This is a genomic window from Kitasatospora sp. YST-16 (assembly GCF_026802215.1).
Classification (GTDB): domain Bacteria; phylum Actinomycetota; class Actinomycetes; order Streptomycetales; family Streptomycetaceae; genus Kitasatospora; species Kitasatospora cineracea.
This window is the reverse complement of record NZ_CP113837.1, coordinates 3,691,133-3,803,447: the sequence shown is the minus strand read 5'-3', so window position 1 is coordinate 3,803,447 and position 112,315 is coordinate 3,691,133. Positions and strand designations below refer to the sequence as shown.

Genomic DNA, 112,315 nt, shown 5'->3' with positions numbered 1-112,315 from the left:
CGAGCGCTTTCCGATCTCCGCCTCAGCGATGATCGGCACGCCGTAGAAGTCGAACGTCATGCACCGGGTGATCTCCCGGGCCACCTCCTCAGCCTCCTTCGCCGGGACGGACGCCAGTACTTCGTCATGGATCGGCAGGCGGAGATACGGCAGAAGACCGGCGTCGTCCATGTTCAGCATGGCCTGTCCCAGACAGTCCCTTGCCGCTGACTGGCACGCATAGTTGACCACCGCGTATGCCCGGTCACGGTCCAACGGGAGACGGCGCCCGGTCGCGGAAATGAAGATCATGCGGTGCGCCGCGGCTTCACGCTGCCACCGGTTCGAAGCCCTCCGGATCTCCGGATACAACCGGTCGTACTCGGCGAAGGCACGTCGCATCGCCTCTTCGGTGGCTCCGGTCTGACGAGCCGCCGTAGCCGGACCGCCCCCGTAGACCTTCGAGAACCCCGCGCCTTTGAATACCTTGCGGTCTTTCTCGGTGGCGTCTTCACCCTTGATGAGCCGGGCCGTGAACCAGTGAATGTCTTCGCCGGCGCGGAAGCCCTCCGCCATTCGCTTGATTCCTGCCAGCCCGGCCAAGACGCGCATTTCGATAGCCGCGAAGTCCGTACTCACCATGACTTCGCCTTCGTCCGCCAGAAGACAGCGGCGGATCATCTGGTCACCGGAAGGAAGTGTCTGGACGGCCGGACGCTGCACACTCATCCTTCCCGTGCGTGCGGCCAAGGTATTTATTGCCGCGTGCACCCTTCCCGCGTCGTCCACGGAGTCCAGGAAGGTTTGCGCGTACGTCGTCCCCCACTTACCGGCCCTTTTCGAGCGAAGTACGGCTTCCGCCAGGGGATTAGGCGTGCGAACACCTAGCCGCTTCCACTGGAGATCCATGTCAGCGAGCCGGAGAAGGACGGACTTGTCCACCTTGAGCGCGCCGGAAGCCGTGCGCTCCGTCAGCGTCTCGCCCATGCCCACGAGGGCTTCCGCGATTTGCTTCGTGGCGTTGACGGAGGTGACGCCGTACCGGGTGGCCTTCTCGGCGAACTCGGCTGCCTCCGCCGACAGTTGAGCAGCGAGACGGCGGGTATAGGGCACGTCCAGGACGAGCCCGGTCCGCTCCATGATCATGCACATACGGGCAAGGTCGTGCTCGTAGTCAACGAGGGCTTCCCGCACGTCCAGCCGGCGAAGCTCCGCCCGAAGGATCGGCTCCAGTCGGGCTGTCAGAATGCAGTCCAGCCCGCCGTACAGGTTGAAGGTCGGGTGGTCCAGGTCGATCCGGGCGAAGCCGGTTGCCTTCGTCAGCCCCAGCGACCGGAAGACCCCCGTGAGGTCCCCTTGCGTGTCCGGGGCCGACGGGTCAACCCAGAAGGCGGACAGGGGCTTGAGGGCCGTCCCGATGCCGCCTTCCATCGGCTGGCGGGGGTCGATCAGCGTTGCCAGGATGCGCGTGTCCGTCACCCGGTCAACGAGGTCTTCCAGCGGGATACCGGCGTGCCGGTCGATCACCAGAAGGTCATAGGCCGCGTTGTGGATCAGCATGTCCCGGGTGCGGATCAGTGCGTCCCGGGCGTACTGGCGGAACGACCCGCCGCGTTCCCAGTGGATCACCCATGCGTCGGTGCGGTCACCGAACTGGACTGTCCGAAGTCGGAAGTCCGGCGCGAAGAGCGCCAGTCCGGTTGTCTCGGTGTCCACGGCCACCGGTCCGCGGTTCGTGGCACGTCGCCACCACTTCCGGAATTGGTCCAGGTCGTCCACGGTGGCCGGCACGTGGACACGGACGGTCTCCCCCGCCACTTCGTGTGTGTAGGTCTGCACCCCGCCCCCTCCGGGCACACGAAGGGGAACATACTCACGTGAGTATGTTCCCCAGTGCTGCCGTTGCTAGTTGAAGATCCCCGGAGCCGCCTTGTTCGGCTGTTCGGTCAGCCGGACTCCGAAGAACGTGATCCCCGTGTTGGTCTTGCGCTTGGCCGCGCCGCGCTCTTCCATCGCCCGATAGAAGGTGGTGCGTCGCCAGCGTTCCGCGGGCGGCAGGTTCTCCGCCTCGCACCACGTCAGGTACTCGGAGAACAACTCATTTCCCAGAAACCGGTCAGCGTCCGCCCCGGTGATCTCCACGACCCCGGGACAGAACCCCTGTAGCTCGTCGCTGACTTCGCGGTACTCCTTCGTGGCGTTGCGCACCGGAGCCGGGTCTTCGAGACCGCCCGCATACCACTCCACGGCGCCCCTGACCGCCCATGCCGCGATGCCCTGAGCCTCCGCCAGCAGTGCGTCAGAGAGCCCGTAATCCCGCTCGTGCGGGGCGAAGTAGCGGTTGAAGGGCACCATCTTGACTCGGCGCCACAGACCTTCGTCCGCCCCCTTGAAGCGGGGCTTGTGGTTGGTGGCAAGCATGATCAGGAAGGTCGGTGCGAACGTGAAAAATTCCTGCCTCAAAAACCTTGCCGTCACCTTGTCCTTACCGGTGAGGTTCTTGAGGACGCTCTCCGACATGGCCTTGCCGCTCTCACCTTCGGAGGCCATGACGAGCCGTGAACCCCGGAGCGCGGCAAGGTCGTTGGGGATTCCGCCGCTCCGGCGCTCTTCGAAGGTGGCGAAGGGGGTAGTCGTCACGAGCGGCCCGAAGACCTCCGTGAGCGTGTCCGTGAGGACGCTCTTCCCGTTCGCGCCGGAGCCGTGAAGGACACAGAAACACTGTTCGCTCACGTGCCCGGTGATGCCGTAGCCCACGAGCCGGCGAAGGTACCCCGGCATGCTGGGCATGCCCGGCATGATCTCCTCAAGGAACCGCTCCCAGCGGGGCGCCTTCGCGTTCGGGTCGAACTCCAGCGGCAGCGAAACCGTCAGCATGTCCCGCTTGTCGTGCGGGCGGAGCCGACCCGTGCGGAGGTCCACAACACCGTTCTTGAAGGACAGGAGATCCGGGCGCGCATCGAAGGCGTCCGCCTTGACGTAGACCTCCGGGACGCTGCGAAGCTCCGTGAGGATCGCGTCAATCCCGGTGGTGTTGAGGAACCCCTTCGCCGCGGTGGTCTCCCCGGCCAGCGCCAGAGCGGCGCCCATGCGGTGGATCTCCTGACGAACCCGGACTTCCGACCGGTCCCACGTCCGCCCGTTCCAGGTGTAGAAGCCCAACCCCGGAGCAAACTTGATGCGGCCTTCGGTCCAGGCCACCAACCCGTACGCATTCATGGCGTTCGTGGCGCCGTACTTCTTCACGAGCTGGCCCAACAGCCGGGCGGCTTCAAGACCTTGCTCCCGGTCCACGAAGTCCGCGCCGGTGCGCTCTGCCAGTTCGGCGCTGTCCGCGGCTTCCTGAGCGTCCACGGTGGCCACCAGCGGACGAGCGGACTTCACCGCGGCATGGAGCGCCAGCGGGAAGCCCACCGGGTTCCGTGCGCGCCAGTCGGTGAGGTCGTCCCCCTCGTGGGGAACGTCCAGCACGAGAACGCTCAAGCCCCGAGCTTCGAGACCTTCGGCCAGCTTGCGCATGAAGCCGTGCCCGGCACTGTCGTTGTCTCCGCAGATGATGACCTGAGAACCGCGGAGTCCAGCGGCCAGTTCGTCCAGAAGCTCCGGGGAGTTGACGAGCGACGCGCCCCGAATCGCCACGGAGTCATAGCCGACGGCCGTAGCCGTGAGCGCGTCCCCCGGGCCTTCGGTGACGATGACGGTTCCGAAGCCACCTTGACCGCGGAACGCGCCGTACGAAGACCAGCGCTCCCCTTCGGGGTTGCTGAGGCTGACCCATCGAAGCGGGCACTGTCCGGTGAGGTCTCGTCCCTGGACAGCCCGAGTTACGCCGTCGAAGCCCCGGAGCGGAACCACGAGCCGCGGGAAGCGGGTGAAGGCCGCGGACCGGTAGGGGAAGGCCGGGACCTCTTCTCCGTGGTCGGCGCCTAGCTCCAGGTCGTGAGCCAGCTCGTCCCCCACGCCGAAGCGCTCTAGGGCGTAGTCGAGAGCGCGGGCGCCGGCGGGGCTGTCGGAGCGGTGGAGCCATGCAACCGCCCGGTCCAGATACGAGGCCAGTGCGGCAACTCGCCCGGTGCTGACCAGGGTTGGCCGGTCGGCGGACACGGTGGCGCCTTCGCCTCCGGCGTCGAACAGGTCGGGCCAGTCGAGACCAACCTTGCCGATCACGTCGCCGGTGAGGCAGCCGGCCCGGCACGAGAGCCGCACCTTGAGGTTGGTCCCGCGCCAGATCCGGAGGGAAGGACGAGAGTCCCCGTGAGCCGGGCAGACGGCAAGATAGCCCCCGTCCGGCTCTTCGGTTACCTGCCGGAAGCGGGACAGGATCTCACCGAACTGCACGGATCACCTCCGTCCCGTAGACCGCCCGCACGTCTTCGACCAGCGCCGCGAAGGCGTCCATTTCGCAACTCAGGTACCAGCGTTCGGTGTTGGTGCCGCGAACGGTGGCGGTGAAGCCGTACAGCTTGCGCATGGAGTCGGTGTCCATGCCGAGCACGTGTCGTACCTGAGTCCAGGTGGCCACCGTGAAGTAGACCTTGCCCCGGCGGACGGCAGCACCGCGGACCTTGACCACGGCCACCCCGAAGGGGAAGCCCGCGTGCCCGGCTTCGGTCACTGCCTGCCGCAGGAAGCCCGGGATCGTGGGCTTCGCCACGTCCTTGCACTCCAGCACGAAGGGCACAAGGTGTACGTCCCCCACGTCCCGGGCGCCTTCCTGAGCCGGCCTTCGGGCGTTGCCCCAGAAGAAGGGGTCTCGGATCTTGCCGTCCTCACCGAGAAGGCCAAGCTCCCCGTTGAGGTGGTCCCGAACGCTGGACTCCCACGCCGTCCCCTTGCGCTTGTTGGGGTTAGTCACGGCCGCTCCAGAACACACAGACGGCTATGAACAGCGCACAGAAGACGACTCCCGCGGCAGCCGCCACCAGGAAGAAGGTCATCGGCTCGTCGGTCATCACGATCATGGTTGGTCCCCCTAGTTGCAGTAGTCGCGGTCTTCGTCCGGCACCGGAGGACCCGGGCTCAGAAGGCGCACGTGTTCGGCGCCGATCCACACAGCCCGGAGGCTTCGGCGCTTGCGGAAGCCGGACTCAGCGCCGGTCGGTCGGAGCTTGAGCATGGGGCGAAGGCGCCCGTCCACCTGGACCGTGAGCACCCGGTCAACCACGGCATCGGCCAGCCGGACCCGGTTGCCCTGTCGGGCCGCGTAGCACACGAGATCCCCGGGGTACATCTCGTCTGCCGCGTAGTCCGTGACAACTCCTCGCTCGGACATGGGAGTTCACCTCTCTTCGTTGTGGTGCATCAAGTGCAGGTAGGCCGTGAACGCCTGTTGCGACATGGCGCCGTTGCCCACGGCCTTGAGCTGAGCGGCGCGGTTGAGTCCCTGTACGCGGGTGATCCAGCCGCCGGGAAGTCCCATCAGCCACTCACCGAAGACGGCTGCCAGCCGGCGCCCACCGCGGGGGCCGATCTCCACCGGGGCCGGAGCCGCACGGCCGATCAGGGTTTCCCAGCGATGAACGGCAGCGGCGAAGTCCCCCCACCAGCCCACCGGGGAGTGGAAACCCTCCGAGACCTCGTTGAGCTTGTCCGCGGAGTCCGCGCGGAAGAGCCGGGCCACGGCGGTAACGAGGTCATCGCCCCCGGAGCCCCGCTCAGCCTTCGCGTAGTCCGGCCCCCTCGTGGCGTCCGATGCGGTCGGGGTGGGCAGCAGGGGTAGCGACGCAAAACCACCTGTCGCGGCTGTGGGCGGCTCCAATTCGGGCCGCTCGAAAGCTAGTCCATCGCGCGTCGTACCCGACTTCGGCCAAGTCCCCGAGAACAACTGAAAGCCCCCGATGCCGGAGCGCGGCAACGTTCTCCAGGAACACGTAATCCGGTCGAAGAACGCGAACGGCCTCCGCGACGTGTCGCCAAATGCTGGATCGTGAGCCACTGATTCCCGCCCTCTTCCCCGCGTGTGAAATGTCTTGGCAGGGGAAGCCGGCTGTGATCACGTTGACTTCGCCGGCTATGCGCGACCAGTCGAACTCTCGAATGTCCCCGATGTTCGGGGCGTGCGGGTAGCGGGCAGCGAGGATGAGCGCCGCGAACGGATCAACCTCCGCCACGTACCGCACCCGTTCCCCGGTGAGGGCTTCGACCGCCCGGCCAAGCCCGCCGTATCCGGCGCACAGCTCAAGAATCGGCATGCGCCGCCCCCAGATGAGAAAGGGGCGGAGCCCCGGAGGACTCCGCCCGATGAACTCACGACTCGTCGGTGTACGGGTCGTCAGCGATGGCCGCGTTGTACGGCTTGATGACCTTGATGACCGGCTTGCGGAAGCTCACGGCCTGTCCGTTCGGCGCGGTGAACTCGACCAGCTCCAGGCTCAGCGTGCACAGCGCTTCGCCGTCGATCGCGTCCAGCGCGTCATCAACCTCGTGCAGCACCTTGACCAGCTCCCACGACGAAGAGGTGAGCTGGCCCTTGCCAAGGTGGTAGTCCTCCGCGAGACGGAAGGTCACCTTCGTCTGAGGCGCCGGGCCACGGCCGGAGCGGGACTGAGCCTTGCGGTCCGCCAGCAGCGCCGGGCAGCCGCACGGGGTGCCCCGATCCTCCTCCGGGCTCAGGAAGTTGACCCCATCGCACTCGTGGATCGGACCGCCGGAGCGACCCCACAGCACGAAGCGGGAGTCAATGTCCTTGACGCCGTTGATGACGACCTGGACGGAATCGGAGGTGGTCAGCACCTCAAGGAAGTCTTCCTTGCTGGTCTCCCACTCCTCCGCCTTGCCGCCCATGAGCTGAGCGACGGCCGCGGCAACCTCCGGGTCGCCGGTGGTCACCCGCCAGTGCGCCAGCGACACGGGCCGGTCGTTGACCATGCGACCCGGGCGGAAGCGGAAGGCGATGTCGTCGGAGAAGACCTGTCGCGGCTTCGGCTTCGCGGCCGGGTCGGTGTCCCAAATCTGAGTACGCAAGTGCGCTCCCCTGTTGCAGGGGCGGAGAACATACTCACGTGAGTATGTTCCCGCCCGTTGGTCTCTGCCTGTACTGGAGTGCCGGCGATTCCGGCTAGCGGGAGCGGCGCTGAGTGCCCGTCACGAGCTTGCGCGTGCCGGAGGCGATGGCCTTTCCGAGCACGGTCTTGCTGGTCTCCCGGTCCCACTGGAAGACCCGGCGGAGCGTCAGGAAGACCTCAAACACCTCCGCGTCGATCCGGACGGGGATGAACTCCCAGCCCTCCGGGGTGATGTGGAGCACGCACGCGCCGTCGAAGGTCGGCATCGGCTCCCGGGTGCCGTCCGGCGAGATGATCCAGTCCGCGTGTGCGTACGCGGCCATCTGGAGAGCCACCTCCGGGTACGTGTTGGCGGAGGTCTTCCAGTCCGTCATCACGAGGTGCGGACGGCCGTCCGGGTCGGGCTTGCCTTCGTCGTCCAGGCGGAGACGAAGGATCGCATCGAACGACCCGGCGTAGTTGTGCTGATCGCTCCAGGCCACGTCTTCGGCGCGGACGAGCTGAGGCCCGACGGCCTCAAGGAACTCCGCGAAGTGGGCGCGGTAAGGCTCCAGGTCGGGGTGTACGCGGCCGATCGCTTCCCCGCGGATCATCCGCTCGAAGAGGTCGTGAGCGTCGGAACCGACCCGGGCGCGGAGCTTGGTGTACCGGGTGTGCGCGTTCTTGAGGTAGTCGATCGCGCCGGCTTCGTCCCGCTCAGCGATGCTGGCGACGGCGGCAAGGTTCTGAACGGCGGTCTCGGCGGTCAGCCGGGCAGCCCAGTAGGTCAGGAAGGGCTTCGGAAGCATGTTGATGATGCTCGTGACGCCGGGTACCTTCTCGGCGGTCTCGGCGTCCACGTAGAAGCGACTGCCGGACCGCTGGATCGTGCGGACCTTCCCCATGTGTGCCCCCTTCGGGCTCGTGAACTGGTCACGAGACCTGGAGCGCGGGGGATTCACCCGTGATGAGTGACGGCCCGGACGAGCTGGCCGGTATCTCCTAGGAGAGTCCTTCGGGATACTTGAGGTGGCGAGGAAAACGGCACTCATCACCTGTAAGAGGGCATGACGAAGCCCCCGGCTCCGCTGAGGGAAACCGGGGGCTCGTGGGGGTGGTGCTGGGGGTCAGATGTTGGCGCGTGCCGCTGCCAGCTCAGCAATCAGGGAGTCGTACGCGGCGCGGACCTTCTCCCGGGAGGTGTTCGACAGCTTGGCCACTCCCGAGATGACGAGATTGGAGTTCTTCCGGGCGCGTTCGATCCGCGCCAACGCTTCCTGTTCGTCTGTGAGCGGCGCCTTGTCCCCGCCCAGCTCTTCGGCCTCCGCGGCGGTCAGTTCGCCGGACTTGACCCGCTCTTCGAGTTCCTTCTTCCGGGCACGGTCCAGGCGTGCGGCTTCGGCGCGGGTGTGGCGCGGAAGTCCCTTGCCGGGGAGCTGTTCGAAGTACTTCCAGACCGCCTCAGAAGCGGTGAGACCCTTGTTCTCCTCCTTCGTCGGGTCGAAGTGGTCCCGGACCACCGCGAAGCCGTCGCCCTGGAAGTCCGCCTTGTTCTCGTCGTCCAGCGATCGGACGTACTCCGCCACCACATCAACAGAGCGGTTCTGGTAGGCCCGAAGAGCGCTCCGATAGGCGTCTTCCTGGTCCGGGTCGTCCGGGTCCGCGTCCCCCAGCGACGCGCGAACGAACCCCTCTGTGGCGTCTCGAACGGCCCGACTGTCCGCACGAAGGTCCATGGCGCCGAACTTGTTCCGGGCACGCTGACGGAGCTTGAGACCGGCCTCCGCCGCGATGCGGCTCTTGTCTCCGGCTTCAAGGTTGGCCTTAGCCGCTTCCTTGAGCGCTTCGCCGGCCTCCGCGATGATGGCTTGCGCCTCCGCGTCACCATCGAAGGTCAACGTCTCCAGCACGACCGGTGCGGCAGGTGCAGCCTTCCTTGCCGGAACAGCCTTCTTCGCGGGGGCGGCCTTCTTCGCGGTGGTGGTCTTCTTCGCTGTGCTGGTCTTCTTCGCGGCAGATGCCGCGGTCTTGCGGTTGGTGGGAGGCATGTCCCCGCCCTTCGCGTGAGCTTCGGTGGCCGGACTCCCGAGAGCACCGCGCACCAACACGCAGTCGCCGCACGGCTTTTCGGGCTCTGACGTTACGTCAGTGATGAGCGCCGCGAGTTTACCGCAGAAGGTGAGTCCCGTCTCAAGGTCGGAAATGATGTGACTAACCGACCCGGAGCCGACCGCACCCCACGGGGTGGCCCAGAAAGCCGCCCACAGCCCCACGGCCTCAGCAGTGGCGAAGGTACGAAGAACGCCTTCCGCTCCCCCGCTGGCCGTGAGTTGCCAACTGGGCTCCGTCCCTTCGTCGCCCGGCAAAGGGGACAGGTCGAACGTGCCGGCGGGCACGGTGACGGTACGGCGTTTCGGCATGAGCGGGCTCGTGGTCACGGTGATGCATCCTCCCCAAAAGTTCGCCACCCGACCGGGCCGGGCACGTGGCGACGAACGTAGCGCCCGTCACTGACGCTCGCAAGAACATACTCACGTGAGTATGTTCCCCGCGGGCATGGCGAAGCCCCCTACCGCCAGGCAGGCAGTAGGGGGCGAAAGGTCACTTGACCAGCGCGTCAGCCTCCGCGCGGAGGGCTTCGAGCGTGCTCAGGTTGAAGACCGTACGATCGGCAAAAATCTCGTCCTGAACCGTCTCGCTCTCGTGCGCCGGGGCCTGAGGGGTGCCACCGGCCAGACCCCCGCGAAGGACCCGCACAAGCCGGAAACCGGCCTTCCGAAGCGCCGCGGCCTCGTTCGGGTACCTCACGTCCGACACCACAACCGGGAGCCCCCAGCGGTCCGCCGTCTGCACCTTCTCCATGAGCATCCGAACCCAGAAGTCCGGGTCGTGGTCGCGGAGGTTCTGGCCGAAGTACTGGAGCAGACGCCGGGACTCCGGGTGCTCGTCCTTCGCCACTTCCCACCCCTTCGCGCCGACCACCTCCGAGAGCCTGAGGCTGTGCGAGACGAGCGGATCAACCCTCAGAAGCATGTCCTTGAGCGGGTCGGCGAAGGCAAGACGGGTGTACTGGAATCGGGAGACGAGCCTTTCGGCAATCGTGTCCTTACCGGCGCGTGCCTTGCCGATCAGAGCTATGTGCGGGTACTTCACGGGGACTCTCCTTACATAGGGTCGTGCCCTACCTGGAGAGCCCCCGATTCCTCAGACCTCGTACGGGTCTTCGGTCTCCGCCGGCTCCGCGGTCGCGGCCTCGCTGGTCTTCGCGTTCTCCACGCGCTGGACGGCCTCACCGGTACCGAGAACGGCAGCGGCAACGGCCAGGATCAGCGCGCCCGGAAGCTCCGGCACGTAGTGCGCGACCAGCGCCAGCACCGCCACGAGAACGGCGTACAGGCGGGCGGGGTGAGTCTTGACGAAGTTCATTCTCGAATTCCTCTCGAAGAAGGGGTTACGGCAGGCGGAGGACCTGACCGATGTTGATCACGTACGGGGCGGAGATCCCGTTGGCGGAGGCGATCGACTGCCAGTTGATGCCGAGACGCTGACCGATCTCCGACAGGGTGTCGCCCGACTTCACGGTGTAGGTGCGGGCGCCGGGAAGGGTGAGCTTCTGTCCCACCTGGATCACGTACGGCGCGGGAATGCCGTTGGCGGAGGCGATCGACTGCCAGTTGATGCCGAGACGCTGACCGATCTCGGACAGGGTGTCACCGGACTTCACGGTGTAGGTGCCGCCGGCCGAACCGCCGGACGAGCCACCGCCGTTGATCTGCTGAGCCCGACGAACGATCTCCGGGAGCTGAGCGCGCACATTGCTACCCGGGCACGAGGTGTGACCGCCCCACGCGGAGCCGCCCATACCGTGCCAGCCGAGACCGCGCCCGGTCGGGTCGTTGGTCACCTGGAGCGGGACGCCGTAGGTCCGGGCCGCCCACGCCAGCACCTCAGCGCACCGGTTGATCTGGGCATCGGTCAGGGAGTCGCCCCCGCGGCCCTCGTTCTCGATGCTCAGCCACCGGCGGTTACCGCCAGCCTGAGCCCACGCCCGATCACCGGTGTCCACCCACTGGTAGAGCGCGCCGGCCTTACCGGTGCCGAAGTGGGAAGAAGCCTGAGCTTCGGAGTTGCGGAACCAACTCTCCGTACCGGAGAGGCTGCCATCCATGATGTGGATGACCACGCCCTGGACGGCTTCCTGACCGCCCTTCGTGAAGTTGACCGGGATCGGGCGCCACTGTGCGCCGTTGAAGCGAGCCATGTTGTCCCCCTGAATTTGGGCATGAAGAAACCCCGCCCGGAGAGCCCGGACGGGGCGAGTTGGGGAACATACTCACGTGAGTATGTTCGGGAGCTATCCCTTGCCGATGACCTTCGCCACGGCAGCGGTAGCAGCGACAACGCCGGAGACGGCAGCAACCGGGAGCGTGTACTTCCAGCGCTCCAGGTCCCGAAGGCGGTTCTCGTGGTCGTCCAGTTCCTCCCGGACGGACTCCCCGGCCTGAGCCAGTGCGCGCACGTCGCGTTGCACGTCCAGTACGGCGTCATAGACCTCACGGGCGCCGATGGTGACCGCCAGCGGATCAGGCGGGGTCTCCGGGTCCTGAGAGCGGGATGGAGGCATTCGGGTCTACCTCCTCACGACGAATGGTGACGCTGGCGGAGATGGGCCGGAAGTCGGCGCATCGGCGAAGGAGTGCGACAACGGCGGCTTCCGCGGTCTTGCGCACCTCTTCACCGGCCAGCCGGTACGCCTCCGCCGTGGGCGGTCCGGGGTCTTGCCCGGTGGCATACGCGACCACCGCCCGTACGTCGTCCGCCGGAAGAACAATGGTCATGTCGTAGGCGTTGGCATCGGCCATCCGCACCCCCTTCTAATAGCCCGCCGGAGCGGAGACCTTCGCCCACGTGCCCGCGCTCGTGGCAGCCGGCGCCGTGGTGGTGGAGACGCCGGAGGCCAGCCCCAGCCACACGGACAGGGAAGGCGCCCCCGCGCTCACCCGCGCTTGCAGCAGCACCCGCCGCCAGCCACCGGAGGCCGGAGGGGCGGCAAGGCCGTGCAGCCACTCACAGGTGACCCACTGGCCAGCCCCCGGACTGAGCGTGAACACGGTCGGTGTCGCCCGTCCGCTGTCCACGTCGAAGAGACGGAATTCGATCGACCCGGTACCGCCGACGGTCGCCCGGAAGTCCACCTTGAGAACGGAGCGGGTCAGTGGTCCGGTGCCGATCTGGGCAACCGCCTTGAAGTTGGCCGTTGCTGACCAGCCCTCGTAGCCGGTCATGTCTAGCGGCACGTCACGACCTGTCCGGAACCCTCGCTCCATGGCGTCCAGGCGCCCCCGAAGGGCCGTCAACTCCGCGGCGAAGCTAGGAGATAGCAGCGCTGCCGACACTGGCGAACACCTCCGCGGGGGCTAGGGCAAGACGGGTCTCCGATGCTCCGTTGTCCGACACCTTGTGCGTGATCTCGGTGACCTTGAAGCGGCCGGAGTACCCGGGCCAGTCGCCGACCTTCGCGCGCACGGTGGCCAGTTGGCCAACCTGGAGATCCCCGACCCCGGGGAAGGCGTCCGGGTAGAGCTGCACGGCGGGGATCACGACGGGAACGGAGCCCTCCGAGATCATCTGTTGCGCGTACCCGGTGAGCGTGTCCGGTACGGTCACGTCCACGCGGGATTGCACAGAGGTGAGCCGGGGGATTCGCCGGCTGCCGTCGGTCTCGTGGAGTAGGTCGTACCACGTGCTGACAAGCTGGTCGGCGCCGTCGCCGGCTCCCGTGACGACTGCCTCCGTGGTGACGGAGGTACCGTCCGCGGTGATCCCGGGGACCGTGCAGTTGGCTCCGTGCTCCAGCACGAAGTCAGTGGGGTCACCGGTCGGCGGGCCGAAGACGAGCCGGTTCACGATCCGCCCCGACTGCCAGAAGTGGTCTATGCGGAAGTCGAAGCCGGTCGTGAGCGCGGCAAGGTCTTCGACCACCTGTCCAACGGTCTTCCACTCGTACCGCCAGTAAGAGCGGTCACGGGCGACGCCGGACAGGTAGTTGTCATCGAAGGTGAGTGCCTTCGGTCCACTGGAGCGCACGAGATTCCCCGTGCCGTCTCCGAAGTCCTTGATGAGATCCCGCGCTATGAGCGTCTGATCCCTAGCAAGGAAGGTGCGGTCTTCGGAGATGTACCGGCGCCGGTAGTAGGCCCAGAGCCCTTGCAGGTTGAGCGTCATCGTCTCGGCGGACAGGTCTACCGCGTAGGTGACCAGCGGACCGCCCCAGAGGATCTGTTCGCCGGCCTGGACGTAGACGAGCACCCGCCACGGCTGGAGCGCCTGCCACGGAAGACCGCGGACAGCCGGACCCGTGAGCGGGATCTTGACGGAGCCCTCCCCCGGAGCGTTGAGGACCCGGGAGAAGCCCACCTCAACAGCCGGTAGCTCCCCCCAGATATCCCCGCTGACGAACTCCACGAAAAGGATGCGGTACTGCATCATTCCGCCGGAAGAATCGTCATCTGTGAATACGACTGCCACTCATCCAGTTGCGCGTACCCACCCTGCGCATAGAGCGCGTGCCACACCTTGAGAGGCCGGTTCTTCGGAATCAGAACGTGCGCACTACCCCAGTGCGGGGTGAGTCCAAGGTTGGTCTTCTCGTACTTTCGGAGACTTTCCCAATAGAAGGTCGTGTCACTGAAAGTCCAAATGCTGTTCCAGCCTTCGCGGTCGGGCGGGCCGGTAATCCGGATCTGATAGTTGATAATGCCGATCCGGTCGTACGTAGCGGCTGCCCCGTCGTAGCGGAGAACCATGCCGCTCATGTTGGCGTCCGGGTCGTTCACGCCCCACCAGCCGGTAGACCCGCGCCCGGTCTGGCCCATCATGACGGCCCGGTTGACGACGGGCTTAGCGTCGGTCGCGCCCTTGTAGTAAAGGCGGTCTTCGTCGCTGGAGTAGATCAGCCCGCCGCGCGCCTGGAGCGAAGCAAGGGCAGCCACGGACTGGCCCGGGGCCGTCCTCAGCGGGGCTAGCGTGGTGGTGTCGCCCTGTCCGGTGGTGGTGAAGCGGAGGTCTTCCACGTCCGCGGCCTGGAGACTGGTTGCCCCCTTGCGGACCTTGACCCGGGCGAGCACAAGATAGCTCTCGTACGGCACGGTCGGGGTGCCGCCGCCGTCGGTGCCCTTTACCACGTCGATAGTCCAGCCCGCGGACATGAGTCCGGCCGCGAAGGTACCTAGGGGTACTTCGGCGTACGGCGTCACGTCGTTGTCGTCGGTGACCCGGGCAATGATCAGGTCGTACCGGTCGGCGGTGGAGCTGGCGGTTGTGAGGTTGAAGGCCACGCCCGGGGCGGGTAGATCCACGTAGTGGCTCTGTCGGGTGTCGCGGACTCCGGCCTTCGTCAGGGGAATCCAGGCCCGTCCGCCGGCTACCGCGACCCGGGCCGAAGAGCCGGAGACCGCCGTCACCTTGAAACTGTCGCTGTTGGTGCCGGGGATGACACCTACGTTGAAGCCGCGCACGTCCGAGAGCGCCGACCTGAAGTCGCCGCTGTCGTATTCCCCCTTGTGCACGTACAGCGGTGCTCGGATGCCACCTGCCATGAGTACCCCCTTACAGCCACGCGGAGCGCCAACGCACCTCCGCGAAGCGGGTCTTGATGCCTTGTAGGTCGTCGAACTCCAAGAGGTTGCCGCCCGGCCTCAGCGGGAACCACACGGAGTCGGTGGACAGCGCGCCGTACCTGGACGCGCCGTTGAGAGTCACCGACCGTGCCCGGGTGTCGATCACCAGCACTTCGCTTGTGGGCACGGTGAGTTGAACGGTCAGCTTCTCGCCGGTCCGGCGGTTGAGGATGACCGGGTTGACCACGGGGCCGGTGACCGTGAAGACGGGCCATGTCGGGGTGTTGCCCTTGACTGCCAGCTCCGCCGGTTGTGAGACGAAGACCGCCCCGGCCTTCATAAAGCCGAAAGGTAGCTTCATGGGGAAGATGGCCACGGACCCGCGGGGCGCCGTCGGCAAGAGCTTGCTCGTGCTCTCCGTGTCTTCGTAGAGAAGCGGGTCCGCGGCGAACAACTCCACGTCGAAGGAGACCGCCCCGAAGGCGAAGGCGGAGTTGACGGGGACGGAGCGCTTCCGTACCCGGGCTGTGAGCCGTGCCCGGTCTCCGGCGACGCCGGGAACGGAGAACCGGAAGGGCTTGTCCCCGGTGGTGGGCTGGAAGACCGCCAGTAGGTCCGCCAGTGTGCCGGGGCTGTCCAGCACGGTGAGCGACAGGTGAATGATCCTGCCGCCCAGATAGTCCGTCCCGGCGGCAACTCCGTTGCGCTGCAACAGGGTTTGATCGGAGGTGCGTACGTCCGGGGCGTCCAGAAGGCCCGTCACCTCCTGGACGACCACGGGGGACGTACCGCCCAGCAGCACGCCGCCGTACTCCAGCGTCCAGGGTTCCCCGGTGTAGAGATTCGCCAACTACCGTCCCCCTGTCCGGAGTTCCCACGCCATGGCCCGACCGATCTCGTAAGGGCTGGCGTCCGTGTGTGCGTTGACCGTGATGGATGCGCCGGCGCCTGCCAGAGCGGGAGCCGGAGCGGGCAGGGACGGGCGGGGAATGGTGAGCCGCGGGACTGTGACGAGTGCCCGGAGCTTCGCGGTCAACGCCGGTTCGGCTTCGTCCACGCCCTGACCGATACCGGCGGGAATCCAGCGACCGACCCGGGCGGCCATGACGCGCGACGGGCTCTTGATACCGAGTGCGTCAGCGATCGGCCCGGGTATGTACTCCCGTGCCCAGCTCATGAGCTTGTCCTTGAGCCACCCGCCCATGCCGGAGAGCCCGTCCCAGATGCCGCGGGCCAAGTCCTTGCCCTTGTCCACGAGCATGTTCTTGAAGTCGCCCGCGGCGTCCGCGATGCGTCCGGGGAGCCCGCGGCACCAGTCGATGAACTCCGCGAACTTGTCCTTCGCGGACGACGCGAAGTCGGCCACGGAGCGGCCCGCTTCGAGCAGCTTCTTGCCCACGGAGCCAATCCAGCCGATCAGGTCTCCAAGCCAGCCGATCCACCGACCGATGCCTGAGAACAGCTCCGAGAAGACCGGTCCGGCTAGTCGGATGATCACAGGAACGACCGTGCCGAGAATGTCAGCGGCCAGCCGGCCAAGCCAGCTCAGAACCGTGGACACGACTTCGATCACGGGTCGCGCCTTCTCGACCAGCTCCGAGAGCTTGCCGCCGATCATCTGGACGGCCGGAACTACCCGATCTTGCACGAAGTTGGAGAGCGCTTCGAAGATCGGTTTCAGGTTCTCCGAGATGGCCTGATAGACCCGCATGGCCGCTGGCCAGACGACCCCAACCAGGATCGACGCCAGCCCGGAGACGACCGGGACCACCGCGCCGGCTATCGCTCCCCAGAAGGAAGTCAGCGCCGGGAGCGCGTAGTTGGCCACTACGTCCCAGAGATTGCGGGTCACGAGACCGGCCCGCTCCAGGACTCCGGCGAAGCCAGACGACGTTACGTCGTCCCCACCGGCCTTGAACGCGGCTCCGAAGGCGCGAACGCCTCCGGCTACTTCGTCGTAGACCGCCCGGACCTTCGTCCCGGCGTCGATCACCGGACCGGCCCACGACAGGTCAACGTCCGCTCCGGCCCCGGAGATCGTGCCGAAGAACAGCTTCGCTGTGTCCGCGGCTGCCCGGAGCGGTGGCCCGAAGACGGAGCCGACCACGGAACCGGCCCGCTCAAGGGAGGGAATCACCTTGTCGCCAAGGAAGTTCGTCACCCCGACTTCGAAGGATCGCTTGAAGCCTTCGAGCTTCGTCTTCGCGTTGTCGTGAAGGGCGGTTCCCATGCGCTCAGCGGCGCCCGCGGTCTCCCCCAACGCTGCCACGGCCGTTCGCGGGTCCATGGCGTAGAGCGCAAGGCCGGCGTCCTCAGCCTTCGTGCCGAAGAGTCCGACGGCTGCCGCACTTCGGTCCGCCGGGTCCTTGATGGCCTTCAAGCCGTCTAGGACTTGCTGGAGACCTTCCTTCGCTCCCGCGCCACCGGCAGCGATTTTCTTCGTCATGGCCTCCGCATCAAGGCCGATGGCCTCGTAAGCGGTCTTGCTCGCCGCGCTCCCGTCCGTTGCCCGGATCTGAAACTCTTTCAGAGCATCGGCCATCACGTCCGTGTCGCGCGCACCCGCGGCCATGCCCTGAGCCATGAGGCCCATTGCGTCCGCTCCAGAAAGCCCCAAGTCCCGGAACTTCGTGGAGTATTCGTTCATCGTGTCCGACAGGTCGTCGGCACGCGGACCCATGCGTTGCATGGCGCTCGTCATGAGGTCCAGGGCTTCCGTGCCATCCTTGGCAAGCCCGGTTTTGAGCATCTGCCCGACCGCGTTACCGGTCTGCGCAAGGTCCAACTCGAAGGTCTTCGACAGGTCGGAGACCTTGCCCGTGATGCTCTCAATCTGCGCGTTGGTGGCGTCCGGCGGCAGGATGCCAGCCCGCATGACCGCGGAGACACCCTGAGCGGCCTCTTCCACGCTGTCAGAGATGCCGTGCGCGTAGAGCTGGCCAGCGGCCTTCCCGTACCGCGAAGCGGTCTCCGGGGTCGTGCCTAGGCTGGCCTGGAGCTTGCCGTTGATCTCCCCCTGATCCAGGGCATTCATGAAGCCCTTCGCCAGAACGCCAGCGGCAAGCGCGCCGACGGCAACGAGCCCGCCCTTGAGGAATCCCCCCAGCTTGCCTGTGAAGCCTTCGCCGGCTGCCTCACCGCCGGTCTGTCCGGCTTGCTGCGACGGGCCGGTGATGTGGCCTTGCAGCTCTTGAGCGAAGCCCTGGATTTCGGGGACGATGCTGACGTACCCCATGCCGACTTCAACGGCCATCTTCACCCCCCGGTGATGGCTGGAAGCGCGCAAGGTAGCGCGCGACTTCGCGCGGATCTCGGGTGGTGCCACCGATCCGGTTGGGCTTCACTCCCGGTCGGGGAATGGGCTCCGGACGCCTGGACGGAACGCGCGCTCCGGCGTTGCCGCGCTGCCAGTTCGCTTCGTTGAGCCGGTCGTGAACAGCCGCGAGAAGCTGTGTCTCCAGCGTCCAGCCCGCATCTTCACCGGCCAGTGCCCGGCCTAGCGCGGACTCCGGCGGAAGGTGGGTGACGAGCGCTCGAAGGCGACGCCACGTCAGCGCCGAACCGGGGCGGAAGAGGTCCCGAAGATCCAGCCCGTAGAACCGGGCAAGGTCGGCTTCGACTGCCTCCCCGTGCTCCGTCAGGAGTCCGAAGAGGCCGGCGATTCCCCCAGCGGGATACCCTCGTGCGCCTGCCACCGCTTGAACAGCTCCCCGACGGCGCCCAGCGGCATCGGGAGCGCGTCGAAGTCGGGCCAGCGATCGGCCAGCCCTTCACGGAGAAGCGTCAGCACGTCATCGGCCGAAGGCTTCTCCAGGTTGACCGTTGCGAGGATGGCCTTGTCCAGGTCTCCCGCGGCCGGAAGCGTGAACTCCAGGCCACCCGCCCGGAAGGCGAAGGGAGTGCGTCGCGCCTCCGCGGCCCACACGTCAAGGTCGAACAGCTCAGCCATGTTGTCCCCCTCAGGGCATGAAAAACCCTGACCGGAAGGCCCGGACAGGGTGAGACGGGAGAACATACTCACGTGAGTATGTTCGTGAGCTACGGGGCGGGCGGGGCGGGGGCGGACCATGCCGGGTCGTTGCTGTACTTGTAGGCAACGGTGCCGTCGGCGCCCGGGTACGCGGTGATGGTCAGCTCATAGGCGATGGCCTCCGCCGACTTGTAGGTGATATCGCCGGTCTCGGTGACCTCACCATCGGGGACGACGATGCGAAGGTGCGAATCCCCGTCCACCACATCGAAGCCGAACATGCGCCGGTCGCTTCCGGGCGCCTTGATGGCGAGCACGGACTTGCCGGACGTGGTGACGACCTTCGAGCCCTTGTGATACAGCTCAAGGACGGCCTTGCTCGTCTCAATGCACGTGAACTTGAAGCTCACTTCGCTGCCGCTGACCACCTTTCGGACGGTCTGGCCCGACTGCCACGCCTTGATTTCGGCGGTGTCGGCGGAGTTGCTTTCGGTGATCCCATCATCGGAGATCCACCCCAGATCCACCGCGGCAGCCGGCCACGCGGACACGGCATCGGTGGGCGGAGTGGTCCCCTTCGGGGCCGCGTAGGCAGCGCCGGTCAGCGCAACCCGGACGGCATCGGCGTTGAGCGCCATGTGTCCCCCTGGAGTTGTTAGAGAGCCCGCCCGCGCATGTCAGCCTCAACGGCAAAGGCGAAGCGGGGAGTTGAGGTCAGCTCGTCCGGCAGCCACATGGGGCTACTTGCTTCGCTGACCCGGTAGACGGTCACGCCGTCACGCACGCCGGGAAGGTCGTCCAGCAGCGCGCGGGCAAGGGCGGCAAGATCGTGTGCCGCGGCTTCCGTCGGCGCCCAGCACTGCACGTCGAGTCGTGCCCGATCGGTGACCGGGGTTGCCCGGAGCCCCCCGACCCGCTCCACGCGCACGAAGGACGGCGGGCGGGTGGGAGGAACGCGGGAGACCACCGGAACGGCGGAGCCCCGGCTTGCCAGCGCTGAGCGAAGGTACGAGGTCACCACGGCCACGGCGTCCGGCATGACGATGACCGGCTTACTCATGGGCGCCGTCCAGCCCCCGGAGCAAGTCGCGTCGCATACCGGCCAGACCGCCGGAGCCTTCGAACTCGTAGTTACCGATGACGGCAGCACGCCAACGGCGCCGACCTAGGGCCGCATCGGTCTTGAAGATGCCTTCGTTGTCCCCGGAGCCGGCTGCCTGAGCGATGCTCTGGGCAACGCGGCGGACCTCCGCGCCAACCTCCGGGGTCTTCATGAGGCTGTTGATTCCGGCCTTGTTCGGCTTGAACTTCCGGGCCACTACCCCACCACCTCTACAAGTCGTGCTTCGGCGTGGTGGAGTCGGCCCCGGACGGTCCAGCGGGCAACAAGCCCGTCGGTCTCCAGTAGCCGGCTGTCGAACTCCACGCGGTCACCGGGGATCAGGTCCAGGTCGGTGCCGCGGCGGGTCGTGACGCGCCAACCGGTGACGACCGACGGGCGGTCTCCGTCTGCCTCCGTGGAGCTGTCGGGCTGGACGGAGAGCCCGCGGACAGTGCGGCGGACGGCCCGGCTCCAGTCGCGTTCCATGGTCTCGTTGCCGTAGCGGTCCACGAGGAACGGAGCCCGGACGATGACGACGGACTGAGCGAACAGAACGCTCATGCCGTGTCCACCACGGCCACGCGCCGGCGGTACCGGGCCAGAAGGTCCCGATCGGCTGGCGCCAGTGATGCCCCGATGGTCTCCGCGGCGTACGTGACGCTGACTCCACCGGCGCTCTCCTGCCGGAGGTCCGCGGGGTTGTTGAGGACCCGGGCGGCAGCCGTGAGGACTACCGCCTTCACGTCCCCGGGGACTTCGCTGTATCCGTGCTCGTACATGACCTCAACGAGGCCGGTAGCGGCAGGGACGTAGAGCCGATCTCGGAAGAGGCGCCAGCCTCCCGGCTCCAGGACGGCGGAGGCGGACCACACGGACACGACCTTGACGACGGGCCGTTGAGGCAGCGTCACGAAGCCGTCCCGCGGCTGGAGTTCGACCGTGGTCGTCCGGCGGGTGAAGTGCTGCCGGGCCTCCGCCCGCACGATCGCGGACACGGTGTCCAGGACGAGCGCGGCGGAGGACGGAAGCTCTTCGGGGGTCAGTTGCATCCAGGCGGCAAGTTCGCCGACTGTGGCGAGCGCGGGCAGCGCCATGCCAACCCCCTTTTCTACTTGACCAGTTGGGCGCCGCACTCCAGGCAGCGCACGACGGTCCGGGTTTCCCCGTCCGGGCAGAGAACCGCGAAGGTCTCCACCCGGTCCGGGGTGCACCCGTCTTCGTGCGGCAGGGAGGTAGCGGCGGGTGCGCGCTTGCGGGGCGGCATGCCGGTACCTCCGCTCAGGCGTTCTGGACGCCGGTGAGGCGCGCGGCAGCCTTGCCGCCGAAGAGGGCAAGACCGGTGTAGAACTCCACGAACGTGCGGTACACGGGCTGAGTCGGGAGAAGCCCCAGATCCTCCACGTGGACACCACCGTTGGTGAGGCCGGTCACGGCCCGATCGTCTTCGCTCTGGCCGAACTTCACGGCGTACACGTCGCTCGTGATGGTGGTCGTGCCGGTCAGCGGGATCACGTCCGCACCCGCGGCGGTCTGGCCGGCGTCCAGCAGGGGAATGCCGTTCCAGGTGAGGACGCGCTTGCCGGTCAGGTCCTCACGGACGGACTCCACGCCACCGAGACGACGCCCGGCGGAACGGATCTTCGCCATGAGCGCGCGGTTGGTGTAGAGCGCGCCGTTGCTGCCGTTGATGCCGGGGACCTGAGCAACGAGGTTGTCCAGCATGTCGAAGAAGGCGTGTGCGTCGGAGCCGCCGTTGCCGACGATGGGCGCGTTGTTCGCGGAGACGACCTGAGCGCCGGTGAGCCGCTTCTTCAAGCCGTCGAAGGACTTCGCGTCGGTGGAGGTGTCGCCGTTGAAGAACGTGTCTTGGAACTTGTAGGACGCGGCCTTGACCTTCGCGCGGGTCTGTACGGCCCGCTGGTCGTTGAGGTTGCCGCGGGTCTGGACGATGAACCGGTCCACGTCCGCGTAGCCACCGAGGATGACCAGGGACTCACTCCGCTGGTTCACGGTGCCCGTGCTCTCGGTGTAGGTCTCGTTCACCGATCGGAACGCGACGCCGGGAAGCGTCGCTTCCTCGTTGTAGGCGTACGAGTTGCCGTTGATGGTGAGGAACGGAATCCGGTCCAGAACCGAACTCTCCTGTACGAAGGTCTCGATGACCCCGGCCTGGAGATCGGTAGTGCTGAGCTTCGCGGCCTCGGGAAGGGTGAGCGCCAATGTAACCCCCGAAAGGACTTGCCCCGCCCGGTAGTTGGCACCGAACGGGGCAGGTGGGGGAGAACATGCTCACGTGAGTATGTTCTCCGTTTTCGGGGGTACTGGAGTGCACCGGATTCCCGGAGGCGGACCTACGAGTTGCCGAAGGCGTTCCGCAGACGCTCCAGCGGGGTTGCCGGCTCCGGACGCGCGGACTTGCGCTGACCGGCGCCCACGTCGCCCCACACCTTCGAGCCCTCACCCGCCGGGGCAAGGTAGGGCTTCGCGGTCAGCAGCTCGTCAAGCGCCGCCTTGATGGCAGCCGGGTCCGGCTCACCCTTCTCCGGGGTCAGCTTCTCCAGGTCCAGCAGTGCCAGAGCGTCCGCCGGATCGGCCAGACGGCCGGAGGCAGCGGCACGGACCTCCGCACGGACGAGCTGACCGACGAACTCCGCGCGCACCTCAGAGCGGATCTCGTCCAGGTCGGTGCCCTTCGTGGCCGCGTTGGAGCGACGGAGCCGGGCGTTCTCCGCCTTGAGGTCCGCCGCTTCCTTCTCGGCAGCCGCGCGGGCATCCTTCTCCGCCTGGAGCGCGTCGGCGGTCTCGTCCGGCTTCTCCTCCGGCTTCGTCTCCGGGGTGGGCGCCGGCTTCTCCTCCGGCTTCGGCTCCGGGGTCGGGGTGGGGGTGGTGGTCGGGTCGTTCTCAGGCACGAGGGCTCTCCCTTACTTGATGTATCCGTGCTTCCGAAGAAGCTCTAGCTGTCGCTCCCGGTCGTCTCCGGCGAGCTTGAGAATCTGCTCCGGCATGAGGCGCGGAGTATCGGCGCGCCAGTAGCGAGAGCGGTCACTTCGGCTGAAAGTCGCATCGGCTGCCCGCTCCCCCATGCCGCGGCGGGTAGTTCCGGCGCTGGTGGTCTGGGCTGTCCGTCCCGCTGCCGTCTCGATACCGCGGCGCGCGTTCACCACCTGTGACAGGTCGGCGCCCTTCTCGATGGCGTCCGCTCCGGCCTCACCGAAGGCGCGCTTGCGCTCCGCCGGGGTCATGTCCTGGAAGAGCGCGGACGGGTCCTTCGGCTGCCGGTCGGTGTCCGGACTCAGCGGCTCCATGCCGCAATCGCACTTCGGGTGCCGCGCGAAGGCCCGGCTCCGGGAGTACTTCCGCCCGGCCAGCACGATGCACCGGGCACACGCGGGAAGCCGCACCACCCGCACGTAGTGCGTGACGGAGGGGTGAGCGGTCATGGCGACGGAAGTAGCTGCACGAGCCGTGTCCGCAAGCTGAGTCGAGACCAGAAGGGCCATCTGATTAAGGCCGGCGATTGAGGCTGCCTCCGGGCTCATGCCCAGCGCCAGCCCGCGCGCCGTGGTGATGGCCGGTTGGAAGAGCAGCGTCGCCAGCGGACGCGCGTCGGAGGCGATGCCGACGAAGGCGGAGGAGTCGAGAGCGGCCAACGGGGCGGCTGCCGCCCCTTGTGCTGCCATCGCGGCGCCGACGAAAGCCTGAGCCCCCTCCGCCGCCGTGAGCTGTCCGGCCGTGACCGCCCGAAGGATGGCCGCGCCCGACTCCTGTTGCATGGCGCTGAGGATGCGATCCGGGGTCGCGTCCCGCCAGATTGCCTGTACGGCTTCCAGGACGCTCCGGGTCGTGCCCTGGACTTCCGCGTACCGGGCCAGCGCCAGCGTCTCCGACCCGGGCACTAGGCAGCCTCCGCACCGGGCTCCGGGGTCTCCGGGTCGGGCTCAGGCTTCACCCCGTAGAGGCTGGCCAGATCCCCGCCGACCACCGCGGCAGCCTGATCGGTGCGCATCCGCTTCCATCGCTCAATCTCGTCCGGCGTCACCCCGGGGATTCGCTCCCACACCGCTTCGTCGGGGAGATTGAGGCTCTTGAGCTTCACCAGCGCATCGGCGTACTGAGCATCGGAGCGGAACTGAGGATCACGCCAGACCACATCACCCAACCGGAGGGCTTCGGCACGCGCCGGCTCTTCGGCTGCCAGTGCCTCAAGGCGCATCACCTCACGAAGGGCTGAGCCGACGTACTTGTGACGCTCCCGGACCTTCGAGACAAGGGAGGAGTCGTCCACTTCCAGGGTGTCCGCCGCGATGTTCACGAGCCGCCCCAGATACCGCGCGGGGGTGCGGGTCTGCGCCGAAATGTGGTCGATCAGCTCCCGGACCACCTCAAGGAACGGCCGGGGATCGACGGCGGAGAACTCAGCGATCCGGGCCGTGTCCTTCTCCAGCCACAACAGCCGGTCGCTTCGGAAGCGGCCAATCGGCAAGTCCTCTTCGCCGATGACTTCGCCGGTATCGTCGGTGATCTCCCTGACGGGCCGGTCCATGCCGAGCACCGCACGAGTGGGAAGAGCCCTGTCGTCCGTGGCAAAGAAGAGCTTCGCCCACTGGTTATTGATCGCGTTCTGGAGCGGAATCACATCGCAAATCTCCGACACCGGAGACTGCGCCAGCCTCGTACGATTCGGGATCTCCACCAACGGGACGAGCCCCAGCGGGTTCCGAAAGTGGGCACTCTCGGACGGCCGAAGGCCGGTGACGCGCTCAGTCCACTCCCCGCCCGACAGCTTCCGCTGCCAGCGGTACACCATGTCCGGCAGGAAGAGTGTCGCTAGCTCGTGCTCCCCGTCCCGCCACACCTTGATGCCCGCGGAACGGATGCGCCGGCGCCCGGGAACGTACTCGACAAGGGCTTGTCCTTCCGGCTCAAACGTGATCTCCGTGTTGATGCCGTCCGGCTTCCAGACCAGCGCGTAGCACCGCCCGGTAACCAGCGCGTCCAGCATCGTGAGGCCGATCTCAACGTCACACTCGGACGACTTCCAGGCGCGCTGAGCGGCCTTGTCTAGGGAGCCATCCTCAAGGCGGAAGCCCAGTGGCGACATGCGTTCGATCATGGCCGTGGGCACGGTGCGGCACCAGTTGTCCGAGAAGCCGTCGAAGAGGTCACCCACCTGTGCCCGGAACTCAGGCGACGCGAACATGAGGGGGTGCTTCCCCTCGTAGTACTCACCCCAGATCCGGGACCGGATCTTGCGGGACTCCAACTTGCGCCGGAGTCGAACGGTCATCTCAAGCGGGGTCTCCGCCATACAACCCCCTCAGGGCATGAGAAAGCCCCGCCCGGAAGATCCGAACGGGGCAGACGGAGAACATACTCACGTGAGTATGTTCTAGGCGCTGGTGGCACGCGCACGCTTGAGGGGTCGGCGAACGTACCCGTCCATGGCCATGACCGCCGCGGCTATGCCGTCGATCCGGGAAGAGGACTTACCCCGATCCGGCTTGACCGGCCTGAGGTTGTCGTTTCCGTCCCGGTAGACCTCAACGCAACTGGCATGCCACCTCAAGACGGGGTTGCCACCGTGCTTGATACGCCCCTCACGAAGAAGGCGCTCCAGCTCTTTACAGCCCGGGGACATGCCTAGATAGGTCTGTGCCACCGGGACGATATCGACACCCCGCGTCTTCGCCTCAACGCGCTGCACGAGCTGACCGGCAAACATCCTGTCGAAGCTGATTCGCTGCACGTCCAGGCGCCGGCAATCGGCGATGATCTGGCGCTCAATCTCCCCGTAGTCGATCGCGTCGCCTTCGGTGAGCGTGAGGTAGCCTTCGCGCGCCCACTGCCGAAGCGGCACTTGAAGCTGTTGCTCCAACTCGTCAACGCGCTCTTCCGGCAACCAGAAGCGAGCGATCAACTCCAGCTCCACGCCCGGTGTGCGGGACTCCACGGCCAGCACCCATGCGGACAGGTCGGAGACGGCGGACAGGTCCACCCCGCCCCACGCCCGGCGGTACCGGAAGCGGGCTTCGTCCACGGCGCCGGCGTTCGCGTCCCACAGCGACAACGGCAGCCACCGGGAAGCCGCGCGCATCCGCCGGTTGAGGCTGAGGCGACAGAAGGTCGGGAAGTACGAAGGGGTGCTTCGGGCCTTGTTGGCTTCGCGGCGCATGTAGGCCAGCGACGGAGACGACCCCAACCCGGGGTTGGCCTTGTACCACGTGGCCTCTGCGAACGGGTCGTCAGACTCCTCCGCCGCCCATATGACGCCATAGTGCCCCGGGTCCTCAATTACGTTGTCAGCACAGCGAGTTGTGTAAGTGTGCTTCTCGTCGTAAATCGAACCTTCAACGCCTTCGTCCGCCGTTGTGATGTACACAATCAGCGGTTGGTCACGTGCACCGGTGCCGGTCTCGATCGCGTCAATGAGGTCTCGGCGCTTGTGCACGTGCACTTCGTCAACGATCGCACCAGACACGTTGAGGCCGTGGGCGGTCTCGGCAACCTTGGACAGCGCGCGGAAGACGCCACCCGTCCGGGGCACACGGATGAGCCCGCGCAACACCTCAACGCGCCCACGTACGGCGCGACTTGTGAGCGCCATGCGCTTAGCGTCATCAAAGACGCGCTCAGCCTGAGGCAGGGAGCCTGCCGCCGCGTAGACCTCCGCACCGATCTCCCGGTCCGCCAGCAGCAGCACGAGGCCGATACCGGAGCTGAGCGTTGACTTCCCGTTCTTGCGCGGGATCTCCACCCATGCGCTTCGGATCACCCGGACGGCGCGACCCAACTCCGGGTCATGTGCCAACCATCCGAAGATCGGCGCCACGACCCAAACCACCTGCCACGGGCTGAGCTTGAGCCGGCTGTTGCCCCACCGGCCCTTCGTGTGCTTGAAGCTCTCGATAGCACCGACGGCCCGACGCGCGGCGGCAACGTCGAAGTACGCCCCGGGTGCCCGGCTGGCCTGAGCCGCCACCACGAGGGGACGAGACCGCAGAGCCGCGGCAACGTCCTCTTCGGTAAGGCCAAGCTCCAACAGCGCGCCGTACGGAACCGGCAGCGCCTCAAGATCAGTCGAAGATATCCCCATCGTCGCCCCCCGGGTCCGGTGGTGTGATCCGGGTAGCCGACGCGGGACTCAGACCCAACTCACCGACCAGCGACCGGAAGTGACTCCGGTACTGGTGGGCAATGGTCACCCACGGGTTTTTGACGTTCCCGCGCTCCGTCTCCACCACGAGCCCGCTTCGGGAAAGCTCCCGCTCCGCCTGCCAGAGCCGGGCCACCGTGACGCAGTACTCAACGGCGGTCTCCCGCTGAGCGTCGGTGAGTCCGGCGGAGACGACCAGCGCGGGCACGGTGCGCGCCCAGACCTCCGCGGCCTTCTCCCGGACGGCGGCAATGTCGCCCGTCCGCCCCGGCATGATCTCCAGCCAGTCCGGCTCTTCCGGGTCCGTCGGACCGAAGACGGCGCCTTCGGAGTTCCGGTCCGGGCGGAAGGTCCCCTCTCGGATGGCCTGGAGATGGGGCTTCGGCTTCTGGCCACGAACAGCCACGTTGGGTCACCTCCCACAGAAACGGCCCTATGAGCCATGCGAGTTTTTTGCCTCCCTGCCGCGCCGGGGCTCCGGGGGGAGGGGGTCACCCCCCTGGTAAAACCGCAGGTCAGAAGGGCGGAGGCTCCGAACGTCGCTCCGCTGCCCATCCTCCGGGCTGGAGCCGTGCAGTCTCCCGGTTGTGACACAGGGTGCACAGCGGGCGGAGGTGCTTCGGAGCGTCGGGGTTGGCCTCACCCTGCTCCACGAGCTGGCGCCGGCTCACGGGCCAGTGGTCCGCCACGGTCGCAGCACGGGAGCACAGCACACACCACGGGTTCGCGTACAGGTACGCCTTCCGGATGCCGGGCCACCGCGGGCCGTACGAGCTACCACCCGGAGTAGTGCGTTGACGGTTGATCTTGCGCTCATGCGCCCGACACCTGCCGCCCGTGGTCAGCTCTGGACACCCGGGAATGGGGCAGGGGGTACGAGGCTTGCGCGGCATCAGAAGGGGGGCTTCTGGAAGTCGAAGTCCCGCCGCGTCTTGAGCTTGTGGCAGGGGCGACAGAGCGCCTGGACGTTGCCGTCAACGTCCTGTCCACCGTGGGCAATCGGCGTGATGTGGTCCACGTCGATAGCGGACCCGAGCACCCAAAGACCGCACGAGGCACACTCAGCCCCGCCAGCCTTGCGGATAGCCTTCCGCATCCTGGCAGCCGCACCCGTACCGGCAGCGATGACCGCCCGTCGGGCGCGAACTGAGCGCGTGTTCCGAACCATGTCCGCCCCCAACGAGTCGGAACATACTCACGTGAGTATGTTCGCCAAGGGAGGCTGAGCAGCCCTTTCGGCTCACCCCGAAGGGTCGGTTACTCGTGGCCGCTCAGCCCCCCGCACATCGAGAGAACGAGCCCTCAGACCGCCGCTTCCGGCTAGGGGGTGCGCGGGAGTCCCGCTCTCTCTGGGGGAACTGGAGTGCATCGGTCACCCGGGTCCGCGGGGCTGAGGCGTGATGAGTGACGGGCGAAACGCTCGCCCCGGCATCTCCTAAGGACTCTCTTATGTGATGTTGTACTGAGCGTTCAACTCGTCACTCATCACCCATGCTCCAGCGCTGCAAGCCGGAGCCCGCCCGCCGCGTACCGCCGGAGCTGCTTCGCATGTGAAGTGTGACATTACATAGGTAGGCAAATAAAAAGCGCGCCCCCACGCGCCCCCGGATGCGCTCCCTGTGCCGTTCGCCAGCCCGTTAGCGTCGGTCCATGACTGCTGACAGCCCCGTCCCCGATGACCACCCCTTGCCCTCCGTGGTCGGCGCCGGCCTGGACCCGCTGGGAGACCTCGTTCTCACCGTGCGGGGGAGCAAGTTCTCCCCCACCCCCGACTACGAGTTGCCTCTTGTGGTCAGCCTGGACGATGCCTCCGTGATGCTGGGCATGTACCCCTCTGACGGGCTCGTGCTGGCACAGGCGGACAACTACCCCGTCCCGGTCATCAAGTTGGGCACGCAATACCGCGTCGCCACGGCCCATCTCATCCGTGCGCTTGGCCTGGAAGAGGTCCGGATCGCTATCCGGAACGAGGGCTAGACCGGAGAACGGCGGAGCCCCCGGCTGGCCTCGTGGACCAACCAGGGGCTCCCCTGCACGACTTCGCGCCTACCGGCTACGCCGCGGACAGCTCCGCGCCTTCCTGCCGCTGGCGGTGCGCCTGGACGGCGGCAACGATCTCCGCCCGTGCCTCCGGGTTGGGCTCGTCCAACCACGTGATGACGAGCCGGTCAATCACCCGCGGACCCGCGCTTCCCCGCTGGCCGGGCGTGATGGTGACCTTCTTCAACGAGGCTCCCAAGAGTCCCTGTCGCTTCTCGACAGTCCCCTTCTCCCAGAGGCTCACCAGCGCTTCCCGGTCCATCAACGGTGTGAGGTCCGCCTCAACGGACAGCTCTGCAAGCTCCGCCTTCATTTCCTGAATCTGCGCGCTGACTTCGCGGCGGAGTTGGTCGTACTGCTCTTCGTCCATGCCTCCAATGAAGAAGTCCTTGTTGAGCCTCTTCTCCCGGGAAGCCGCCTTCTCCAACGCCGCGGAAAGAGCCAGCTTCCGCGTCTCCTTCGCCGGGTCCTGATAGCTCAGCCACCGACGCGCAATGCTCTGAATCGTCGGCGAATCGGGAGACAGCGAGAGAATGTGGTTCACCCAGAGAATCCCGATCGCTTCATCGGCCACGGTGCGCATGGTTGAAATTCCCTTGCACGCCGTAGGGCCGGAATGGATTCGAGCCCGGCAACGGTAGTTAGATCCGCCACCCGCCATTCCACCGCCACAGTGCGGGCAGTGGAAGAACCCGGAAAGAACGGCAACCGTCCTTCGCCGGCCGCGGGTCCGATCCCCGATCGAAGTTCCCGCAATCGAGCGCTTAGCGAGATTTCCCAGAATGATCGTTCGCTCTTCGGGGGTGATCACGCCATCACCACAGCTCACCGGAATACCCTTGGCGTCCATAAGCGGTTCGCCCCCGCGGTGGTATCCGTCCAGGGGATTGCCGAACTCGTCAACCATCCGCTCACGGTTCGATACCAGCCCCGCCCAGCTCGGAGAGTGCGGCAAGGCAATAACCCCTTGCGCTGTCCAGAGCTTCCCGAATCGGGTAAGGATTCCCCGGCTGTTGTGGTACTCGGCGATGGCCGCGGGAACCACATTTTCAAGCAATTGCTCAGCCATCGGACGTGCGTACTTGTATTCCTCTTCGAAGTGGCGGAGCTTCCTCTCAACCACGTGGAGACCGTAGGGAGCCGGTCCCCCCATCCACTTACCTTCTGCCTTGTGTGCGTCCACTCCGACCTGAGTCCGCAACACAATGTCCTTTACTTCGTCACGTGCCCTTTCCGACAGCAACGCGAAAAGAATGCGGCCCGTGCGGGAATCAAGGTTCTCTTGAACGCTGTAGATTCGAGAACGGCGCTTTTCGAGTTCATCGAGAAGGAGACCAACCTGTCCCATTCCCCGGCGGCTCAGACGGTCGGTTTTCCAGACATAAAGCGTCTTCGATATGCCGTCCATCATGGCCTGAATAGCGGCGTCGAATTCCTCGCGCTTGATGTACGCCTTGCTGGCGGATCGCTGTTCGAACCACACTCGGCGGATCTGCAAGCCGTCTCGGCGTGCCTGCCACACGATATCCCGGACGTGAGTTCGTAGCGTGGTCACGTCCTCACGCTTGTTGCTCCGGCGAACGTACGCCTCCGCCCGGTCTTCCGGGGCACAGGAGACGAGATCCCAGAGCCCCAGCTCCCGAAGCTCCGCCTCTTCGAAGCCCAGTGCCAGCAGCACCGCCCGGTCTTCGCGCTCCGGCAGCGGCGCCGTGATCAGGTCCGCGAACCGCTGATACTTCTCAACCTTGTTTTCCACCGTGGAACCTCCGGAGTCAGCCGCTCTGGCCTTCCCTGGAGTGCTTCGGATTCCCGAGAAAGCATTTCCGCAGGTCAGAGCGGTTGGTGTTCCTTAGTCCACGGGCACCCGCTGGCGAAGAAGATCGGCGCCTGGCCGGCCGTGCTGACGGTGACGGGCGTGGTGGCCGCCGCGTCCGCGCTGACCACCGGCGACTGAACGGGCGGCGGGCGGAGCCCGGTTCAGCTCCCGAAGCGCGCCGCGAAGGCCGTCCGGTTCGCGGAGGGCTCGCTGCGGTCCCAGACCGCGAACACCACCCGGTCGAAGGCCCCGCCCCACTCGTCCAGGGCCTGCCCGAAGGCGTCCGCCACCTCCGCCGGGTCGTTGCGGAACACGCCGCAGCCCCAGGCGCCCAGCACCAGCTCCCGCGCGCCGTGCCGGGCGGCGACGGCCAGCACCCGCCGGGCCCGTTCGGCCAGCACCGGGCCGAGGTCGAGCGGACGGCCGGGCGAACGCAGCGCCAGCTGGCCCGCGTTGGGCGCGGGCGAGGTGAGGAAGCCGACCCGGTGAGTGCGTTCGAGCAGTTCGCCCCGGTCGTCCCGGAGCACCGGCACGTCCGGCGACCAGATCACCCGGTGGCTGTAGCGCAGGTCGGTGGAGGCCCGGTGCGCCTCGTAGTAGTCGGGGGCCTCGATCAGGCAGCGGTACAGCAGCGCGGAGCGGCAGACGTCCTCCTCCTGGGCCTTCGCCCCGCGCAGGTAGCCGCCGCCGGGGTTGCGCGCGGACGCGAAGTTGAGCACCGCGACGCCCCGCCCGCCGTCGGCGACCAGCCGCCGGGCCGCCTGCATGCTGCCCTCGCCGGTCACCTCGACCACCGCCCCGGCGGCCAGCGGGCCCGGGCCGGGCCCGAACTCCGCGTCCGGCGGGTACGAGACCGTCCCGGCCCGGGCCGCGGCCAGCTCCTCGGCGATCCGCACCACCGCCCCGCCCGGGCTCCGGTACTCGCCCTGGTCGGCGATCTGCTCGTTCTGCGTGGCCACGGCCTTCTGCCTGCTGCTCATGCCCGGGACGCTAATCCCCAACTCCCGCCCCCACCAGTGATTTTCGGCCCCGGAAACGCGGCCGGGCCCGCCCCACCGAAGTGGAGCGGGCCCGGTTCAGGCTGCCTGCGGAGCGTCAGTTCTTCCAGCGCGGCTTGCGGTCGCCGCCGCCGTTGAAGCCGCCGCGGTCGTCGCGGTTGAAGCCGCCGCGCTCACGGTCGCCACCGAAGGAGCGGCCACCACGGTCGTCACGGTTGAAGCCACCGCCCTGCGGGCGCCCACCGGAGCGGTGGTCGTCGCGCCGCGCGAACGGACGGCTGCCGCCACCGGCCTGGCCGCGGTCCCGGTCGCCGAAGGAGCGGCCGCCGCGGTCGTCGCGGTTGAAACCGCCACGCTCACGGTCGCCACCGAAGGAGCGGCCACCACGGTCGTCACGGTTGAAGCCACCGCGCTCGCCACGGTCCCGGTCGCCGAAGGAGCGGGCCGGACGGTCGCCACCGAAGGAGCGGCCGCCGCGGTCGTCACGGTTGAAACCGCCACGCTCACGGTCGCCACCGAACGAACGACCACCACGGTCATCACGGTTGAAACCGCCACGCTCACGGTCACCGCCGAACGAACGACCACCACGGTCATCACGGTTGAAACCGCCACGCTCACGGTCGCCACCGAACGAACGACCACCACGGTCATCCCGGTTGAAGCCACCGCGCTCACGGTCACCGCCGAACGAACGACCACCACGGTCATCCCGGTTGAAACCGCCACGCTCGCCGCGGTCCCGGTTGTTGTACGCCGGGCGCTCGCTGCGGGCCTCGCGGTAGGACGGGGCGCGCTCCTCGGTCACCGGCTGCTCGGCCTCGACGGCCACGGCGGCGGCGACGGGGGTCTCGGCGTCGGCCTCGGCGGCCGGCTCCTCGTCCTCGATGCCCAGCTCGGCACGCTCACGGGCGGCGCGGGCGGCCAAGCGGTCGGCCTCCTCGCGCAGCTCGTTGGCGCGGCGCTGGGCGCGCTCCAGCTCGCGGGTGAGCTCGGCGACCTCGCGCTCGGCGGCGCCGGCGATGCCGGACGCGCTCTCGGCCTGGACCTCGACCAGCGAACGGGCGCCGGTGATCTTGGCGACCTCGGCGTCGAAGGCGTGGTCGAGGATGTGGCGCGAGGCGTCCACGCCCGCGTCCTCCATCAGCCGGAACACGCCGCGGCGCTGGTGCGGCAGCACCAGGGTGACGACGGTGCCGGAGCGGCCGGCCCGCGCGGTGCGGCCGGAGCGGTGCAGGTAGTCCTTGTGGTCGCCGGCCGGGTCGACGTTCAGCACCAGGTCGATGCCGTCGACGTGGATGCCGCGGGCGGCGACGTCGGTGGCGACGACCACGTTCAGGTAGCCGTCCTTGAAGTCGCCGAGGACGCGGGTACGGGCGCCCTGGGTCATGCCGCCGTGCAGCGCGTCGGCCTTCACGCCGGACTCCACCAGCTGCTGGGCGACCCGATCCGCACCCATCTGGGTGCGGACGAAGATGATGGTGCGGCCCTTGCGGGCGGCGATCGCGCTGGTGATCGGCGCCTTGTCCTTGGGCTTCACGACCAGGATGTGGTGGGTCATGGTGGTGACCGCGCCGGCCGACGGGTCGACCTCGTGGGTGACCGGGTTCTTCAGGTAGCGCTTGACCAGGGTGTCGATCTCGTTCTCCAGGGTGGCGGAGAACAGCAGGCGCTGGCCGCCGGCCGGCACCAGGTCGAGGATCTCGGTGACCTCGGGCAGGAAGCCCATGTCGGCCATCTGGTCGGCCTCGTCGAGGACGGCGATCTCGACCTCGTCCATCTTGGCGGAGCCGCGGTTGATCAGGTCGCGCAGGCGGCCGGGGGTGGCGACCAGGACGTCGACGCCGCGCTCCAGCGCGTAGATCTGGTTCGACATCGAGGTGCCGCCGCAGACCACCTTCAGGCGCAGGCCGAGCACCGAGCCGAACGGCTCCAGCGCGTCGGCGACCTGCATCGCCAGCTCGCGGGTCGGGACCAGGATCAGGCCGCGCGGGTGCTTGGCCTTGGTGCGCTCGCCGTCGGCGAGGCGGGTCAGCAGCGGCAGGCCGAAGCTCAGGGTCTTGCCGGAGCCGGTGCGGCCGCGGCCCAGCACGTCCTTGCCGGACAGCGCGTCCGGGATGGTCGCGGCCTGGATCGGGAACGGGGTGGTGACGCCGCGCTTGGCGAGCGCCCGGACCACGTCGTCGTGCAGGCCCAGGTCACCGAAGGTGATGGTGGGCTCGGCGTCGGCGTCGGCGGCGGTGTCCGCGTCGAACTCGGCGTCGGTGTCGACGTCGGTGAGCTCGGCGAGCTCCGCGTCCAGGGTGTCGGTGTCGAGGGAGTCGGTGTCGGCGGCGTCGGACCCGTTCGCGGGCATGGCGAAGCGGGCGTCGTCAACGAGAGACATGCAAAACCTTCCGGAAGTGGCACGCGCCAAAGTCCGGTGGGTCTGTTGAAAAACCGCCTCTATGCGGTCAGCCACGGATCGCCGGAACGCGCCAAGGGCGCTCAAAGGTGTATGAGGAGCGCCAGCCAAATAGGATCAAACGAACGATCTACCACCATAGGGGAGCCTGGGGATCAGAGGCAAATCCCCTGGTCAGCACCTCGAACGAAGGCCCGGCCCGGCCGCTCAGTGCGCCGACGGCGACTCGCTGGGGCCCTCCGACCCCGAACCGCTCGGCGTGGCCGACGGCGCCGGCGAGTGCGCGGGCACCGACGGGCTGCCCTGCGGGCTCGGCGAGGCCGACGCCCCGCCCCCGCTCCCCTCGCTCCCCCACTGCCGCCGCTGCCGCCACCGGCGGGCGGCTGGGCGGCACCGAGGCCGGCGGGCTCGCCGTCCGCGACGGGGCCGCGCTGCCGGCCGGGCCGGCCGGCACCTGCACCGGCGCGTTCGGCACCCCCTCCGACACCGGCGGCGGCGTGGACCCCGGCGCGGGCGCCCCCGCGGCCGACGACGCCCCGGGTGACGCCCCGTCAAGGCTCAACGCCCCGCCGTGCTCCCCGTGCTGGACGTTCTGCCGCGGCCCCTGCCCGCCCCCGGGCCGGACGCTCGCCGCCGCCCCCGTCCCCGACGGCCGCACCTCCGGCTTCCCGCCCGGGACGTCCGCCCCCACCGACATGCAGCCGCCCAGCCCGAGCACGGCCAGCGCCGCCGCCACCGAACCCGCCGCCGTCCGCCGCACCGACCAACCCGCCACCATCGAGCCACCTCCCGCACGGCCCGCCCGGGGACCGCCACCGTTCCCGGTGCCCAACGCTCAGCCGCCCCGCCGGGACACGGGTACCACCCCACCGGCTCCCGACCCCGTCCCCGCGCCCCCCGCTCCGCACCCCTCGCCCCCGCGCACGCCCGCGCTCCCCCGCGGGCGCCTCACCCCCAGACCGCGTGCCCGATCCCCGCCCCCGCGTACACCGCCGCCAACCCGGCGCCCAGCGACAGTCCGACGTTCGCCAACGCCGCTCCGCGGGAGGCGTTCTGGGCCAGCTTCAGGGTCTCGAACGAGAACGTCGAGTACGTGGTGAGCGCCCCGCACAGCCCCGTCCCGAGCAGCAGCCGGACGTCCGCCGGGGCGACCGCCGTGAGCAGGCCGAGCAGCGCGCAGCCGCAGACGTTGACGGTGAGCGTGCCCCACGGGAAGCCGAAGCCGACCCGGGAGTGCACCGCCCGGTCCGTCAGGTACCGCAGCGGGGCGCCGACCGCCGCGCCCGCCACCACCAGCAGCCAGTTCACGCCGCCGCCTCCCGCCCCAGCAGTACCGCCCGGGTCGCGCTCGCGGCCCCCCACACCGCGGCCAGCGCGGCCAGCAGCGTCCCGCCCAGGTAGAGCAGCGCCTTGCCGGGCAGCCCGTGGTCGAGCAGCTGCTGCGCGTCCACCGCGTACGTCGAGAAGGTGGTGAACCCGCCGAGGATCCCGGTGGCCAGGAACGGCCGCAGCAGCGGGTGCGGCCGGCGCCGCCCCTCGGTGAGCGCCACCAGCACCACCCCGATCACCGCGCAGCCCACGGTGTTGACCAGCAGCGTGGTCCACGGGAACGCGTCCTTCGCCGTCGGCCACAGCAGCCCGGCCCCGTACCGGGCGCTCGCCCCGAGCACCCCGCCCGCGGAGACCGCGGCCACCACCCGGCCCTGCCCGCGCAGCACCGGCTCCCTCGTCGTCATGCCGCCCAGTCAAGCACCCGCCGACCCGCGCCCCGCCACCGCGTGGATGCCCTGGCGCCCCGTCAGCGGAACTCCGACAATGGGGCACGTGGAGATGACCCGGGACGAGTTCGAGGCGCTGGTGTCCGACGCGCTGGACCAGATTCCGCCGAAGCTGGCCGCGATGATGGACAACGTCGCGGTCTTCGTCGAGGACGAACCCGACCCCGCCACCCCCGACCTGCTCGGCCTCTACGAGGGCATCCCGCTCACCGAGCGCGGCGAGTGGTACGCCGGCGTCCTCCCCGACCGGATCATGGTCTACATGGGCCCGACCCTCCGCCACTGCGACACCCGCGAGCAGGCCGTCGAGGAAGTCCGCACCACCGTGATCCACGAGGTCGCCCACCACTTCGGCTTCGACGACGACGAACTCCACGACCTCGGCTGGTCCTGAACCCCCCGCCGCGCCGACCCCCCGAAACCGTTTTGGCGTTCCCGCCCGGCATCCCATATGCTTCTCGACGTCCCCGAACGCCGGATGATCCGGCCGGAAGGGCCGCAAGCCCTCATCGTCTAGTGGCCCAGGACGCCGCCCTTTCAAGGCGGTAGCACGGGTTCGAATCCCGTTGGGGGTACGCAGTACCGCAGTAAGGTCCTGTGCGGAGCAATCCGCACGAGGTCCCGTGGAGCAGTTGGTTAGCTCGCCACCCTGTCAAGGTGGAGGTCGCGGGTTCAAGTCCCGTCGGGATCGCTCGTCTCGAAAGAGGCGGTGCAGTACGGCCAGGTAGCTCAGTTGGTACGAGCGTCCGCCTGAAAAGCGGAAGGTCGCCGGTTCGACCCCGGCCCTGGCCACCACGTTTGACCAGGCACGGTGCCCTCGAAGCAGCTCGCTTCGGGGGCATTTTCATGCCGTTTGACGCCAACGACACAGCGGGCGGTCAGGACCTCTCCGCGTCTTGCCACAGCGGCGCCGGCCCCACCGTCACGCCGCGTCCGCGTGACGGTGGGGCACGAAGCGCATCGTCGTTCTTCCGCCCAGAGGGGCCAGCCGGATGTCCAATCCGTCTCGGAAAGCGCAGCGATCAGCGGCGCCAGCGCCTTCGTCCTGGGCCGCTTTCGAGGCTCTGGGGCGGGCGGGCCGGCCTGGGCGGCAACCGCGAGCAGGTCTGCGTCGACACGCAGGAAGTCCGCGAGCGCTCGCTGCGGTGCGGTGAGTCGGTCGAGCCCGGCCGGGACCGGGGGCTCGACTACTTCCCGGTGAGCCTCCTCGTCGTCGTCCTGCAGCGCCCAAGCGCCGACGGCGGACAGCCACGCGAGGTACAGGGCGCGGTGATCCCCGGAAGCCAGCTCGGCCCGCACCCCGGCGATAGCACCGAGCGAGTCCTCGGCACCCTCCTTCCAGTCCCCACCCTCGTCCTCGCTGCGCAGGTCCAGAACGAGGTGGGTCTGGGTCGTCCATGCCTCGACGCACTCGTCGAAGCAGTACGGCTCCAGCGCCCGCAGCGTGAGCTGCCCCTTGGGTACGCGCAGGATCACCTGGTGGGTGCCCCAGTTGGTCAGATAGAGGTGAGCGTCGTAGTACTGCTCCACCATCCGCCTCGGATCACCGCGGAAGTCGCCCCACTGATATTCGTTGGTGAAGCTGGTCGCGGTGATCCGGGCTCGGGTGGACAGCGCCCGCAGTTGTTCCTGCTCGTCGCTGGTCAGCGGCCGGTCGATCGCCAGGAACTCGTAGTACTGGTACTCGCTCATCGCTGGGACCCTAGCGGGACCCCTGACCCCCGATGATGGAATCGACCAGGCTCAAAGCGGGCAGGAAGCGACGACGGATCCCGAGCAGCCACACACCGTCGAACAGATCCGAGTCCTCGTCAGCTGGATCGGCCCGGGACGAAAACTCACCCGGACGGGAAGGTCGCTCTCGCGGATGCCCGGGCCCTGATCGCTCTCCTTGAGACCGGCGACACCATCGACCCGGCTATCGGTGACAGGACGTTCGAGACCAAGTCCAGCCAGGAGCTGTACCACCTGAACCTGCTGGTGGAATGGGCCAAGGCGGCCCGGCTGCTTCGGGTCACCGGCGGCCGTCTGGTACCCGTCAAGAAGAACGCGCGCCTGCTGGAGGACCCCGACCGCGACGTGGACCGCCTCCTCGCTGCGCTCAGAGGCCTCGGGGCCGCCCAGCAGACTGGCAAGTCCGTCACTCTCACCTCAGCCGGCCGTCAAGCCATGGCCCGGGGGCCCGGGTCCGCGGGGAGCTACGCGCTGGTGACCCGGTCTACGAACTCCGCTTCCAGCTCTCGGACGTGGATCAGCCGTCTGTCTGGCGTCTCGTCCAGGTACCGGCAGGCATCCGCCTCGACAGGCTGCACCAGGTCATCCAGGCCGCCATGGGCCGGCAGAACTGTCACCTGCACGCGTTCAGCGCGAACAGCGTCCAGTACGGACGCCGTTCCTCTGAACTCGACTTCGGCGGCCCGGGCGGGTGTGAGGGCCTCAAGCGAACCCTCCAGGACTCCGCCGACCCGGAGCACGAGGGCCTGCCTCGCCGGCTCGGCCTCAGGACAACAGCCGACTTCGACCCGGCCCACTTCGTCCTGCCCGCGATCAACCAACAACCGCGCACCCTCGACTGACGAACACAGTCCGGTCCCGAGACTCCCGTTGGCTCCAACCGCACAGCGGACGGTCCGGAGCGATCGGGGCCTCGCGGGGGGCCGGAGAACGGGCGCCGCGGCGAACACCGCGCACGAGCACTGTCGGCCCGGGCCCCGGACTACTCTGAGGGGGTTGCCCGGCGCACCCCAGGAGACACCCCTCATGAACCCGGAGCACTTCGCACTCCTCGAAGAAGCCCGACGGAGCCTGCCCGACGGGTTCAAGGTGGAGATCTCGGGCGACACCATCGTCATGATGGTCAGCCCCTCGGGGATCCACCAGCGAAACCTGCTGCTGGTCCGCCGCCAGTTCGACAGGCACGCCCCGGTCGATCTGCTGCCGAGCGAGAACACCGACCTGGTGTCACCCCACGTCGGCAAGAGCCGCAACCCGGACCTGACGTACCTTCCGAGCGAGGCACTGGAAACGACCGACAACCAGGTCCCGTCCGAGTTCGCCGCCATCGCCGTCGAGCTCGTCTCCCCCTCGAACCCGGAGAACGACTGGGTGGGGAAGGTGCGCGACTACCCGTTGATGGGCATCCCGCTGTACCTGCTGGTCGACGCCAGGCAGAAGACCGTCACCCTGTTCAGCCGGCCCGACGGTACGAAGTACCACCGCCGTGAGGACATCGAGTTCGGCGAGACGCTGCACATCCCCGAGCCGTTCGACTTCGACCTGATCACGAGCGACCTACTGCCGTACTGACCCACGCCTGCTCGCACTGCCCACCACCGGTTGACGCCAACACCGACGCCGACCGGCTCGGACAGCGGCGCTCGACAACGGCCTCTCCTGGACGGCAGAAGCGTTCGAACCGGGACACCCCGGAGCGCATGGGCGGTTTCTAGCGGTCGTTCCGCCGCCGGCCGCGCCGGGCGGCCCGGGTCAGGGTGTCCGGTCGATCAGGGCGGCCAGGCCGTCGAGGATGCGCGGGAGGCCGAACTCGTAGGCGTGGTCGGCGTTGTAGGCGCCGCCCTGGGCCTGGCCGGCGGCGGCGCCGACGCGGGTGGCGACGGGGTAGCGGGCGGGGTCGAGGACGCGGGCGAGGAGGTCGGCGTTGGCCTCCCACCACTGCTGGTCGCTCATCGCGCTGTCCTGCTGGGCGGCGCGTTCGTCGGCGGCCGCCCGGGCGCAGGTCTGGACGAAGCCGAGCAGGTGGGTGAGGGCGGCGTCGAGGCTGACGTCGTCGAGGCCGGTGTCCTCGAGGGCGGAGAGCTCGTACTCGTACTTGGCCATCAGGCCGGGGCCGAGCGGCGGGCGGGTGGTGGGGACGGCGGCGGTCCAGGGGTGGGCGGCGTACAGGGCACGGTTGTCGTCGGCGACGGCGGTGGCGCGGGCCCGCCAGCCGGGGCCGACGGGGGTGGTGCGGGGCATCGTGGCGTAGAGGGTGTCGAGCATCAGGTCGAGCAGTTCGGCCTTGCCGGGGACGTAGGTGTAGAGCGCCATCGGGGAGAGGCCGAGTTCCTGGGCGACCCGGCGCATGGTGACGGCGTCCAGCCCTTCGGCGTCGGCGATCCGGGTGGCGGTGGCGGCGATCGCGGCCGGTGAGTGGGCCTGCCGGGGGCCGCGCCGGCCGCCGGTGGCGGCGGTGGGGACGCCCCAGAGCAGGGCGAGGGTGTGCGCGGGGTCTCCGGCGCTGCTCCGGTTGCTGGCCATGCGGGGGATTCTCCCATGCAAAAATCTCCGTACTTTGTATAGTGTACTGCGTACGGAGATGGTGGCCCGCATCTCGCGCCGCGCATCCCGGGCCGCGCCCGCGCACGCCCGTACGCATACGCATGACCGATCCGGAAGGACTCCCCTTGAAGATCAACCGATCCGCCGTGTCCCTGACCGTCGAGGACGTCGCGGCCTCCGCCGCCTTCTTCTCCGAGCACCTCGGCTTCCGGGAGGAGATGTCCGCCGACGGCTTCGTCTCGCTCGGCCACCCGGACGCCGGGCTCAACGTGGTCCTGCTCCGCCGCGGCCTGGAGGTCCTGCCCGAGGGCTTCCGCGACCAGCACGCGGCCGGACTGATCCTGGCCTTCACCGTGGACGACGCCGCCGGCGCCGAGGCCCGGCTGCGGGAGGCCGGGGCGCCGATCACCATGCCGCTGCGCGACGAGCCCTGGGGCGAGCGGCTGTTCCAGACCACCGACCCGAACGGCGTGGTGGTCCAGTTCGTCGAGTGGCTGACCCCCGCCGAGGCCACCGCCGGGGCCACCGTCGAAGCCGCTGCCGAAACCACCGCCGAGGCCATCGCCGGGGCGTGACGGGCAGGGGAGTCGGCCCGCCCCGGCACCGGGGCGGGCCCGTCAGCGCAGCTTGCGCCGCACCGCCTTGCGGGTGTTGCGCACCCGCCGGTGCATCCGCTGGACGTTGGCCAGGGTGTGCACCCGGCCGGCCACGGTCAGGCGGTACTTGAGGCGCAGGAAGGGCGGGAGGGCGGCGAGGCGGTCGGCCCCGATGGCGCTGACCAGCCGGGTGACGTGCCGGTGGTAGGCGTACCGGTAGTCGTGGTCGCCGTCGGGGACGGTCCAGAAGAACATCGGGATCTCCTCGACCAGGGTGTTGTGGTCGTAGGCCCGCAGGTGCTCGCGGAAGACGGGTTCGGGCCGGTCGAGCAGCCAGCCGCGGACGAGTTCGATGGAGCGGACCCGGTCGGCGAGGCCGCGCGGGTCGGTGCGGCGCTGGGTGATCGAGCTGTCGCCGTCCTCGCGGATCCGCCAGTGGTAGATCGGCTCGGACAGCACGTCGACGCTCTTCGCCAGGAAGTGGTGCGGGACGCTGACGGGGGCGTCCTCGTAGAGCATGCCCTCGGGGTAGTCCAGGCCGGCGGCGGCGTGGAAGGAGCGCCGGTAGACCTTGTTCCAGGCGGTGCGGTCGGTGACCAGCGAGGGGTGCTCGCTGACGTGGGTGCGCAGCCGGGTCTCGGCGAACGGGCGGACGTGGACGTGCGAGGGCTCCAGCCCGGCGGTGCGCAGCCGCAGCACGTTGCCGGTGGCGAAGTCGGATCCGGTGCTGTCCAGGGTCTCGACCATCAGCCGGTAGGCGTCCGGCGGCAGCACGTCGTCGCTGTCGACGAAGGCCAGGTACTCGGTGCCGGGGTCGAGGTGGCGCACGCCGGTGTTGCGGGCGGCGCCGAGGCCCTGGTTCTGCTGCCGGACCAGGCGGAACCGCGGGTCGCGCCCGGCGTACCGCTCGGCGATGGCGGCGCTGCTGTCGGTGGAGCCGTCGTCGACCATGACGCACTCGAGGTCGGCGAAGGTCTGCTCGGCGATCGAGTCCAGGCAGGCGGCGAGGTAGCGCTCGACGTTGTACACCGGGACGACGACGGAGAGGCGGGGGGCCATCGGCTGCGCGGCCTTTCGAAAGGGCACCCCGGAGGACGGCCGGGAGGGCCGCCGGGAATGCCGCCGGGCGCGAACCCGCGAAGCGTATCCAACCCCAACAACATTGCGGGAAACGGAAGATGGCGCGAAAGTAGCGGAGGAATCCGCTCCGAAGGCCCGCCGACCGGCGGGCGCGCGAACGAGCGCGAACAACCGAGCGCCGCTGCCCACCCCCGTGGGGCAACGGCGCCCGAGCATCCGGATGCCGATCCTGCCGACCTGGTCCACGGTGTGTCAACTATCGTGGATTTTTCAACGAAGGTCCCGATCGTCGGGCGACCGACCGCCACGTTTTGGGCACGAATCCCCCAACGATCGTGCAGAACAGGACCATCGAGGGATACGCCCGGGGGTAAGGAGCCTCTATGATCCGGCACATGCCCCAGGAAACCCCCCGCGCCGAAGCCCCGGACTTCGCCAGCCGCTTCCGGCGCCTGATAGCGGTGATCTACCCCAAGGACCTCGGCCGTCCCTGGCGGGACAGCGAGATCGCCGAAGGCACCGGGCTGAGCGGAACGTACATCGGCAACCTGCGCAAGGGCACCCAGAAGCCGAGCCTGGAGAACGCCGTCCGGATCGCCAAGTTCTTCGGCGTCCCGCTCGACTACTTCTCCGATTCGGAGACCGCCCGCGCGGTGGAGCAGGACCTGCGCAAGATCGAGGCGCTGCGGGACGCCCGGGTCGAGCGGATCGCCATGCGGGCGGCCGGGCTGCCGCCGGAGATGCAGGACGCCGCACTCACTATTGTGGAGCAGTTGCGGCGGGCCGTGGGCCTGAACGACGGGCAGCCGGACGAGGCCGGCCCGGAGACGTGACGGAGCGCCAGCAGGTGCCGCTGGGACACTGGCGGCTGCCGGAAGGGGTCGACGTGCGGGGTGTGGGAAGCGGACTGGGCCGGACCCGCCGCCGGATGCGGGCGGTCGCGCGCGACCTGCGCCTGCCGCCGCTGAGCACCGTCGAGGAGCTGTGCGCGGCGGTCTCCGCGCACCTGGACCGGCCGATCCGGATCGCCCCGCGCCGGATGCGGGTCGGCGAGCCCTCCGGCTTCGTCGAGCGCCTGCCCGCCGAGGACGTCGTCCACGTCGAGCAGGAGACCTCCGGACTGCACCGGGCGCACATCGTCTGCCACGAACTGGCCCACCTGCTGTGCGGCCACCTGACCGAGCCCGCGCTGCTCGACCCGGACACCGCCCGGGTCGAACTGCCCACCATCGACCCGGAGATGCTCCGGCTGGTGCTCGGCCGCTCGCACTACGACGACGCCGCCGAGGAGGAGGCCGAGGTGCTCGGCGCCGAGCTGATGCGCATCCTGGTGCTCGCACCCGGCGCCGGCACCACCTCGCAGCTCGCCCCCGCGCTGGAGCACCGCAAAGGACAGCATGTCTGAACTGCCGTACAACCTGGTCTACTTGGGTATCGGCAGCGCTGCCTGGCTGGTCGCCGCACTGAAGCTGCGGGCCTGGCGGCGCGACCCGTCCTTCGGCCTGCTGGTGGTCGCCCTGGCGATCGCCTCCCCGGCCACCGCCTTCCTGCTGGCCTCCCCGCTGCTGTACCGGGGCATCGGGCACCTCACCGGCGTCGGCAACCTGGCCACCCTGTTCGTCTACCTCGGCATCGTCGGCTTCTCCGCCGCCGCCGTGGTCCTCGCCCTGGTCTGGACCCCGCCCGAGGAACGCGCCGGCGCCCTGATGTGGGCGCCGCTGGACGACCGGCTGCGGCAGCGGGTGCGCCGCCGCACCGCGGTGTTCGCCGCCCTCGTCCCCGTCCTGGCCGTGCTGTTCCTGGCCGGTGGCCCGTACCGGCCCGAGACCCCGCTGACCTTCGACACCACCTTCGCGCCGCGCACCGCCACCGCCCTGTTCCTGGCGCTCTACCAGGGCCTGTTCGCCTACGCGCTGATCGACATCGGCCGGGTCTGCCTCGGCCACGCCGCCCGGCTGCCCGAGGGCTGGCTGCGCCGCGGCATCCGGCTGATCGCCCTCGGCGCGCTCACCGCCTGCGGCTACGTGCTGTGCAAGATCGCCGCGATCGCCCTCGCCCACGCGGGCGTCGAAGGCACCGAGTGGCTCAGCACCGCGCTCGGCCCGGCCTTCGCCGCGCTCGGCGCGATCGGCATCACCTGCGGCTTCGCCGGCCCGGCCGGCGCCGCGTGGGCCGTGCGCCGCCGCGACTTCCGCGCCCTGCGCCCGCTCTGGGACCTGGTCTACCGGGCCGACCGCCGCCTCGCCCTGGAGGGCCCGCCCTCCCCCGCCTGGCGCGAACGCCTCGCCCTGCGCGACCTCGAATGGCGCACCACCCGGCGCGGCCTGGAGATCCGGGACGGCCAGCTGACGCTCCGTCCGTTCGTCGACCCCGCCGCCGTCCACGCCGCGCAGCGCCTGGCCGGCCGCGCCTCGCTCGCCCCCAGCCACCGCGACGCCCTGGTGGTCGCCGCCGCGATGCGCTCCGCCGTCGCCGCCCTCGCCGCCGGGACCGTCCCCCGCCCCCGCGAGGAGCAGCCCGCCCTGCCCGGCCTGGACACCGCGCCCGCCGAGGAACGCGCCCACCTCGTCCTGGTCGCCTCCTACCTGCGCTCCCCGCTGCTGGACCGCGCCCTGGAACCCCTCGCGTGAGCACCCCCGCACCGCCCCGGGACGCGTTCGCCGCCCTCGTCCTGCACCGGCGCCCGCAACGCTCCCGGGTCGGCCTGACGCTCGGCTTCGTGCGCACCTTCGCCGTCCCCGAGATCGCCGAAGTCCTGGACCGCACCGGCAAGTTGGCGTCCGCCCCGAAGGCCCGCGCGAAGGCCACCGGCGCCATGATGTTCGCCCTCATCGGCCACGGCGTGGACAGCCCGGACGGGCAGCGGATCGTCGCCGAACTCGCCGCGATGCACCGGCTCCCCGGCGTGGACGCCGAGCTGATGCGCTACGTGCTGGCCTGCTTCACCGTCTGCCCGGTCGAGTTCGCGGACGGCACCCCCGCCGAGCGCGAGGCGGCCGCCGCCTTCGCCGCCGACCTCGCCGCGGCCCTGCACCTCCCGCCGCCGCCCGGGCCCGACCTGGCCGGAACGGCCGCCTGGATGCGGGAGTTCGAGACCGCGAGGTTCGCCCCCAGCGAGGCCGGCCGCCGCCTCTGGCACACCGTCGCCCCGCTCTTCGCCGCCCGCCTCCCCCGCCGCCTCGCCCGCCACGCCCCCGCCTTCGCCGCGGCCCTGCTCGACGCCCCGCTGCGCGCCGCCTTCGCCCTCCCCGGCCACCGCTCCCGCTGCGCGCCGCCGCCCGCCTCGCCTTCCACCTCACCCGCTGAACCGCCCGTCCGGCCGCCGGCCGGACCGCCCACCGACCGGCCGGACCGCCCGGCGGCCCCGGGAGGTCTCAGCCACGCGGCCCGTGCACCCGGCGGTGGCTCCAGGCCAGCAGGCCGAGCAGGATCAGGCCGGACAGCACCAGGCTGGTCCCGGTCGCCCAGCCGGCCATCGGGAGGGACGGGACCAGCACCGCCACGACGCCCGCGGCAATCAGCCCGAGACCGGCCAGGACCGAGCCCGCGATCCGCCAGCCCGAGGCGACGCTCGCTTCGACGCCCTGCATGGCCTTGACCCGGACCGGCTCCACGTACCGGGCGAAGGCCGGCACCGCGCGGGCGACCAGCACCATCCCGGCCAGCAGGAGCAGCATCCCGGGCCCGGGCAGCACCAGCAGCACCACGCCCACCACGATCAGGCTCGCCCCGGCCACCCCGAGGAGCACCCGCGCCACCGGATGGACCGTCGCCGGGTCCGCTTCGAATCCCGGCCGCTGCTGATCGTTCATCGATCCACCCTAACCGGACGGCCGGCGTCCCCCGGAGCCGCCGAGCCGCCGAGCCGCCGACCACCGGCCCACCGGCCACCGGCACACCGGCGCACGCGTCGGGGCCGCTCCCCCGGCGGTCCGGGAGGAACGGCCCCGACGGCGCGTCGGACCGCGCTACATCCCGTTCTTGCGGATCGGGGTGTACTCGGCCAGCTTGGACATCGGCTCCTCGTGCGAGATGCAGCCCTGGCTGCCGGAGTCCTCCAGGATGATCGCCCGGGTGTGCGCCGCGTCCGCCCAGCCGCCGAACAGCACCACGTGCTGCTCCATGTCGCCGCGGGTGTGGTGGACCACCAGCGCGTCGCCCGGCTGGAGGTCCTGGCGGGCGATGTGGTGGGCGATGCCGCCCGACTCGCTGATCAGCGAGCCGGTGACGGTGCCGGGGCCGGGCAGGCCCCAGGCCGCGGAGAGGAAGCCGGAGCAGTCGACCCGGTAACCGTTGGTGACGGCGCCCTGGCTGTAGCCGAGCCGGCGCTGGACCCGCTCCATGGCCCGCTCCACCATGGCCTTGCGCTCGTCGGACACCCCGTCCAGCTTGGGCTGGGCCTTCACGCCGACGCCCTCGCCGTTGCGCGGGTGCCGGTGGTCGGACCAGGAGTCCCAGCCGCTGCCGTTGACGATCTTGGTCTTCCAGTCGCCGGTCGACCGGTCCTTGATCTTCGGCCCGTCGTGCTTGCCGCCGGGGCCGCTAACGATCCCGGTGCCGTCGTTCCCGCTGGTGTCGTGGCCACCGCCACCACCGCCACCGGTGTGCCCGCCACCGCCGTCAGTCCCGGTGTGGCCACCGCCACCACCGCCGCCGGTCCCGCCCGTCCCGCCGCCCTTGCCCTTGTCGACGCTGTCGATCCCGGTCCGCGGCGACTTCGGCTTCTCCTGCTCGGTGTGCTGGCGCTTGAGCTCCTCGGCGATCTTCCGCTCGACCTCCTCGTACGAGGCGATCAGCTGCTTGATCTTCGCCGCGTCCTCACCCAGCTCCTTGGTGAGCTTCTCCTTGGTCTTCGCCAGGGCCTCGGCCCGGGCGTTGATGTTCTGGACGTCCTTGGCGACCTCCGCCAGGATCTGGCCGGCCCCGAGGACACCCATGATCCAGCCCGAGAACACATCCGTGGCGGCCGCCTTGGCGACGGTCGCCTTGATCTCGCCGAGCCGGCCCGACATCTCCTCCATCCGCTGGTTGATCTGCGCGAAATCCTGCTGGATCTTCTGCAGCTCACCCGGCTGGAAGCCGAACTGATTCCCCGCCATCGTGCTGTTTCCCCCTGTGGTCGGCCCGGCCCGTACGGGCCGGGTCCGGTGTGCTGCGGTCGGTCGTCGCGCCGGCCGGCGTCCGCCGGCCGGTCGCGTCGGAGGATCGTCAGAGGACGTTGGCGAGCTGCTTGACCGAGTCGCCGAGCTGGCCGAGCTCGTCCGCGACGGAGTTCAGCTCCCGGACGCGGCCCTGGGCGTGCGCGATGAAGGCGTCCGCGGCCGCGCCGTGCCAGGTCAGGCCGCCGAGCACGGCGCTGACCTCGCGGCCGAGGCCGTCGACCTGCTTGCCCAGTTCGGCCAGCTCCTGGGCGATCTTGTTCAGTTCGGCGTCGGCGTCGCCGAACATCTTGCCGAGCGCCCAGTGCGCGATCTCGGCCGGCGCCATGACGATGTCCTCGCCGACCTTGACCACGTCACCGGCGAGGTGCTTGACGTCTCCCCACAGATCCATGGCGGTCCCCCTGTTTCCCCGTGATTTCCCCGAAAAGCTGTTCCTCCCAGGCTAGTCAGTACCGGCCCCGAGGGAAACGGGCGGGTACCGACCGCCGCTGCCGGGGAACGGGGGCGGAAGGGGCCGCGGCGGCTGTTCGCCGTCCGCCCGCCGGGCCTGTGACACTGGGGGCTCGAAACAAACAAAACCGAGGTGCGCCCCGACCCCGGCCTTATGCAACCTAGAGGGATGCCCGCAGTGAGTTCTCCCGTAGCCCCGCAGCCCGCCCCCACGTTCGCGGAGCTGGCCGCCCGGCTGCCCGGTGTGATGCTGCGCGACGCGCAGCGGCTCGGCCGCCGCCTGGAGGGCACCCGCAAGGTCAGGTCGGCCGAGGGCCGGCAGCAGGTGCTGACCGAGCTGGCGTCCGACTTCGACCGCTCCGAGGCCCGGGTGGCGTCCCGCCGGGCCGCGGTGCCGGTGATCCGGTACCCGCAGGAGCTGCCGGTCGCGCAGAAGAAGGACGAGATCCTGGCCGCCGTCCGCGACCACCAGGTGGTGATCGTGGCGGGCGAGACCGGCTCCGGCAAGACCACCCAGATCCCGAAGATCTGCCTGGAGCTGGGCCGCGGCGTGCAGGGCCTGATCGGCCACACCCAGCCGCGCCGGATCGCCGCCCGCACGGTGGCCGAGCGGGTCGCCGAGGAGCTGGACACCCCGCTGGGCGAGGCGGTCGGCTGGAAGGTCCGGTTCACCGACCAGGCCGGCCAGGACACCCTGGTGAAGCTGATGACGGACGGCATCCTGCTGGCCGAGATCCAGACCGACCGGGACCTGCGCCAGTACGACACCCTGATCATCGACGAGGCGCACGAGCGCAGCCTGAACATCGACTTCCTGCTCGGCTACCTCAAGCAGCTGCTGCCCCGCCGCCCCGACCTCAAGGTGGTCATCACCTCCGCGACCATCGACCCGGAGCGCTTCGCCGCGCACTTCGACGACGCCCCGATCATCGAGGTCTCCGGCCGCACCTACCCGGTGGAGGTCCGCTACCGCCCGCTGGTCGAGGACGAAGACCTCGACGACGAGGACGGCAACGACCGGGACCGCGACCGGGACCAGATCCAGGGCATCTGCGACGCCGTCGAGGAGCTCCAGGCCGAGGGGCCGGGCGACATCCTGGTGTTCCTCTCCGGCGAGCGCGAGATCCGCGACACCGCCGACGCGCTGACCAAGCTGAAACTGAAGTTCACCGAGATCCTCCCGCTCTACGCCCGGCTCTCCTCGGCCGAGCAGCACCGGGTCTTCCAGCGGTCCAACTCCCGCCGGGTGGTGCTGGCCACCAACGTCGCCGAGACCTCGCTGACCGTCCCCGGCATCAAGTACGTGATCGACCCGGGCACCGCCCGGATCTCCCGCTACAGCCACCGCACCAAGGTGCAGCGCCTCCCGATCGAGGCCGTCTCGCAGGCCAGCGCCAACCAGCGCAAGGGCCGCTGCGGCCGCACCTCGGACGGCATCTGCATCCGGCTGTACTCGGAGGAGGACTTCCTCTCCCGCCCCGAGTTCACCGACGCCGAGATCCTGCGCACCAACCTGGCCTCGGTGATCCTGCAGATGACGGCGGCGGGCCTGGGCGACATCGCGGCCTTCCCGTTCCTCGACCCGCCGGACTCCCGGAACATCAAGGACGGCGTCAACCTGCTGCACGAGCTGGGCGCCCTCGACCCGGACGAGAAGGACCACCGCAAGCGGCTGACCCCGCTGGGCCGCAAGCTCGCCCAGCTGCCGGTCGACCCGCGGATGGCCCGGATGGTGCTGGAGGCCGACCGCCTCGGCTGCGTCCGGGACGTGATGGTGATCGCCGCCGCGCTCTCCATCCAGGACCCGCGCGAGCGCCCCGCCGAGAAGCGCCAGGCCGCCGACGACCGGCACCGCCGCTTCCAGTCGGAGACCTCCGACTTCCTGTCCTACCTGTCGATCTGGCGCTACGTGCGGGAGCAGCAGAAGGAGCTGTCCTCCTCGGCGTTCCGCCGGATGTGCAAGTCCGAGTTCCTCAACTACCTGCGGATACGGGAGTGGCAGGACGTCTACGTCCAGCTGCGCACCATCGCCAAGCAGCTCGGCGTCACCATCGACGAGCCCCTCGACGACGCCGAGCCGGACGCGGACCGGATCCACCAGGCGCTGCTGTCGGGCCTGCTCTCCCACCTGGGCCTGTTCGACGTGGAGAAGCGCGAGTACGCGGGCGCCCGCGGCGCCCGGTTCGCGGTGTTCCCGGGTTCGGGGCTGTTCAAGAAGCCGCCGCGCTGGGTGATGTCGGCGGAGCTGGTGGAGACCTCCCGGCTGTGGGCGCGGATCAACGCGAAGATCGAGCCGGAGTGGGTGGAGCCGCTGGCGGCGCACCTGATCAAGCGCACGTACAGCGAGCCGCACTGGGAGAAGAAGGCCGGCGCGGTGCTGGCGTACGAGAAGGTGACGCTGTACGGGCTGCCGATCGTCGCCCAGCGCAAGGTCAACTACGGCCGGATCGACCCGGAGCTGTGCCGGGAGCTGTTCATCCGCACCGCGCTGGTGGAGGGCGACTGGGAGACCCACCACAAGTTCTTCGCGGAGAACCGCAAGCTGCTCGACGAGGTCGAGGAGCTGGAGAACCGGGCCCGCCGCCGGGACATCCTGGTGGACGACCAGACCCTGTTCGACTTCTACGACGCCCGGCTGCCCGAGGACGTGGTCTCCGGGCGGCACTTCGACTCCTGGTGGAAGAAGACCCGCCGCGACCAGCCCGACCTGCTCAACTTCGAGAAGTCGATGCTGATCAACGACTCGGCGGACGGGGTCACCGAGGCCGACTACCCGGACTTCTGGCAGCAGGGCAAGCTGCGCTTCCCGCTGACGTACCAGTTCGAGCCGGGCAGCGACGCGGACGGCGTGACGGTGCACATCCCGCTGGCGGTGCTCAACCAGGTGGTCTCGGAGGGCTTCGACTGGCAGATCCCGGGCCTGCGCGCCGAGTTGGTGACGGCCTGGATCCGCTCGCTGCCGAAGGCGGTGCGCCGCAACTTCGTCCCGGCCCCGGACTACGCCCGGGCCGCGATGCGCGAGCTGACGGACCGCCAGGCTGTAAACGGAGTCGGCTCCGCCGAGGGGCTGCTGCCGACGCTGGAGCGGGTGCTGCACCGGATGTCGGGCCTGCCGATCCCGCCGGAGGCGTGGGACGAGGAGCGGATCCCGGACCACCTGAAGGTGACCTTCCGGGTGGTGGACGGCAAGCGGAAGCTCGCCGAGTCCAAGGACCTGGAGGAGCTGCGCCTGAAGCTCCAGCCGAAGCTGTCCGCGACGCTCTCCAGCGCCGCGTCCGGCCGCGGCATCGAGCGCACCGGCCTGACCGCCTGGCCGGCCGACCTGCCGGTCCTGCAGCGCACCTTCGAGCAGCGCTCCAAGGGCCACTCGCTGCGCGCCTACCCGGCGCTGGTGGACGAGGGCACCGGCGTGGGCATCAAGCTGTTCGACACCCCGGAGGCCCAGCAGCGCTCGATGTGGGCGGGCACCCGCCGCCTGCTGATGCTCCAGGTCAACTCCCCGGCCAAGTCGATCCAGGGCCGGCTGGGCAACCAGGCCAAACTCGCCCTGTCGTACAACCCGCACGGCTCGGTCCCGGCCCTGTTCGAGGACATCGTGGCGGCCGCGACCGACCGCCTGATGACGCTCAACGGCGGCGTGGTCTGGGACGCGGAGGCGTTCGGCGCGCTGTACGACAAGGTCCGGGCGGACCTGTACGAGCTGTCGGCGGACACCACGCTGAAGACGGCGACGGCGCTGATCGCCTTCCACAAGGCGTCGACCCGGCTGAAGTCGGTCTCCAGCCCGGTGCTGCTGTCCGCGGTGAACGACGTCCGGCTGCACCTGGCCTCGCTGGTGCACCCGGGCTTCGTGGCGGAGACCGGCTGGCAGCGGCTGGGCGACCTGAAGCGCTACCTGCTGGCGGTGGACCGCCGCCTGGAGGCGCTGCCCAACCACCCGCAGCGCGACCTGCAGCACCTGGCGAAGGTGCAGGCGGTGCAGCAGGCGTACGGGGAGCTGCTGGCGAAGGTGCCGGCGGGCCGGGAGCCGTCGCCGGAGGTGCGGGCGGTCCGCTGGATGATCGAGGAGCTGCGGGTGAGCTTCTTCGCCCAGGGCCTGGGGACGCCGAGCCCGGTGTCGGAGAAGCGGATCCTGAAGGCGATGGAGGCCGCCGCGGCGACCCTCTGAGCCGGGTCGGGAGCCGGCTCCGGGGGCCTCCGGAGCCGGTTCGACCTGGGGGGTCGCCATGCAGTACAGTCTGTCTTGTTCGCAGGCGAGAGCAGGCGGGCAAGGATCAGAACACTGGTCCCGTGGAGCAGTTGGTTAGCTCGCCACCCTGTCAAGGTGGAGGTCGCGGGTTCAAGTCCCGTCGGGATCGCAGTAGCGTGAGGCCCGGAACCGTAAGGTTCCGGGCCTTATCGCGTTTCCGGGCGCGCCACAAGATAACGCCGCTGTGATCACCGTCACTGAACGCCTTTCGAGATGCGACTTCCAGGACATCTCCGCAAAGCACCCTGATTTAATATGTAAAATTGTACTGCCATTCCCGGTAATGCCCCCCTCCCCCAGCCGCCCCAAAGGGAATCACCCGTTCCGCCCTCCGGCGCACTTCCGGACATGCCGAAGGGCCGCCCTTCCGACCCGGCGGAGTCGGAGGGAACGGCCCTCAAGGCTGTCGGCGGCGCCCCGGCCCGGCGGAGTCGGGGGGCTGCCCGGTCGAGAAACGGGGAATCAGACCTCGGTGCGCTGGGCCGGAATACCGGCCAGCAGGGCACGCACCTCCGCCTCGCGGTAGCGGCGGTGGCCGCCGAGAGTCCGGATCGACGTGAGCTTGCCTGCCTTGGCCCAGCGGGTCACGGTCTTCGGGTCCACACGGAACATCGTGGCGACCTCTGCCGGCGTCAGCAGGGGCTCGGCGTCAGGGGTACGAGCGGTCATGAGCGGCCTCCTCGGAGAACCGAACCAGGCGGTTCTATCCTTCAAATTCTGCACCTTGACCCGCGATGCCCGAAATGGCACGGACGGGCCGAGTCGGTTATAGGACGAACGGCTTGTCCTGGTGTCTACAACTACACCATCCGTCCAGCCCCATCGGCCAAACCGTCAAAATTGACCCCTCACGGGTTCAAGAGCGGCGGAAGGCCCCGGACCACCCCATAGCGGACAGTCACGCAGCGGTGACGTCCGGTCACGGTGCGGCACGCCTGAGTGAGCTTGGGCTGGTTGTCCCATTTTGGCATATAGGTCTGAGTTCGCGTCAACGGTGAGTAGTATCACGTTCCATGGGGATTGACCCGATCCGGGACCATGGTCCCGGAAACCGCGGCAATGGTATGGACCATCCTCCCCCTCGGCACCGGCATTCGGCCAGTGGCAATTTTCTGACGCCCCGTCGGACGATGCCCGCCCCCGCCCCGGTCGAAGCCCCGCCCGGTCAGGACGCCTGCCGCAGCGCCAGCACCCGCCGCCAGCGCGCCGTGAGCACCTCGTAGGCCCGCAGCGCCGCCGTGGTGTCCCCGGCCCGCAAGGAGCCCAGCCCGTCCGCCAGTTCGCCCACCGAGCGCTCCTCGGCCAGCGCGCGCGGGCCCAGCAGCCGGGCCAGGCCGCCGTAGTCCAGCTCCACCAGCGAGCGCGGGTGGAACTCCTCCAGCCAGCGCCCGACCTCCTCCGCGCCGTCCACCAGCGGCCCGCCCGGCGCCCGCTCCCGCAGCACCCGGTAGGCCCGGGCCACCCGGCGGCGGGCCTGCACCATCGGCGTCAGGTAGAACAGCGCGGCCGGCTCCGGCCGCTCGCCCTCCCCCGACGAGCCGTACTCGCCGGCCGGCACGTGCCGGCGGTCCTCCTCGCCGAACGGCAGGAACCAGCGCAGCGGCACCTCCCAGCGGCTGGAGGCGATCCACGGCCGGGCGTCGGGGTGCTCCTGCTGCCACTGCGCCCGGTCCGCCTCCGCGGCCGTCCGCAGGGCCGGCGGCAGCACGGTGTCCACCAGGTGCGCGGGCAGCGTCCGCTGGAGCTCCTGGAGCGCCAGCCAGCCCCGCAGCCGGGTCGTCCAGGGGCAGACGTAGACCACCCCGTCCAGCGCCCGCACGAACGCCCGCCCGTCCTCCTGCTCGGGCAGCGGACGGGGCGTCAGGGCCGCCAGCGCGGCCAGTGCGGCCCGCTGCTCGGCCAGCGCCGCCGCGGTCACCGGCCGGGAGGGCCCCTCGGCGTCCGGCCCGTGCTCGGCGGCGTACGCCTGCCAGCGGGCGCGGTCGGGCTCGGGGAAGGCGGCCAGCGGCTCGTAGACCCGCAGCTGCGCGGTGTACGGAGGAAGCACGGTCGTGCGCCAGACGGTCACGCTCCGCATCGTCGCACGCGCCCCCCGAAAGCGTCAGGCCGTCGGGCGAAAGGCTTCGGTCGTCATGCGCCAGGGGCCTCCGGGGGGCAGATTCGAAGGCGTTCCCGGGGCTAGGCTTCGATCAGACGCCCGCACCACCGCCGCGGGCCATCCTTACTGGAGTCACCACCGTGACCGACGTACACACCACGCACCCCGCACCAGGCGTGCTGAGCCGGATCTTCGGCACCGGCCAGGACGGCGAGGGCCACGAGCAGGTCGTGCTCTGCCACGACCGCACCTCCGGCCTCAAGGCGATCATCGCCGTCCACTCCACCGCCCTCGGCCCGGCCCTGGGCGGCACCCGCTTCTTCCCGTACGGGACGGAGGAGGAGGCGCTGCAGGACGCGCTGAACCTCTCCCGCGGGATGAGCTACAAGAACGCCCTCGCCGGGCTCGACCTCGGCGGCGGCAAGGCCGTGATCATCGGCGACCCGGACAAGGACAAGAACGAGGCGATGCTGCGCGCCTACGGGCGCTTCGTGGAGTCCCTGCGCGGCCGCTACATCACCGCCTGCGACGTCGGCACCTACGTGCAGGACATGGACGTGGTGGCCCGCGAGACCTCCCACGTCACCGGCCGCTCGCCCGAGCACGGCGGCGCCGGCGACTCCTCCATCCTGACCGCCTTCGGCGTCTTCCAGGGCATGCGCGCCTCCGCCCGGGCCCGCTGGGGCCAGCCCACCCTGCGCGGCCGGCGGGTCGGCGTCTCGGGCGTCGGCAAGGTCGGCCACTACCTGGTCGGCCACCTGGTCGCGGACGGCGCCACCGTGGTCGTCACGGACGTCTCCGAGGCCGCCGTGAACCGGGTCCGGGCCGCCCACCCGGAGGTCGAGGTGGTGGCCGACACCGCCGCCCTGCTCTCCTCCGCGCTGGACGTCTACGCCCCGTGCGCGCTCGGCGGCGCGCTCACCGACGACACCGTCGCCGTGCTCGGCGCGGCCGGCACCGCGGTGGTCTGCGGCGCGGCCAACAACCAGCTGGCCCACCCGGGCGTCGAGAAGGACCTCGCCGACCGCGGCATCCTGTACGCGCCCGACTACCTGGTGAACTCCGGCGGCGTGATCCAGGTCGCCGACGAGATCGAGGGCTTCAACTTCGACCGGGCCAAGAACAAGGCCACGAAGATCTTCGACACCACCCTGGAGATCTTCACCCGGGCCGCCGCCGACGGGATCCCGCCCGCGGTGGCCGCCGACCGGCTCGCCGAGAAGCGGATGCGGGAGATCAGCGCGCTGCGCTCGGTGCTCCTCCCGGCGGCCCGCCGGAGCTGACCGCGCCCGCCCGTGATGCGCGGGGCCGGCACCGCCCGACCCCGCGCATCACGATGTGGAACCGGATTCTCAGTCCGTCCCCCGATCGGGCGATACCGCGCCCCCTTCGGGGGATAATCTCCGTAGGAACGACGGGACCGGCCCTGGGCCGGACAGCCTGCGAAAGCTCCGGAATTCCCCTCTGACCTGGGCGGACCTGGTTCGGGGGGGCTCGGGTGCGCGCCACGTCACACCGGCGACGTACCGTCCGGCGGCGGAAACAGGTACCGTTAATGCTCCAAGGGACGGTTTCCCACTTCGGGCAGGCCGGACCTGATCATCAACACGTGTCAGACTCGGGGCCGTGAGCCCCACCGTTGAGGGGGTCGACCCATGGGGCGCGGCCGGGCCAAGGCCAAGCAGACGAAGGTCGCCCGCGAGCTGAAGTACAACAGCGGCGGGTTCGACGCAAACCGTCTGTCTCACGAGCTGGGTGTATCTCCGTCCACCGCGATCGAGCCTGAGCCGATCGAGGACGACGACGAAGAGGACGACCCTTACGCGGCGTACGCGGACAGGTACAACGACGACGACGACGAGGACGAGGACACCCCTCCGGCTCGTCGCCGCGCGTAACGCACTCCGACCCGGCCGGTCCGAGCGCTCCCCGTGAGCGCCGGGCCGGTTTTCGGCGTCCGCGTGGCGTCCGGAGGGCGAGCGGGAACACGAAGGGCCCCACCGCGGTGCGGCGGGGCCCCTCGGCGTGCCTCGGATCAGAACGCCTCGTAGGCGTTGTACAGGGCGGCGCCGCCGTCGTGCTCGTCGGTGCGCTCGACCACGTCGCCGAGCAGCCAGGCCTCCACGTCGCGGTCCTCCAGGACGGCGAGCACGGTGTCGACCGACTCCGGCGGGACGACGGCGACCATGCCGACGCCCATGTTGAGGGTCTTCTCGATCTCCAGGGTCTGCATCGCGCCGACCTTGGCGACGGTGCGGAACACCGGCAGCGGCGACCAGGTGCCGCGGTCCAGGCGGGCGTGCAGGCCGTCCGGGATGACCCGGGCCAGGTTGGCGGCCAGGCCGCCGCCGGTGACGTGCGAGAAGGCGTGGACCTCGGTGGCCCGGGCCAGCGCCAGGCAGTCCAGCGAGTAGATCCTGGTGGGCTCCAGCAGCTCCTCGCCGAGGGTGCGGCCGAACTCCTCGACCCGGCGGTCCAGCGACCAGCCCGCCTGGTTCAGCAGCACGTGCCGGACCAGCGAGTAGCCGTTGGAGTGCAGGCCGGAGGCGGCCATCGCGATCACCACGTCGCCCGCGCGGACCCGGTCCGGGCCGAGCAGCGCGTCCGCCTCGACCACGCCGGTGCCGGCGCCCGCGACGTCGTAGTCGTCCGGGCCGAGCAGGCCCGGGTGCTCGGCGGTCTCGCCGCCGACCAGCGCGCAGCCGGCCAGCGTGCAGCCCTCGGCGATGCCCTTGACGATCGCGGCGACCCGCTCCGGAACGACCTTGCCGACGCAGATGTAGTCGGTCATGAACAGCGGCTCGGCGCCGCACACCACCAGGTCGTCGACGACCATGGCGACCAGGTCGTGGCCGATGGTGTCGTGCTTGTCCATGGCCTGGGCGATGGCGACCTTGGTGCCGACGCCGTCGGTGGCGGTGGCCAGCAGCGGGCGCTCGTAGCGCTTGAAGGCGGAGGCGTCGAACAGTCCGGCGAAGCCGCCGAGCCCGCCGACCACCTCGGGCCGGTTGCTCTTCTTCACCCACTGCTTCATCAGCTCGACGGCACGGTCGCCGGCCTCGATGTCGACACCCGCGGCGGCGTAGGTCGCCCCGGTCTCGTTGCTGGTCACCTGGTGTGGCCCTTTCGAAGTGGTGGTACCGCCGCCCCCGGCACCCGGGCCGGGGGCGGTGCGCACGGTTACGGGCGTCGCAGCGCGTCCGCCGCGCCGGCGCCGCCCAGCAGCGACTGCACGCCGTCGAGGTCGCTGGTCTGCTTGCCGCCGCGGACGGCCTGCTTGGCCTGGCCCCCCGCGATCTCCGCTTCGAGCAGGAGCTTGCCGAGCAGCGCCGGGTCGGGCAGCTCCATCGGGTACTCGCCGTCGAAGCAGGCCCGGCAGAGCTGGTCCTTGGGCTGCTTGGTGGCCTCGATCATCCCGTCGATCGAGATGTAGGCCAGCGAGTCGGCGCCCAGCGAGCGGCCGATCTCCTCGACCGACAGGCCGTTGGCGATCAGCTCGGCGCGGGTGGCGAAGTCGATGCCGAAGAAGCACGGCCACTTCACCGGCGGCGAGGAGATCCGGATGTGCACCTCGGCGGCGCCGGCCTCGCGGAGCATCCGGACGAGTGCGCGCTGGGTGTTGCCGCGGACGATCGAGTCGTCCACGACCACCAGGCGCTTGCCGCGGATGACTTCCTTGAGCGGGTTGAGCTTGAGCCGGATGCCGAGCTGGCGGATGGTCTGGTTCGGCTGGATGAAGGTGCGGCCCACGTAGGCGTTCTTCACCAGGCCGGAGCCGAACGGGATGCCGCTGGCCTCGGCGTAGCCGATCGCGGCGGGGGTGCCGGACTCCGGGGTCGCTATCACCAGGTCGGCCTCGACCGGGGCCTCGGCGGCCAGCTTGCGGCCCATCTCCACCCGGGAGAGGTGCACGTTGCGGCCGGCGATGGTGGTGTCCGGGCGGGCCAGGTAGACGTACTCGAAGACGCAGCCCTTGGGCTTGGCCTCGGCGAAGCGCGAGGTGCGCATGCCGTTCTCGTCGATGGCGATCAGCTCGCCGGGCTCCACCTCGCGGATGAAGCTGGCGCCGACGATGTCGAGGGCGGAGGTCTCGGAGGCCACCACCCAGCCGCGCTCGATCCGGCCCAGCACCAGCGGGCGGATGCCCTGCGGGTCGCGGGCGGCGTAGAGCGTGTGCTCGTCCATGAAGACCAGCGAGAAGGCGCCCTTGACGTCCGGCAGCACCTTGCGGGCCGTCTCCTCGATGGAGAGGTCCGGGTGGCCGGCCAGCAGGGCGGTCAGCAGGTCGGTGTCGTTGGTGGCCGCGGTCCGGCCGGAGCGGGAGACGTGCTCCTCGCCCGGCAGTTCGGCGACCATCGCCGCGAGTTCGGCGGTGTTGACCAGGTTTCCGTTGTGGCCGAGGGCCAGCGAACCGTGAACGGTCGCGCGGAAGGTCGGCTGGGCGTTCTCCCAGACCGAGGACCCGGTGGTCGAGTAGCGGGCATGTCCGACGGCGATATGCCCGTGCAGCGACCCCAGGGAGGTCTCGTCGAAGACCTGGGAGACGAGTCCCATGTCCTTGAAGACGAGAATCTGGGAGCCGTTGCTCACTGCGATGCCCGCGGATTCCTGTCCGCGGTGCTGCAGGGCATACAGGCCGAAGTACGTGAGCTTGGCGACCTCCTCGCCGGGAGCCCAGACACCGAAGACGCCGCAAGCGTCCTGGGGGCCCTTCTCGCCGGGGAGCAGGTCGTGGTTGAGTCGTCCGTCACCACGTGGCACGTCTCCGAGTCTAGGGCAGCCCGGGCGAACGGCCTGATGGCAGCCTCCTGGTACGCGCGTAGATACCGCCGCTTACCAGCTTTTCGCACAGCGGGTGGCCGCCTTCACGCCCTTGTCATCAGGGCTTCGCACAGTGGACGGGCCACCGGAACGTGAGCCTGCTCACGCTGGGTGACCGGGGCCCGCCGCCGTTCAGGCGGCGGGCAGCAGCAGCCGCCAGGAGTCCGGGCGGACCGTCCAGGTGCGGTGCCGGACCGGGCCGACCGGGCAGCCGTCGGCCTCGTAGCCGAAGCCGCGGCCGGCCACGGTGAGCAGGCCGGCCCGGTGGCGCTGCGGGCGGCCGTCGAGGTCCAGGGCGAGTTCCATCGCGCCGTCGACCATGGCCACCCGCAGGTGGCGCACCCGCTGGTGGACGTCGGCCAGCAGGCGGCCGTCAGCCTCGATGCGCAGTTCCTCCGGTCCGGCGGGGCTCGCCTGCTCGGCCGCAGCCAATTTCGCCCATAGCGAACGCCAACCACCCGTCCGGCCCTGGCGCGGGCCGGTGAAGCGCACTTCGGCCAGCACCACGCCGCCGCCGTCGTCGAGCAGCAGGTCCAGCCGGCGGGCGGCGCCGGCCAGCACCGCGCGGGCGGCCGCGACCGGCTCGGGGGGCACGCCGAGCAGCCGGGCGGTGGCGGTGGCGACCGGGCCGCCGACCGGGACCAGCCCGACCGGGTCGGCGTCCAACTCCCGTTGCCGGTGCAGGGCCTGGAGCACCCGCTGGAGCGCCTGGTCGGACCCGATCACCACCGCCCGGCGCCTGCCCCGGTGGGCGAGCACCCGGTCGAGTTCGGACGGGCTCTCGGGCAGCGCGACCTTGACGTCGGCACCGCCGCACAGCACGTCCTTGGCGATCCGCACCGATTCGCCGTCGGCCTCCCGGGCCGACGGATCGAGCAGGACCAGCAGCGGCCCGGGGGCCCCGGCGTCGTCCGGGGGGCGGGATACGGGCGTGGACAGCGACGACACGACCGGTCCTTCCTCAGGTAATCTCTCGGTGCAAGAGCCCCTTGCGCCATTGCGCCAGGGGCTTCGTCCATCTCGGGCCAGACTGCGGTCTACGCAGGATGCCCCAACCGGAAGGGGTGTACGCCTGTGCCGGCACTCGTGCTCGTTGGTGCCCAGTGGGGAGACGAGGGCAAGGGGAAGGCCACCGACCTCCTCGGCGGCTCCGTCGACTACGTCGTCCGCTACCAGGGCGGCAACAACGCCGGTCACACGGTGGTCATCGGCGACCAGAAGTACGCCCTGCACCTGCTGCCTTCCGGCATCCTCAGCCCCAACGTCGTGCCGGTGATCGGCAACGGCGTGGTGATCGACCCGGGCGTGCTGCTCTCCGAGCTCAAGGGCCTGGACGAGCGCGGCATCGACACCTCGAAGCTGCTGATCTCGGGCAACGCCCACCTGATCACCCCGTACCACCGGACGCTGGACAAGGTCACCGAGCGCTTCCTCGGCAAGCGCCGGATCGGCACCACCGGCCGCGGCATCGGCCCGGCCTACGCCGACAAGATCAACCGCGTCGGCATCCGGGTCCAGGACCTGTTCGACGAGTCGATCCTGCGCCAGAAGATCGAGGCGGCGCTGCACGACAAGAACCAGCTGCTGGTCAAGCTCTACAACCGGCGCGCGATCCCGGCCGAGCTGGTGCTCGAGGAGTACCTGGGCTACGCCGACAAGATCAAGCCGTACCTGGCCGACACCACCCTCGTCCTGGACGAGGCGCTGAAGGCGAACAAGGTCGTCCTGCTGGAGGGCGGCCAGGGCACCCTGCTGGACGTCGACCACGGCACGTACCCGTTCGTCACCTCGTCGAACCCGACCTCCGGCGGCGCCTGCACCGGCTCCGGCATCGGCCCGACCAAGATCGACCGGGTCATCGGCATCCTGAAGGCGTACACCACCCGGGTCGGCTCGGGCCCGTTCCCGACCGAGCTGCTGGACGCCGACGGCGAGGCGCTGCGCCGGATCGGCGGCGAGCGCGGCGTCACCACCGGGCGCGACCGGCGCTGCGGCTGGTTCGACGCGGTGATCGCCCGCTACGCGACCCGGGTCAACGGCCTGACCGACTTCTTCCTCACCAAGCTGGACGTGCTGACCGGCTGGGAGCAGATCCCGGTCTGCGTGGCGTACGAGATCGACGGCAAGCGGGTCGAGGAACTCCCGTACAACCAGTCGGACTTCCACCACGCCAAGCCGATCTACGAGAACCTGCCCGGCTGGACCGAGGACATCTCGAAGGCGCAGACCTTCGGCGACCTGCCGAAGAACGCGCAGGCGTACGTGAAGGCGCTGGAGGAGATGTCGGGCGCCCCGATCTCGGCGATCGGCGTCGGCCCCGGCCGGACCGAGACCATCCAGGTCAACTCCTTCCTGTAGGGCGTCCGCGGCAGGCCCGGCGTCCCCGTCCGCGGGGGTGCCGGGCCTTTCGCACGGCTCGGGACATTTGCACTAGTACAGATATGGCTTGCTACTGGTGCAAAGTTGGCCCTACCGTGGGACGCATGACCGCGAAGCTGCCCGCACCCGTCGCCCTGTCCGGCCGGCACGTCCGGCTGGAGCCGCTGACCCGCGCCCACGTGCCCGACCTGTTCGCGGCCGGCGGCGGGGACGAGGAGGTGTGGCGGTGGATCCCCGTCCCGATGCCGCGCACCGAGGCGGACATGGCGGCGGTCGTGGACACCCGGCTGGCCGACCCGGACTGCGTCCCGTTCGCGGTGGTGGCGGTCGGCAGCGGGCGGGCGGTCGGGATGAGCTGCTACTACGACGCCGACGCCGAGAACGAACTGCTGGAGATCGGCGGCACCTGGTACGCCCGCGCGGTGTGGCGCACCGCGGTGAACACCGAGGCCAAGCTGCTGCTGCTGACGCACGCCTTCGAGGAGCTCGGCATGGGCCGGGTGTCCTGGCAGACCGACCACCGCAACGAGCGCTCGCAGAACGCGATCCGGCGGCTCGGTGCCGTCCACGAGGGCACCTTCCGGCGGAACAAGCGGCGCCCGGACGGCAGTTGGCGCGACAGCGTGCACTTCTCGATGCTGGCCGGCGAGTGGCCCGCCGCCAAGGCCCGGCTGACCGGGCGGCTGGCGACCGGCTGAGCCCGGCGGCCGGCTGAGTCCGGTGCGGGGCGCCGACGCGGGGCGCCGGTGCGTCAGTAGATGGCGGCGGAGACGATCGCGGCCACGGCCAGGTTGGTGGAGGCGGTCACCCAGACCGCCGGGTGCGGCTCGCTGTCGACCAGCAGCTCGCCCAGCTTCCCCGGCGTCACCAGGTCCAGCACCCAGAACGAGACGGCCATCAGCAGCAGGCCGAACACCCCGAACACGGCCGACGCCGCCAGGCCCTTGCCGAACTCCTGGTAGGTCGACATCACCGCGGTGAACACGATCGCGCCGATCGCCAGCAGCGCCGAACTGAGCACCACGGCGGCGTTCCGGTTGCGCTCGATCCAGATCTGCCGACGCAGCTCACCGGGCGTCAGCACGTCGACCAGCACCACGCCGAGCAGCAGCAGGACCAGCCCGACCGCACCGTACGCGGACGCGTATCCCAGCTGGTGAAGGATGTCGCTCATGCGTCCCGCCCCTCCTGCCTGTCCGACCGCCGGCCCCGTGCCGAGGACCGGCACAACATAGCGCACGGGGCGGGCGCGGCCGGGGGCCGCGGCGGTCGCGACGACCACGGCGGTCGCGGCAGCCGCGGCGGCGGTCGCAGCGGTCGCGGCTCAGTCGTTGTGCTCGACCAGGCGGTCCAGGCAGACCGCGACGGCGATCATCAGCGGGACGTCGACGCCGTCGGCGATCTCCACGCCGTAGGTGTCGCGGATCCGGAACCACTTGCGGGAGACCTCGGCGAGGTGGTGGCCGTCGCCCTTGACCGTGTACTCCTTGTCGATCAGGTCGCCGTGGATCTCGTACTCGCCGCCGTTCTCCAGCTCCACGTGGTACTTGTCGTGGAACGGGGTGAACAGCTTCTTGCGGACGGTCGCCACCACGTCCCCGTCGGCGTTCTCGATCTTCATCGCGTCGCGGACGGTCAGCACCTTCTCCCGGATGGTGGCGACCGTGTTGCCCGCCGGGTCCTGCAGCTCGAAGGTGTCGCGGAGCCGCAGCACCTTGCCGTCCACCAGGAAGCACTTCTCGCCGTGCTCGTCCTCGACCCAGTAGTCGTCGCCGACCGCGAAGAGGCGCTCCTTGACCACGAACTTCCGACCCATGTCCCCGACTCCTCGTCTGCTCGCCGGCCCGCCGTCGGGCGGCACCCGCCATGGTGCCACCGGGGGCTACGTCAAGTCCCACAACAGGCGGTAGTAGGCGAGGCGTTCGGTGTCCGGCTCGACGCCGTACGCCTCCAGCAGGGGACGCTCCCAGCCCGGGCCGTAGTTCCACACCGTGCTCCAGGAGGCCACCGCCAGGTCCGCCCAGCGGTCGGCCGTCCCGAGCGCGCCCAGGTCGACGTGGCCGGAGAACCGGCCGTCGTCGCCGACCAGGGTGTTGGGCGCGCAGGCGTCCCCGTGGCAGACCACCTCGACGTCCACCGGCGGCGGGTCGGCCAGCACCGCCAGCGCCCGCTCCACGCTGCCGTGGTGGCGCAGGTCCGGGTGCCAGTGGGCCGGGTCGCGGCGCAGCTCGACGGCCCGGGCGACCCGGGCGGGCGCCGACCAGTCGTACGGGCAGCCGGCCACCGGCAGCGCCTCGTGGAAGGCCCGCAGGCCCTCGCCGATCGCCCGGACGGCCGTCGCCGGATCCCGCTTGAGCTGCTCGTCGACGGCGGAACGGCCCGGCAGGCCGGCCGTCAGCAGCCAGCGGCCGTCCGCGCCGTCGCCGCCGCCCAGGCCGAGCACCTCCGGGACGGTGGTGAACCGCCGGGCCCAGCCCAGCCGTTCGGCCTCCGCCTCGAAGTCCGCCGGGCTGCCGGGCGGCGCCCACTTCACGAACCGCCGGCCCGGGCCGTCGCCGAGCCGGAACGTCAGGCCGTGCAGCTCGTTGCGCCACACCGCGACGACCGGCTCACCGGCCGCCAACTCGGCGACGACGGGCGGAACTTCGACATCGTCCTCGGGCACGTACGCGATCATCCGGCCATTGTCGCGCGCGGGCCGGACGGCGTCATGCGGGTTTCGGCGCCCGGCCGGACGGGAGCGGACGGAACCGGGGCGGGGCGCCGGACGTACTAGACGTACCACCGGCTGCCGGGGGCGGAGCCGGGGAGACCGGGAGACGGAGGTCGGCATGGCCGAGGGGAACGGCGGCCCGGACGGGACGGGGGCGGAAGCGGGGACGGGGGCGGAGGCGGGGACGGGCGAGCTGCTCGGCACCGGCCGTACCGCGGACGTCTTCGCGCTGCCCGACGGGCGGGTGCTGCGCCGCTACCGCGACGGGACCGACGCGCGGGGCGAGGCCGAGCTGATGGCGCACCTCGCCGGGCACGGCTACCCCGTACCGGCCGCGCAGCCCGGCGAGCGGCCCACCGACCTGCTGATGGAACGGCTGGACGGCCCCACCCTGGCGCAGGCCGTCGCCACCGGCGCGCTCGCGCCCGCCGCCGCCGGGCAACTGCTCGCCGACCTGCTGCGCCGACTGCACGCCGTCCCGCCGCGCACCGCCGCCCGGCCCGGCGACCGGGTGCTGCACCTCGACCTGCACCCCGAGAACGTGCTGCTCACCGCTTGCGGGCCGGTCGTCATCGACTGGAACACCGCCACCGAGGGCGACCCCGCCCTGGACACCGCGATGAGCGCCGTCGTCCTCGCCCAGGCCATGCTCGGCATGCCCGAGTTCGCCGCCCTCGCCCCCGCGATCCTGGTCCCGCTGCTGCGCGCCCTGCCGCCCGTCCCCGACCACCAGCTGGCCGCGGCCCGGGCCCGCCGCGCCGCCAACCCGACCCTCGGCCCCGCCGACCACGCCCACCTGGACGCGGCCGTCGCCCTGGCCCGCGACTGCGCGGCCCGCGCGGGGGCGGCGGGGGTCTAGGTCCGGAGTTCGGGAGCGGGTGCGGGCTCGGGCGCGGCCAGCAGGCCGGTCAGGAAGTCCAGTCGGGCGGTCGCCGGGCCGGTCCGGCGGGCCGATTCCAGGGCCGCACGGGCCTCTTCGGGGCGTCCGGCGCGGTGGAAGGCCAGGGCCAGGGTCGCGTACGCCGCGCTGCGGCGCAGCGGGGTGCTGCCGACGGCGGCCGCCGAGCGGGCCTCGTCGATTGCCAACCCCGGGTGGTTCCGGGCGAGTTCGTACAGGGCGGGCAGGTCGCTGCCCGCGCGCAGGCTGCGCGGAGTGCGGAGGGCGGCACGGTACAGGGCGTGGAAGGCTGCGCGGTCGGCGTCGTCGGCGGCACCGGTCTCGTCCAGGTAGGCCAGGGCCCGGGCCTGCAGCAGGTCCATGGCGCCGCCCGCCCGGGCGGTCGACTCCGCGGCCCGGTCGGCGAGTTCGCGGTAGCGGCCCTCGGCCAGCAGCACGCTCAGGCCGATCCCCCCGGCGGCGGTGCTGGGCGGCAGGGCGTCCAGCAGGCGGCGGGCCTCGGCGACGTCGCGCTGCATCGTCCGCGCCACCTCCTGCAGTTCCGGAGCCAGCCGCACGGCCGCGGACGTCGTGTGCAGCACGACCAGCATCAGCGCCGGCGCCACCGTGCCCGCCAGGCACACCACCGCGGCGGCCGGGCCGAAGTCCCCGCCCGCCAGGTCCAGCAGACACCCGCCCAGCGCGGCGACACTCAGGTACGCCAGCAGCGCGGGCAGCAGCCGTCCCGGCCCGGACGCCGGGTCGGTGCCGAGCAGCAGCGGCCGCACCATCGGCAGTGGGAACCGCCGCAGCTGCCACCCGCCGCGCGGCCCCGGCACGGTGCGCACGGGGGCGCCGGAGCCGAACGACCAGCCGTCGACCCGCAGCCCGAACCACCGGGCCGGCCCGGCCAGGTAACCCGCCCAGAGCAGGCCCGCCGCATACAGGCCCGTCACCGCACCGGCCTCGGCCTGCAACCCGTCCGCGCCGCTGCGCAGGTACCACCAGAGCACGCCCAGCAGCGCCACCGGGCCGACCGTCCGGTGCACCCGGTCGACCAGCTTCCACCGCCGTATCAGTTGTTCGTCTCCCACAGCGGGAGATCGTCCCAGAACCGGCCGGGGGCCGGAAACCCTTCCGGAAAACGCGGCCGCCGCCCTCGCCCGCGCTCCTCGGAAGGCTCGGGAAGGCTTTGCCCAGCGGCCCGGGCCTGGGCCCGGAGCCCGCAGTGGCCTCGGCCGACGCACCTGGAGGACGTGCCGGTCGGCCTGCCGCGATCCGCGCGGAATGCCGCCCCGGTCCGATGAGGTTGACTGGGGTCATGACTTCTCGTGCACGCGTCCGCGCCCCCGAACTGGTGGGCAAGGGCGGATGGCTGAACACCGGCGGCAAGGACCTGTCGCTGGTGGACTTCCGCGGCAAGATCGTGATCGCGGACTTCTGGACCTTCTGCTGCATCAACTGCCTCCACGTCCTGGACGAGCTCCGGGAGTTGGAGGAGAAGCACCGGGACACCGTGGTGATCGTCGGCGTGCACTCGCCGAAGTTCGTCCACGAGGCGGACCACCGGGCGGTGGTGGACGCGGTGGCCCGGTACGAGGTGCACCATCCGGTGTTGGACGACCCGGAGCTGGTGACGTGGAAGCAGTACGCGGTGCGGGCCTGGCCGACGCTGGTGGTGATCGACCCGGAGGGGTACGTGGTCGCGCAGCATGCCGGGGAGGGGCACGCTCACGCGATCGCGAAGCTGGTGGAGGAGCTGGAGGCCGAGCACGCGGCGAAGGGGACGCTGCGGCGCGGCGACGGGCCGTACGTGGCGCCCGAGCCGGAGGCGGGTGACCTGCGGTTCCCGGGGAAGGCGGTGCGGCTGCCGGACGGGCACTACCTGGTGGCCGACTCGGGGCACCACTCGCTGGTGGAGCTGGACGCGGACGGCGAGACGGTGCTGCGGCGGATCGGCGACGGCGTGCGCGGGCTGGTGGACGGCCCGGAGCCGCGGTTCAGCGAGCCGCAGGGCCTCGCGCTGGTCCCGGCCGGGCTGGCGCCGGAGCTGGGCTACGACGTGGTGGTGGCCGACACCGTGAACCACGCGCTGCGCGGGGTGCGGCTGGCGGACGGCAGCGTGACCACGCTGGCGGGCACCGGGAAGCAGTGGTGGCAGGGTTCGCCGACCTCGGGGGCGGCCCGCGAGGTGGACCTGTCCTCGCCGTGGGACGTGGCGTTCTTCGACGGCCGGGTGTGGATCGCCATGGCGGGCGTGCACCAGCTGTGGTCCTTCGACCCGGCGGCCGGGACGGTCTCCGTCGCGGCGGGCACCACCAACGAGGGCCTGGTGGACGGCCCGGCCGACGAGGCGTGGTTCGCCCAGCCGTCCGGCCTGGCGGTGTCCGCCGACGGCGGGCGGCTGTGGGTGGCCGACTCGGAGACCTCCGCGCTGCGCTGGGTTTCACGTGGAACCCACGAGGTGCGAACCGCCGTCGGCACCGGCCTGTTCGACTTCGGGCACCGGGACGGCGCGGCCGGACAGGCCCTGCTGCAGCACCCGCTGGGCGTGACGGTGCTGCCGGACGGCTCGGTGGCGGTCAGCGACACCTACAACCACGCGCTGCGCCGCTACGACCCGGCGTCCGGCGAGGTCAGCACGCTGGCGACCGACCTGCGCGAGCCGTCCGGCGCGGTGGTGGTGGACGGCGACATCGTGGTGGTGGAGTCGGCCCGGCACCGGCTGACCAGGCTGCGGCTGCCCGAGGAGGCGGTCCGGGTCGAGGCGGTCGCGCACCGCACGCAGCGGGCCGCCACCGAGGTCGCCCCGGGGGCGCTGCAGTTGGACGTGGTGTTCTCCGCGCCGACCGGCCAGAAGCTGGACGAGCGCTACGGCCCGTCGACCCGGCTGCTGGTCAGCGCGACCCCGCCGGAGCTGCTGGTGTCGGGCGCGGGCGCGGACAGCGCGCTGAGCCGCGAACTGGTGCTCTCCGGCGAGGTGGCCGAGGGCGTGCTGCACGTCTCGGCGATGGCGGCGTCCTGCGACGACGACCCGGAGATCGAGTACCCGGCCTGCCACGTGCACCAGCAGGACTGGGGCGTGCCGGTGCGGCTGGTGGCGGGCGGCACGAGCCGGCTGCCGCTGGTGCTGGCCGGGATGGAGTGAGCGGGCGCGGGGTGCGGGCCGCGGGCCCGCACCCCGTAGGGCCTCAGCCCTCCAGGAACGCCTTGATCGCGCTCGCCAGGTAGTGCGGGTCCTCGGCGCCGCACAGCTCGCGGGCGGAGTGCATGGACAGCGCGGCGATGCCGCAGTCCACGGTGGTGATGCCGAGCCGGGCCGCGGTGATCGGGCCGATCGTGGTGCCGCAGGGCATCGCGTTGTTGGAGACGAAGGACTGCCACGGCACGCCGGCCTTCTCGCAGGCGGCGGCGAACACCGCCCGGCCGACGCCGTCGGTGGCGTACCGGTTGTTGACGTTGACCTTGAGGATCGGGCCGCCGTTGGGCATCGGGTGGTGGCCGGGCTCGTGCCGCTCGCTGTAGTTGGGGTGCACGGCGTGGCCCATGTCGGAGGAGAGGCAGACGGTGCCGGCCAGCGCGCGGGCGCGGTCCTCCAGGGTGCCGCCGCGGGCGTGGCAGGAGCGCTCCAGCACGTTGCCGAGCAGCGGGCTCTGCGCACCGGTGTCGGACTCGCTGCCGGTCTCCTCGTGGTCGAAGGCGGCCAGCACCGGGATGTACGGCAGTTCGCCGCCGGCCTCGGCGACGGCGGCCAGCGCGGCGGTGGCGGCGTGCACGGACAGCTGGTTGTCCAGCCGGGGCCCGGCCAGCAGTTCGCGGTCGCGGCCCAGGTAGGCGGGCGGCTGCACGTCGTGCGCCATCAGGTCCCAGCCGGCGATGTCGGCGGCGGCCAGGCCGGCCTTGTCCGCGACGTACTCGAGCAGGGCGCCCTCGGTGGTGCCGCCGATTCCCCAGATCGGCGTCAGGTGGCGCTGGCGGTCGAGCTTGAGGCCGTCGTTGACCCCGCGGTCGAGGTGGATGGCCAGCTGCGGGACGCGCAGCAGCGGCTCGTCCAGGTGCACCAGCCGGGTGGTGCCGTCGCGCAGCGCGAGCCGGCCGGAGAGCCCGAGGTCCCGGTCGAGCCAGGTGTTGAGCGGGACGCCGCCGTAGATCTCCACGGCGACCTGCCGCCAGCCGGCCGAGCTGGTGTCGGGGACGGGCTTGACCCGCAGGTTCGGCGAGTCGGTGTGGGTGCCGACCACCCGGTAGGGGGTGGCGGCCGTCGCGTTCTCCGGCACGTACCAGGCGACCAGCGCGCCCCCGCGCACCAGGTAGCGGCCCCCGCTGCCGCCGTCCCAGGCGTCCGTCTCGCTGACCCGGCGGAAGCCGACCCGCTCCAGCCGCTCGGCCGCGCTCGCCACCGCGTGGTACGGCGAGGGGGAGGCGGCGAGGAAGGCGATGAGGTCGTCCGTGTGCTTCCGGTCGAAGTGGGCCGTTCGGGCGGCGGTCGACATTTTGCTCCTGGGTAGAGGGCGGGACGGGCCGGTTGGGGTTGCGGGTCCGCCCCCTGAGCATATGCCCGTACACGGACAGGGCCGCGGCAAGTCCGCAACGGTGACACAACGGTGAACGGGCCGCGACCCAACGCCACGGAGGGCGCCGCGCGGGGCCCGGAACGACACCGCGGGGCCCGGTGCAGTACCGGGCCCCGCGGGGTGAGGGTGGGTCGGGCGGTCCTGTGCCGGACGCCGGGTCAGAACGCCTCTTCGGCCAGCTCCATCAGCTCGTTGTCGACGTTCTCGGCGATCTGGCGCTGCGCGGCGGTGGTCGGCAGCACGGTGCGGGCGAAGTGCTTCGCGGCGGCGACCTTGCCCCGGTAGAACGGGACGTCCTTCTCGGAGGCGCCGGCCTCCAGCTTGGCCAGCGCGACGGCGGCCTGGCGCAGCAGCAGCCAGCCGACCACCACGTCGCCGGAGACCAGCAGCAGGCGGGTGGTGTTCTGGCCCACCTTGTACATGTTCTTGACGTCCGCCTCGACGGCCGACAGGTCGGCGATCAGCTTGCCGACGATGGCCTCCAGGTCGCCCGCGGCCTTGGCCAGCAGGTCGCGCTCGGAGGCCAGCTCGGCGCCGCCCTCGCCGGTGGCGAGGAACTTGGTGATCTGCTCGTTGACGGCGGTCAGCGCCTGGCCGCCGTCCTTGACGATCTTCCGGAAGAAGAAGTCCTGGCCCTGGATGGCGGTGGTGCCCTCGTACAGGGTGTCGATCTTGGCGTCCCGGATGTACTGCTCGATCGGGTACTCCTGCAGGTAGCCGGAGCCGCCGAAGGTCTGCAGGGACTGGGCGAGCTGCTCGTAGGACTTCTCCGAGCCGTAGCCCTTGACGATCGGCAGCAGCAGGTCGTTCAGGCGCTCGGCGGCCGCGTCGTGCTCGCCGCGCAGGCGGGCGGCCAGCATGTCGTCCTGCACCGAGGCGGTGTAGAGGACCAGGGCGCGCATGCCCTCGGCGTACGCCTTCTGGGTCAGCAGCGAGCGGCGCACGTCGGGGTGGTGGGTGATGGTGACGCGCGGCGCGGTCTTGTCCATGAACTGCGCGAGGTCGGCGCCCTGCACGCGCTCCTTGGCGTACTCCAGCGCGTTCAGGTAGCCGGTGGACAGGGTGGCGATGGCCTTCGTGCCGACCATCATCCGGGCGAACTCGATGATCTTGAACATCTGGCGGATGCCGTCGACGGTCTCGCCGAGCAGCCAGCCCTTGGCGGGGTGCTTGGCGCCGAAGGTCATCTCGCAGGTGTTGGACGCCTTGAGGCCCATCTTGTGCTCGACGTTGGTGGCGTAGACGCCGTTGCGCTCGCCGAGCTCGCCGGTCTCCCAGTCGAAGTCGAACTTCGGCACGATGTACAGGCCCAGGCCCTTGGTGCCCGGCTTGCCGCCCTCGGGGCGGGCCAGCACCAGGTGGATGATGTTCTCGGACATGTCGTGCTCGCCCGAGGTGATGAAGCGCTTGACGCCCTCGATGTGCCAGGAGCCGTCCTCCTGCTTGACCGCCTTGGTGCGGCCGGCGCCCACGTCGGAGCCGGCGTCCGGCTCGGTCAGCACCATGGTGGCGCCCCACAGGCCCTCGACCATGCGCTGGGCGACCTTCTGCTGCTCCTCGGTGCCCTCGTCGTGGACGACGCCGGCGAAGGCCGGGCCGGAGGAGTACATCCAGATCGCCGGGTTGGAGCCGAGCACCTGCTCCGCGTACGCCCACACCAGGGAGTTCGGGGTGACCTGGCCGCCGATGCCCTCCGGGATGCCCAGGCGCCACCACTCGGCGTCCATGAAGGTCTGGTAGCTCTTCTTGAAGGTCTCCGGGATCGGAGCGGTGTTGGTCTCCGGGTCGAACACCGGCGGGTTGCGGTCGGCGTCGACGAACGAGGCGGCGAGGTCGTTCTCGGCCAGCCGGGCGATCTCGCTGAGGATGTTCTTCGCGGTGTCGACGTCCATCTCGGCGAACGGACCGGTGCCGTACACCTGGTCGCGGCCGAACACCTCGAAGAGGTTGAACTCCACGTCCCGCAGGTTGGACTTGTAGTGACCCATGACCGTTTCTCCGGTTCGTCTGCTCCACGGGCGGCCGCTTCCGGCGCACCGCTTACCCACCAGTACGCCCCATGATGCTACCGGTTGGTAACTTGTTCAAGCCCCTGGACGTCACCAGGGTATGAACGTGGTCACGTCCCACAATGGCCCCCGGCCCGGGATTGTGCGGATCACCCGCCCCCAAGCGGGGCGCGGCCCGATAGCCTTGTCCCCGTGTACGGCTACGAGCAGAGCGCCTACCAGGACCCCTACCAGCAGCAGATGCAGCAGGGGATGTCCGGCATGCCCGGCCCCGGGTACGGCGACCCGCAGGCCGCCCAGCAGTCGCTCTACCCCGAACCCTCGCCGCCCTCGCTGGCGGACGCGGTGCGCGCCTTCACCACCGGCGCGATGCCGGTGGAGGACTTCCAGGCCATCTTCATCACCTCCAAGGTGTACTGCCCGCGCGGCGACCGCCCCGGCTTCCTGGCCCTGCACAACACCCCGACCCCGGTGATCCCGATGTTCAGCTCGCTCAAGGAGCTGAAGCGGTACGCGGGCAAGGAGTCCAAGCACTTCTCGGTCACCGGCGCCGAGGTCCTCGACCTGCTGCCCACCGGGTACGGCTTCGCCCTCGACATGGAGGGCGAGCACCGGATGGTGTTCGACGCCCGCGCGGTCGAGCAGATGGTGGACTTCACCATGCGCCGGATGTACGGCTGACCCTCCCCACCCCCGCCCCCTCCCGGGCGGGAATGCGGGCCAATAGTTCAACGTTCAACCTTGCGAGTGGTTGAGCATTGAACTACTGTGGTGGACACAGGCCACAGACCCGCCGAAGGAGGCCGACATGCCCGCCGTGACCGTCGAGAACCCGCTGACCCTGCCGCGCGTCACCACCCCCGACCCGGTGCACAGCACCGCCCGGCCGGTCCTCACCGTGGCCACCGCCCCCGAGGGCTACGAGGGCGAGGGCTTCCCCGTCCGCCGCGCCTTCGCCAAGATCAACACCAAGTTCCTCGACCCGTTCATCATGATGGACCAGATGGGCGAGGTGGACTACGAGGCCGGTGAGCCCAAGGGCACCCCCTGGCACCCGCACCGCGGCTTCGAGACCGTCACCTACATCATCGACGGCACCTTCATCCACCGTGACTCGCACGGCGGCGGCGGCACCATCACCGACGGCGACACCCAGTGGATGACGGCCGGCTCCGGCCTGCTGCACATCGAGACCCCGCCGGAGTCCCTGGTGATGTCCGGCGGCCTGTTCCACGGCCTGCAGCTGTGGGTCAACCTGCCCGCCTCGGACAAGATGATCACCCCCAAGTACCAGGACATCCGCGGCGGCAGCGTCAAGCTGCTCACCTCGGCGGACGGCGGCGCGCTGATCCGCGTCATCGCCGGCGAGGTCGACGGCCACCAGGGGCCCGGCGCCACCCACACGCCGATCACCATGACCCACGTCTCGCTCACCCCCGGCGCGCAGCTCACCCTGCCCTGGCGCGCGGACTTCAACGCCCTCGCGTACGGTCTGGCCGGCAGCGGCTCGGCGGGCGAGGAGCGGCGGCCGTTCCGCACCGGCCAGGCCGTGGTCTTCGGCGACGGCGACAGCCTGACCATCCGCGCCGACGAGAAGCAGGACTCGCGCTCCGCCACCTTCGAGTTCGTCCTGCTCGGCGGCCTCCCGATCCGCGAGCCCGTCGCCTGGTACGGCCCGTTCGTGATGAACAGCCACCGCGAGCTCCAGCAGGCCATGGAGGACTTCCAGGCCGGCCGCCTCGGCACCGTCCCCGCCGACGAGAACTGACCCTCCCGGCACCACCACGACGCCCGGCCCCGCTCCCAGGGGGCCGGGCGTCGTCGTGCCGTCGGACGGTTTGCTTCCGGTTCGGTCACGACGGGGGCGAACCCGGGACACGCCGGAGCCGACGCCCAGCCCGACCCCGACGCCGACCCCGACCCCGACGCCGGCCCCGGAGACGCCGGAGCCCGTGCAGACCGAGAGCGAGCCCGAGCCGGCCCGGACCACCGAGCAGGCGGCCGCGTACTACAAGAACTGCACCGAGGCGAAGGCCGCCGGCGCCGCGCCGCTGCACCGCGGGGAGCCGGGCTACCGCTCCGCGCTCGACCGGGACGGGGACGGGATCGCCTGCGAGAAGTAGCGGGCGGAACCGGGCGGGGGGCGGGGGCGTTCGGAGGGGTGCCGGGCGGACGGTCCGGACGGGGGCAGGGGGAAGGGGCGGCGGGATGCCGGAGGACGACTACCTGAGCGGCACCATCCGGGCGTACGACCGGGATCCGGGGCGCTACGAGCGGGCGACCGCCGGGATGCTGCCGGAGGCCGAGCTGGACGCGTTCGTCGGGATGCTGCCCGACCGGGCCGGGCGGGTGCTGGACGTCGGCTGCGCGTTCGGGCGGGACACCGGGCTGCTCGCCGCGCGGGGGCTGCGGGCGCAGGGGGTGGACCTGTCGGCCGCGTTCGTGGCCCGGGCCGCCGAACGGCACCCGGAGCTGCCGTTCCGGGTCATGGACGCCCGCCGACTGGACTTCCCCGACGGGCACTTCGCCGGGATCTGGTGCCAGGCCACGCTGCTGCACCTGAAGGACCACGACGTGAGCGCGGCGCTGGCCGGGTTCCGCCGGGTGCTGGTGCCCGGCGGGGCGCTGTTCGCCGGGTTCAAGGAGGGCGAGGGCGAGGAGGAGGTCGTCGAGCGCTTCAGCAGCGACGCGTCCCGGTTCTACCGCTACCAGTCCGCGGCCGGCGTCACCGCCCTGCTGGAGGGCGCCGGTTTCCGGGTCGCGGCCGTCGAGCGCTCCCACGAGGCGGAGCGCTACGGCCCCGGCCACCGCGACCTGACCTGGCTGCACGCCTTCGCCCACGCCCCGGGCGGCCGCGGGGCGTAGCCGCCGGCCGCGCCCCGGCCCGCCCCGCACCGTCCCCGGACGGCGCGGGCGGGCTTTTCCGCGTTCCGGGCTCAACCTTCCGGCGGGCCCGCGCATTGAGAACGGATGACAGGGGCGAGCAGCCGGAGGGGCGGATGCGCGGACACGACGAGTTGAGCTTCGAGGAGTACGCGGCCGGATCCGGGCGGCGGCTGTACCGGACGGCGTACCTGCTGTGCGGGGACACCCACCGGGCCGAGGACCTCGCCCAGACGACGCTGGCCAAGCTGTTCGCGCACTGGCGGCGGGCGTCCCGGATGGAGCACCTCGACGCCTACGCCCGGACGGTGCTGACCAGGACGTTCCTGGGCGAGCAGCGCCGGCGGGCGGTGGCCCGGCGGCTCGGGATGCTGGCGTCCCGGCCCGAGGAGTCGCCCCCGGGCGGGGACACCGACCTGCGGGTGACGCTGCTCCACGCGCTGGACCGACTGCCGTCCCGGGCAAGGGCGATGGTCGTCCTGCGGTACTGGGAGGACCTGAGCGTGGAGACCGTGGCCGACCTGCTCGGGTGCAGCACCGGCACGGTCAAGAGCCAGTGCTCGCGCGCGCTGGCCCGGCTCCGCGAGCAGCTGGGCGAGCCGAGCCCGTACGCACCCGCGTGAGCCCGCCCGCGTGGGCCCGTGCGCGGGCCCGGCGGGCCGAGAACGAGACACCACACCGCGAAGGAGCATGGACGTGCAGGAGCAGGAAGGGGCGCCCGGGGCGCTCTTCGTCCGGGAGGCGATGGGCCGGGCCACCGAGGAGCTGGCCGAGCCGCCCGGGCTGACGGCAGGGGCGGTGCGGGAGGGCCGCCGGCGGCGGCTGCGGGCGCGGCTGGCGGTCGGCGGGGCGGCGGTGTGCACGGCGGCGCTGGCCGCGACGGGGCTGGCCGCCCTCCCCGGCACCGGCGGCGGGAGCGGCGGGGACGCGGGGCCCGCGCCGCTGCAGATGGCCGCGGCGCCGGCCGCCGGCCCGCGGGTCTTCCCGACCACGACGGTCGTCCCGACCGCGTCGCCCGACCCCTCGGCCTCCGGCCCGGCGGTTCCGGAGGCCGAGCGGCTGCGGATCGAGGACTTCCGGCAGCGCAGCGCCAACGTGCTGCACGACCTGCTGCCGGCGGAGGTCGGCTCGATCAGCCTGCTCAGCGACCACGTCTCCGACTACCTCGGGGAGTCCCCGCGGGGCGACCTGCTGCTGCGGCTCTCGGTGCGCCCGCACACCGGCGGGGGCCCGCCGGACGGGCCTTGCACGAACACCCCGGTCGGACAGGAGGTACGGGTCAAGACCTCGGTCTGCAAGCGGGTCCGGGTGACCGACACCGTCACCGGCACCACCTGGCGGGCGGTGGACGGCGACGGCCTGACCACCACCAGCGTGAGCTTCCGGCTCGGCAGCAGCGACGTGTACGTGGGGATCATGCCGTACGGGAAGAACCGGCTCTCGTCGCCGGTGCCGGTCGACCAGGTCGTCGCCTTCGCCCAGCAGCCCCGGGTCATGGCGCTGCTGGACGAGGGCGACCGGCACCCGGTGGAGGAGGCCCAGCTCTCCGGCCCCGCGTACGAGGAGTAGGACTCCGCGCGCACCGCCCCGAGCGCCCGGCGGACGGCCCACGGCGGGCGGCCCGCGGCGCAGCCATGTCATGCCCATGACCCACAAGGCGGGCCCACGGCCGCCGACACCCGACGAAGCAGGAGACACCGATGAAACAGCGCACCACCACGACCACCCTGCTGCTGGCCGCCGCCCTGCTGGTCGCGGCCGCCCCCGCGAACGCGCGGTCCGTGCCGCCGACGGGCGCGCAGGTCCAGAACGCCCAGACACAGGACGCGAACGCCCGGACCTGGCGGACGGACGCCTTCCCGGCCGGCGAGGGCGCCCTCAACCAGCCGGTCCGGGTCGGCGGCCACAGCACCTGGGCGCTCGGCAACCGGACGATCGGGCAGGGCCGGGAGCGGACCTCGGTCGGGATCGCCTACACCCGGGACGGCGCCGACGGCTCCTGGCGCGAACTCGCCCTCCCGGACGGCGTGCGGGGGCGGACCGCCGGCTCCGACGGCTCCGGCGGCACCTGGGTGACCGGCAGCGGACAGGGCACCACCACCCCGGTCAGCCGGTACCGCGCCGGGCAGTGGCAGACCGGGGAGGCGCCGCTGAACGCTCACGCCATGGGCGGCGGGCTCACCGGGTTCGCGACGGCCGGCGACCCGAACGACGTGTGGGCGGTCGGCTACTACCAGCCGGACGACTACCTGACCTTCTACGGCGTCATCGACCACTGGGACGGCAGGACCTGGCAGTCGGTGCCGACCCCCGACCTCGGCACCGACTACTGGACGCTCTCCGCCGTCGTCGCCAACAGCCCCACCGACATCTGGGCCTCCGGCAACGTCGGCAACGAGGACGGCTGGCCGCGCCCGCTGCTGCTGCACTACGACGGCCGCTCCTGGGCCGAGGCCGCCACGCCCGACCTGGACACCCGCCCCGGCGAACTCACCGAACTGCTCGCACTCGGCCCGAACGACATCTGGGCGGCGGGCGCCGAGATCGGCCCGTCCCACCACGACAAGCCGACCGTCGCCCACTACGACGGCCACCGCTGGACGTACCAGGAGACCGGCATCGACGCGGGCCGGCTCTACGGCCTCACCCGCACCCAGGACGGCGTGGCCGTGGTCGGAGCGGCCGGCACCGACGGCGTCTACCGGCCGACCGGCGCCCGCCTGACCCACCGCGGCTGGGAACCGCTGGACGTCCCGCAGAGCACCACCGCCGGCGGACGCCGCCCCAGCGGCATCGTGAACGTCGCGGGCCGGCTGACCGTCGTCGGCACCGACTACGACGGCCCGGCGGACGAGCGCGTGCAGCTGCCCTTCTCCGTGACCCGCTGACCGACCGGATCTCCCTGGCAGCAGAAAGGCAGTTGACCGGCCTTCAGATCGGATCCGCGGCGGGCGGCAGGTCGAGTTCGGCCAGCACGGTGGCGCCCGCCGCGGCCTTGTCCGGGCCGGGCCCGGACTCGGCTCCGGGGTCGGCGGCGCGCAGGCGGCGCAGCGCCTCGGTGAGGCGGTCGGTGGCGCCGCGGAGCTGGGCGGCGCGCTCGGCGTGCAGGCCGGTCATCGGGTCGTCGACGACGGTGACCGGGATGCCGCGTTCGCGGGCGGCGGCCAGCACCGCCTCGCCCGCCTCCGGGATCAGGGTGAGCGCGGAGGCCGCGAACAGGCCGCCGGCCAGGTTCTTCGGACGGCCGATCAGGTTCTTGGCGACGATCTCGCAGGGCAGCGAGCGCTCCTGCCGCTCGGCGGCGGCGGTCGCCGCCAGCGCGACGGTGAGCAGCGCCTCGGCGGCCCTGGTGACCAGCCACTTGCGGCCGGGGACGGGCGGCAGGAACTCGCGGATCCGGTCCACCTCGCGCTCGACCACCACGTCCGGCAGCAGGTCGACGGTGCTGTGGCAGCGGATCTCCAGCACCTTGCCCCAGGCCACCGACTCCCCGTCGAAGCCGAGCTCCTCGGGGCCGACCGCGACCTGGCCGAGGCCGTCCAGCAGGTGCAGCAGCCGCACCGCCGGGCCCGGGACGTGCGGGAGCCGGCCGACCAGCCCGGCCAGCGAGACCTCCCACTCCTCCGTCAGCGGCACTCCCGGCTTCGGGTGCGTCTCCAGCGCCCGCCGCGCCCAGTCCGAACCGGCCCTGGCCCGGGCCGAGGCCACCGCCCCCGTCACGGCCCCCGACACCGATCCCAGCGCGGCCCCGGCCCGCCGTCCGGCCCCCTCGCCGACCTGCTTGATCCCCACGCCGTCCTCCCCTGGTCCGTTCCGACCGCCACGCTACCGCCCGGGGGTGCGCGGGTTGAGGGGGTGAGGATCGGGCGGTGGGGAATCGGGGGCGCGGGGCGGGGAGTTGAGGATGGGCGACGGTCAACTACCGAACCGGAGGACGGCATGGCGACGATTCACCGCACCACTTTGGAGCCGGGCAAGCTGGAGCTGCTGGCGGGGTGGCTGCCGGAGCAGGAGTGGTTCCGGGCGGGGGGCGGGGAGCTGGTGCGGGCCGGCGGGTTCCGGCTGGACGACCCGGCGGGCGAGGTGGGGATCGAGCTGATGGTGGTGGCGGACGGACGGGACGCCTACCTGGTGCCGATGGCGTACCGGGCGGCTCCGCTGGAGGGGGCGCCGGCGGGGGCGCTGATCGGGACGGCGGAGCACGGGGTGCTGGGCAAGCGCTGGTTCTACGACGGGGCGCAGGACCCGGTGGTGCGGGAGCAGTTGGCGCGGCTGCTGCACGGGGAGGCGGTGCCGCAGATGCAGAGCGAGAGCGACACGGTGGACGAGGGCGTGGCGGTGGCGCCGGTGGCGGCCGGGGCCGTGCCGGTGGTGCGCCGGGTGCTGGAGCCGGCCGGGGAGCCCGCGGCGGGCGAGGTGGTGGCCGGGTACACCGCGCCGGACGGGTCGGCGCGGCGGGCGGTGTTCGTGGCGGACGGCCGGGGCTGACGGCCGGGACTGACGGCCGGGGCTGACGGCCGGTCAGAGCCGGGCGTAGAGCGCGGCGGCGTCGTCGTGGGCCTTGCCGCGGGGCCAGCGCAGGCAGGCGGCGTCGCTGCGTTCGGCGGCCCGGACCTGGGCGATCAGTTCGGCGGGGCCGTCCTCCGCGAGCAGGCGGAGGGCGTCGGCCCAACTGCCGAGTTCCAGGCGGTCGGTGTAGCGGGCGGCGCCGTCGGAGAGGGCGGCCACGCCGTGCAGGTCGGTGCGGGCGACGGCGCCGGTCTCGGCGTGCTGGGCGGCGTGCGGGGTGGCGGCGGCGATCCACGGGCCGCGGCCGGTGTTGCGGGCGGCCCGGACGGCGATCGCGTACCGCAGGTAGAGCGCGGCGCGTTCGGCGGTGCCCGGGACGGTGGACCAGATCTGGCGGCGCAGCGCCTCGCCGCCGGGGAAGCGCTGGTTGTCGCCGATCACCCGGGGCGGGCCGTCCTTGAGGTGGAGCACCAGCAGGGAGTCGCCGAGCGCCAGGTACTCCAGGGTGTCGCCGCGCAGCCGGGCGGCGACCACCATGGCGGCGGGGGTGGCCGGGTTGGCGAGGTCGCAGGTGCCGCCGTGCAGGGCGGCGGTCTCGGCGATGGCGTCGGCCAGGCAGTCGGCCATCGGGCGGTCGGTGCGGTCGGTGAGCCTGGTGAGCAGGTGGACGCCGAGGCGGCGGACGTACCAGGCGATGCCGTGGGTGCAGCCGGACCGGAGGGTGTCCGGGGCGCTGGAGCCGTCCAGGAGGACCAGGGCCTCCGGGGTGGCGGCCGCGAAGTCCTCGTTGGCCCGGTCGGGGCGGCGCGCGTCGACTGCCAGCTCTACCCGCATGCCCACCAGTCTGCGGCCGGGGCCCGGCCCCGAACAGGGGGGCGACCGTGATCCCTTCGCGGATGATTCGGACATAATGGTGCGAAGGTATGCCAATCAGTCGCAGTGTCCCCGGCCCGGCCCCCGGCCGCCGGCCCCGGCAACAGGAGCACCCCATGGTCTGGCAGTTCTTCGTCCTGGTGATCGCCTCGATCGGCTTCCCGGTCCTCACCCTGCTGTTCATGATGGGCGGCCTGCAGTACCGCGACGAGCGGACGCACCCGCACGGCGCGGCGCGCCGGGGCTGACGGGGGCGATATCGGCTGACAGCACCCCCGGTCGGCATGGCAGGGTGTGCTCCTAGTACACCCGCTCCCGTCCAGGAGGTCCCGAATGAGCAGCGACACCCCCCCGGCCGCCGAGCCCGCGCCGGAGGCCGCCACCGACGCCGGCGCCGGCACCGAGGCCGCCCCGGAGGACCAGAAGGCCAAGTTCCTGGCCGCGCTGCAGCGCAAGGGCAACGGGAACCGCGGCTCGGCCGGCGGTCCCGGCGGCGACTCGAAGATCCACGGCGCCCACGGCGCGGCCGGCGGCAAGCGCACCTTCCGCCGCAAGAGCGGCGGCTGAGCGGCCGTCCGCCCGCCGGAAGTCCCGGACGGCCGGTCCCGCGCCCACCGCGCGGGGCCGGCCGGCCGGCGTTCCCGACGCCCCGTCACGTCCTTCCGACGCCCCGTCAGTCGGCCGGCGGCGCGGCGGGACCGGTCGGCACCCGGGCGAGTTCCAGTGCCGGCGGGCGCGGTGCGGTGAGGAAGGCCAGCGCGTTGTCGACCACCGCCGGTTCGACCAGCACCCGGCTGTGGCCCAGGCCTCGGGTGGTGAGCAGGCGCAGCTGCCGCTCGCCGTACGCGGCCCGCAGCAGGTGCGCCTGGCGGAGCGGGACGACGTCGTCGTCCTCGTCGTGCACCACCAGGATCGGCGCGGTGACCAGTTCGGGGCGGCGGGTGGCGTCGAAGCGCTGCCAGATGTCCCCGGCGCCGGGCAGCAGGACGCGTTCGATCCGCCGGACGAGGTCTGCCCGGAGGCGGTCGTTCAGGCCCAGGACGGTGCTGAACCCGTCCACCAGGTAGGCGAATTCGGCGACTCCGGCGACGGCGACCAGGCGCTCGACGGGGACGCCCTCGGCCATCGCCAGCAGGGTGCAGCAGGTGCCGAAGGAGTGCGCGACGGCGCCCTCGAACGGGCCGTGCCGTTCGGCGAGCCGGCCGATCAGCTCGCGGTACTCCAGGATCGTGGTGGCCCGCCCCGCGGAGTCGCCGTGGCCGGGCGCGTCGAAGGCGACCGGGCTCAGCCCGAGGTCGAGCAGCCCGCGCACGTACGGGGTGAAGCGGGACGCCCGGGAGCGCCAGCCGTGCACCAGCAGCACCGGGCGGCGGCCGTCGCCCCAGTGGTAGACCCGCGCCCGCTTGCCGTTGACCACCAGTTCCCCGGTGGTGGCGCGCTCGTGCAGGGCGCGTTCGGCGGGGCGGACCCGGCCGCGCAGGAGCGGGTTCCGGAAGAGTTCGAAGGCCACCCGGCCGGGCGGGGCGGTGGCGATCCGGGAGGTGGCGTTCAGCGCGGTGCGCACGAGTGCGGTAGCTGCCATGGGCGAGATATTAGCGCGACCGTTCGTACAGTCTCGGAGGGACGGTCGGCGGCCCGGCCCGAGGGGGGTCGGTCATCCGGTCGCGGGGCGGCCGAGCAGGCGGCGGGCGGTCCGCGGCGTCCGGCCGTGGCGGGACGGGTCGAGGCGCCCGCCGGGGCCGCCGTCAGCCGGTGTGCTCGTCCGGGAGGTACGGGGTCTCGCGGAGGAAGAGCGCCCCGCAGGTGTGGCAGTTGTGGTCGGGGTCCAGGGTCCAGCGGGCGGCGTCCTGGACGGGGGCGCCGTCGACGAGTTCCTTGCCGCACAGGGCGACGAGGTTCGCGTCGCGGACGATGTGCCAGCTGACCACGGAGTCCGTGGCACCGGTCGGGTCGGTCTCGGCGCGCATCTGGTGATTCATGATCACCATGGTCCGCCGCCCGGACCGGCCCGGCAATTCGCGCCGCGGGCGGCCCGCGGCGCGACCGGACCGGACCGGCCCGCTCAGCCCTCGGCCGGGGGTTCCGGCAGCACCTCGCGGACCTCGACCGGCATGTTCATCGGCTTCCCGTCGGGCCCGGGCGCGGCGGAGAGCCGGGCCGCGAGCTCGACCGCCCGCTCCGGCGGGCAGTCGACCAGCCACCAGCCGAACAGGAACTCCTTGCCGTCCGGGAACGGCCCGCCGCTGACGGCGGGCGCCCCGCCGGTGGCCCGGACGATCCGGGCGGTCTCCGGCATCGCCAGGCCGCGGGCCTCCAACAGCTCGCCGGCGGCGGTCAGTTCGGCCACCGCCCGCCGCATGTACCCGACGTGCTCGGCGACCGCCGCGGCCTCCCAGGTCGGGATCGGCGGGACGGCGGTGTCGAGTTGGCTGAAGTGCAGTTGCAGCAGGTACGTCACGGCGGGGCTCCTCACGGTGCGGTTCGCGGTCTTCCGCACCTGGGTCGGAGCCGGGCCGCCGTTCTCGACATCCCGGCTTCGCCTGGATCCGGCTCCGGTCTGGACCGGGGCCGGATCAGTCCTGGACCGGCTCCGGATCCGGCCCGGACCGGTCGGCCGGGCGCAGGGCCCGCCAGGCCGCCAGGGTGGCCAGCAGCAGGGCGGCGCCGGAGAGGGAGAAGCCGATCCGGGCGCCGACGTGCTGGGCGACGGCGGTGACGGCGAGGCCGGTGAACGGCAGCGTGCCGGTCATCGCGCTGCCCCACAGCGACATCACCCGGCCGCGCATCTCGGGGGCGGAGCGCAGCTGGGCCAGGGTGTTGGCGGTGGCGATGAACCAGATCGAGGTGAGGCCGACGGCGGTCATGCCGGCCACGGCGACGAAGGCATCGGGCGACAGGGCGGTGGTGAGGACGGCCGCCGAGGTGGCCAGCGCCAGGGTGCGGACCCGGCGCGGGGTGGGCTCGGGGGCGGAGGCGGCCAGCAGGGCGCCGGGCAGGCCACCGATGCCGAACGCGGCCATCAGCAGGCCGTACCCGCCGCCGTCCATCTGCAGGGAGCGGCTGACCAGCGGCGGGAGGGTGAGGTTCATGGCGAAGATCAGGCCGCTGGCGGCGGACATCGGCAGCAGGCCGCGGATGATCGGCGAACGCCGGGCGTAGGCCAGGCCCTCGCGGGCGCTCGCCCGCGGGCCGCGGGCGGCCTTCCGGGGCTCGGCGTCGCCGCGCGGGCGGAGCTTGATCAGGGCGAGCATCGGGGCGGTGTAGGCGAGGCCGTTGAAGGCGAAGCAGAACGCGGGGCCGTTGAAGGCGAGCAGCGCACCGGCGATGCTCGGGCCGATCACCCGGGAGGCGTTCAGCGCGACCTCCCAGAGGCCGACGGCACTGGCCACCGCCCCGGCGCCGACCAGGTCGACCACGAAGACCTGGCGGGCCGGGGAGTCGACGGTGGCGATCAGCCCGGTGCAGGTGGCGAGCACCAGCAGCACCCACAGGTGGATGCCGCCGAGGGCGGTGACCAGGGCCAGGACCAGGCCGATGGCCATCATCAGGCCCTGGGTGAGCAGCAGCAGGCGGCGCCGGTCCGAGCGGTCGACCAGGGCGCCGGCCCACGGGCCGAGGACCAGCGTCGGGCCCCAGGTGCAGGCGGTCAGGACGGTCAACCAGACGGCGTCGTGGGTGAGTTCGAAGACCAGCCAGGACAGTGCGACGCCCTGGGCGAGGGTGCCGGACGCGGATGTCAGCTGGCTGTAGAACCAGATGCGGAAGTCCCGCCCCTGGAGGGCCTGGCCCATCCGGGACAGCGCGCGGCGAGGTGCGGAGAGCGGCTCCGCGGCAGTGGTGGTCATGGTCCCCTCCGATGGCCGGTCTAGACCATAACCGGAGTGCCCGGACATTCGGCCAGTGGGTTTCAGGCCGTGGGACGGGCCCGGCCCGGCCGGACGGGGCAAGGCCGGACGGGGCGGGACCGGGCAAGGCGGGACCGGGCCGGGCGGGGCCTCAGGAGGCGGTGCGCAGCAGCGCGGCGGCGGCCGGGCCCGGGGTGAGGACCTTGTCGAAGCTGACGGTGGCGCCGCGCAGCGGGTGGGTGCGCAGCTGGACCCGGTCGGCCAGGGCGTGGATCAGGAACAGGCCGCGGCCGCACTCGGCGTCCAGGTCGGGGAGGGTGTCGGCGGCGGGGACCGGCAGGGCGGGACGCAGCGGGGGCAGCACGTGGGTGTCGTAGGGGGCGGGGCGGTCCGGGGCGGCGGGGCGGCGGGCGGTGAGCACCCGGGCCGGGACGGAGGCCCGGCCGCGGCGGGTGCGGCAGCGCGGGGCGGGCCGGTCGGCGGCGGGGCGGCGCGGCGCGGCCGGGCGCGGGGCGGGGCGCTCGGCGGTGGCTGCGGCGGGGCGCTCGGCCGGGGCCAGGGTCGGGGCGGCGGCCGGGCCGGTGTTGGCGACCTCGATCCGCAGCAGGTCGCCGCTGAGCGAGGCGGTGACCTGGAAGGTGTCCCCGGGGTGGGCGGGAGCGGCGTGCTCGACCGCGTTGGCGCAGGCCTCGGTGAGGGCGAGGCCGAGGTCGAAGGCGACCTGCGGATCGACTCCGGCGGAGTCCATGGCGCCGAGCAGGATGCGGCGGGCGAGCGGCACGCTGGCCGGGTCGCGCTTGAGGTGCAGAGTCCACCAGATGTCCACGGGAGTTCCCTCCTGGCTGCGGCTCCACATACAACTAGCTATCTCCTCGGCCGTGCGCGGTGAACCGTCCGCACGGGCGAAGGCCGCCCGTTCGGCGGATGGACCCGACCCGTCGGGTGTGCCGATCAGCGCTCGGGCGGATCCGCGCGCCGGTCGGTTTCCCGCCATTCCGGGCGGGTCCCGGCCCCTGCCCCGGAGCGGGGTGTAGGCGGTGAGATGATGGCCCGGCCATGACTGACCCCACCGCCGCCGCCCGCCGGGGCGCCGCCGTGCCCGCCGGACGGGTGCCGGCGGCCGCCTGGGACCTGCGGCTGCTGCGGGCGGTGCCGTTCGCGCTGGTGTGCACGCTGGTGGCGGCCTTCGGGCACGTCCGGGCGGGCGGTGCGGTGGCGCCGGACACGCTGGTGCTGGGGTTCGCCGCGGTGTGCGCGGCGGCGGCGCTGGCCGGCCGGCGGGAGCGCTCGCTGGGCGCGATCGCGGCCGCGCTGGGCGCCGGGCAGCTGAGCCTGCACCTGCTGTTCCACTTCTTCGGGAGCGGGCTGGGCAGCGGCCCGGCGGCGGCGCACGCGCAGATGGCCGGAAACAGCTCCATGGATCCGCTGGTGGTGGCCGCGGGCCGGCTGCTGTGCGACGACGCTCCCGGCAACGGGCTGACGGTCGTCCCGCTGGACACCACGCCGGAGCAGGTGGTGAGCGCCGCGGGCCTGGACCCGCAGGCGGTGGTCGCGGCGGCCGCGCCGCACGCGTCCGGCTGGCTGGGGATGACCCCCGGCATGCTGCTGGGCCACCTGGCGGCGGCGCTGGTCGCGGGCTGGTGGCTGCGGCGCGGCGAGGCCGCGCTGTGGCGGCTGGTGCGGACGGCCGCGCTGACCGCCCGGGAGTGGGCGGCGCCGGTGCGGACCGCGGTGGCGCTGCTGACGGCGCTGCTGCTGGGCACCGGGCGCCCGGCCGCGCCGCGCCGGGCCGCGCGCCCGGAGGACTGGCCGCTGCCGGTGGCGGCGGCGCTGCGGCACAGCCTGCCGCGCCGGGGACCGCCCGCGGTGGCGTTCGCGCGCTGATCGGGCCCGGGAGGACCGGGGCTCGGGCGCGCGCCGCTGCCGCCGTGCCCGCGCCGTGAGCGGGCCGGCCGAGTCTCCCGCACCTCCCCGCGTGCCGACGCGCACTGCCGCGCGGCCCCTTTCCTCAGGAGTCCCCTGATGCGTTCGCTTACCGCCCGTCGTTCCCTCGGCGCGCTCGCGGTGGCGGCCGGCGCCCTGCTGGCGTCCGCCGTGCCCGCCTTCGCCCACGTCACCGTCCAGCCGGGCAGTGTCCAGCAGGGCGGCTACAGCGCCGTGGCATTCCGGGTGCCGAACGAGAGCGACACCGCCTCGACCGTGAAGGTCGAGGTCAACCTGCCGCTGGACCACCCGATGGCCTCGGTGCGCACCCAGCCCGTCCCGGGCTGGACCGCCGTGCTGGAGAAGTCGAAGCTCGACAAGCCGCTGGACTCGCACGGCCAGCAGATCACCGAGGCCGTCTCGAAGATCACCTGGACCGCGAACGACGGCACCAAGATCGCGCCCGGGCAGTACCAGGACTTCGCGGTCTCGCTCGGCGCGCTGCCGACCGACACCGACACGCTGGTCTTCAAGGCGCTGCAGACGTACGACAACGGCGACGTGGTCCGCTGGATCGAGGAGGCCAAGGACGGGCAGCCCGAGCCGTCCAAGCCCGCCCCGGCGCTGAAGCTGACCAAGGCCGCGGGCGCCACCGCCGCCGACCAGCACTCGGCGGACTCGGCCGGCGCGCAGCAGGCCGCGGCCGGTGCGAAGTCCTCCGACTCGACCGCCCGCACGCTGGGCGTGGTCGGCATCGTGGTCGGCGTGGTCGGCGCGGCGCTCGGCGTGGCCGGGCTGCGCCGCCGCTCCGCGCAGTCCTGACCCCCGGCCGGGGCGGGGCCGCGCAGGCCCCGCCCCGGCACCCCTTCCGTTCCTCCGCACCCGCTCCCCGCACGAACAGGAAAGTCCCTTGGCCTCCCTCCGCCGCCCCCGCCCCCGGCTCCTGACCGCCGCCGCCCTCGTCCTCGGCGCCTCGCTCGCGCTGTCCGCCTGCTCCTCGTCCGGGGGCGGTACCCAGGACTCCGGGGCGGCGAAGGTCAGCAAGAAGGCGTCCACCAGCCAGTACCGGGGCACGGTGCTGAGCAAGAACTTCGAGAAGCCGGACCTGGTGCTGGACGACACCTCCGGGCAGCCGTACGACCTGCGGGCGCGGACCGCGGGCAAGACCGTGCTGCTGTTCTTCGGTTACACCAGCTGCCCGGACGTCTGCCCGACCACGATGGGCGACATCGGCGTGGCGATGTCGAAGCTGACCCCCGAGCAGCGGGAGAAGCTGGCGGTCGTGTTCGTCTCCACCGACCCGGAGCGGGACACCCCGCAGGTGCTGCGGACCTGGCTGGACTCGATGGGCAAGGACTTCGTCGGGATGACCGGCGACCTGGCGAAGGTGAAGGCCGCGGCCAAGCCGCTGGGCATCCTGGTCGAGGACCCGGTGGTGGACGCCAAGGGCGCGGTCACCTCCACCCACGGCGCGCAGGTGCTGGCGTTCCTGCCCGGCGACGACAAGGCGCACCTGCTGTACATGGCGGGCACCTCGGTCGACGTCTACCGGCACGACCTGGAGCTGATGGCGAACGGGGTGGCGGTGTGAGCCGGGCGTTCCGGCGCGGCGCGCTGGTCGGGGCGGGGCTGGCCGCCGCCCTGGCGGTGGGCGCGGTCGCGGTCGCGCACCAGTCCTCCGGCGAGCCGGGCGGCGCGCCGCGGCTGACCGTCGCGGACCCGTACATACCGCTGCCCGCCACGCCCGACGGGATGGGCGCGGGCTACCTGACGGTCCGCAACAGCGGCGGGGCGGACACCCTGGTGAGCGTGAGCAGCCCGGCCGCCGGGTCGGTGACCATGCACCGCTCGACCGAGACGTCGATGGAGCAGGTCGAGCAGATGCCGGTGCCGGCCGGCGGCACCCTGGACCTGGCCCGCGGCGGCGCGCACCTGATGATCATGGACTGGGCGAAGCGGCCCGCGCTGGGCGACGAGCTGGAGCTGGACCTGGAGTTCGCCAGGGCGGGCCGAGTCGTGGTCAAGGTCCCGGTGAAACCGCTGACGTACCGTCCGGGTAGCTGATCGGCGATGGCGACGAGGAGAGGCACGCACGTGGTGACAGGGGCGAGGCGGCGACTGGGCGCGCTGCTGGCGGTGCTGGTGGCGGCGCTCGGGCTGGTGCTCGGCGGGGCGACGGCGGCGTCCGCGCACGCCACCCTGGAGGGCACCGACCCCGCCCGGGGCTCGGTGGTGGCCACCGCGCCCGGCGCGGTGACCCTGACCTTCAGCGAGGGCGTCTCGCTGGCCGCCGACTCGGTGCGGGTGCTCGACCCGCAGGGCAAGGCGGTCGACGACGGCAAGCCCGAGCACGTCGACGGCAGGGCCGCCACCGCCCGGGTGGCGCTGCGCTCCGGCCTGGGCAACGGCACCTACACGGTGGCCTGGCGGGCCGTCTCGGAGGACTCCCACCCCGTCGGCGGCGCGTTCACCTTCTCCATCGGCGCGCCCTCCGACACCTCGGTGAACGCCGCCGCCGTGCAGGGCGCCGAGGCGCAGGGCGCGGTCGCCTTCGCCTACGGCACCGCCCGCACCGTCGCCTACGTGGCGTTCGCGCTGCTGGCCGGCGCCGCCGCGTTCGTGCTCGTGGTGTGGCCCGGCGGGACGGCCGTGCGCGGCGTGCAGCGGCTGCTGATGACCGGCTGGGTCGCGCTGCTGCTGTCCACCGTCGCCGTGCTGCTGCTGCGCGGCCCGTACGAGCGCGGCACCGGCCTCGGGCAGTCCTTCGACCTCTCGCTGGTGCGCGCCACCCTGGACGAGCGGATCGGCACCGCGCTGGCCGCCCGGCTGCTGCTGCTCGCCGCCGCCGGCGTCTTCCTGTCGCTGCTGGTCGGCCAGTTGGGCACGCCGCAGCCGAAGCCCGCCGCCCCGGAGCCCGCGGACGACCCGGAGGACGAGGAGGAGGCGGAGCTGCGCCGGCTGGAGCGGGCCGCCGCCGAGGCCCCGCAGCGCGACGCCCGGCTCGGCCTCGGCCTGGCCGGACTGGCCCTCGCCCTGGCGCTGACCGCGACCTGGGTCGGCGCCGACCACTCCGCGGTCGGCATCCAGGTCGCCCTCGCGCTGCCGCTGGCCGCCGTGCACCTGCTGGCGATGGCCGGCTGGCTCGGCGGCCTGGCCGTGCTGGTCGTCGGCCTGCGCCACGGCCTGCCCGCGGCCGCCGTCGACCGCTTCTCCAAGCTCGCCCTGTGGCTGGTCTCGGCCCTCGTGGCGACCGGCGTCTACCAGTCCTGGCGCGGCCTCGGCTCGTGGAGCGCGCTGGTCGACACCTCGTACGGGCGGCTGCTGCTGATCAAGGTCGGCTGCGTGGCGGCGATGCTCGGCGTCGCCTGGATCTCCCGCGCCTGGACGGCCCGGTTGCGCACCGCCGACGAGAGCGCCGGGGCGCCGCAGGAGGCCCGGGCCGACGAGAGCGCCGCGGTGGGCGCGGGCGAGAGCGCCGCCGCCGAGAGCGGTGCGGCCGGGGGCGGTGCGGCCGGGGGCGGTGCGGCCGGGGGCGGCGACCCGGCGCGGGCCGCGCAGTTGGCCCGGCAGCGGGCGCTGCGGGACCGCGCCCGGGGCGAGCGCGGCGCGGCGGGCTCCCCCGCCCGGGCCGGGCTGCGCCGCAGCGTGGTGGTGGAGACCTCGGTGGCCGTCCTGGTCCTGGTGGTCACCACCATGCTGACCAACTCCCCGCCCGGACGCGTCGCCCAGGCCGTCGCCGCCGCGCCCGCCGCCCCCACCGCCGGGGCCCCGGCGGCGCCCGGCCGGGCCGAGGAGCTGAAGCTCCCCTACGACACCGGCGGCCGCACCCCCAACGCCAAGGGCACCGCGATCGTCACCGTCGAACCGGTCGCCACCGGCCCGAACCAGGTCACCCTGAAGCTCGCCGACTCCACCGGACAGCCCGCCGAAGTCCCGGAGCTGGAACTCGCGTTCACCCTCCCCGACCGCGACCTCGGCCCGCTCCCCGTCACCCTGCAGCCGCAGGGCACCGGCAGCTGGACCGGCACCGCGCAGCTCCCGCTGAACGGCATGTGGGTGGTGTCGGTGACCGTCCGCTCCTCCGACATCGACCAGGTGACGGCCACCCGGCAGCTGAAGGTCGGCCCGTGAGCACCGTCGAGCGGACGCCGGTCGAAGCGTCGCCGTCGCCGCCGCGGCCGTCCCGGCGGGCGGTGCTCGGCGGGGCCGGGGCCGGGCTGGTGGCGGGCGCGGCCGGCGGGGCCTGGGGCGGACGCGCCTCGGCGCACGCCCCGGCCGAGGGGTGACGCTCGGCGGGGCCCGGGTGCCGTTCCACGGCCCCCGGCAGGCCGGGATCGTCGAACCGGCCCAGGCCCGGGTCGAGTGGGCGGCGTTCGACCTGCTGTCCAGCACCCGCCGGGACGGGCTGGCCGCGCTGCTGCGCACCTGGTCCGCGGCGGCCGCCCGGATGGCGGCCGGCGAGCCGGCCGCGGAGGGCGAGAACCAGATCGCCCTGGACGCCGGACCCAGCTCGCTGACCGTCACCTTCGGCTTCGGCGCGACCCTGTTCGACAAGGCCGGCCTGGCCGACCGCCGCCCCGAGGCGCTGGCCGCGCTGCCCGCCTTCCCCGGCGACGCGCTGGACCCGGCCCGCTCCGGCGGCGACCTGTGGGTGCAGGTCGGCGCGGACGACGCCCTGGTCGCGGTGCACGCGCTGCGGGTGCTGGTCCGGCTGGCCACCGGGCTGGCGGCGCCGCGCTGGCTGATGTCCGGCTTCGCCCGGACGCCCGGCGCGACGCCGCACCCGATGACCGGCCGCAACCTGATGGGCCAGGTCGACGGCACCAACAACCCGCGCCCGCAGGACCCCGGCTTCGACGCCGCCGTGTTCGCCGCCGGCCCCGACTGGATGGCCGGCGGCAGCTACGCGGTGCTGCGCCGGATCCGGATGCTGCTGGAGGGCTGGGACACCCTGCCGCTGGACAAGCAGGAGCGGATCATCGGCCGCCGCAAGAGCGACGGCGCCCCGCTGTCCGGCGGGCCCGACGCGGTCGAGCGCACCCCCGTCGACCTGGCCGCCACCGACCCGGACGGCGTCCTGCGGATCGCCCCCGACGCGCACGTCCGGGTCGCCGCGGCGGCCTCCAACGGCGGGGCGGCGATGCTGCGCCGCGGCTTCTCCTTCCACGACGGCCTGCTGCCCGACGGCTCCCCCGACGCCGGGCTGCTGTTCGCCGCGTACCAGGCCGACCCGGCGCACGGCTTCGTCCCGGTCCAGCAGCGGCTGGCGCGCGGCGACGGCCTGTCCCGCTACCTGCGGCACGAGGCGTCCGCGCTGTTCGCGGTGCCGCCGGGCGCGCCCGAGGGCGGGTACGTGGGGCAGCCGCTGCTGGAGGGCTGAGCCCGGACAGGGGTCCGGGCCGCTGCCCGGAGTGCGGAACGGGGCCGGGCCGGGCCGCGGAAGTGGCTAGGGTGAAGGCGGATCGGCCTTCGGGCCATGCACACTCGCTGTTCGTTCGGAGGCGGTCATGTCGGCGACCCGTTACACCTACCTCGGGCCCGCGGGCACCTTCACGGAGGCGGCGCTGCGCACCCTGCCGGAGGCCGGGACCCGGGAGCTGACGCCGGTGGCGTCGGTGTCGGCGGCGCTGGACGCGGTGCGGGCGGGCGAGGCCGCGGGCGCGATGGTGGCGATCGAGAACTCGGTGGACGGCGCGGTGACCACCACCAGCGACGAGCTGATCAACGGCAGCCCGCTGATGATCTACCGCGAGGTGCTGCTGCCGATCTCGTTCGCGGTGCTGGTGCGGCCCGGCACCGCGCTGCCGGACGTGAAGACGGTCAGCGGCCACCCGGTGGCCCAGCCGCAGGTGCGGCACTGGCTGGCCGCGAACCTGCCGGACGCGCAGTGGGAATCGGCGGCGTCCAACGCGGAGGCGGCCCGGCTGGTCCAGGAGGGCCGCTACGACGCGGCGGTGGCGGGGGCGTTCGCGGCCGAGCTGTACGGGCTGGAGGTGCTGTCGGACGAGATCCACGACGTGGCGTCGCCGACCACCCGGTTCGTGCTGGCGGGCCGTCCCGGGCGGGTGTCCTCGGCGACCGGCTGGGACAAGACCTCGATGGTGGTGTGGCTGCCGGAGGACCACCCGGGCGCGCTGCTGGAGCTGCTGCAGGAGTTCGCGGTGCGCGGGATCAACCTGATGCGGATCGAGTCCCGGCCGACCGGCGAGGGCATGGGCAACTACTGCTTCCTGATCGACTGCGAGGGGCACCTGAGCGAGCGGCGGGTCAGCGAGGCGCTGATGGGCCTGAAGCGGATCTGCCCGCAGGTGCGCTTCCTCGGCTCCTACCCGCGGGCCGACCAGGGCACCTCGGCGCCGCTGCGGGCCGGTACCTCGGACCTGGATTTCGCCAACGCCGCGGACTGGCTCTCGCGCTGCCTGGACGGGCGCGGGGAACTCTGAACGCGCCGCCCGGACGGGCGCGGGGGGCTCTGGGCGCGCCCCCGGGCGCGCGGGGGTGATTCCGGCCGGAACGGGACCGTACGCGGTCCCGTTCCGTTCATTTCCGTCCCTCCCGCCCGTCACCTGCCCGGCCGAACCCCGTTCACCTGCGGTGCGGCCGGCCGGCCCGGGTGCCGCGGCGGGCGGGGCGGTTCATCCACAGGGCGGCGGGCGGCATCCACAGGGGCGGTTGTCCCCAGCTGACGGGCAGTTATCCACAGGGCCCGACGTGAGTCGACAAAACGGTAAAGAAACCCCCAGCACCGGTCAGATCATCTACTAGGGGCGCGGAGTGGACTTATCGGACCAGAGTCGCCCTTGCGCCGACAAATCACCTGGGCGAGCGAGCGAATTCCCTCACTCGAGAAGCCGAATCGAGGTTTGAAACCTGGAATTCCCGGTTCGGACGCCTGCGGACCTTCGGTTATCCCCTGTCCACAGGCTTGGCCGCGAACCTGTGGATAACCCGCCCCGGGCGGAGTTGTCCGCCGGGGTTATCCACAGGCGGAGCCGGGTTATCCCCAGGCCCGGGCGGAGCTTCCCCAGCCCCCTTCCCCACCGGCTCGGGACAGAATGCCACATTCCATCCCAGAAGGCAGCACAACGCCACGAACCAACCGGCGGCCGGAACCCGCCCCCGGCCGGACCGGGCGGCGTCCCGGGGCGCCGCCCGGCCCCCGGTAGGCTGGAGCCCGTGATCGACCTCCGCCTGCTCCGTGAAGACCCCGAGCGAGTGCGCACCTCGCAGCGCTCCCGTGGTGAGGACGTCGACCTGGTCGACGCCCTGCTCTCCGCCGACGAACGCCGCCGCGCGTCCGGCACCCGCTTCGACGAGCTGCGCGCCGAGCAGAAGCAGCTGGGCAAGCAGGTGGCCGCCGCCAAGGGCGAGGAGAAGGCCGCCCTGCTGGCCCGCACCAAGGAGCTGGCCGCCGAGGTGAAGGCCGCCGACGCCGCCCAGGGCGAGGCGAAGGAGGAGGCCGAGCGGCTGCAGCGCGCGCTGGCCAACCTGCTCGACCCGGCCGCCCCCGTCGGCGGCGAGGAGGACTTCGTCACGCTGGAGGAGATCGGCACCCCGCGCGACTTCGCCGCCGAGGGCTTCGAGCCCCGCGACCACGTCGAACTCGGCCAGCTGCTCGGCGCGATCGACACCGAGCGCGGCGCCAAGGTGGCCGGTGCCCGCTCCTACTACCTGACCGGCCCCGGCGCGCTGCTGGAGCTCGCCCTGGTCAACATGGCGATGGCGCAGGCCTCCGCGGCCGGCTTCACCCCGATGATCACCCCGGCGCTGGTCCGCCCCGCCGCGATGGACGGCACCGGCTTCCTCGGCCAGGCCGCCGAGAACGTGTACTACCTCGCCGACGACGACCGCTACCTGGTCGGCACCAGCGAAGTCCCGCTCGCCGCCTACCACATGGACGAGATCCTGGACGCCGAGCGGCTCCCGCTCCGGTACGCCGGCTTCTCCTCCTGCTTCCGCCGCGAGGCCGGCACCTACGGCAAGGACACCCGCGGCATCATCCGGGTCCACCAGTTCGAGAAGGTGGAGATGTTCGTCTTCACCACCCCCGAGGACGCCGAGGCCGAGCACCGCCGCCTGCTCCAGTGGGAGAAGGACTTCCTGAACGCGCTGGAGCTGCCCTACCGGGTGATCGACGTCGCCTCCGGCGACCTCGGCGCCTCCGCCGCCCGCAAGTTCGACATCGAGGCGTGGGTCCCGACCCAGGGCAAGTACCGCGAGGTCACCTCCACCTCCAACACCACCGAGTACCAGGCCCGCCGGCTCTCCATCCGGATGCGCGACGCCGACGGCGTCCGCCCGCTCGCCACCCTCAACGGCACCCTGGTCGCCGTCCCCCGGGTGATCGTCGCGCTGCTGGAGAACCACCAGCGGTCCGACGGCTCGGTGGTCCTGCCCCAGGCCCTGCGGCCGTTCCTCGGCGGGAAGGCCGTGCTGGAGCCCGTCGCCGCCCGGTAACACCCCTTCGTCCAGGAGCACTCCGCGCCATGAGCACCGCCCCCCTGCCCTACCGGCTGGTCGCCACCGACCTCGACGGGACGCTGCTCACCAGCGCCGAGATCGTCTCCGCCCGGACCCGCGAAGCCCTGGGCGCGGTCACCGCGCTCGGGGCCAAGCACATCATCGTCACCGGCCGCTCGGCCGGCTGGACCAGGCCGGTGCTCGACGAGATCGGGTACACCGGGATAGCGGTCTGCGGGCAGGGCGCCCAGGTCTACGACGCGGGCGCGCACAAGCTGCTCACCTCCGTCACCCTGGACCGGCAGCTGGCCGCGGTCGCCCTCGCCAAGATCGAGGCCGAGGTCGGCCCGCTCGCCGTCGCCGCCAACCAGGACGGCCTGGACGGCGAGGTGCTCGCCGGGCCCGGCTACAAGCTGCGGATCGGCACCGAACTGCCGCTCCGCCAGGTCGCCCCCGACCAGCTGCTCGCCACCCCCGTCAGCAAGCTGTACATCCAGCACCCCGAGCTGACGGACGACCAACTCGCCGACGCCGCCTGGTCGGTGGCCGGGCAGCTGGTCGGCATCACGATGGCCGGCGCGGGCATCGTCGAACTCCTCCCGCTCGGCCTGACCAAGGCCACCGGCCTGTCGCTGGCCGCCCGCCGGCTGGGCGTCACCGCCGCCGAGACGATCGCCTTCGGCGACATGCCCAACGACGTCCCGATGTTCCGCTGGGCCGGGTACGGCGTGGCGATGGGCAACGCGCACGAGCAGCTGCGGGCGGTGGCCGACGAGGTGACGGTCGGCAACGACGAGGACGGCGTGGCCGTGGTGCTGGACCGGGTGTTCGGGCTGGGCTGAAGCCCGATCATCCCGTGCCGCGCGCTGGAACGGTGCCGGGCGGGCCGTGGCGCGGTGCGGGGGGCCGGGCGGGTGCCCGGCCCCTCCGGGCTTCCCGGCGGGGCGCTGACGGGCCGTTGACGGGCCGGTGACGGGCCGTCAGGAGCCCTGCGGTCAGCCGTAGGTGAGGTTGGAGCAGGCGTCGTCGTCCGCGGAGCGGGCGTCCTCGGCGACCTTGGAGGCGACCGGGCCCGGGTCGGTGGTGGCGGCGGTACCGGCCGCCGGGGCGGTGGCCGCGTAGTCCTTGCCGAGGATCAGCGTGACGCCCGCGCCGCCGCCCGCCTCGACGGTCGAGCCGGGGAACAGCGCCGCCACCGCCTCGGCGTGCGCCTTCTGCCCGGCCGAGCCGTACTGCACCAGCGTGGTGGCGTGGTTCTGGCTGGACGCGTTGCCGGTCGAGGTGACGGTGTAGTTGGCGGCCTTCAGCGTCGCGGCGGCCTTGTTACCGAGCCCGCCGGTGGTGGTGCCGTTGTAGACGGCGACCTTCACGCCGGTACCGTCCGCGGGCGGCGCCGGGGTCGCGGTGGGGGTGGCCGGGTCGGGGCTCGGGGCGGCGGTGCCCGCGCTGGCGTCCTGCCCGTCCAGGGTGCGGTCGGCCTTCAGCGAGGCCCACAGCTGGTCGACCTCGGGGTGGTTCAGGCCGATCCGCTCGCCCTGGTAGTGCCAGGGGGTGGTGAGGAACTTGATGTCGTGCAGGTCGATGTTCTTGAGCGTCATCGCCAGGTCGGTCAGCTTCTGCACGCTGTCCAGGTCCTCGTCCACCGTCAGCGACTTGGTGGCGGCGTCGGCCAGCGGGAACAGGCTGGTCGGGCTCATCCCGTTCGACTTGACCTGCTTGATCAGCGACGACAGGAACGCCTGCTGGCGCTGCATCCGGCCGACGTCGGAGCCGTCGCCGATGCCGTGGCGCAGCCGGACGTAGTCCAGCGCGGCCTGGCCCTCGACCTTCTGGACGCCCTTCGGGTACAGCAACTTGCCCTTGCGCGGCAGGTTGGGGTTGATGTCGCGCTCGTAGATGTCGTTGGGGAGGCAGACCTCGACGCCGCCGACCGCCTTGGTCATCGCGGCGAAGCCCTCGAAGTTCACCACGATGGTGTGGTCGACCCGCAGGTCGGTGAGCTTCTCCACGGTGTTCTGGGTGCAGGCCGGGTTGCCGTCCTTGAAGTTGCCCACCGAGAAGGCGCTGTTGAACATGACGTTGGGCTGGTCCTTGGTCCAACTCTTGTTCGGCAGCATGCACTTGGGGACGTTGACCAGCGCGTCGCGGGGGAACGAGACGCCCACGGCGTGCTTGTGGTCCGCGTAGACGTGCAACAGGATCGTGGTGTCGGAGCGGGCGCCGCCCTCGTCGCCGCCGCCGAGGTCCTTGTTCGCGCCGTCGCGCGAGTCCGAGCCGATCAGCAGGATGTTCATCGGCTTGTTGCCGTTGGCGTCGGCCTGCGCCTCCGGCGGGCGGCTCTCGCTGACGCCCGCGCTGTCCCAGGAGGAGAGGTTGGCGTTCAGCCGCCAGTAGAGGAAACCGCCGGTGCCGACCACGGCGAGGCTGGTGCCGACCAGGCTCCAGACGACTATCCGCCTGGTCCGGCGGGGTTTGCGGCGGCCCGCCGCGGCGGCCGCCCGTCCGCCGCCCTGCGCGGCCCGGCGGGCCTCGGCCCGGCCGCCGCCCGCTGCGGGGGCGCCTGCGGCACTGCCGCGCGCCTGGGCATCGGTGCGGCCCCGGGCCGGGGTCCGGGCGGGCGTTCTGGCCGGCGTTCGGGCGGGGGTGTCGTGGTCGGCGGAGCGGTGGCGCGGGATGTGCGGCGCGGGTACGTCGTCGCGCTGGGGGGCGTCCTGCCGGTACCCGTCGCCCTGCGGCGGGAGGCTCTCCCACCACCCGGGGTCCTCGCCCGACGACCCCGCCCTCTGGCCTGCCATACCTGCACCCTTCACCGGAGGCTGCCGTCGGGCGCCTCTGCCACCGCTCCGTCCGCCCCGGATCGGCGCGGCGGACGGATGAAGCCGGAGAGCGGAGCATACAAAGGGACCATTTCCGGGTCACCGCCCGGGGCACCACTCCGAGCAGTGGAACGCCCGTACGCGGACCGTCGGTTCCCGCGGCCGGGTGTGAGCCGCACAACGCCGCCGGAGGCGGCGGAGCGGGGCCCGGGGGCGGGGTTCAGCGTTCGCGCAGGCGGGTGCCGGTGCGGGGGCGGAGTGCGGCGGCGGCGGCCGCGGCGAGGGCGGTGACGCCGAGCGCGGTGGCGAGGACCAGGGGCCAGGGCAGGACGACCGGGACGTGCTGCGGCCAGAGCTGGCTGCCCGCCACCAGCCAGCCGCCGAGGGTGCCGATCAGCATCGCCAGGCCGACGATGACGGCCGCCTGCACCGCCAGCACCCTGCGCTGGACGCCGCCGGAGAACCCGATGACGCGCAGCAGCAGCAGGCGCGGGCGGAGCTCCTGGGCGGCGCCGCCCACGGCGGTCATCGCGGACAGCAGGGCGACGGCCGCGCCGATCGTGAGCATCACCGACCAGCGGGCGGGCAGCGGCGGTCGGTAGCCCCGTTCGACGTGCAGGTCGGAGGTGGGGACGCCGAGCGGTTCGAGGGCGCGGCCGATCCGTTGCTCCAGGTCCGCGGGCGGCGTGGCGGGCAGGGTGGCGCGGTAGCCGTCGGTGAAGACCTCGAAGCCCTTCGCCCGGGCGGCGGCACCGGTCGTCACGGCCACCGCCTGGCTCTGCGTGGTCAGGTCGACGGGGTCGGACCGCACGGTGTCAACGGGTGTCCCCGGCCCGGGGTCGTCGGGCCGGGACCGGCCGTGGAGCGTCGCGCCGGTGAATCCGTCCGGGAAGTCGGGGTCCAGGACCAGGACCCGCTGCCCGGTGAGGGCCGCCCATTCGCGCGGGGTCGGTGCCCGACCGGTGAGGTCGCGGAACTGGGCCTCGGTGTCCACGACCGCGACGGTGCCGGGTCGGAGCGGGCCCGCCCGGAGCACGGCCTTGGGCACCGAGAGGCGGTTGCCCTCCGCCCTGGGGCCGGCGCCCTTCGGCACGACGCTCTGCACGGCCTCCACCGGCACCGTGTCGCCGACCACGCCGCGGAAGGCCGCCAGGACGGCCGCCGAAGGCTCGGTGTAGCGCAGCGGGACCTCGACCTGGTCGAGGTGGCGCGAGCCGACGTAGCTCGTACGGTCCCTCTCGGTCTGCGAGGCGACGAAGGTGGCCGCGCCGACCGCCAGGACCACGGCCAGCGCGCTGGAGGCGATCGCGGCGACCGGCCGGCGGCGCTCGCGGTCCAGGTCGCGCAGGGCGAAGCGGCCGGCCAGCGGGAGCCGGGCCGCGCACCGGGCCAGCAGGTGCAGGGCGTCGGGCAGTGCCGCGAGGGCGGCCGCCACCAGCAGCACCGACCCGACCGCTCCGACCACGCCGGCGTCCTGGGCCGCGGCGAACAGCAGGGCGAGTCCGCCGAGGGCGCCGGTGACGGCCACCACCGTGCGGCGGCGCGACCGGCCCGCCGACCGGCCCGCCGGGCGGGGCGCCCGGGTGAGGCGCTCGCGCACCGAGGACGTCCGGGCCGCCCGGGTGGGCAGCCAGATCCCGGCGACGCCGCTGGCGACCGCGCCGAGCGCGAGGAGCCCCAGCGCGGTGAACGGCAGCGAGAAGGCACCCAGGTCGCGCTGGACCGCCTGCCGGACCAGCGGGCGGGCCGCCTGCCCCAGCAGGACGCCGCCGACCAGGCCCGCGGCGGTGCCGGCCGTCACGGCCGCGGCCCCGCCCGTCCGGGCCAGCCGCACCAGCCGGTCCCCGCTGAAGCCGACGGCGGACAGCATGCCCAGTTGGCGGTTCAGGCGGCGCATCCGGAGGCTGAACGCCGCCGCCGCGCTGAACAGCACGATCGCCGCCCCCGGCACCGCCAGCAGCCCCGGCTGGGCGTCCAGCAAGGTGCGGGCGGAGGACAGCGAGGCGCGGGTGACCACCTGCCAGCGGCGGCCGCGGGCCGCGTTCGCCAGCTCCGTCCCGGTCGCCGGGTCGGTCTTCACCAGCCAGGTCGTGGCCAGGCCGAGCAGCGCGCCGTGGCCGTGGTCGTCCCACCGGGCGAACAGGCCCGGGCCGCCCGCCGCGAACCGCGCCCGGTAGGCGGTCGGGTCCTCCACGGTGCCGACGATCCGGGCGTCCTTCTCCGACACCGGGGCCCACGGGAAGACGACGGTGTCGCCGGGCCCCAGGTGGTTCTCCTCGGCGAGCGTCCGGGAGAGGACGATCTCGTCGGCGGCGGCCGGCAGCCGCCCGGTCAGGGTGCGCAGCAGGCCGGACGCCAGCGGGCTCGACCAGTCGGTCTCGCGGTAGCCGACCTGCTGGGTCGTCCCGGAGAGCACCAGCGGGAACGCGGGCGAGGACCGGCCCTGGAGCACCTGGCCGGCCCCGGCCGGGGCGGCTGGCAGGGCCGCCGGGCCGGACTGCCCGCCGCCCGGCGCCGTCACCGACAGGTCGGCGCCGCCGAGCTGCGACCGGACCTTCTGCTCGCCGGTCAGGTTCAGCATGCCGATGACCTGCAGGGACGCCGCCGACAGCAGCACCGGGACGGCAAACAGCGCCACCAGGGTGAAGCGCCGCCAGCCGCGGCCGATGACCAGGCGCCAGGCCAGCCAGAGGGTCGTCTCGCGCGGTGCCCTCACGCGGAGCTCCCTGTGGTGGCGGAGTTCCCGGTGGTTGCGGAGCTCCCGGTGGTGGCGGGCCGCCCTGTGGTGGCGGTGATCCCGTCGATCCGGCCGTCCCGCATCCGGACGACCCGGTCCGCGTACTGGGCGTTGGCCGGGTTGTGGGTGGAGACGACGACCGTCACCCCGGAGTCACACAGCTCGCGCAGGGTCCGCATCACCTGGGCGCCGGTGGCCGAGTCGAGCGCGCCGGTCGGCTCGTCGGCGAGCAGCAGGCGGCGCTCGCCGACCACCGCGCGGGCGATCGCGGCACGCTGCTGCTGGCCGCCGGACACCTCGTCGGGGAAGCGCGGGCCGAGCTCCGCCAGGCCGACCCGGGCGAGCGCCTCGTCGGCCCGGCGGCGGGCCTCGGCCCGGGGCACGCCCGCGCCCTCCAGCGGCAGGGCGACGTTCTCCTGCAGGGTGAGCTCGGGCAACAGGTTCAGTTCCTGGAATACGAAGCCGATGGAGGTCATCCGCAGCCCGGCCAGCCGGGCCTCGGACAGTCCGGCGAGATCCGTCCCCAATACCTCCAGTCGGCCCGCCGACAACCGGTCCAGCCCGCCGATCAGATTGAGCAGCGTGGTTTTCCCCGAACCGCTCGCGCCCATCAGGACGACGAATTCGCCGTCGGCGATCTTCAGATCGATTCCGTTGACCGCGTGGACTTCCCCGCCGTTCGAACCGTACGTCCGGCGAGCGCCCGAAATTCTGATCCCTGCCATGTGACCCTCTGTCCCCCACGTATGAAGCGGGCCGCCCCGCCGGGGCGGCCCGCCGAAATGCCGACCGAGGTCAGCAGGCCCCCGCGTCGGTGTAGACCTGGATGCTGCTCGCCTCGTCATTGTCGTACCAGCCGACGTACGAGTTGCGCGAGGAGCTGTTCATGCACTCGCTGCCACCGGTGGCGTTCGCCCCCCAGAACCACCTGGCGTCGTGCGGGCCGTTGTTGATCCAGGAGGACATCCGGTCGTTGAAGCCGGCCACCGACAGGTTCCAGGTGGCGACCTGCTGGTCCCAGTACGCGTCGCGCGCGAACATGAAACCGGTGTAGTTCTCGTTGTCGAAGAGGCAGACGTCCGTGCTCGCGCAGTCCCCGGAGGCGGCGAGCGCATCTGGGGCGTTCACCAGCGGAATTCCCGCTCCGAAAGCCGCGGCCAGCAGCAGGGCAACCGTGCGGTGTCGAACCGATTTCATCTCTACCCCCATTGAACCGTTTCGCACCGGCACCGCGCCGGCGCCGACAAGGAGACTAGCCCACCGAGCGCCAGGGCACAGCGGAATCCGAATTCCGGGAGAGATCGAAGAATATTCGATTCTCGATTCTCGGAAATCGCTGGCATTACCTCCCCATGGCCCGATAAATCGTGAAGAAGCACCCCAAGCCCCGGCGGGCCGGTCAGTTGTAGGATGACCGGGCAAGAGGTTGTAGGATGACTGGTGTCGGTCGGTCGATCGGTCGGTGAGTGCGGAGAGGAGTCCGGGCGTGGAGGGGTTGCAGGCGGCGGGGCGGCGGTCGTTGGTGGATGCCGCGATCGAGCAGCTGCGGGAGCAACTGGCGTCCGGGGTCTGGCCGGTGGGGGCGCGGATTCCGACCGAGCACGAGTTGGCGGAGCGGTTGCAGGTGGGGCGCAACACGGTGCGGGAGGCGATCCGGGTGCTGGTGCACGCGGGGATGCTGGTGTCGCGGCAGGGGGAGGGGACGTTCGTCCGGTCGACGAGCGATCCGGCGGCGGTGCTGCGCGGGGTGCAGCGGTCGGGGGTGCGGGACGTGCTGGAGGTGCGGGCCGCGCTGGAGACCGAGGCGGCGCGGTTGGCCGCCGAGCGGCACACCGCGGAGGACCTGGCCCGGATGCGGGCGGCGCTGGAGCGGGAGGCCGCGGTGATGGCGGCGCACCCGGAGCGGACCGGCCGGGAGGCCACCGTCGAGCACGACCTGGAGTTCCACACGGCCGTGGTGGAGGCGGCGCACAATCCGGCGCTGACCGAGGTGTACCGGTACTTCGGGGCCTCGGTGCGGGAGTCGATGCGCACCGCGTTCGGCGACCACGAGATGCCGGAGGTGGTGATCGCCACCCACGCGGCGCTGGTCGACGCGATCGAGAGCCGGGACCCGGAGCGGGCCGAGGCGGCCTGTCGGGCGCTGCTGGCGGAGCCGACGGCGGCGGTGGAGCAGTTGCTCGCCGAGATCGCCGCGCGGAAGTAACGCCCGGTCGGTCCGGCGAGGCGGTGTCACCGGCGCGATGCGCTGTCGCCGACGTGATGTGCTGTCGCCGACGTGATGCGCCGTCGCGAACGTGATGCGCTGGCGCTTTTGTGATGGGCCGTCAGTTCCGTTACACCCTTTCACTTTTCTTTCACCCCCGTACAGAGAGTCAGCCCCGCCATGTCGGTCACCCGTGCCGTGCAGCCCGCCCTCGAACCGAAGGTCGGCCGCCGAACCGCCGCCACCAAGTACGCCCACCCCGTCCTGCTGCTGGTCGGGATCGTGCTGGTGGCCCTGAACATGCGGGCCTGCCTGGCGGCGGTGTCGCCGATGGTCGTGGAGATCCAGCGGACCTTCGGCCTGTCGGCCACCGCGAGCGGGCTGATCACCACCGTGCCGGTGCTGTTCCAGGGGGTGGGCGCGCCGCTCACGCCGCGGCTGACCCGGCGGTTCGGGACCGAGCGGGTGGTGCTGGGTGCGGTGCTGGCGCTGGGGGCGGGGGTTCTGCTGCGGGTGCTGCCGTCGGTGGCGGCGCTGTACGCGGGCTGCGTGGTGATCGGGGTGGCGATCGCGGTGCTGAACGTGTCGATGCCGGGCCTGGTGAAGCGCGAGTTCCCGCAGAAGGCGGCGGCGATGACCGGCGTCTACTCGACCACCATGCTGGTCGGCGCGACCATGGCGGCCGCCCTGTCGGTGCCGCTGGAGCACGCGCTGGGCGGCGGCTGGCAGGCCTCGCTGGGTGCCTGGTCGGTGCTGGCGCTGGTCGCCGCGGTGGCCTGGCTGCCGCAGGTGCTGAAGGCCCGTCAGGAGCGGACGGTGGCGGTGGCGGTGAAGGTGCCGACGCAGGCGGCCCCGGCGGCGCTGTCGAAGGAGACCGGCACCAGCCCGTGGAAGTCCGGACTGGCCTGGCAGATCAGCGTGTTCATGGGCATCTCCTCGCTGCTGGTGTACACCCTGGTGGCGTGGATGCCGACCATCCTGGCCGACCACGGGATGCCGCGCGGCGAGGCGGGCCTGGTGTTCGCGTTCAGCAACCTGGTGCAGGTGGCCGGCGCGTTCCTGGTGCCGCTGCTGGCGGGCCGGATGACCCGGCAGCGCGGTCTGGCGCTGGTGATGGCCGCGCTGAACGGTGCGGGCGTGCTGTGGCTGCTGCTGGCGCCGGTGTCGGGGGCGTGGTTCTCGGCGACGGTGCTGGGCCTGGCGCAGGGCGGCTCGCTGGGCCTGGGCCTGGCGTTCATCGTGCTGCGCACCGACAGCGTGCTGGGCGCGGCCCGGCTGGGTGGGATGAGCCAGGCGGTGGGCTACCTGGTGGCGGCGGCCGGCCCGGTCGGCGCGGGTGCGCTGCACCAGCTGACCGGCGGCTGGGACGCGACGCTGCTGGTGATGCTGGTGCTGGCCGCGGTCGCGGCGGTGGCCGGCTGGGGCGCGGGCCGCAACCGGACGGTGTAGCGGGCGGGCACGCGAAGGGGCGGGAGAGGTTCGGTGACCTCTCCCGCCCCTTCGCGTGCCCGGGACCCGGAACCTGTGACCCGGAACCCAGAGCCCGAAGCCCAGAGCCTGGGGCCTGCGGCCTGCCGCCCGGGACCCAGAGCTTGCGGGCCCGGGGCCCGCAACTCGCGGCCCGCGGCTACTCCTCGCTGCCGAGGGTGAGCCCGGCCAGCTTGACCGAGGCGAAGGCGGTGGCGCCCGCCGCGACGATGATCAGCAGCCAGACCGCGGTGGCCAGGCCGACGGGGGCGATGACGGTGCCGTCGGCGGCGACCGCCTTGGTCAGGGCCAGGCCCCACTGCTGGACGGAGAGGGTGCGGGCGCCCTCGACGTAGTTGCCGATCAGGCTCTCCCAGATCAGCGCGTAGGCGAGGCCGGCGATCACCGCGTGCCGGGTGAGCACGCCCAGCAGCAGGAACAGCGCGCTGTACGCGGCGCCCGCGGCGAGCGCGCCGACGCCGTAGCCGAGCGCCACGCCGTCCCCGCTGCCGTACAGGATCAGGCCGGCCGCGTAGGTGGGGACGGCGGCGAGCAGCCAGGTGCTGGCGACGGCGACGGCCAGCTTGGTGGTGACGATCTTCCAGCGGGGCAGCGGCTTGGCGAGCAGGTAGACGATCGAGCCGTCCTCGATCTCGGTGGCGATCACGCCGGTGCCGACGATCAGTCCGGTGATCGGCACCAGGGTGCCCAGGGCTAGGCTGCCCAGCACGTTGTGCGCGAGGTCCAGCTTGTCCAGGGTGCTGTTGGCGGCGATCACGGCCAGGACCAGCAGCAGGACCGGGACGGCCAGCAGGATCAGGACCCGGCGGCGGCCGAACAGGCCGCGCGCGGTGAGCCGGGCGACGGTGGTGTTCATCGGTGGGCCCTTCAGGACGAGACCAGGTACGAGAAAACGCTTTCCAGCGACTCGTCGGCCGGGGAGACGGTGTACAGGCGGATGCCGGCCTGCCGGGCGACCTTGGGCAGCAGGGTGGTGAAGCCCTGGAAGTCGATCGCCTGGATGCGCAGGGCCTTCTCGGCGGCGTCGAGTTCGATGCCCGCGGTGGAGCCGTCCGCGATCAGCGCGGAGGCGAGCTGCCGGTCGTCGCTGGAGCGCACCAGGTAGCGGTGCGGGCGGTCGGTCATCAGGCGCCGGATCTCCCGGAAGTCGCCGGACGCGGCGTGCCGGCCGGCCACCACCACCTCGATGTGCCGGGCGAGCTGCTCGACCTCCTCGAGGATGTGCGAGGAGAACAGCACGGTGCGCCCGTCGGCGCCGAACCGGCGCAGCAGTTCCATCAGGTGCAGGCGCTGGCGCGGGTCCATGCCGTTGAACGGTTCGTCGAGCAGCAGCACCGAGGGGTCGTGGACCAGCGCGGAGGCCATCTTGACGCGCTGCTTCATGCCCTTGGAGTAGGTGCCGGTCTGCCGCTCCTGGGCGTACTCCATCTCGACCAGGGCGAGCGCCCGTTCGGCGGCGGCGCCGGCGTCGGCCAGGCCGTGCAGTTCGGCGTTGGCGAGGACGAACTCCCAGCCGGTCAGGTAGTCGTACATCGACTCCTTCTCCGGGACCAGGCCGATCTCCCGGTAGACCTCCTGGTTGCGCCAGATCGGGGCGCCGTCGAGGGCGACGGTGCCGGAGGAGGGCGCGAGGAAGCCGCTCATCATGTGGATGAGGGTGGACTTCCCGGCGCCGTTGGGGCCGAGCAGGCCGGTGATGCCGGGGCCGATGGTCATGGTGACGTCGTTGACGGCGACCACGTTGCCGAACCAGCGGGAGACCTTGTCGATGGTGATGACGGCCATGGCTGCCTCTCAGACGTTCCGGTAGCGGCGCAGCATCAGCGCGTAGCCGCCGGCCGTGAGTGCGACGAGCACGGCCGCGAACACCGCCGCGCCGGCCCCGCCGGGGGCGTGCAGGTTGACGGCGCCGTTGTCGCCCAGGCCGAACAGCTGGTTGACCAGGGTCTCCACCAGCGAGGACGGGGAGATCACGAACGCCCAGGAGGCGGAGTCCTGCCGGACCGGGTCGAAGCCGCCGTTCAGCGCGTAGACGATCGAGGCCAGCGCCTGGGTGATCATCAGGGTGCCCATGATCGCGGCGACGCCGAACCCGCGGCGCGGGGTGGCGGCGGCGATCAGCAGGCCGAGCGAGGCGTACAGCAGCGCGTACAGGACGGCGGCGAACAGGCCGTACAGCAGGTGCAGCAGGTTGTCGCCGAACGGGAACTTCGCCAGCAGCGCGCCGATGAACAGCAGCAGCAGCGGGGAGGCCAGCACGATCATCAGCGCGCTGAACATCGCGGCGAACTTGGCCGCCACGTAGTCGCCGCGGGTGGCCGGGCGGGAGAAGTACAGCGGGACGACGTGGTGCCGCAGGTCCCGGGACATCAGCACGGGGGCCTGCGCGGCCAGGAAGATCTGCGGCAGGACGGAGAACGAGGCCAGGTAGCCGGCGTAGTCCATCGGCATCTTGTCCAGGTGCGCGAACAGCGCGATCGCCAGCATCGCCAGGGCCGGCGCGGCCATCCCGCCCAGCAGCAGGAACGGCAGCACCTTGGACTTGCCGGAGCGGCCCAGGCCGAACGCGGCCCGCAGGCTCTGCACGTACAGCGAGCGGGTGGCGTACCGGCGGCCCAACCGCGGCCCGGTGTACGGGCGGTAGCCGATGTCGTGGATGACGCCGCTGTGGGCGTCGGCGGGGGTGGTCATGCCTGCTCGCCTCCTGCGGCCGCGGCCTGGTACGCGGCGGCCCCGTGCTCCTGCCCGTGCCCGGGTCCGCCGTGCTCGCCGTGCTCGTCGTACTCGCCGTGCTCGTCCTCGTCGGACCGGGTGCTGAAGATCTCGGCGACCCGGTGGCGGCGCTGCTCCAGCCGGATCAGGCCCAGGCCGAGGTCGTCCACGGTGTCGCGGACGGTGTCGTACGTCTCGTCACCGGTGATCTCCACCAGCAGGATCCGGCTGCCGTCGGCGCGGACGGTCAGGCCGGCCGCGGTCAGCCGCTCGGTCAGCACCGCGTCGGCGTCGAAGGTGCGGTCCGACGGGTGGTCGGTGACCTCGACGGCGAGCAGTTGGGTGCTGCCGGTGAACGAGGCGGTGGAGGAGGAGCGCAGCAGCTTGCCGCCGTCGATCACCACCAGGTGGTCGCAGGTCCGCTCCAGCTCGCCCAGCAGGTGGGTGGTGACCAGCACCGAGATGCCGAAGTCGGAGTGGATCCGGCGGATCAGCCCGAGCATCTCGTCCCGGCCGACCGGGTCGAGGCCGTTGGTCGGCTCGTCCAGCAGCACCAACTGCGGGTCGTGGACCAGCGCCTGGGCCAGTTTCACGCGCTGCTTCATGCCGGTCGAGTAGCCGCCCATCGGGCGGTAGCGCTCCTCGTACAGGCCGACGTGGCGCAGGGTGTCGGCGGTGCGCTCGCGGGCCGCGGCGGCCGGCAGGCCGGACATCCGGGCCATGTGCACCACGAACTCGGTGGCGGACACGTCCGGCGGCAGGCAGTCGTGCTCCGGCATGTAGCCGACGCGTTCGCGGATCGCCGGACCCTGGGTGGCGATGTCCAGGCCGAGCACCTGTCCGGTGCCCTCGGTGGCCGGGGACAGCCCGAGGAGGATCTTGATGAGAGTGGACTTGCCCGCACCGTTCGCCCCGACCAGGCCGACCACGCCCGGCTCCACCTCCACGGTGAGCCGGTCGAGCGCGGTGACCCGGGGGAACCTCTTGGTGAGGCCGTCCGTCTTGATGACTGTGGACACGGTCATCAACGTAGCCGTGCACCACCACCTCGCGGAATGCGCTGGGGAGCCGGGCTTTCCTCCCCCCACGGGATGACCCCCCGGCCCCGCCCCCTAGGGGTAGCGGGGGACGGGCCGGGAGCCCGGGTGCCGACGGCGCGTCACTGCCGCGGCGGTGGACCGCCGTTGCGGCCGGTCGGGATCAGGCCAGCAGGCCGCTCTGCAGCGCGACCACTTGGCGGAAGGCCTGCAGCGGGACGCCCCGCGGATTGGTCAGCTGGACCACCGCCACCACGTCGCCGCTCTGCACCCAGCCGATCCGGCCGGTGGGCATCCCGCCGGCCTGCGCGTCGGAGAGCCGGACGTCCACCTGCCCGAAGGCGACCGGGTACTTCCCGTCGACGTCCAGGTGCCAGGACGCGATGTCCTTCGACGACGTCATCCGGAGCGCGCCGGCGAAGAAGTCGGCGGCCTCGTCGCCCGTCCCGAAGTGCAGCAGCCGCAACTCGGTGCGGGTGCCGTCGGCGGCCGTCCACCCCTGCGCCGCCGCGCCCCGGCAGGCGTCCGTGGTCAGCCGCAGGGTGTACGCGTCGTCCGCCGCCAGCATCGCGTCGCGGTCGCACGGCACCCAGCGGCCCGCCACCGGCGGCAGGCTCGGGACGGCGGCGGGGGACGCGGCGCCGCTGCCGGACGGGGACGCCGACGGTGACGGGGACGCCGTCGGGGACGGAGACGTGGACGCCGGCGGGGTGGCGGCCACCGCGCCCTTCGGGGGCGGCAGCAGCAGGCCCCGCAGGTCCGCCGCGTGGGTCCTGACCTTGTAGTCGGACGGGGCCGAGGCGCCGGCCGGCAGCGGAGGGAGCGTCAGCTCCGGGAACGCGTACCGGCCGTCGTTCGGCGTGGCCAGGCCCGGGACGTCGGTGCGCTCCGGCAGGGTCACCAGGACGGCGGTCGCCGCCCCGGTCACCACCGTCAGCAGCACCGCCGCACCGACCTGCCACCGGCGGCGGCGGTCGGCCTTCGCCTGCACCGCCCAGGCGTCCGGGGCCGAAGCGTCCGGGGCCGAAGCGCCCGGAGCCGAAGCGCCCGGAGCCGGAGCGCCCGGAGCCGGGACGGGCTGCGCGGGGACGGGCTGTGCGGGGACGGGCTGTGCGGGGGCCTCGGCGGTGGTCGGGGTCGGGGTGCCCGGCCGGGGCGGGGTGGTGTCGCTGCTCATGCGGAGACTCCCAGTCGGTCCAGTTGCCGGCGGAACAGGTCGACGACCTTGTTCTGGTCGATGGGCGCCACGCCCTCGACCCGCAGCTGCACCAGCAGGTCGCCCACCGCCGAGTAGCAGGTCACGTAGTCGAGTTGGTCGCCCGCCCGCAGCGCTGGCAGGACGCAGCGCGCGTCCGGGTGGCCCGGCACGTCCGGCCCGCGCCGGAACAGGTCGCTGTCGTCGACCAGCGCGCCGAACAGCGCGTTCTGCTCCGACACCGCCTGCTGGTCGAACCTGGTCAGCTTCAGCGCCGCCGTCAGCCGGTTGTCGAACCGGGTCAGGCTGCGCACCCCGACACCGGTGAAGTGCAGGGTGGAGAGCGCGTCCTTCAGCCGGGCCCGGTACTTCTCCGGGACCTCGGCCAGCATCTCCTCCTGCGCCCGGTCCAGGTCCGCGCCGACGAACTCGCCGTCGTTGCCGAGGCTCTTGTAGTCCGGCCCCAGCCGGTAGCCGTCGGGCACCGGCAGCAGCAGGTCGCGCAGGCTGCCGACGTGGGTGCCGTCGGACTTGGCGCCCCACGGGGCGGACGTGCTCGCCGACGGCGCGGGGACCGCGGGGGCGGCGGCGGCCGCCGCGGGGGCGGCCGGCTCGTCGCCGTAGTGCACCCGGATGACCACCTCGCCGATGCCGACGCCGAACAGCGCCGCCGCGACCACCGCCGCGACCGCCTTCGGCGCCCGCCGACGGGCCCGCGCCGGGGCGGCCGGCTGCGGGCCAGGCTGCGGGTCCGACTGCAGGTCCGGCTGCGGGCCAGGCTGCGGGTCCGACTGCGGGTCCGACTGCGGGTCCGGCTGCGGGTCCGGGGTTGCTGACGGCTGGTCAGGGGCTGCTGGTGGTTGGCCGGGGAGCGGGGATTCGATGTCGGTCACGCGAGTCGCTCCCACTGGCGCTTGGCGATGTCTTCGAGTTGCGCCCGGTCCACCGGGTTCTTGGCGTAGACCTGGACGGTCATCAGCACGGTGCCCTTCCGGGCGATCGCCTCGCCGTAGTAGTACGTCTCGGTGCTGCGCGCGTAGGTGTAGGGCTGCTTGGCGACCAGCAGGACGCTCTCGTCGTTGCCGGGGAACTTCGAGACGTCCATGTCCGAAGTGCCGCCCGGGACCATGCCGGTGATCGCCTTCACCACGGACTCCGGCACGTACTGCACCAGCATCACCCGGTAGGTGTCGTCGCCGCTCTTCCAGCGCACGGTGGCGGCGCGGCGGAAACCGTTGCCGAGCATCTCGACGAACATGTCCTCGCTGTCGCCGAAGGTCTCCGCCCGGTCGGCCGCGGACAGCCAGCCGTCGCCGTCGCCGTCGGTGCGGTCCGTGCTGCCCGCCGGACGGTCGATCAGCAGCCGGCGCAGGTCGCCGTCGATGTTCAGCGGCGGCGGGCCGGCGGCGGCCAGCGCCGCGGCGTCCACCCGCTCGGCCGGGTAGGTCAGTTTGGGCGCGGTGAGGGCCGGCAGCGGCGTCGGCGGCCGGGAGGACTGGATCGCGTAGCCGACCGCCGCACCAATCACCGGGCCGGCCAGCACCGCGGTCAGGAACAGCGCACCCGCACCGAGCCTCCGCCTGCGGCGGGCGGGTTCGGCACCCGACTCGACCAGGTCGGGCCCGGCAGTGCCGAAGACCGGCGGGACGAACGGGTTCCCGGCCGCCGACGGGGACGCGGACGCGGGCACGAACGGGGCGGGCGGGGCGAACGGGTTCGGGGCGGGCGGGATCGGGGCGGGCGGCGGGCCCTGGGCGGGCGGGGCGGGCGGGTTCGGGGCGGAGGTCGGCGGCGCGGGGGCCTGCTCGGCGGCGGCGGCCGTCCCGGGCTCCGCCGCGTCCGCGGGTTCGGTGCTCAACTGGTGCTCCTGGGAAGAGGGTTCGGGACGTCCGTCAGCCGTCGGCAAGGTGGTCGCGGGCACGCTTCATCGCGTCGAAGAGCAGCGCCTTGTCCGGATCGCCCTGCACCTCGACGGTGACCTCGTAGACCACGTCGCCGACCACGCCGATGCCGACCAGCTCACCGGTGTACGCCTGCTGCTCGGGCTTGAAGACGTAGCCCTTGGCGTTCGGGACGCCGTCGATGCCGAACGAGGACCGGTCGAAGCTGGTGTTGTCGGCGAAGCCCTGCGCCCGGTCGGTCCGGCCGAAGCGGCGCAGGTCGGTCCGCACCTCGGTCTTCCCGTCCCGGGTGCGGTAGGTGCGGGTGGCCGCGTCCTTGAAGCCCCAGGAGTCGAGGATCCCCTTCAGGTCGACGCTCTTGCTGTACCGCGCCTGGAGGTCGTCCATGCTCATCATCGCGCCGTCCGGGGAGCCGTACGGGTCGGCGTCGTCGGGCACCGGCAGCAGGAAGTACCGCAGGTCACCGCTGTGCTTGCCGCCCGAGACGCTGCCCTGCAGGGTGCTGGACGGGCGTGGGGCCACCGTCGGCGTCGGGGTCGGGCTCGGCGCGGGCGGCGGGGTCGGCGTCGGGCTGGCGCTGGGACTCGGGCCGGCGCCGGCGCCGGCGCTGGAACCGGGACCGGTCGACGGGGGCGCGGCGGCGGCTGCGGGGTGCGCGGGGCGGTCGGGGCGGCCCACCGCGACGGTGACGGCCGCGCTGGCCGCGGTCACCGCGAGCAGCCCGGCCACCGACAGCCCGACGCCGACCGCCCTGGGCAGTCGGCGCGTCGGCCCGGGCTGCGACTGCAGCTGCAGCTGCGGCTGCGGCTCGGGCGGGGCGGTCGGAGCCGGGACCGGGGCCGGGGTTGGCTCCGGGGCCGGGGTTGGCTCCGGGTCGGCGGGCGGTTCGGGCACGGACAAGGGTCTCCCCCCAGGGTTCACATGGCTGCCCGCGCAGCGGAACGGGCCGTCCCCCCGGTCGGCCCGAACGCGTTCGTCATCGCGCGGTGCACGAATTATGTGAGACCCGTGTGGCCGTCAACAACACGGTTCCGCCGACCAATCGCCGTAATCCACGGCCAATCGGACAGCCCGTGACTGAACCGCAATCAGGTCGGGTTCACTGCCCGGCCGGGCCCTCCTCGGAGTTCGGTGCGGCGGTCGGTCCGGCGGCGGAACCGGTGGCCGGAGCGGCAGTCGGTGCGGTCGGCGCGGCGGGCTCGGCCGGGGCCGTGGGCTGGGCCGGGACGGGCGCGGACGGCGCGGCGGGCTGCTGCCCATACGGCGCGGACGGGGCGGGCTGGGCGGACGGGGCGGGCTGCGCGGACTGCTGCGCGTAGCCGTAGGCCTCGGCGAAGTGGATGCCGGCCGCCTCGGCCAGCGCGATGTCCAGGCGCTCGTTGCGGATCCGGCGGTCGATGTAGAGGACGCCGTTGACCAGCGGGACCAGCGGGCCGGTGGCCAGCATGCCCAGCAGCATGACGAGCGAGTAGCCGACCAGCAGGAAGGTCATCGTGCCGTCGCCGAACTCGACCCGGGAGGAGTCGCTCTGCAGGTCCATCGAGGTGAGCGGCACCGCCACGGACAGGATCATCGTGAGCGGGTAGCTGATCACCCCGACCGCGATCCGGCCGATGAGGGTGACCAGCGCGGTGAGGCCGAAACTGCGCCACCAGTTGCCCCGGTTGAGCTGCCAGGCCCGGCCGATCGCCGCCCTCGCGGTGCTGTCCTCCAGCACCAGCACCGGGATCTGCGGGGCCAGCCGCACCACGACGTAGAAGCCGCCGAGCCCGACGACCGCGCTCAGCAGGAACATCAGCAGGAACACCGCCGGGCTGCCGGTGGCGACGCCGAGCAGCACCATCAGGCCCACCAGCAGCACGTTCAGCACCAGCAGCGGCCCGTACAGCAGCGCCATCGAGGCGACGGACGCCCCGATCCGCTGCCGGGCCTCCTTCCAGGCCTGACCGGCCGTCATCCGGCGGCCGAGGGTCGCGGCCCGCAGCACCACCGTGGCCAGCGGCCCGGCCACCACGTACTGAACGATCCCGAGCAGCAGGAACAGCCCGAAGATCACCATCAACGGCCAGAACAGGGCCCACAGCTGATCCCCGGTGGGCTCGTCCGGGGCCTGCGGGAGGGCCTCGAACGCGTCCCGGAGCCGGCCCGCCAGCAGCACCGACACCACCACCATCGGCACCGCCAGGACGCCGGTCACCGCCGCGAGCGGCAGGTAGAGCGCGCCGGAGTAGCGCCGCACGGTGTCGAAGACGGCGCTGAACATCTCGCCGAACGCGAGCGGCCGCAGCGGCAGCACCCCGGGCTTCGGCGCGACCGGCACGGCCCCCCAGGGGCCCTGCCCCCACCCGCCGCCGCCGTTCCACCCGGGCCGCCCGTACCCCGGCCAGCCCCCCTGCCCGGGAGCACCCTGCCCGTACGGCTGCCCACCGCCCTGCTGCTGACCCGGACCGCCGCCGTCCCCGCTCATCCGCACCCCTCCAAGAGGCCTCCGGTCCCGTCGTTCGGGCTCCGCCGTCGAGCCTAGGGCCCGGTTCGGACCACCACCGAGGCACCCCACTGATCGGGCCGTTGACGACCGTTCCGCGCGACGGGGTCGGTGGCG

108 protein-coding genes, 4 tRNA genes and 1 pseudogene (1 of these 113 only partly in view) are annotated in these 112,315 nt (G+C 71.8%); 40 read left to right on the top strand and 73 right to left on the bottom strand.

Annotation, left to right across the window (positions count from 1 at the left end; all coding sequences use genetic code 11):
- From OU787_RS17420 to OU787_RS17265, 32 genes are all read right to left on the bottom strand, one after another.
- A protein-coding gene (locus tag OU787_RS17420) for a DNA polymerase (protein WP_268659909.1) crosses the window boundary here: on the bottom strand, positions 1-1,818 show its 5' portion. Its footprint begins 30 nt before the window's first position; the window shows 1,818 of its 1,848 coding nt (coding positions 1-1,818); the start codon lies at positions 1,816-1,818; the stop codon falls past the left edge of the window.
- Positions 1,819-1,884: 66 nt separating this feature from the next.
- A complete protein-coding gene (locus OU787_RS17415; protein WP_268659908.1) occupies positions 1,885-4,317 on the bottom strand; it encodes a phage/plasmid primase, P4 family in 2,433 nt (810 codons plus the stop codon).
- Positions 4,304-4,834, bottom strand: a complete 531-nt coding sequence (locus OU787_RS17410) for a hypothetical protein (protein ID WP_268659907.1) — start codon at positions 4,832-4,834, stop codon at positions 4,304-4,306. Before OU787_RS17410 ends, OU787_RS17415 begins: the two co-directional genes overlap by 14 nt.
- A gap of 117 nt (positions 4,835-4,951) precedes the next feature.
- Positions 4,952-5,251: a hypothetical protein gene (locus tag OU787_RS17405; RefSeq protein WP_268659906.1), complete on the bottom strand. Its 300-nt coding sequence runs from the start codon at positions 5,249-5,251 to the stop codon at positions 4,952-4,954.
- 6 nt (positions 5,252-5,257) lie between these two features.
- Positions 5,258-5,599: a hypothetical protein gene (locus OU787_RS17400; RefSeq protein WP_268659905.1), complete on the bottom strand. Its 342-nt coding sequence runs from the start codon at positions 5,597-5,599 to the stop codon at positions 5,258-5,260.
- 34 nt (positions 5,600-5,633) lie between these two features.
- A complete protein-coding gene (locus OU787_RS17395; RefSeq protein WP_268659904.1) occupies positions 5,634-6,170 on the bottom strand; it encodes a DNA cytosine methyltransferase in 537 nt (178 codons plus the stop codon).
- A 55-nt stretch (positions 6,171-6,225) separates the two neighbouring features.
- The gene (locus OU787_RS17390) at positions 6,226-6,942 is read right to left on the bottom strand and encodes a recombination directionality factor (RefSeq protein WP_268659903.1); all 717 of its coding nucleotides are present in this window, start codon (positions 6,940-6,942) and stop codon (positions 6,226-6,228) included.
- A 94-nt stretch (positions 6,943-7,036) separates the two neighbouring features.
- Positions 7,037-7,867 (bottom strand): hypothetical protein, encoded by an 831-nt coding sequence (locus OU787_RS17385; protein ID WP_268659902.1) that lies wholly within the window; start codon positions 7,865-7,867, stop codon positions 7,037-7,039.
- A 222-nt stretch (positions 7,868-8,089) separates the two neighbouring features.
- Complete coding sequence (locus tag OU787_RS17380) at positions 8,090-9,400, bottom strand: hypothetical protein (protein ID WP_268659901.1); 1,311 nt, start codon at positions 9,398-9,400, stop codon at positions 8,090-8,092.
- A gap of 163 nt (positions 9,401-9,563) precedes the next feature.
- A complete protein-coding gene (locus tag OU787_RS17375) occupies positions 9,564-10,115 on the bottom strand; it encodes a hypothetical protein (protein ID WP_268659900.1) in 552 nt (183 codons plus the stop codon).
- Positions 10,116-10,166: 51 nt separating this feature from the next.
- Positions 10,167-10,388, bottom strand: coding sequence for a hypothetical protein (locus tag OU787_RS17370; RefSeq protein ID WP_268659899.1), 222 nt, complete (start codon positions 10,386-10,388; stop codon positions 10,167-10,169).
- Between the two features lie 25 nt (positions 10,389-10,413).
- A complete protein-coding gene (locus OU787_RS17365) occupies positions 10,414-11,223 on the bottom strand; it encodes a LysM peptidoglycan-binding domain-containing protein (protein ID WP_268659898.1) in 810 nt (269 codons plus the stop codon).
- A gap of 93 nt (positions 11,224-11,316) precedes the next feature.
- The gene (locus tag OU787_RS17360) at positions 11,317-11,481 is read right to left on the bottom strand and encodes a hypothetical protein (RefSeq protein ID WP_268659897.1); all 165 of its coding nucleotides are present in this window, start codon (positions 11,479-11,481) and stop codon (positions 11,317-11,319) included.
- Positions 11,482-11,545: 64 nt separating this feature from the next.
- Positions 11,546-11,824 (bottom strand): hypothetical protein, encoded by a 279-nt coding sequence (locus OU787_RS17355; RefSeq protein WP_268659896.1) that lies wholly within the window; start codon positions 11,822-11,824, stop codon positions 11,546-11,548.
- Between the two features lie 12 nt (positions 11,825-11,836).
- The gene (locus OU787_RS17350) at positions 11,837-12,247 is read right to left on the bottom strand and encodes a hypothetical protein (RefSeq protein WP_268659895.1); all 411 of its coding nucleotides are present in this window, start codon (positions 12,245-12,247) and stop codon (positions 11,837-11,839) included.
- 85 nt (positions 12,248-12,332) lie between these two features.
- On the bottom strand, positions 12,333-13,490 hold the full coding sequence (locus tag OU787_RS17345) for a hypothetical protein (RefSeq protein ID WP_268659894.1): 1,158 nt from the start codon (positions 13,488-13,490) through the stop codon (positions 12,333-12,335).
- Positions 13,448-14,560 carry a hypothetical protein gene (locus tag OU787_RS17340; RefSeq protein ID WP_268659893.1) on the bottom strand — a complete coding sequence of 371 codons (1,113 nt, stop codon included), beginning with the start codon at positions 14,558-14,560 and terminating at the stop codon, positions 13,448-13,450. The genes OU787_RS17345 and OU787_RS17340 overlap by 43 nt, the downstream gene beginning before the upstream one ends.
- A 10-nt stretch (positions 14,561-14,570) precedes the next feature.
- The gene (locus OU787_RS17335) at positions 14,571-15,431 is read right to left on the bottom strand and encodes a phage distal tail protein (RefSeq protein ID WP_268659892.1); all 861 of its coding nucleotides are present in this window, start codon (positions 15,429-15,431) and stop codon (positions 14,571-14,573) included.
- Entirely contained in the window at positions 15,432-17,834 is a 2,403-nt protein-coding gene (locus tag OU787_RS17330; protein ID WP_268661880.1) for a phage tail tape measure protein, read from the bottom strand.
- A gap of 384 nt (positions 17,835-18,218) precedes the next feature.
- Positions 18,219-18,530: a hypothetical protein gene (locus OU787_RS17325; protein WP_268659891.1), complete on the bottom strand. Its 312-nt coding sequence runs from the start codon at positions 18,528-18,530 to the stop codon at positions 18,219-18,221.
- A gap of 89 nt (positions 18,531-18,619) precedes the next feature.
- Positions 18,620-19,189 carry a phage tail tube protein gene (locus tag OU787_RS17320; protein WP_268659890.1) on the bottom strand — a complete coding sequence of 190 codons (570 nt, stop codon included), beginning with the start codon at positions 19,187-19,189 and terminating at the stop codon, positions 18,620-18,622.
- A 17-nt stretch (positions 19,190-19,206) separates the two neighbouring features.
- The gene (locus OU787_RS17315; protein WP_268659889.1) at positions 19,207-19,611 is read right to left on the bottom strand and encodes a hypothetical protein; all 405 of its coding nucleotides are present in this window, start codon (positions 19,609-19,611) and stop codon (positions 19,207-19,209) included.
- Positions 19,604-19,870: a hypothetical protein gene (locus OU787_RS17310; protein ID WP_268659888.1), complete on the bottom strand. Its 267-nt coding sequence runs from the start codon at positions 19,868-19,870 to the stop codon at positions 19,604-19,606. Before OU787_RS17310 ends, OU787_RS17315 begins: the two co-directional genes overlap by 8 nt.
- Positions 19,870-20,214 carry a hypothetical protein gene (locus OU787_RS17305; RefSeq protein ID WP_268659887.1) on the bottom strand — a complete coding sequence of 115 codons (345 nt, stop codon included), beginning with the start codon at positions 20,212-20,214 and terminating at the stop codon, positions 19,870-19,872. Before OU787_RS17305 ends, OU787_RS17310 begins: the two co-directional genes overlap by 1 nt.
- Positions 20,211-20,747, bottom strand: a complete 537-nt coding sequence (locus OU787_RS17300) for a hypothetical protein (protein WP_268659886.1) — start codon at positions 20,745-20,747, stop codon at positions 20,211-20,213. The genes OU787_RS17305 and OU787_RS17300 overlap by 4 nt, the downstream gene beginning before the upstream one ends.
- A 184-nt stretch (positions 20,748-20,931) precedes the next feature.
- A complete protein-coding gene (locus tag OU787_RS17295; protein ID WP_268659885.1) occupies positions 20,932-21,873 on the bottom strand; it encodes a major capsid protein in 942 nt (313 codons plus the stop codon).
- A gap of 131 nt (positions 21,874-22,004) precedes the next feature.
- Positions 22,005-22,562, bottom strand: coding sequence for a hypothetical protein (locus OU787_RS17290; RefSeq protein WP_268659884.1), 558 nt, complete (start codon positions 22,560-22,562; stop codon positions 22,005-22,007).
- A gap of 12 nt (positions 22,563-22,574) precedes the next feature.
- Positions 22,575-23,549, bottom strand: a complete 975-nt coding sequence (locus tag OU787_RS17285) for a VG15 protein (RefSeq protein WP_268659883.1) — start codon at positions 23,547-23,549, stop codon at positions 22,575-22,577.
- On the bottom strand, positions 23,549-24,961 hold the full coding sequence (locus OU787_RS17280; RefSeq protein ID WP_268659882.1) for a phage portal protein: 1,413 nt from the start codon (positions 24,959-24,961) through the stop codon (positions 23,549-23,551). Before OU787_RS17280 ends, OU787_RS17285 begins: the two co-directional genes overlap by 1 nt.
- Positions 24,962-25,042: 81 nt before the next feature.
- Positions 25,043-26,746, bottom strand: coding sequence for a terminase large subunit (locus OU787_RS17275; RefSeq protein ID WP_268659881.1), 1,704 nt, complete (start codon positions 26,744-26,746; stop codon positions 25,043-25,045).
- Positions 26,727-27,212, bottom strand: a complete 486-nt coding sequence (locus OU787_RS17270) for a P27 family phage terminase small subunit (RefSeq protein WP_268659880.1) — start codon at positions 27,210-27,212, stop codon at positions 26,727-26,729. The genes OU787_RS17275 and OU787_RS17270 overlap by 20 nt, the downstream gene beginning before the upstream one ends.
- A gap of 486 nt (positions 27,213-27,698) precedes the next feature.
- A complete protein-coding gene (locus OU787_RS17265) occupies positions 27,699-27,902 on the bottom strand; it encodes an HNH endonuclease (RefSeq protein ID WP_268661879.1) in 204 nt (67 codons plus the stop codon).
- A 554-nt stretch (positions 27,903-28,456) separates the two neighbouring features.
- On the opposite strand from OU787_RS17265, the gene OU787_RS17260 reads away from it, so the two are divergent.
- Positions 28,457-28,783, top strand: coding sequence for a hypothetical protein (locus OU787_RS17260; protein WP_268659879.1), 327 nt, complete (start codon positions 28,457-28,459; stop codon positions 28,781-28,783).
- Between the two features lie 76 nt (positions 28,784-28,859).
- On the opposite strand, the gene OU787_RS17255 is transcribed toward OU787_RS17260, so the two are convergent.
- The 5 genes from OU787_RS17255 to crcB (OU787_RS17235) all read right to left on the bottom strand — a co-directional run bounded on the left by OU787_RS17255 (position 28,860) and on the right by crcB (OU787_RS17235) (position 35,800).
- Positions 28,860-30,602, bottom strand: a complete 1,743-nt coding sequence (locus OU787_RS17255; RefSeq protein WP_268659878.1) for a recombinase family protein — start codon at positions 30,600-30,602, stop codon at positions 28,860-28,862.
- Positions 30,603-30,823: 221 nt separating this feature from the next.
- Positions 30,824-31,642 (bottom strand): TIGR02452 family protein, encoded by an 819-nt coding sequence (locus tag OU787_RS17250; RefSeq protein ID WP_030459193.1) that lies wholly within the window; start codon positions 31,640-31,642, stop codon positions 30,824-30,826.
- Between the two features lie 115 nt (positions 31,643-31,757).
- Positions 31,758-34,046 carry a DEAD/DEAH box helicase gene (locus OU787_RS17245; RefSeq protein WP_268659877.1) on the bottom strand — a complete coding sequence of 763 codons (2,289 nt, stop codon included), beginning with the start codon at positions 34,044-34,046 and terminating at the stop codon, positions 31,758-31,760.
- Between the two features lie 966 nt (positions 34,047-35,012).
- Positions 35,013-35,372 (bottom strand): fluoride efflux transporter CrcB, encoded by a 360-nt coding sequence (gene crcB, locus OU787_RS17240; RefSeq protein WP_030459196.1) that lies wholly within the window; start codon positions 35,370-35,372, stop codon positions 35,013-35,015.
- Complete coding sequence (gene crcB / locus OU787_RS17235) at positions 35,369-35,800, bottom strand: fluoride efflux transporter CrcB (protein ID WP_030459197.1); 432 nt, start codon at positions 35,798-35,800, stop codon at positions 35,369-35,371. The genes crcB (OU787_RS17240) and crcB (OU787_RS17235) overlap by 4 nt, the downstream gene beginning before the upstream one ends.
- 94 nt (positions 35,801-35,894) lie before the next feature.
- On the opposite strand from crcB (OU787_RS17235), the gene OU787_RS17230 reads away from it, so the two are divergent.
- The 6 genes from OU787_RS17230 (at position 35,895) to OU787_RS17205 (ending at position 39,148) form a co-directional block, all read left to right on the top strand.
- Positions 35,895-36,236: a metallopeptidase family protein gene (locus tag OU787_RS17230; RefSeq protein ID WP_030459198.1), complete on the top strand. Its 342-nt coding sequence runs from the start codon at positions 35,895-35,897 to the stop codon at positions 36,234-36,236.
- 108 nt (positions 36,237-36,344) lie between these two features.
- Positions 36,345-36,417, top strand: a tRNA-Glu gene (locus OU787_RS17225).
- A 42-nt stretch (positions 36,418-36,459) separates the two neighbouring features.
- Positions 36,460-36,533, top strand: a tRNA-Asp gene (locus OU787_RS17220).
- 27 nt (positions 36,534-36,560) lie between these two features.
- A tRNA-Phe gene (locus tag OU787_RS17215) sits at positions 36,561-36,637 on the top strand.
- A gap of 1,451 nt (positions 36,638-38,088) precedes the next feature.
- The gene (locus OU787_RS17210) at positions 38,089-38,418 is read left to right on the top strand and encodes an IS1096 element passenger TnpR family protein (protein ID WP_030459235.1); all 330 of its coding nucleotides are present in this window, start codon (positions 38,089-38,091) and stop codon (positions 38,416-38,418) included.
- Between the two features lie 184 nt (positions 38,419-38,602).
- Positions 38,603-39,148, top strand: a complete 546-nt coding sequence (locus tag OU787_RS17205; RefSeq protein ID WP_030459236.1) for a Uma2 family endonuclease — start codon at positions 38,603-38,605, stop codon at positions 39,146-39,148.
- Between the two features lie 180 nt (positions 39,149-39,328).
- Here the strand turns inward: OU787_RS17205 and OU787_RS17200 are convergent, their stop codons facing one another.
- Positions 39,329-40,099 carry a TetR/AcrR family transcriptional regulator gene (locus OU787_RS17200; protein WP_268659876.1) on the bottom strand — a complete coding sequence of 257 codons (771 nt, stop codon included), beginning with the start codon at positions 40,097-40,099 and terminating at the stop codon, positions 39,329-39,331.
- Between the two features lie 146 nt (positions 40,100-40,245).
- Between OU787_RS17200 and OU787_RS17195 the strand changes: the two genes are divergently transcribed.
- The gene (locus OU787_RS17195; RefSeq protein WP_268659875.1) at positions 40,246-40,695 is read left to right on the top strand and encodes a VOC family protein; all 450 of its coding nucleotides are present in this window, start codon (positions 40,246-40,248) and stop codon (positions 40,693-40,695) included.
- A 42-nt stretch (positions 40,696-40,737) separates the two neighbouring features.
- On the opposite strand, the gene OU787_RS17190 is transcribed toward OU787_RS17195, so the two are convergent.
- Complete coding sequence (locus OU787_RS17190) at positions 40,738-41,775, bottom strand: glycosyltransferase family 2 protein (protein ID WP_030459239.1); 1,038 nt, start codon at positions 41,773-41,775, stop codon at positions 40,738-40,740.
- A 416-nt stretch (positions 41,776-42,191) separates the two neighbouring features.
- On the opposite strand from OU787_RS17190, the gene OU787_RS17185 reads away from it, so the two are divergent.
- The 3 genes from OU787_RS17185 to OU787_RS17175 are packed head-to-tail and all read left to right on the top strand — an operon-like array spanning position 42,192 to position 44,426.
- Complete coding sequence (locus OU787_RS17185; protein WP_063759586.1) at positions 42,192-42,629, top strand: helix-turn-helix domain-containing protein; 438 nt, start codon at positions 42,192-42,194, stop codon at positions 42,627-42,629.
- A gap of 53 nt (positions 42,630-42,682) precedes the next feature.
- Positions 42,683-43,201, top strand: coding sequence for a hypothetical protein (locus OU787_RS17180; RefSeq protein ID WP_157852256.1), 519 nt, complete (start codon positions 42,683-42,685; stop codon positions 43,199-43,201).
- Positions 43,194-44,426, top strand: coding sequence for an MAB_1171c family putative transporter (locus OU787_RS17175; RefSeq protein ID WP_030459242.1), 1,233 nt, complete (start codon positions 43,194-43,196; stop codon positions 44,424-44,426). Before OU787_RS17180 ends, OU787_RS17175 begins: the two co-directional genes overlap by 8 nt.
- Positions 44,427-45,170: 744 nt before the next feature.
- Here OU787_RS17175 and OU787_RS17170 read toward each other — a convergent pair.
- The 3 genes from OU787_RS17170 to OU787_RS17160 form a co-directional block, all read right to left on the bottom strand.
- Positions 45,171-45,608 (bottom strand): PGPGW domain-containing protein, encoded by a 438-nt coding sequence (locus OU787_RS17170; protein WP_051816752.1) that lies wholly within the window; start codon positions 45,606-45,608, stop codon positions 45,171-45,173.
- A 156-nt stretch (positions 45,609-45,764) separates the two neighbouring features.
- Positions 45,765-46,895 carry a hypothetical protein gene (locus tag OU787_RS17165; RefSeq protein WP_051816753.1) on the bottom strand — a complete coding sequence of 377 codons (1,131 nt, stop codon included), beginning with the start codon at positions 46,893-46,895 and terminating at the stop codon, positions 45,765-45,767.
- 109 nt (positions 46,896-47,004) lie between these two features.
- Positions 47,005-47,349, bottom strand: a complete 345-nt coding sequence (locus OU787_RS17160) for a hypothetical protein (RefSeq protein WP_051816754.1) — start codon at positions 47,347-47,349, stop codon at positions 47,005-47,007.
- A gap of 228 nt (positions 47,350-47,577) precedes the next feature.
- Here OU787_RS17160 and hrpA point away from each other — a divergent pair, with 228 nt between their 5' ends.
- The gene (gene hrpA, locus OU787_RS17155; protein WP_030459247.1) at positions 47,578-51,576 is read left to right on the top strand and encodes an ATP-dependent RNA helicase HrpA; all 3,999 of its coding nucleotides are present in this window, start codon (positions 47,578-47,580) and stop codon (positions 51,574-51,576) included.
- 116 nt (positions 51,577-51,692) lie between these two features.
- Positions 51,693-51,766 (top strand) — tRNA-Asp (locus OU787_RS17150).
- 353 nt (positions 51,767-52,119) lie between these two features.
- Here the strand turns inward: OU787_RS17150 and bldC are convergent.
- Both bldC and OU787_RS17140 read right to left on the bottom strand, forming a co-directional pair.
- The gene (bldC, locus tag OU787_RS17145; RefSeq protein WP_030459248.1) at positions 52,120-52,326 is read right to left on the bottom strand and encodes a developmental transcriptional regulator BldC; all 207 of its coding nucleotides are present in this window, start codon (positions 52,324-52,326) and stop codon (positions 52,120-52,122) included.
- Between the two features lie 496 nt (positions 52,327-52,822).
- Positions 52,823-53,734 (bottom strand): hypothetical protein, encoded by a 912-nt coding sequence (locus OU787_RS17140; protein WP_030459249.1) that lies wholly within the window; start codon positions 53,732-53,734, stop codon positions 52,823-52,825.
- 161 nt (positions 53,735-53,895) lie between these two features.
- On the opposite strand from OU787_RS17140, the gene OU787_RS17135 reads away from it, so the two are divergent.
- Positions 53,896-55,038, top strand: a complete 1,143-nt coding sequence (locus OU787_RS17135; protein WP_123553723.1) for a Glu/Leu/Phe/Val dehydrogenase dimerization domain-containing protein — start codon at positions 53,896-53,898, stop codon at positions 55,036-55,038.
- A gap of 372 nt (positions 55,039-55,410) precedes the next feature.
- Positions 55,411-55,653: a DUF3073 domain-containing protein gene (locus OU787_RS17130; RefSeq protein WP_030459251.1), complete on the top strand. Its 243-nt coding sequence runs from the start codon at positions 55,411-55,413 to the stop codon at positions 55,651-55,653.
- 137 nt (positions 55,654-55,790) lie between these two features.
- Here the strand turns inward: OU787_RS17130 and purM are convergent, their stop codons facing one another.
- From purM to OU787_RS17115, 3 genes are all read right to left on the bottom strand, one after another.
- Complete coding sequence (purM, locus tag OU787_RS17125) at positions 55,791-56,867, bottom strand: phosphoribosylformylglycinamidine cyclo-ligase (RefSeq protein ID WP_030459252.1); 1,077 nt, start codon at positions 56,865-56,867, stop codon at positions 55,791-55,793.
- A 68-nt stretch (positions 56,868-56,935) separates the two neighbouring features.
- Positions 56,936-58,516, bottom strand: a complete 1,581-nt coding sequence (purF, locus tag OU787_RS17120; protein ID WP_268659874.1) for an amidophosphoribosyltransferase — start codon at positions 58,514-58,516, stop codon at positions 56,936-56,938.
- A gap of 192 nt (positions 58,517-58,708) precedes the next feature.
- Entirely contained in the window at positions 58,709-59,524 is an 816-nt protein-coding gene (locus tag OU787_RS17115; RefSeq protein WP_030459254.1) for a hypothetical protein, read from the bottom strand.
- A gap of 126 nt (positions 59,525-59,650) precedes the next feature.
- On the opposite strand from OU787_RS17115, the gene OU787_RS17110 reads away from it, so the two are divergent.
- Positions 59,651-60,934, top strand: coding sequence for an adenylosuccinate synthase (locus OU787_RS17110; protein WP_030459255.1), 1,284 nt, complete (start codon positions 59,651-59,653; stop codon positions 60,932-60,934).
- A gap of 125 nt (positions 60,935-61,059) precedes the next feature.
- Complete coding sequence (locus tag OU787_RS17105) at positions 61,060-61,653, top strand: GNAT family N-acetyltransferase (protein WP_268659873.1); 594 nt, start codon at positions 61,060-61,062, stop codon at positions 61,651-61,653.
- A 53-nt stretch (positions 61,654-61,706) separates the two neighbouring features.
- Here OU787_RS17105 and OU787_RS17100 read toward each other — a convergent pair whose 3' ends face one another.
- The 3 genes from OU787_RS17100 to OU787_RS17090 form a co-directional block, all read right to left on the bottom strand.
- A complete protein-coding gene (locus OU787_RS17100) occupies positions 61,707-62,129 on the bottom strand; it encodes a DUF350 domain-containing protein (RefSeq protein ID WP_268659872.1) in 423 nt (140 codons plus the stop codon).
- 150 nt (positions 62,130-62,279) lie between these two features.
- On the bottom strand, positions 62,280-62,771 hold the full coding sequence (locus OU787_RS17095) for an LURP-one-related/scramblase family protein (RefSeq protein ID WP_030918485.1): 492 nt from the start codon (positions 62,769-62,771) through the stop codon (positions 62,280-62,282).
- A 66-nt stretch (positions 62,772-62,837) separates the two neighbouring features.
- The gene (locus OU787_RS17090) at positions 62,838-63,632 is read right to left on the bottom strand and encodes an aminoglycoside 3'-phosphotransferase (protein WP_268659871.1); all 795 of its coding nucleotides are present in this window, start codon (positions 63,630-63,632) and stop codon (positions 62,838-62,840) included.
- Positions 63,633-63,786: 154 nt separating this feature from the next.
- Between OU787_RS17090 and OU787_RS17085 the strand changes: the two genes are divergently transcribed.
- Positions 63,787-64,527 carry a phosphotransferase gene (locus OU787_RS17085; RefSeq protein ID WP_268659870.1) on the top strand — a complete coding sequence of 247 codons (741 nt, stop codon included), beginning with the start codon at positions 63,787-63,789 and terminating at the stop codon, positions 64,525-64,527.
- On the opposite strand, the gene OU787_RS17080 is transcribed toward OU787_RS17085, so the two are convergent.
- On the bottom strand, positions 64,524-65,639 hold the full coding sequence (locus OU787_RS17080; RefSeq protein ID WP_268659869.1) for a hypothetical protein: 1,116 nt from the start codon (positions 65,637-65,639) through the stop codon (positions 64,524-64,526). The two genes, OU787_RS17085 and OU787_RS17080, sit on opposite strands and share 4 nt — an antisense overlap.
- Positions 65,640-65,866: 227 nt before the next feature.
- Here OU787_RS17080 and OU787_RS17075 point away from each other — a divergent pair, with 227 nt between their 5' ends.
- Complete coding sequence (locus OU787_RS17075) at positions 65,867-67,693, top strand: NHL domain-containing thioredoxin family protein (protein ID WP_268659868.1); 1,827 nt, start codon at positions 65,867-65,869, stop codon at positions 67,691-67,693.
- Between the two features lie 43 nt (positions 67,694-67,736).
- On the opposite strand, the gene OU787_RS17070 is transcribed toward OU787_RS17075, so the two are convergent.
- Positions 67,737-69,038 carry a M18 family aminopeptidase gene (locus tag OU787_RS17070; RefSeq protein ID WP_268659867.1) on the bottom strand — a complete coding sequence of 434 codons (1,302 nt, stop codon included), beginning with the start codon at positions 69,036-69,038 and terminating at the stop codon, positions 67,737-67,739.
- Positions 69,039-69,277: 239 nt separating this feature from the next.
- A complete protein-coding gene (locus OU787_RS17065) occupies positions 69,278-71,107 on the bottom strand; it encodes an acyl-CoA dehydrogenase (RefSeq protein WP_268659866.1) in 1,830 nt (609 codons plus the stop codon).
- Positions 71,108-71,320: 213 nt separating this feature from the next.
- Here OU787_RS17065 and OU787_RS17060 point away from each other — a divergent pair, with 213 nt between their 5' ends.
- The 7 genes from OU787_RS17060 to OU787_RS17030 all read left to right on the top strand — a co-directional run bounded on the left by OU787_RS17060 (position 71,321) and on the right by OU787_RS17030 (position 76,899).
- Positions 71,321-71,809 carry an SseB family protein gene (locus OU787_RS17060; RefSeq protein ID WP_030459265.1) on the top strand — a complete coding sequence of 163 codons (489 nt, stop codon included), beginning with the start codon at positions 71,321-71,323 and terminating at the stop codon, positions 71,807-71,809.
- A gap of 127 nt (positions 71,810-71,936) precedes the next feature.
- Positions 71,937-72,896 (top strand): pirin family protein, encoded by a 960-nt coding sequence (locus tag OU787_RS17055; protein ID WP_268659865.1) that lies wholly within the window; start codon positions 71,937-71,939, stop codon positions 72,894-72,896.
- A gap of 184 nt (positions 72,897-73,080) precedes the next feature.
- Positions 73,081-73,251: an excalibur calcium-binding domain-containing protein gene (locus OU787_RS17050; protein ID WP_268659864.1), complete on the top strand. Its 171-nt coding sequence runs from the start codon at positions 73,081-73,083 to the stop codon at positions 73,249-73,251.
- Between the two features lie 85 nt (positions 73,252-73,336).
- Positions 73,337-73,993 carry a class I SAM-dependent methyltransferase gene (locus tag OU787_RS17045; RefSeq protein ID WP_051816757.1) on the top strand — a complete coding sequence of 219 codons (657 nt, stop codon included), beginning with the start codon at positions 73,337-73,339 and terminating at the stop codon, positions 73,991-73,993.
- A 134-nt stretch (positions 73,994-74,127) separates the two neighbouring features.
- The gene (locus OU787_RS17040; RefSeq protein ID WP_268659863.1) at positions 74,128-74,634 is read left to right on the top strand and encodes a SigE family RNA polymerase sigma factor; all 507 of its coding nucleotides are present in this window, start codon (positions 74,128-74,130) and stop codon (positions 74,632-74,634) included.
- A gap of 73 nt (positions 74,635-74,707) precedes the next feature.
- Complete coding sequence (locus tag OU787_RS17035) at positions 74,708-75,580, top strand: hypothetical protein (protein WP_268659862.1); 873 nt, start codon at positions 74,708-74,710, stop codon at positions 75,578-75,580.
- A 131-nt stretch (positions 75,581-75,711) separates the two neighbouring features.
- Positions 75,712-76,899 carry a hypothetical protein gene (locus tag OU787_RS17030; RefSeq protein WP_268659861.1) on the top strand — a complete coding sequence of 396 codons (1,188 nt, stop codon included), beginning with the start codon at positions 75,712-75,714 and terminating at the stop codon, positions 76,897-76,899.
- A gap of 43 nt (positions 76,900-76,942) precedes the next feature.
- Here OU787_RS17030 and OU787_RS17025 read toward each other — a convergent pair whose 3' ends face one another.
- Positions 76,943-77,803, bottom strand: a complete 861-nt coding sequence (locus OU787_RS17025) for a hypothetical protein (protein ID WP_268659860.1) — start codon at positions 77,801-77,803, stop codon at positions 76,943-76,945.
- Between the two features lie 147 nt (positions 77,804-77,950).
- Here OU787_RS17025 and OU787_RS17020 point away from each other — a divergent pair, with 147 nt between their 5' ends.
- Complete coding sequence (locus tag OU787_RS17020) at positions 77,951-78,499, top strand: maltokinase N-terminal cap-like domain-containing protein (protein ID WP_268659859.1); 549 nt, start codon at positions 77,951-77,953, stop codon at positions 78,497-78,499.
- A gap of 33 nt (positions 78,500-78,532) precedes the next feature.
- On the opposite strand, the gene OU787_RS17015 is transcribed toward OU787_RS17020, so the two are convergent.
- Complete coding sequence (locus OU787_RS17015) at positions 78,533-79,354, bottom strand: integrase (RefSeq protein WP_268659858.1); 822 nt, start codon at positions 79,352-79,354, stop codon at positions 78,533-78,535.
- Between the two features lie 155 nt (positions 79,355-79,509).
- On the opposite strand from OU787_RS17015, the gene OU787_RS17010 reads away from it, so the two are divergent.
- Positions 79,510-79,641 (top strand): hypothetical protein, encoded by a 132-nt coding sequence (locus OU787_RS17010; protein ID WP_255358057.1) that lies wholly within the window; start codon positions 79,510-79,512, stop codon positions 79,639-79,641.
- 85 nt (positions 79,642-79,726) lie between these two features.
- Positions 79,727-79,960: a DUF5302 domain-containing protein gene (locus tag OU787_RS17005; protein ID WP_030459275.1), complete on the top strand. Its 234-nt coding sequence runs from the start codon at positions 79,727-79,729 to the stop codon at positions 79,958-79,960.
- A 106-nt stretch (positions 79,961-80,066) separates the two neighbouring features.
- Here OU787_RS17005 and OU787_RS17000 read toward each other — a convergent pair whose 3' ends face one another.
- From OU787_RS17000 to OU787_RS16980, 5 genes are all read right to left on the bottom strand, one after another.
- The gene (locus OU787_RS17000; RefSeq protein ID WP_268659857.1) at positions 80,067-80,975 is read right to left on the bottom strand and encodes an alpha/beta fold hydrolase; all 909 of its coding nucleotides are present in this window, start codon (positions 80,973-80,975) and stop codon (positions 80,067-80,069) included.
- Between the two features lie 163 nt (positions 80,976-81,138).
- Positions 81,139-81,372, bottom strand: coding sequence for a hypothetical protein (locus OU787_RS16995; RefSeq protein WP_030459277.1), 234 nt, complete (start codon positions 81,370-81,372; stop codon positions 81,139-81,141).
- A gap of 83 nt (positions 81,373-81,455) precedes the next feature.
- Positions 81,456-81,851: a YciI family protein gene (locus OU787_RS16990; protein ID WP_268659856.1), complete on the bottom strand. Its 396-nt coding sequence runs from the start codon at positions 81,849-81,851 to the stop codon at positions 81,456-81,458.
- A gap of 115 nt (positions 81,852-81,966) precedes the next feature.
- Positions 81,967-83,238, bottom strand: a complete 1,272-nt coding sequence (locus tag OU787_RS16985; RefSeq protein ID WP_268659855.1) for an MFS transporter — start codon at positions 83,236-83,238, stop codon at positions 81,967-81,969.
- Between the two features lie 151 nt (positions 83,239-83,389).
- Positions 83,390-84,064 carry an ATP-binding protein gene (locus OU787_RS16980; protein WP_268659854.1) on the bottom strand — a complete coding sequence of 225 codons (675 nt, stop codon included), beginning with the start codon at positions 84,062-84,064 and terminating at the stop codon, positions 83,390-83,392.
- Between the two features lie 230 nt (positions 84,065-84,294).
- Here OU787_RS16980 and OU787_RS16975 point away from each other — a divergent pair, with 230 nt between their 5' ends.
- The 9 genes and pseudogenes from OU787_RS16975 (at position 84,295) to OU787_RS16935 (ending at position 94,463) form a co-directional block, all read left to right on the top strand.
- A complete protein-coding gene (locus tag OU787_RS16975; RefSeq protein WP_268659853.1) occupies positions 84,295-85,122 on the top strand; it encodes a hypothetical protein in 828 nt (275 codons plus the stop codon).
- A 138-nt stretch (positions 85,123-85,260) separates the two neighbouring features.
- Complete coding sequence (locus tag OU787_RS16970; protein ID WP_268659852.1) at positions 85,261-85,983, top strand: YcnI family copper-binding membrane protein; 723 nt, start codon at positions 85,261-85,263, stop codon at positions 85,981-85,983.
- Between the two features lie 88 nt (positions 85,984-86,071).
- Entirely contained in the window at positions 86,072-86,752 is a 681-nt protein-coding gene (locus OU787_RS16965; protein ID WP_051816807.1) for an SCO family protein, read from the top strand.
- The gene (locus OU787_RS16960) at positions 86,749-87,225 is read left to right on the top strand and encodes a copper chaperone PCu(A)C (protein ID WP_268659851.1); all 477 of its coding nucleotides are present in this window, start codon (positions 86,749-86,751) and stop codon (positions 87,223-87,225) included. The genes OU787_RS16965 and OU787_RS16960 overlap by 4 nt, the downstream gene beginning before the upstream one ends.
- 6 nt (positions 87,226-87,231) lie before the next feature.
- Positions 87,232-89,292 (top strand): copper resistance CopC/CopD family protein, encoded by a 2,061-nt coding sequence (locus OU787_RS16955; protein WP_268659850.1) that lies wholly within the window; start codon positions 87,232-87,234, stop codon positions 89,290-89,292.
- Positions 89,289-90,541, top strand: a pseudogene (efeB, locus tag OU787_RS16950) (iron uptake transporter deferrochelatase/peroxidase subunit). The gene OU787_RS16955 and the pseudogene efeB overlap by 4 nt, the downstream one beginning before the upstream one ends.
- Before the next feature lie 127 nt (positions 90,542-90,668).
- On the top strand, positions 90,669-91,604 hold the full coding sequence (gene pheA, locus OU787_RS16945; protein WP_268659849.1) for a prephenate dehydratase: 936 nt from the start codon (positions 90,669-90,671) through the stop codon (positions 91,602-91,604).
- Positions 91,605-92,337: 733 nt separating this feature from the next.
- Positions 92,338-93,618 carry a serine--tRNA ligase gene (gene serS / locus OU787_RS16940; RefSeq protein WP_268659848.1) on the top strand — a complete coding sequence of 427 codons (1,281 nt, stop codon included), beginning with the start codon at positions 92,338-92,340 and terminating at the stop codon, positions 93,616-93,618.
- 29 nt (positions 93,619-93,647) lie between these two features.
- On the top strand, positions 93,648-94,463 hold the full coding sequence (locus OU787_RS16935; RefSeq protein WP_030459506.1) for an HAD family hydrolase: 816 nt from the start codon (positions 93,648-93,650) through the stop codon (positions 94,461-94,463).
- A 153-nt stretch (positions 94,464-94,616) separates the two neighbouring features.
- Here OU787_RS16935 and OU787_RS16930 read toward each other — a convergent pair whose 3' ends face one another.
- From OU787_RS16930 to OU787_RS16915, 4 genes are all read right to left on the bottom strand, one after another.
- Complete coding sequence (locus OU787_RS16930) at positions 94,617-96,416, bottom strand: LCP family protein (protein WP_268659847.1); 1,800 nt, start codon at positions 96,414-96,416, stop codon at positions 94,617-94,619.
- Between the two features lie 241 nt (positions 96,417-96,657).
- Positions 96,658-99,153, bottom strand: coding sequence for a hypothetical protein (locus OU787_RS16925; protein WP_268659846.1), 2,496 nt, complete (start codon positions 99,151-99,153; stop codon positions 96,658-96,660).
- Positions 99,150-99,899 carry an ABC transporter ATP-binding protein gene (locus OU787_RS16920; RefSeq protein ID WP_268659845.1) on the bottom strand — a complete coding sequence of 250 codons (750 nt, stop codon included), beginning with the start codon at positions 99,897-99,899 and terminating at the stop codon, positions 99,150-99,152. The genes OU787_RS16925 and OU787_RS16920 overlap by 4 nt, the downstream gene beginning before the upstream one ends.
- Before the next feature lie 70 nt (positions 99,900-99,969).
- On the bottom strand, positions 99,970-100,302 hold the full coding sequence (locus OU787_RS16915) for a peptidase inhibitor family I36 protein (RefSeq protein ID WP_051816810.1): 333 nt from the start codon (positions 100,300-100,302) through the stop codon (positions 99,970-99,972).
- Positions 100,303-100,660: 358 nt separating this feature from the next.
- On the opposite strand from OU787_RS16915, the gene OU787_RS16910 reads away from it, so the two are divergent.
- Positions 100,661-101,380, top strand: coding sequence for a FadR/GntR family transcriptional regulator (locus OU787_RS16910; protein WP_030459511.1), 720 nt, complete (start codon positions 100,661-100,663; stop codon positions 101,378-101,380).
- Between the two features lie 180 nt (positions 101,381-101,560).
- Complete coding sequence (locus OU787_RS16905; RefSeq protein WP_268659844.1) at positions 101,561-102,829, top strand: CynX/NimT family MFS transporter; 1,269 nt, start codon at positions 101,561-101,563, stop codon at positions 102,827-102,829.
- Positions 102,830-103,007: 178 nt separating this feature from the next.
- On the opposite strand, the gene OU787_RS16900 is transcribed toward OU787_RS16905, so the two are convergent.
- From OU787_RS16900 to OU787_RS16860, 9 genes are all read right to left on the bottom strand, one after another.
- Positions 103,008-103,724 carry an ABC transporter permease gene (locus OU787_RS16900; RefSeq protein ID WP_268659843.1) on the bottom strand — a complete coding sequence of 239 codons (717 nt, stop codon included), beginning with the start codon at positions 103,722-103,724 and terminating at the stop codon, positions 103,008-103,010.
- An 11-nt stretch (positions 103,725-103,735) separates the two neighbouring features.
- The gene (locus OU787_RS16895; protein WP_030459514.1) at positions 103,736-104,653 is read right to left on the bottom strand and encodes an ABC transporter ATP-binding protein; all 918 of its coding nucleotides are present in this window, start codon (positions 104,651-104,653) and stop codon (positions 103,736-103,738) included.
- A gap of 9 nt (positions 104,654-104,662) precedes the next feature.
- Positions 104,663-105,559 (bottom strand): ABC transporter permease, encoded by an 897-nt coding sequence (locus tag OU787_RS16890; RefSeq protein WP_268659842.1) that lies wholly within the window; start codon positions 105,557-105,559, stop codon positions 104,663-104,665.
- Positions 105,556-106,605, bottom strand: coding sequence for an ABC transporter ATP-binding protein (locus tag OU787_RS16885; protein WP_268659841.1), 1,050 nt, complete (start codon positions 106,603-106,605; stop codon positions 105,556-105,558). The genes OU787_RS16890 and OU787_RS16885 overlap by 4 nt, the downstream gene beginning before the upstream one ends.
- A gap of 175 nt (positions 106,606-106,780) precedes the next feature.
- Complete coding sequence (locus OU787_RS16880) at positions 106,781-107,794, bottom strand: hypothetical protein (protein ID WP_268659840.1); 1,014 nt, start codon at positions 107,792-107,794, stop codon at positions 106,781-106,783.
- Positions 107,791-108,705, bottom strand: coding sequence for a hypothetical protein (locus OU787_RS16875; protein ID WP_268659839.1), 915 nt, complete (start codon positions 108,703-108,705; stop codon positions 107,791-107,793). The genes OU787_RS16880 and OU787_RS16875 overlap by 4 nt, the downstream gene beginning before the upstream one ends.
- Positions 108,702-109,670 carry a hypothetical protein gene (locus OU787_RS16870; protein ID WP_268659838.1) on the bottom strand — a complete coding sequence of 323 codons (969 nt, stop codon included), beginning with the start codon at positions 109,668-109,670 and terminating at the stop codon, positions 108,702-108,704. The genes OU787_RS16875 and OU787_RS16870 overlap by 4 nt, the downstream gene beginning before the upstream one ends.
- 34 nt (positions 109,671-109,704) lie before the next feature.
- Positions 109,705-110,607: a hypothetical protein gene (locus tag OU787_RS16865; RefSeq protein ID WP_268659837.1), complete on the bottom strand. Its 903-nt coding sequence runs from the start codon at positions 110,605-110,607 to the stop codon at positions 109,705-109,707.
- 205 nt (positions 110,608-110,812) lie between these two features.
- On the bottom strand, positions 110,813-112,033 hold the full coding sequence (locus OU787_RS16860; RefSeq protein WP_268659836.1) for a glycerophosphoryl diester phosphodiesterase membrane domain-containing protein: 1,221 nt from the start codon (positions 112,031-112,033) through the stop codon (positions 110,813-110,815).
- Positions 112,034-112,315 lie beyond the last annotated feature (282 nt).

Excerpts from the sequence above, each read along its gene's own strand:
- OU787_RS17405 (WP_268659906.1), bottom strand. The coding sequence starts at position 5,251 with ATGTCCGAGCGAGGAGTTGTCACGGACTACGCGGCAGACGAGATGTAC.
- OU787_RS17395 (WP_268659904.1), bottom strand. The coding sequence starts at position 6,170 with ATGCCGATTCTTGAGCTGTGCGCCGGATACGGCGGGCTTGGCCGGGCG.
- OU787_RS17385 (WP_268659902.1), bottom strand. The coding sequence starts at position 7,867 with ATGGGGAAGGTCCGCACGATCCAGCGGTCCGGCAGTCGCTTCTACGTG.
- OU787_RS17370 (WP_268659899.1), bottom strand. The coding sequence starts at position 10,388 with ATGAACTTCGTCAAGACTCACCCCGCCCGCCTGTACGCCGTTCTCGTG.
- OU787_RS17365 (WP_268659898.1), bottom strand. The coding sequence starts at position 11,223 with ATGGCTCGCTTCAACGGCGCACAGTGGCGCCCGATCCCGGTCAACTTC.
- OU787_RS17355 (WP_268659896.1), bottom strand. The coding sequence starts at position 11,824 with ATGGCCGATGCCAACGCCTACGACATGACCATTGTTCTTCCGGCGGAC.
- OU787_RS17350 (WP_268659895.1), bottom strand. The coding sequence starts at position 12,247 with ATGACCGGCTACGAGGGCTGGTCAGCAACGGCCAACTTCAAGGCGGTT.
- OU787_RS17340 (WP_268659893.1), bottom strand. The coding sequence starts at position 14,560 with ATGGCAGGTGGCATCCGAGCACCGCTGTACGTGCACAAGGGGGAATAC.
- OU787_RS17330 (WP_268661880.1), bottom strand. The coding sequence starts at position 17,834 with ATGGCCGTTGAAGTCGGCATGGGGTACGTCAGCATCGTCCCCGAAATC.
- OU787_RS17325 (WP_268659891.1), bottom strand. The coding sequence starts at position 18,530 with ATGGCTGAGCTGTTCGACCTTGACGTGTGGGCCGCGGAGGCGCGACGC.
- OU787_RS17320 (WP_268659890.1), bottom strand. The coding sequence starts at position 19,189 with ATGGCGCTCAACGCCGATGCCGTCCGGGTTGCGCTGACCGGCGCTGCC.
- OU787_RS17315 (WP_268659889.1), bottom strand. The coding sequence starts at position 19,611 with ATGAGTAAGCCGGTCATCGTCATGCCGGACGCCGTGGCCGTGGTGACC.
- OU787_RS17305 (WP_268659887.1), bottom strand. The coding sequence starts at position 20,214 with ATGAGCGTTCTGTTCGCTCAGTCCGTCGTCATCGTCCGGGCTCCGTTC.
- OU787_RS17300 (WP_268659886.1), bottom strand. The coding sequence starts at position 20,747 with ATGGCGCTGCCCGCGCTCGCCACAGTCGGCGAACTTGCCGCCTGGATG.
- OU787_RS17280 (WP_268659882.1), bottom strand. The coding sequence starts at position 24,961 with ATGGCGGAGACCCCGCTTGAGATGACCGTTCGACTCCGGCGCAAGTTG.
- OU787_RS17275 (WP_268659881.1), bottom strand. The coding sequence starts at position 26,746 with ATGGGGATATCTTCGACTGATCTTGAGGCGCTGCCGGTTCCGTACGGC.
- OU787_RS17265 (WP_268661879.1), bottom strand. The coding sequence starts at position 27,902 with ATGCGGAAGGCTATCCGCAAGGCTGGCGGGGCTGAGTGTGCCTCGTGC.
- OU787_RS17260 (WP_268659879.1), top strand. The coding sequence starts at position 28,457 with ATGACTGCTGACAGCCCCGTCCCCGATGACCACCCCTTGCCCTCCGTG.
- OU787_RS17250 (WP_030459193.1), bottom strand. The coding sequence starts at position 31,642 with ATGAGCAGCAGGCAGAAGGCCGTGGCCACGCAGAACGAGCAGATCGCC.
- OU787_RS17245 (WP_268659877.1), bottom strand. The coding sequence starts at position 34,046 with ATGTCTCTCGTTGACGACGCCCGCTTCGCCATGCCCGCGAACGGGTCC.
- crcB (WP_030459197.1), bottom strand. The coding sequence starts at position 35,800 with ATGACGACGAGGGAGCCGGTGCTGCGCGGGCAGGGCCGGGTGGTGGCC.
- OU787_RS17230 (WP_030459198.1), top strand. The coding sequence starts at position 35,895 with ATGACCCGGGACGAGTTCGAGGCGCTGGTGTCCGACGCGCTGGACCAG.
- OU787_RS17205 (WP_030459236.1), top strand. The coding sequence starts at position 38,603 with ATGAACCCGGAGCACTTCGCACTCCTCGAAGAAGCCCGACGGAGCCTG.
- OU787_RS17200 (WP_268659876.1), bottom strand. The coding sequence starts at position 40,099 with ATGGCCAGCAACCGGAGCAGCGCCGGAGACCCCGCGCACACCCTCGCC.
- OU787_RS17190 (WP_030459239.1), bottom strand. The coding sequence starts at position 41,775 with ATGGCCCCCCGCCTCTCCGTCGTCGTCCCGGTGTACAACGTCGAGCGC.
- OU787_RS17185 (WP_063759586.1), top strand. The coding sequence starts at position 42,192 with ATGCCCCAGGAAACCCCCCGCGCCGAAGCCCCGGACTTCGCCAGCCGC.
- OU787_RS17175 (WP_030459242.1), top strand. The coding sequence starts at position 43,194 with ATGTCTGAACTGCCGTACAACCTGGTCTACTTGGGTATCGGCAGCGCT.
- OU787_RS17170 (WP_051816752.1), bottom strand. The coding sequence starts at position 45,608 with ATGAACGATCAGCAGCGGCCGGGATTCGAAGCGGACCCGGCGACGGTC.
- OU787_RS17165 (WP_051816753.1), bottom strand. The coding sequence starts at position 46,895 with ATGGCGGGGAATCAGTTCGGCTTCCAGCCGGGTGAGCTGCAGAAGATC.
- OU787_RS17160 (WP_051816754.1), bottom strand. The coding sequence starts at position 47,349 with ATGGATCTGTGGGGAGACGTCAAGCACCTCGCCGGTGACGTGGTCAAG.
- hrpA (WP_030459247.1), top strand. The coding sequence starts at position 47,578 with ATGCCCGCAGTGAGTTCTCCCGTAGCCCCGCAGCCCGCCCCCACGTTC.
- bldC (WP_030459248.1), bottom strand. The coding sequence starts at position 52,326 with ATGACCGCTCGTACCCCTGACGCCGAGCCCCTGCTGACGCCGGCAGAG.
- OU787_RS17140 (WP_030459249.1), bottom strand. The coding sequence starts at position 53,734 with ATGCGGAGCGTGACCGTCTGGCGCACGACCGTGCTTCCTCCGTACACC.
- OU787_RS17130 (WP_030459251.1), top strand. The coding sequence starts at position 55,411 with ATGGGGCGCGGCCGGGCCAAGGCCAAGCAGACGAAGGTCGCCCGCGAG.
- OU787_RS17105 (WP_268659873.1), top strand. The coding sequence starts at position 61,060 with ATGACCGCGAAGCTGCCCGCACCCGTCGCCCTGTCCGGCCGGCACGTC.
- OU787_RS17100 (WP_268659872.1), bottom strand. The coding sequence starts at position 62,129 with ATGAGCGACATCCTTCACCAGCTGGGATACGCGTCCGCGTACGGTGCG.
- OU787_RS17095 (WP_030918485.1), bottom strand. The coding sequence starts at position 62,771 with ATGGGTCGGAAGTTCGTGGTCAAGGAGCGCCTCTTCGCGGTCGGCGAC.
- OU787_RS17090 (WP_268659871.1), bottom strand. The coding sequence starts at position 63,632 with ATGATCGCGTACGTGCCCGAGGACGATGTCGAAGTTCCGCCCGTCGTC.
- OU787_RS17085 (WP_268659870.1), top strand. The coding sequence starts at position 63,787 with ATGGCCGAGGGGAACGGCGGCCCGGACGGGACGGGGGCGGAAGCGGGG.
- OU787_RS17075 (WP_268659868.1), top strand. The coding sequence starts at position 65,867 with ATGACTTCTCGTGCACGCGTCCGCGCCCCCGAACTGGTGGGCAAGGGC.
- OU787_RS17070 (WP_268659867.1), bottom strand. The coding sequence starts at position 69,038 with ATGTCGACCGCCGCCCGAACGGCCCACTTCGACCGGAAGCACACGGAC.
- OU787_RS17065 (WP_268659866.1), bottom strand. The coding sequence starts at position 71,107 with ATGGGTCACTACAAGTCCAACCTGCGGGACGTGGAGTTCAACCTCTTC.
- OU787_RS17055 (WP_268659865.1), top strand. The coding sequence starts at position 71,937 with ATGCCCGCCGTGACCGTCGAGAACCCGCTGACCCTGCCGCGCGTCACC.
- OU787_RS17045 (WP_051816757.1), top strand. The coding sequence starts at position 73,337 with ATGCCGGAGGACGACTACCTGAGCGGCACCATCCGGGCGTACGACCGG.
- OU787_RS17040 (WP_268659863.1), top strand. The coding sequence starts at position 74,128 with ATGCGCGGACACGACGAGTTGAGCTTCGAGGAGTACGCGGCCGGATCC.
- OU787_RS17030 (WP_268659861.1), top strand. The coding sequence starts at position 75,712 with ATGAAACAGCGCACCACCACGACCACCCTGCTGCTGGCCGCCGCCCTG.
- OU787_RS17020 (WP_268659859.1), top strand. The coding sequence starts at position 77,951 with ATGGCGACGATTCACCGCACCACTTTGGAGCCGGGCAAGCTGGAGCTG.
- OU787_RS17015 (WP_268659858.1), bottom strand. The coding sequence starts at position 79,354 with ATGCGGGTAGAGCTGGCAGTCGACGCGCGCCGCCCCGACCGGGCCAAC.
- OU787_RS17010 (WP_255358057.1), top strand. The coding sequence starts at position 79,510 with ATGGTCTGGCAGTTCTTCGTCCTGGTGATCGCCTCGATCGGCTTCCCG.
- OU787_RS17005 (WP_030459275.1), top strand. The coding sequence starts at position 79,727 with ATGAGCAGCGACACCCCCCCGGCCGCCGAGCCCGCGCCGGAGGCCGCC.
- OU787_RS17000 (WP_268659857.1), bottom strand. The coding sequence starts at position 80,975 with ATGGCAGCTACCGCACTCGTGCGCACCGCGCTGAACGCCACCTCCCGG.
- OU787_RS16995 (WP_030459277.1), bottom strand. The coding sequence starts at position 81,372 with ATGAATCACCAGATGCGCGCCGAGACCGACCCGACCGGTGCCACGGAC.
- OU787_RS16985 (WP_268659855.1), bottom strand. The coding sequence starts at position 83,238 with ATGACCACCACTGCCGCGGAGCCGCTCTCCGCACCTCGCCGCGCGCTG.
- OU787_RS16975 (WP_268659853.1), top strand. The coding sequence starts at position 84,295 with ATGACTGACCCCACCGCCGCCGCCCGCCGGGGCGCCGCCGTGCCCGCC.
- OU787_RS16970 (WP_268659852.1), top strand. The coding sequence starts at position 85,261 with ATGCGTTCGCTTACCGCCCGTCGTTCCCTCGGCGCGCTCGCGGTGGCG.
- OU787_RS16955 (WP_268659850.1), top strand. The coding sequence starts at position 87,232 with ATGGCGACGAGGAGAGGCACGCACGTGGTGACAGGGGCGAGGCGGCGA.
- pheA (WP_268659849.1), top strand. The coding sequence starts at position 90,669 with ATGTCGGCGACCCGTTACACCTACCTCGGGCCCGCGGGCACCTTCACG.
- OU787_RS16935 (WP_030459506.1), top strand. The coding sequence starts at position 93,648 with ATGAGCACCGCCCCCCTGCCCTACCGGCTGGTCGCCACCGACCTCGAC.
- OU787_RS16930 (WP_268659847.1), bottom strand. The coding sequence starts at position 96,416 with ATGGCAGGCCAGAGGGCGGGGTCGTCGGGCGAGGACCCCGGGTGGTGG.
- OU787_RS16920 (WP_268659845.1), bottom strand. The coding sequence starts at position 99,899 with ATGGCAGGGATCAGAATTTCGGGCGCTCGCCGGACGTACGGTTCGAAC.
- OU787_RS16905 (WP_268659844.1), top strand. The coding sequence starts at position 101,561 with ATGTCGGTCACCCGTGCCGTGCAGCCCGCCCTCGAACCGAAGGTCGGC.
- OU787_RS16900 (WP_268659843.1), bottom strand. The coding sequence starts at position 103,724 with ATGAACACCACCGTCGCCCGGCTCACCGCGCGCGGCCTGTTCGGCCGC.
- OU787_RS16895 (WP_030459514.1), bottom strand. The coding sequence starts at position 104,653 with ATGGCCGTCATCACCATCGACAAGGTCTCCCGCTGGTTCGGCAACGTG.
- OU787_RS16890 (WP_268659842.1), bottom strand. The coding sequence starts at position 105,559 with ATGACCACCCCCGCCGACGCCCACAGCGGCGTCATCCACGACATCGGC.
- OU787_RS16885 (WP_268659841.1), bottom strand. The coding sequence starts at position 106,605 with ATGACCGTGTCCACAGTCATCAAGACGGACGGCCTCACCAAGAGGTTC.
- OU787_RS16880 (WP_268659840.1), bottom strand. The coding sequence starts at position 107,794 with ATGAGCAGCGACACCACCCCGCCCCGGCCGGGCACCCCGACCCCGACC.